General features: G+C 34.9%; 75 protein-coding genes, 1 tRNA gene and 2 pseudogenes (2 of these 78 only partly in view). 38 read left to right on the top strand and 40 right to left on the bottom strand.

Annotated elements, in window-relative coordinates; genetic code table 11:
- The 4 genes from CLU83_RS06370 to CLU83_RS22410 form a co-directional block, all read right to left on the bottom strand.
- A protein-coding gene (locus CLU83_RS06370) for a TOMM propeptide domain-containing protein (protein ID WP_100430834.1) crosses the window boundary here: on the bottom strand, positions 1–26 show its beginning. 301 nt of this gene lie to the left of the window's left edge; 26 of the gene's 327 nt are visible here — the first part of the coding sequence; it begins with the start codon at positions 24–26; its stop codon lies off the left edge, out of view.
- Positions 27–213: 187 nt separating this feature from the next.
- A complete protein-coding gene (locus tag CLU83_RS22400; RefSeq protein ID WP_232726994.1) occupies positions 214–408 on the bottom strand; it encodes a transposase in 195 nt (64 codons plus the stop codon).
- Positions 409–448: 40 nt separating this feature from the next.
- The gene (locus CLU83_RS22405) at positions 449–628 is read right to left on the bottom strand and encodes a hypothetical protein (RefSeq protein ID WP_232726995.1); all 180 of its coding nucleotides are present in this window, start codon (positions 626–628) and stop codon (positions 449–451) included.
- 93 nt (positions 629–721) lie between these two features.
- The gene (locus CLU83_RS22410; RefSeq protein ID WP_232727226.1) at positions 722–880 is read right to left on the bottom strand and encodes a transposase; all 159 of its coding nucleotides are present in this window, start codon (positions 878–880) and stop codon (positions 722–724) included.
- A 439-nt stretch (positions 881–1,319) separates the two neighbouring features.
- On the opposite strand from CLU83_RS22410, the gene CLU83_RS06380 reads away from it, so the two are divergent.
- The 3 genes from CLU83_RS06380 to CLU83_RS06395 all read left to right on the top strand — a co-directional run bounded on the left by CLU83_RS06380 (position 1,320) and on the right by CLU83_RS06395 (position 4,610).
- Positions 1,320–1,742 carry a DUF134 domain-containing protein gene (locus CLU83_RS06380; RefSeq protein ID WP_100430835.1) on the top strand — a complete coding sequence of 141 codons (423 nt, stop codon included), beginning with the start codon at positions 1,320–1,322 and terminating at the stop codon, positions 1,740–1,742.
- A 247-nt stretch (positions 1,743–1,989) separates the two neighbouring features.
- Positions 1,990–2,445, top strand: a complete 456-nt coding sequence (locus CLU83_RS06390) for a NifB/NifX family molybdenum-iron cluster-binding protein (protein WP_198512261.1) — start codon at positions 1,990–1,992, stop codon at positions 2,443–2,445.
- Between the two features lie 92 nt (positions 2,446–2,537).
- Complete coding sequence (locus CLU83_RS06395; protein WP_100430837.1) at positions 2,538–4,610, top strand: hypothetical protein; 2,073 nt, start codon at positions 2,538–2,540, stop codon at positions 4,608–4,610.
- Between the two features lie 94 nt (positions 4,611–4,704).
- On the opposite strand, the pseudogene CLU83_RS06400 reads toward CLU83_RS06395, so the two are convergent.
- The 3 genes and pseudogenes from CLU83_RS06400 to CLU83_RS06410 form a co-directional block, all read right to left on the bottom strand.
- Positions 4,705–5,028, bottom strand: a pseudogene (locus CLU83_RS06400) (OsmC family protein); the annotation flags it as partial.
- A gap of 208 nt (positions 5,029–5,236) precedes the next feature.
- On the bottom strand, positions 5,237–5,926 hold the full coding sequence (locus CLU83_RS06405) for an SIMPL domain-containing protein (protein ID WP_100430839.1): 690 nt from the start codon (positions 5,924–5,926) through the stop codon (positions 5,237–5,239).
- 23 nt (positions 5,927–5,949) lie between these two features.
- Positions 5,950–6,588: a rhomboid family intramembrane serine protease gene (locus CLU83_RS06410; RefSeq protein ID WP_100430840.1), complete on the bottom strand. Its 639-nt coding sequence runs from the start codon at positions 6,586–6,588 to the stop codon at positions 5,950–5,952.
- 194 nt (positions 6,589–6,782) lie between these two features.
- Here CLU83_RS06410 and CLU83_RS06415 point away from each other — a divergent pair, with 194 nt between their 5' ends.
- Together CLU83_RS06415 and CLU83_RS06420 are read left to right on the top strand one after the other, a co-directional pair.
- Positions 6,783–7,652, top strand: a complete 870-nt coding sequence (locus tag CLU83_RS06415; RefSeq protein ID WP_100430841.1) for a lysophospholipid acyltransferase family protein — start codon at positions 6,783–6,785, stop codon at positions 7,650–7,652.
- 96 nt (positions 7,653–7,748) lie between these two features.
- Positions 7,749–8,627 (top strand): lysophospholipid acyltransferase family protein, encoded by an 879-nt coding sequence (locus tag CLU83_RS06420; RefSeq protein WP_100430842.1) that lies wholly within the window; start codon positions 7,749–7,751, stop codon positions 8,625–8,627.
- 69 nt (positions 8,628–8,696) lie between these two features.
- Here the strand turns inward: CLU83_RS06420 and CLU83_RS06425 are convergent, their stop codons facing one another.
- Positions 8,697–10,184 (bottom strand): aminotransferase class V-fold PLP-dependent enzyme, encoded by a 1,488-nt coding sequence (locus tag CLU83_RS06425; RefSeq protein ID WP_100433639.1) that lies wholly within the window; start codon positions 10,182–10,184, stop codon positions 8,697–8,699.
- A gap of 492 nt (positions 10,185–10,676) precedes the next feature.
- Between CLU83_RS06425 and CLU83_RS06430 the strand changes: the two genes are divergently transcribed.
- From CLU83_RS06430 to CLU83_RS06450, 5 genes are all read left to right on the top strand, one after another.
- Positions 10,677–10,750: transfer RNA gene (locus tag CLU83_RS06430), tRNA-Pro, on the top strand.
- A gap of 292 nt (positions 10,751–11,042) precedes the next feature.
- Positions 11,043–11,378 carry an Arm DNA-binding domain-containing protein gene (locus CLU83_RS06435; protein ID WP_100430843.1) on the top strand — a complete coding sequence of 112 codons (336 nt, stop codon included), beginning with the start codon at positions 11,043–11,045 and terminating at the stop codon, positions 11,376–11,378.
- Positions 11,379–11,919: 541 nt separating this feature from the next.
- A complete protein-coding gene (locus CLU83_RS06440) occupies positions 11,920–14,787 on the top strand; it encodes a TIM-barrel domain-containing protein (RefSeq protein WP_100433640.1) in 2,868 nt (955 codons plus the stop codon).
- Positions 14,788–14,933: 146 nt separating this feature from the next.
- Complete coding sequence (locus CLU83_RS06445) at positions 14,934–17,027, top strand: beta-galactosidase (RefSeq protein ID WP_100430844.1); 2,094 nt, start codon at positions 14,934–14,936, stop codon at positions 17,025–17,027.
- Positions 17,028–17,152: 125 nt separating this feature from the next.
- On the top strand, positions 17,153–21,175 hold the full coding sequence (locus CLU83_RS06450; protein WP_100430845.1) for a hybrid sensor histidine kinase/response regulator transcription factor: 4,023 nt from the start codon (positions 17,153–17,155) through the stop codon (positions 21,173–21,175).
- Positions 21,176–21,311: 136 nt separating this feature from the next.
- Here the strand turns inward: CLU83_RS06450 and CLU83_RS06455 are convergent, their stop codons facing one another.
- From CLU83_RS06455 to CLU83_RS06580, 27 genes are all read right to left on the bottom strand, one after another.
- The gene (locus tag CLU83_RS06455) at positions 21,312–23,000 is read right to left on the bottom strand and encodes a sodium/solute symporter (RefSeq protein WP_100430846.1); all 1,689 of its coding nucleotides are present in this window, start codon (positions 22,998–23,000) and stop codon (positions 21,312–21,314) included.
- Positions 23,001–23,018: 18 nt separating this feature from the next.
- Complete coding sequence (locus CLU83_RS06460; RefSeq protein WP_369828796.1) at positions 23,019–23,291, bottom strand: hypothetical protein; 273 nt, start codon at positions 23,289–23,291, stop codon at positions 23,019–23,021.
- Between the two features lie 32 nt (positions 23,292–23,323).
- Complete coding sequence (locus CLU83_RS06465) at positions 23,324–24,460, bottom strand: glycoside hydrolase family 5 protein (RefSeq protein WP_100430847.1); 1,137 nt, start codon at positions 24,458–24,460, stop codon at positions 23,324–23,326.
- Between the two features lie 553 nt (positions 24,461–25,013).
- A complete protein-coding gene (locus CLU83_RS06470) occupies positions 25,014–26,168 on the bottom strand; it encodes a hypothetical protein (protein WP_232726997.1) in 1,155 nt (384 codons plus the stop codon).
- 83 nt (positions 26,169–26,251) lie between these two features.
- Positions 26,252–27,142: a helix-turn-helix transcriptional regulator gene (locus CLU83_RS06475; protein ID WP_100430848.1), complete on the bottom strand. Its 891-nt coding sequence runs from the start codon at positions 27,140–27,142 to the stop codon at positions 26,252–26,254.
- 123 nt (positions 27,143–27,265) lie between these two features.
- Positions 27,266–29,626 carry a right-handed parallel beta-helix repeat-containing protein gene (locus CLU83_RS06480; protein ID WP_232726998.1) on the bottom strand — a complete coding sequence of 787 codons (2,361 nt, stop codon included), beginning with the start codon at positions 29,624–29,626 and terminating at the stop codon, positions 27,266–27,268.
- Positions 29,627–29,757: 131 nt separating this feature from the next.
- Complete coding sequence (locus tag CLU83_RS06485; RefSeq protein WP_100430850.1) at positions 29,758–32,163, bottom strand: T9SS type A sorting domain-containing protein; 2,406 nt, start codon at positions 32,161–32,163, stop codon at positions 29,758–29,760.
- Positions 32,164–32,211: 48 nt separating this feature from the next.
- Positions 32,212–33,783, bottom strand: coding sequence for a glycoside hydrolase family 43 protein (locus CLU83_RS06490; RefSeq protein ID WP_100430851.1), 1,572 nt, complete (start codon positions 33,781–33,783; stop codon positions 32,212–32,214).
- Between the two features lie 477 nt (positions 33,784–34,260).
- Complete coding sequence (locus CLU83_RS06495; RefSeq protein WP_100430852.1) at positions 34,261–36,462, bottom strand: glycoside hydrolase family 3 C-terminal domain-containing protein; 2,202 nt, start codon at positions 36,460–36,462, stop codon at positions 34,261–34,263.
- Between the two features lie 110 nt (positions 36,463–36,572).
- Positions 36,573–38,234 carry a DUF5597 domain-containing protein gene (locus CLU83_RS06500; protein WP_100430853.1) on the bottom strand — a complete coding sequence of 554 codons (1,662 nt, stop codon included), beginning with the start codon at positions 38,232–38,234 and terminating at the stop codon, positions 36,573–36,575.
- Between the two features lie 145 nt (positions 38,235–38,379).
- A complete protein-coding gene (locus tag CLU83_RS06505; RefSeq protein WP_100430854.1) occupies positions 38,380–40,458 on the bottom strand; it encodes an alpha-L-fucosidase in 2,079 nt (692 codons plus the stop codon).
- Between the two features lie 24 nt (positions 40,459–40,482).
- The gene (locus CLU83_RS06510) at positions 40,483–42,813 is read right to left on the bottom strand and encodes a sugar-binding domain-containing protein (protein ID WP_232726999.1); all 2,331 of its coding nucleotides are present in this window, start codon (positions 42,811–42,813) and stop codon (positions 40,483–40,485) included.
- A gap of 184 nt (positions 42,814–42,997) precedes the next feature.
- A complete protein-coding gene (locus tag CLU83_RS06515) occupies positions 42,998–44,773 on the bottom strand; it encodes an alpha-L-fucosidase (RefSeq protein ID WP_100430856.1) in 1,776 nt (591 codons plus the stop codon).
- Between the two features lie 29 nt (positions 44,774–44,802).
- Positions 44,803–47,979, bottom strand: a complete 3,177-nt coding sequence (locus CLU83_RS06520; RefSeq protein ID WP_100430857.1) for a glycoside hydrolase family 2 TIM barrel-domain containing protein — start codon at positions 47,977–47,979, stop codon at positions 44,803–44,805.
- 3 nt (positions 47,980–47,982) lie between these two features.
- Positions 47,983–50,448 (bottom strand): alpha-L-rhamnosidase C-terminal domain-containing protein, encoded by a 2,466-nt coding sequence (locus CLU83_RS06525; protein WP_198512263.1) that lies wholly within the window; start codon positions 50,446–50,448, stop codon positions 47,983–47,985.
- A 16-nt stretch (positions 50,449–50,464) separates the two neighbouring features.
- On the bottom strand, positions 50,465–52,930 hold the full coding sequence (galA, locus tag CLU83_RS06530; protein WP_100430859.1) for a beta-galactosidase GalA: 2,466 nt from the start codon (positions 52,928–52,930) through the stop codon (positions 50,465–50,467).
- 17 nt (positions 52,931–52,947) lie between these two features.
- On the bottom strand, positions 52,948–53,103 hold the full coding sequence (locus tag CLU83_RS22800) for a T9SS type A sorting domain-containing protein (protein ID WP_157802016.1): 156 nt from the start codon (positions 53,101–53,103) through the stop codon (positions 52,948–52,950).
- Positions 53,104–53,403: 300 nt separating this feature from the next.
- Complete coding sequence (locus CLU83_RS06535) at positions 53,404–56,127, bottom strand: DUF5916 domain-containing protein (RefSeq protein ID WP_100430860.1); 2,724 nt, start codon at positions 56,125–56,127, stop codon at positions 53,404–53,406.
- Positions 56,128–56,361: 234 nt separating this feature from the next.
- The gene (locus CLU83_RS06540; RefSeq protein WP_198512264.1) at positions 56,362–57,570 is read right to left on the bottom strand and encodes a DUF418 domain-containing protein; all 1,209 of its coding nucleotides are present in this window, start codon (positions 57,568–57,570) and stop codon (positions 56,362–56,364) included.
- Positions 57,571–57,582: 12 nt separating this feature from the next.
- Positions 57,583–57,933 carry an L-rhamnose mutarotase gene (locus CLU83_RS06545; RefSeq protein ID WP_100430861.1) on the bottom strand — a complete coding sequence of 117 codons (351 nt, stop codon included), beginning with the start codon at positions 57,931–57,933 and terminating at the stop codon, positions 57,583–57,585.
- Between the two features lie 24 nt (positions 57,934–57,957).
- Positions 57,958–60,558 carry a xylan 1,4-beta-xylosidase gene (gene xyl3A / locus CLU83_RS06550; RefSeq protein ID WP_100430862.1) on the bottom strand — a complete coding sequence of 867 codons (2,601 nt, stop codon included), beginning with the start codon at positions 60,556–60,558 and terminating at the stop codon, positions 57,958–57,960.
- A gap of 186 nt (positions 60,559–60,744) precedes the next feature.
- Complete coding sequence (locus CLU83_RS06555) at positions 60,745–62,790, bottom strand: beta-galactosidase (protein WP_100430863.1); 2,046 nt, start codon at positions 62,788–62,790, stop codon at positions 60,745–60,747.
- A 301-nt stretch (positions 62,791–63,091) separates the two neighbouring features.
- The gene (locus tag CLU83_RS06560; protein ID WP_100430864.1) at positions 63,092–65,404 is read right to left on the bottom strand and encodes a glycoside hydrolase family 44 protein; all 2,313 of its coding nucleotides are present in this window, start codon (positions 65,402–65,404) and stop codon (positions 63,092–63,094) included.
- A gap of 276 nt (positions 65,405–65,680) precedes the next feature.
- Positions 65,681–67,183: a cellulase family glycosylhydrolase gene (locus CLU83_RS06565; protein WP_100430865.1), complete on the bottom strand. Its 1,503-nt coding sequence runs from the start codon at positions 67,181–67,183 to the stop codon at positions 65,681–65,683.
- 98 nt (positions 67,184–67,281) lie between these two features.
- Positions 67,282–68,808, bottom strand: coding sequence for a glycan-binding surface protein (locus CLU83_RS06570; RefSeq protein ID WP_100430866.1), 1,527 nt, complete (start codon positions 68,806–68,808; stop codon positions 67,282–67,284).
- A gap of 20 nt (positions 68,809–68,828) precedes the next feature.
- Positions 68,829–70,403 carry a RagB/SusD family nutrient uptake outer membrane protein gene (locus CLU83_RS06575; protein WP_100430867.1) on the bottom strand — a complete coding sequence of 525 codons (1,575 nt, stop codon included), beginning with the start codon at positions 70,401–70,403 and terminating at the stop codon, positions 68,829–68,831.
- Positions 70,404–70,416: 13 nt separating this feature from the next.
- The gene (locus tag CLU83_RS06580) at positions 70,417–73,617 is read right to left on the bottom strand and encodes a TonB-dependent receptor (RefSeq protein WP_100430868.1); all 3,201 of its coding nucleotides are present in this window, start codon (positions 73,615–73,617) and stop codon (positions 70,417–70,419) included.
- A gap of 362 nt (positions 73,618–73,979) precedes the next feature.
- Between CLU83_RS06580 and CLU83_RS06585 the strand changes: the two genes are divergently transcribed.
- From CLU83_RS06585 to CLU83_RS06610, 6 genes and pseudogenes are all read left to right on the top strand, one after another.
- Positions 73,980–74,303 (top strand): transposase, encoded by a 324-nt coding sequence (locus tag CLU83_RS06585; RefSeq protein WP_157802018.1) that lies wholly within the window; start codon positions 73,980–73,982, stop codon positions 74,301–74,303.
- A 189-nt stretch (positions 74,304–74,492) separates the two neighbouring features.
- On the top strand, positions 74,493–74,741 hold the full coding sequence (locus CLU83_RS06590) for a hypothetical protein (protein WP_100430870.1): 249 nt from the start codon (positions 74,493–74,495) through the stop codon (positions 74,739–74,741).
- A 164-nt stretch (positions 74,742–74,905) separates the two neighbouring features.
- Entirely contained in the window at positions 74,906–75,082 is a 177-nt protein-coding gene (locus tag CLU83_RS06595) for a histone H1 (RefSeq protein ID WP_100430871.1), read from the top strand.
- 350 nt (positions 75,083–75,432) lie between these two features.
- A pseudogene (locus CLU83_RS06600) lies at positions 75,433–75,856 on the top strand (helix-turn-helix domain-containing protein); the annotation flags it as partial.
- A gap of 97 nt (positions 75,857–75,953) precedes the next feature.
- A complete protein-coding gene (locus CLU83_RS06605) occupies positions 75,954–76,703 on the top strand; it encodes an SDR family oxidoreductase (RefSeq protein ID WP_100433643.1) in 750 nt (249 codons plus the stop codon).
- A gap of 37 nt (positions 76,704–76,740) precedes the next feature.
- On the top strand, positions 76,741–77,658 hold the full coding sequence (locus tag CLU83_RS06610; protein ID WP_100430872.1) for an AraC family transcriptional regulator: 918 nt from the start codon (positions 76,741–76,743) through the stop codon (positions 77,656–77,658).
- A gap of 41 nt (positions 77,659–77,699) precedes the next feature.
- Here CLU83_RS06610 and CLU83_RS06615 read toward each other — a convergent pair whose 3' ends face one another.
- Entirely contained in the window at positions 77,700–78,050 is a 351-nt protein-coding gene (locus CLU83_RS06615; protein ID WP_100430873.1) for a helix-turn-helix domain-containing protein, read from the bottom strand.
- 75 nt (positions 78,051–78,125) lie between these two features.
- On the opposite strand from CLU83_RS06615, the gene CLU83_RS06620 reads away from it, so the two are divergent.
- Positions 78,126–79,142 (top strand): zinc-binding dehydrogenase, encoded by a 1,017-nt coding sequence (locus CLU83_RS06620; RefSeq protein ID WP_100430874.1) that lies wholly within the window; start codon positions 78,126–78,128, stop codon positions 79,140–79,142.
- Positions 79,143–79,169: 27 nt separating this feature from the next.
- On the top strand, positions 79,170–79,892 hold the full coding sequence (locus CLU83_RS06625; RefSeq protein ID WP_100430875.1) for an SDR family oxidoreductase: 723 nt from the start codon (positions 79,170–79,172) through the stop codon (positions 79,890–79,892).
- A gap of 1,491 nt (positions 79,893–81,383) precedes the next feature.
- On the opposite strand, the gene glmM is transcribed toward CLU83_RS06625, so the two are convergent.
- Entirely contained in the window at positions 81,384–82,772 is a 1,389-nt protein-coding gene (glmM, locus tag CLU83_RS06630) for a phosphoglucosamine mutase (protein WP_100430876.1), read from the bottom strand.
- 268 nt (positions 82,773–83,040) lie between these two features.
- Between glmM and CLU83_RS06635 the strand changes: the two genes are divergently transcribed.
- The 18 genes from CLU83_RS06635 to CLU83_RS06720 all read left to right on the top strand — a co-directional run bounded on the left by CLU83_RS06635 (position 83,041) and on the right by CLU83_RS06720 (position 108,417).
- Positions 83,041–83,625, top strand: a complete 585-nt coding sequence (locus CLU83_RS06635; protein ID WP_100430877.1) for an ACP phosphodiesterase — start codon at positions 83,041–83,043, stop codon at positions 83,623–83,625.
- The gene (gene ggt / locus CLU83_RS06640; RefSeq protein ID WP_100430878.1) at positions 83,622–85,301 is read left to right on the top strand and encodes a gamma-glutamyltransferase; all 1,680 of its coding nucleotides are present in this window, start codon (positions 83,622–83,624) and stop codon (positions 85,299–85,301) included. Before CLU83_RS06635 ends, ggt begins: the two co-directional genes overlap by 4 nt.
- Positions 85,302–85,351: 50 nt before the next feature.
- A complete protein-coding gene (locus CLU83_RS06645; RefSeq protein WP_100430879.1) occupies positions 85,352–86,017 on the top strand; it encodes a DNA alkylation repair protein in 666 nt (221 codons plus the stop codon).
- Positions 86,018–86,131: 114 nt separating this feature from the next.
- A complete protein-coding gene (locus tag CLU83_RS06650) occupies positions 86,132–87,292 on the top strand; it encodes a serine protease (RefSeq protein WP_100433644.1) in 1,161 nt (386 codons plus the stop codon).
- Positions 87,293–87,350: 58 nt separating this feature from the next.
- On the top strand, positions 87,351–89,144 hold the full coding sequence (locus tag CLU83_RS06655; RefSeq protein WP_100430880.1) for a chloride channel protein: 1,794 nt from the start codon (positions 87,351–87,353) through the stop codon (positions 89,142–89,144).
- A 298-nt stretch (positions 89,145–89,442) separates the two neighbouring features.
- Complete coding sequence (uvrA, locus tag CLU83_RS06660; RefSeq protein WP_100430881.1) at positions 89,443–92,274, top strand: excinuclease ABC subunit UvrA; 2,832 nt, start codon at positions 89,443–89,445, stop codon at positions 92,272–92,274.
- Between the two features lie 55 nt (positions 92,275–92,329).
- Entirely contained in the window at positions 92,330–93,472 is a 1,143-nt protein-coding gene (locus CLU83_RS06665) for an AAA family ATPase (protein ID WP_100430882.1), read from the top strand.
- A gap of 1 nt (position 93,473) precedes the next feature.
- Positions 93,474–94,091 carry a hypothetical protein gene (locus CLU83_RS06670; protein WP_100430883.1) on the top strand — a complete coding sequence of 206 codons (618 nt, stop codon included), beginning with the start codon at positions 93,474–93,476 and terminating at the stop codon, positions 94,089–94,091.
- A gap of 104 nt (positions 94,092–94,195) precedes the next feature.
- On the top strand, positions 94,196–94,924 hold the full coding sequence (locus CLU83_RS06675) for a TIGR00730 family Rossman fold protein (protein WP_100430884.1): 729 nt from the start codon (positions 94,196–94,198) through the stop codon (positions 94,922–94,924).
- 153 nt (positions 94,925–95,077) lie between these two features.
- Positions 95,078–97,903, top strand: coding sequence for an aminopeptidase (locus CLU83_RS06680; protein ID WP_369828754.1), 2,826 nt, complete (start codon positions 95,078–95,080; stop codon positions 97,901–97,903).
- 186 nt (positions 97,904–98,089) lie between these two features.
- Complete coding sequence (locus CLU83_RS06685) at positions 98,090–100,498, top strand: thiamine pyrophosphate-dependent enzyme (protein ID WP_100430885.1); 2,409 nt, start codon at positions 98,090–98,092, stop codon at positions 100,496–100,498.
- Positions 100,499–100,577: 79 nt separating this feature from the next.
- Positions 100,578–101,255, top strand: coding sequence for a peptidoglycan DD-metalloendopeptidase family protein (locus CLU83_RS06690; RefSeq protein ID WP_100430886.1), 678 nt, complete (start codon positions 100,578–100,580; stop codon positions 101,253–101,255).
- A 227-nt stretch (positions 101,256–101,482) separates the two neighbouring features.
- Positions 101,483–102,514, top strand: coding sequence for an OmpA family protein (locus CLU83_RS22725; protein WP_100430887.1), 1,032 nt, complete (start codon positions 101,483–101,485; stop codon positions 102,512–102,514).
- 256 nt (positions 102,515–102,770) lie between these two features.
- Positions 102,771–103,244 (top strand): nuclear transport factor 2 family protein, encoded by a 474-nt coding sequence (locus CLU83_RS06700; RefSeq protein WP_100430888.1) that lies wholly within the window; start codon positions 102,771–102,773, stop codon positions 103,242–103,244.
- Complete coding sequence (locus CLU83_RS06705; protein WP_100430889.1) at positions 103,244–103,690, top strand: DUF1572 family protein; 447 nt, start codon at positions 103,244–103,246, stop codon at positions 103,688–103,690. The genes CLU83_RS06700 and CLU83_RS06705 overlap by 1 nt, the downstream gene beginning before the upstream one ends.
- Positions 103,691–104,084: 394 nt before the next feature.
- A complete protein-coding gene (gene pflB / locus CLU83_RS06710; RefSeq protein WP_100430890.1) occupies positions 104,085–106,319 on the top strand; it encodes a formate C-acetyltransferase in 2,235 nt (744 codons plus the stop codon).
- A 104-nt stretch (positions 106,320–106,423) separates the two neighbouring features.
- Positions 106,424–107,206: a pyruvate formate-lyase-activating protein gene (pflA, locus tag CLU83_RS06715; protein WP_100430891.1), complete on the top strand. Its 783-nt coding sequence runs from the start codon at positions 106,424–106,426 to the stop codon at positions 107,204–107,206.
- A gap of 38 nt (positions 107,207–107,244) precedes the next feature.
- Positions 107,245–108,417: an OFA family MFS transporter gene (locus CLU83_RS06720; protein WP_100430892.1), complete on the top strand. Its 1,173-nt coding sequence runs from the start codon at positions 107,245–107,247 to the stop codon at positions 108,415–108,417.
- A gap of 223 nt (positions 108,418–108,640) precedes the next feature.
- Here the strand turns inward: CLU83_RS06720 and CLU83_RS06725 are convergent, their stop codons facing one another.
- Genes CLU83_RS06725 through CLU83_RS06735 form a run of 3 tightly spaced genes read right to left on the bottom strand, consistent with a single transcriptional unit; the run spans position 108,641 to position 112,140 of the window.
- Entirely contained in the window at positions 108,641–109,531 is an 891-nt protein-coding gene (locus CLU83_RS06725) for a Ppx/GppA phosphatase family protein (protein WP_100430893.1), read from the bottom strand.
- Between the two features lie 41 nt (positions 109,532–109,572).
- Positions 109,573–111,648 (bottom strand): polyphosphate kinase 1, encoded by a 2,076-nt coding sequence (ppk1, locus tag CLU83_RS06730; RefSeq protein WP_198512265.1) that lies wholly within the window; start codon positions 111,646–111,648, stop codon positions 109,573–109,575.
- 6 nt (positions 111,649–111,654) lie between these two features.
- Positions 111,655–112,140 (bottom strand): histidine phosphatase family protein, encoded by a 486-nt coding sequence (locus tag CLU83_RS06735; protein ID WP_100430895.1) that lies wholly within the window; start codon positions 112,138–112,140, stop codon positions 111,655–111,657.
- Between the two features lie 1,213 nt (positions 112,141–113,353).
- On the opposite strand from CLU83_RS06735, the gene CLU83_RS06745 reads away from it, so the two are divergent.
- Entirely contained in the window at positions 113,354–113,617 is a 264-nt protein-coding gene (locus CLU83_RS06745; protein ID WP_100430897.1) for a hypothetical protein, read from the top strand.
- A gap of 155 nt (positions 113,618–113,772) precedes the next feature.
- Positions 113,773–115,343, top strand: partial view of a gliding motility-associated C-terminal domain-containing protein gene (locus CLU83_RS06750; RefSeq protein ID WP_100430898.1) — the start only. It continues 8,236 nt past the right edge of the window; 1,571 of the gene's 9,807 nt are visible here — the first part of the coding sequence; it begins with the start codon at positions 113,773–113,775; its stop codon lies beyond the right edge, outside the window.

Genomic DNA, 115,343 nt, shown 5'->3' on the forward strand with positions numbered 1-115,343 from the left:
ATTTTTTGGTCATTAGTTAATTCCATTTTTCGTATGTTTAGTTAATTTCATTTTACATTCGGGAAATTAGCTTCTTTTTTAGGTATAGAATTGCCAAATATGCTGACAAAAAACTTGCTTAGCTACTTTATTATTAGTGCTTATACTATAATTTAAGACTTAATTTTCAGATAGTTTTATTAATTTGTTTTTTAAATAAAACTTAGAGCATGTTTAAATTTTATTCAATAAATGTTTTATAGCAGCCAATTTGACCATGTTTTCGGAAGAATCCATTAACAACTCATAGTTCCTGCATAATCTTCTGTCGTTGTCAAACCAAGCAAATGTTCTTTCTATCACCCATCTTTTATGTGTAGGCTTAAAAGCTGATTTCCTGTCATCAGACCTCATAACTACTTGAATCATAAATTAAAATTTACTTTTAACTTGTTCTATAATTTTTCCTCTAGCCACCATCGGCAAGGATAACTTTTACAGGGCAGAGAAAATAGTTTTGGGTTCTCATCAACAGAAGCACTGCTTTATTATCATGAATATTTACCACGGTTACCATAATAGCTAATAAAAAACCATCAAAGCTTTTTAAGGAACGATTATTTATCCAGCGAACGCTTTGACTATCCATTATTCCTAGACGTGGCTCTGCATTTTGTCATATTTTGATGCAAACTCACTCACTTAACTTAGAAAGCAATAAATCAAAATCTTCTAAATCAGCTCATTTTGAATAGTAATAATAAACAAGCTGCCATTTTGGAAAATCAGAAGGCAACATTCGCCACTGGCAACCACTCTTAATCAAGTATTTGATTACTTTCCAAATCAAACGCGAGCTATGTTTACGTTTTCTATCGCCTAATTCTAATGTTTTTTTAATAAATTGCCACTGAGTTTCTGTTAAATCAGTTGGCTACATCTTCTTGTTGTTTGGTTACTACAAAAAGAACAATTCCAATCGGTTTCTTTAAAGTTAATATTAGTTACAAAAACAAAATTTATTTTGAACATTTGTTCATTATTATTTATATTTTTGTTTTATAATAAACTTTTAGGTGAGCAATTATAACGCAAAAGCAATAAAATAAAATGGAATAGTAATTCTGTTTATTTTCAGAAGCAATTGGAACAAAATAATGCAAAAATTAATGATAAAATTCTAGAAAACAGAGAAGAAACATGTACACATTTTTTTAAGAATTTCGAAAATGCAAAACAAGGATTTAAAAATATTGCTCATGAATGAAGCTTTGTAATTAAAAAAAGCAAACATACTAATTAACAGATTTTCTAATATTAATTATAACAGCAACTAAATAATGCCACGACCGAAGCTAAATAGAACTATTGTAAATCCACCGATAATGGAAGGTTTTAGGCCTTTTGGAATTGCTATGACAGATTTAGAACCTGTTATATTGTTGTACGAAGAATACGAGTCAATACGACTCTCAGATTACGAGGGATTAACACAAGAACAATCCGCCGAACAAATGAACGTTTCAAGACCAACCTTTACCCGAATATATGAAAAAGCAAGGAGAGCAATTGCTAAAGCTTTTGTTGAAGGCAAAGCAATTTTTATTGAAGGCGGGAATTACCACACAGACGATTACTGGTACAAGTGCGAAAATTGCTTAAAATTGAACATTCACAAAGAGGAAACCGATTCCTGCAATTACTGTCACTCTAATTTTTTACGAAGATTAAACAAAAAAACAGAACCTAATGGAAGCAAATGATAGTAATGGATATTGTATCTGCCTGCATTGCAATACACGGCTCCCCCACACTGAAGGACAGCCATGTCGAGATAATGATTGTCCGCAATGCAGAAAAAAATTAATTAGAGAAGGAAGTTATCATCATCAACTGTATTTATCAAAAAAAGGAGATGTTAATCAATACCCTCCCGTATTCAAATCATGTAAATAAAACAAGTATGATATGGAATGGAAGCTTTATCATACATACTAAAAATCAACCATTATGATAAAATTAGCAGTACCAACAAGCGGAAATATTGTCGATGACCATTTTGGACATTGTGATGCATACACTCTATTTACAATTAATGCAAATAAAAAAATTGAACAAACTGAAATGTTGCCCTCACCGCAGGGTTGCGGTTGTAAAAGTAATATTGGAGCTATATTAAAAGAAAAAGGTGTCAGTGTAATGCTTGCCGGAAATATGGGAACAAGAGCATTAAATGTGCTGAAAAATCATGACATTGAGGTTTATTGTGGCTGTTCAGGCGGTGTTCTCCAACTTGTCGAAAGCTTTTTGAAAGGTAAAATTGGAGAGACAGTATCTGTGCATAAGAAATCAAAAAAAATGTGCGGTCTTCAAAAAATTAAAAATGTTACTATTGCTCGTGTTTTGTTTTCGAAACAAACCGAAGAACTAAAAACAATTCATTTCCTTTACAAGGCTTTTATCTAACATTTTGACTCATAAATATCCAAATTTTTCAATAAATCCACTGTAAAAGCAGGCTGATTTAAATAAATTTTAAAGTTTTAATTATAATACAAATGACAAATAATATACTTATTGAAAATCAATATAAAAGAACCCGTTTATTTGAAAAAGAAAATATAAGTTATTTGGTTAGAGTTTTAAAGAGATTTAATACCGTGCCAAAGATCAACAACATAAACATTATTACTTCAAATAATGAACCAAACCTATTTAAAATTGTTCCCAACAAATCAATTATAATTGGCTCGTCATTTTTAGACAAACCCGTTTTGGCTTTAATTTATCTAAGATATGGTGTTGAATGGCAACTTTGGTACAAAGCTTTAGGAAAAGATAAATCAGACACCCTTTTATGCGATATAGCAGCTCTAAAAGTCACTAAAATATTTTATGAAATATTGCCAAAAGAGGATAAGGAAAAATTAAAAAACCTCAATCATTTTTTAATTGACATGATTAAAAATGAGGAGTCTTTGGATATTGAATCTTTAATAAAACACAGAGAACTAGAATCTATACATGGAATAAATGATTCCAAAAAAGTATTTGAAAAATCTTGGGAACCAATTCTTGAAAATCTAGCAAAACCAACTGAATATTTATTAATGTCAGGCGGCGATCTTAGATTGAATATTGACGAAATTGAATTGTTAAACAAATATGGCTGCCGGCCATTTCCAAGACCAGATGCATTTACTTTTGCCTCATCAACTGCAACAAGCATCTCTAATTTTGCTTTTGATAAAACTGACAAAGTTAGACGTATATTAATTCAAAATAGTTTAAAAAAAGGTTTCAAAAATACAACTATTGCATTTTCAGAATTGCTAAAAAACAACCTCAGAAAAACCCTTAAAATAAATGATGAATGCCAAATAATTTTTTCACCTTCGGGGACTGATTCTGCTCTTCAAATAGCAGCCATTACTCAAATTATTTCTGATAAGGAAATTACGCATGTTTTAGTAGCTTCTGATGAAACAGGCAGTGGCGTACCCGCAGCATTAAAGGGGTACCATTTTGAAAATACCACAGCTTTAAATCATCCTGTTACAAAAGGAAATAAAATTGAAGGATTTAGAGATATTGATTTGATTAAAATTCCATTAAGAAATGAAAACGGCGGATTAAAATCTTCATTAGAATTGGATTCAGAAGTTTTTACTGCCGTTTCAAAAACTAATGAATTAGGAAGGCATATCGTATTACATGTAATGGATCAATCAAAATTAGGATATCAATCACCAAGCGAAAAAATAATTAAAAGCTTGGATACTCTTGACAATTTATCAATGCAGATTATTGTAGACGCGTCACAGCTTAGATTAGACCCAAAAGACATACAAAATTATTTAAATAAAGGATATATTATTACAATAACCGGAAGCAAATATTTTACAGGACCTCCATATTCAGGAGCATTAATCCTGCCTAAAAGAGTTAGTAAATCCATTAATTCTGCAAAAATTACAATGCCAAAAGGGTTAAACAATTATTACAATCATTCCGATTGGCCAACATCCTGGTTTTGTTCCAAAGATTTATCAGATGGATTTAATTATGGGTCCAATATGCGCTGGAATGCTGCTATAGTTGAAATGGATAGGTATTATAAAACACCCATTTTATACAGAAATATGGGAATTGAGATGTTTTGTAACTTTGTTGAAGACTCTATTAAAGATGTCGCTTTTTTAGAACCTCTTTTTGGAGATAAAACAAAAACAAACACTTATGACAGTAACGAATTTGGATTAAGAAACATTTGCACAATTTTTCCTTTTTTTATTCTTAAAGATGAAAAAGCATTATCTATTGATCAAGTAAAAAAAATCTACATATTGCTGAATTCTGACATATCCGACAAATTTGAAGATTCACATATAGAAATCATTAGGCTTGCTTCTCAAAAATGCCATATTGGACAACCTGTTAATGTAAAATATGTCAATAATTTTCAAAGTGCAGTTTTGAGAATAAGTTTGGGGGCAAGAGTAATTTCTGAAAGCTGGGTTAATAGGGATATTAGTCTCTTTTTCAGAAACATCGAAACACAAATGAATCAGATTACTATAATTATAAAAAAGATAGAATTAATCCTAAACAATCCTGAATTGCTGGATTAAATAGGTAGGAAGAAAACCAGCATAATGCAAATCAAATAATAAAAAAAGCACCTCTAACTGAAGTGCTTTATAAACAATATTAAATTTGATTTCCTTAACGGATATTTAGTTCTTCAGTGATTATTGCATCATTTATTATAAGAATTTCCGGTTTCAATATGACTTTAGAATTAATTGAATTTGAAATGAGACAGGCTTTTTCGCTCATTTCCATCACTCGAATTCCTTTGTCTTTTAATCCTTCCTCATTGATGATCAGAATAGGGAACAATGTGATTTCGGTGATGTGGTATTTGCCTTCAATACGGTCTAAGGTTCCAATGGCATTACATTCGAATTTGCTGAAATTTAATTTGGAATTCTCGGCGACGATAAGAAATGTAGTCATAAAACAACTGTTTACTGCCCCCACAAAAAGATGTTCGGGCGACCATTATCAGCTATTAACCCTATAAAATTTTAAATTCGGAATTATTAAAGCAAATTAGTATAGTTCGAATCCTGCTCTCTCCACAAAAAACGTTTCAAGCAATTGAAGTGTTTTTTTTTGCTTTATTCACAAAAAAATCCCATCTCATTTTATAATTAATGAGACAGGATTTTGAATTTCTAAGATTATTTAAAACTTATTCTAATTTAAAACTGACACTCACATTGGCAGTAATCTCAATTTCCCCTGCAGCCATTGTTTGTCTTGGTGAGGCACTGTCAGCTTCCATTGCCATCGATTTCATTGCATACACTGGTTGAGGATAGTAGATTTGCGTATTATCAGTAATAGTTATTGCTACGCCAACTTTTTGCCCTAAAACAGACACATAATCCTCCGCCTTCATTTTGGCGTCTTTCATAGCCAGTTTGCGGGCGTCCGCTTGATGCTGCGCTAGCTTTGACGATTGAAAAGTAACATTGTCAATTCGATTAATTCCTTGATCAACCAATCCTTCCATCAATTCATCATATTTTGCTAGATCTCTCAATAAAATTTCAATAGTCTGTACCGCATTATAGGTATGCTTCTTTTTCTCATAATCATACTGCGGATTCAGAGAAACTCTTTTTGTTTTATAATCTGCTGACGGTAAATTCATATTTTTGACTAACTTCAAAACTGCCTCCATTTGCTGATCATTTTGCTTTTTTACATCTTTGGCATTTGTACCTTTTGTCTCTACTGTAGCAGAGATAGTAACTTGATCTGGCACTGCTTTTATTTTCCCTTCACCTGAAACATTTATTTGAGGAATTAGTTTTACTTCTTGGCTATAAGTCAGCACAGTAAAAAAACAGACTAAGATTGCAATTGATTTTTTCATACTTTTTATAATTAAATTAATATTTATAGTTTACCCATTTTTGCCATTCCAAATAAAATAACAATAGGAATTGCTAATAGAACGGTCATTAAGGTATGTTCTTGTATTAATTCAGGATTTCTTAAAAGTGTAATCAGATACCCTCCTATTGCCCCTCCAAAATGAGCTGTATGACCTATGTTATCATTTTTGGCTCTCATCCCATAGATTGAATACAATAAATATAAAATTCCGAATAAATAGGCTGGAATAGGAATAATAAAATAAAGCCCCAACATCATATCCGGCTGCAGTAAAATAGCTGAGTACAGTATACCTGTTACTGCACCCGAAGCGCCAACCGCTCTATAGCCATAATCATCTTTATGGAATGCCATAGTCAGTAAACTCCCAAAGATTAAGCTTCCAAAATAAACCATAAGAAATGAAAATGTTCCTAAGAAACTAAAAACCACTGGCGCGAAAAAATAAAGCGTCAGCATATTAAATAATAAATGCCCCATATCAGCATGCAGAAATCCAGATGAAACCATTCTGATTTGTTCTCCTGCGCGTATACTTCCTACATGGAATTCATATTTTCTAAAAAAAGAAAAATCATTAAATCCTTTATAACTGATTAATACATTAGCAACAATAATTGCAATCAAAATGCTATTCATAAATAAATACGTTTTTAAAAATTTGCTGTAAAGCTAACTATTATTTACTTGGCAAATGCCACTATCAGCAAGGAATTAAAGGTAATTCTTATTTTTAAAAAGGATTTAACATCAATATATAACTAAATGATTAAATAAACATTAAAGAACATCTAAACGTAAATTAATACCCTATATTTGACGAAATTAATAGAATGAAATACCTTGTTTATCTAATTGTTTACCCTTTTTTATGGTGTATTTCAATGCTCCCCTTTCCGTTATTGTATCTTTTTTCAGATTTTGTTTATATAGTTTTATACCAAATTATTGGTTACAGAAAAAAAACAGTTCGTGAAAATCTCTCTTTGGCTTTGCCACATTTATCAAATAAAGAACGATTGATTATTGAAAAGAAATTTTACCATCATTTGTGTGATATGTTTCTGGAAATGATAAAAACAATGAATATTTCCAAAGAAGAAATCTGCAAAAGATATGTTTTCAAAAATTTTGAAGTCTATGCAGATTTAGAAAAGAAACAAAAAAGCATTGCTATCATGTGCGCTCATTATGCCAGTTATGAATGGGTTATGTCGATGAATTATTTTACAACATTTAAAAGCTTTGGAATTTATAAGCAAATAAAAAATCCTTACTTTGATAAATTAATACATACTATTCGTTCAAGGTTTAATGCACACTTAATAACTACGAAAGAAACAATTCCTATCATCTCAAATAATTGCAGAAACAAAACATTATCAGTTTATGGATTTGCCAGTGATCAATCTCCAAAAGAAAACTGCGCCTACCATTGGGCGAAATTCATGGGAATTGAGGTTCCTGTTCATACCGGAGCCGAAATGCTTTCGAAAAAATATGACATGAATATTATTTTTCTTAGAACAAAAAAAGTAAAACGCGGTTATTATGAGGCTACTATGGAAGTTCTTTCTGAAAATGCAAAAAAAGTCCCAAACTACGAAATTACAGACCAGTTCTTAAAACTTGTAGAACAGCAAATTTATGAAACTCCAGAATACTATTTATGGACTCATAAAAGATGGAAACACAAAAGATAACATTTTGTAATAATTGTTGAATACTTAGCGATTCTAAATTTTGAAAGAATATAAAGAAAAATATTATTTATTTATATTTGCATAAATTCAGACTACATGCAATACTTCATATATTTATTAGCCTATCCTCTAATTTGGAGCATATCGATGCTTCCTTTTCCATTACTATATTTATTTTCTGATATTGTTTATTTCTTTGTTTACAGAATTATTGGATATCGTAAAAAAACAGTTCGTGAAAATCTAGCTTTGGCACTTCCAAAATTATCCGACAATGAGCGCTTAGTCATTGAAAAAAAATTCTATCACCATATGTGTGATATGTTTCTGGAAATGATAAAAACAATGAATATTTCTGAAGAGGAAATATGCAAGAGATTTGTTTTTAAAAACATTGACATGTATAAAGAGATAGAAAAACAAGGAAAAAGCGTTGCTATTATATGTTCTCATTATGCTAGTTATGAATGGATTATATCCATGAACTATTATTCTGACTTTACAGCCTATGGAATTTATAAACAATTAAAAAATCCATATTTTGACAAATTAGTGCATAAAATCCGTTCTAGGTTCAATGCCAAATTAATTACTACAAAACAAACCGTACCGACAATAATTAATAATAATAAGAATAATGTTTTGTCTTTGTATGGTTTTGCCAGTGACCAATCCCCTAAAGCCAAAGCAGCAGTGCATTGGTCAAAGTTTATGGGAATTGAAGTACCTGTTCATGTTGGTGCAGAAATGCTATCGAAAAGATACAATATGAATTTAATTTATCTGAATACTAAAAAAATATCGCGAGGTCATTATGAAGCAACTCTTGAACTCCTCTCGGACAATCCAAAGGAAGTTCCAAACTTTGAACTCACTGATCAATATTTAAAACTTTTAGAAAAACAAATCTATGAAGCTCCTGAATATTATTTGTGGACACACAAAAGATGGAAATACAAGAGAGAAAGTGTCTAAAATTTCAGATTTAGAAATTTGGCATAATAAAAAACTCTTAGCTTCTCAGTCTCTTAGAATCTCAATAACTTATAAAGAAAACCAATTCTGCACTAATGTATCTTCCAATGCCAGTGCATCTTTATGAACAAACTCATTAGTTTCTTTGTTATAATCGTAGTCTAATGACCAGCTTTTATGATTTTCTGCTAAGGATTTTATGCTCTTGCACACATATTCAATTTCGGCAGTGGTTGTAGTTGGATGTATTGACATTCTGATCCAGCCCGGCTTTCTGATTAAATCTCCCAAACTAATTTCATCAATTAATTTATTTGAAGCTTCTTGATCCACATGCAATAAAAAATGCCCGTAAGTTCCAGCACAACTGCATCCTCCACGGGTTTGAATACCAAATTTATCATTCAATAATTTTACACCCAAATTAAAGTGTAAATCTTCGATAAAAAATGAAATTACTCCCAAACGATTGTGATGCTGTCCAGCAAGGATCTTTATATTTGGAATACTTCCCAATGCATCAAATACATATTCAACAATTTCGTGTTCGCGATTAAGAATATTATCAATTCCCATTTGCTCCTTCAATTGAATTGCCAAAGCTGTTTTAATAACCTGCAGAAAGCCAGGAGTACCGCCGTCTTCCCTATCTTCAATATTGTCAATGTATTTATGCTCACCCCATGGATTTGTCCAAGAAACGGTTCCTCCGCCTGGACAATCCGGAATCATATTGTGGTATAATTTTTTATTAAAAACCAAAACTCCTGAAGTACCCGGGCCTCCCAAAAATTTATGCGGAGAAAAGAAAATGGCATCCAAATACGATTCTGAATCTTCGGGATGCATATCGATTTTTACGTAAGGACCTGAACAGGCAAAATCCACAAAACAAACACCATTGTATTCATGCATAAGCTTTGCTGCTTCATGGTATGGCGTTTTAATTCCTGTCACATTCGAACAGGAAGTTATCGAAGCAATTTTATAGGCTCTATCCTTATATTTTTCTAATAAAGAAACAAGATTGTCAAGACTAAAAAGTCCCTCGTCACATGATGGAATAACTTCAACATCGGCAATAGTTTCCAACCATGAAGTTTGATTAGAATGATGCTCCATGTGCGAAATAAATACAATTGGTTTTTTTTCGGCTGGAATATTGAAATATTCCGTTAGATTTTCAGGAACTTTTAATCCTAATATGCGCTGAAATTTATTTACAACGCCAGTCATTCCAGTTCCATCGGTTATTAAAACATCATTAGAATCTGCATTTACATGGTGCTTAATAATATGGCGCGCTTGATGATAAGACTTAGTCATTGCTGTTCCAGAAACTGTTGTTTCAGTATGTGTATTAGCAACAAAAGGTCCAAAATCGTTCATTAATTTTTCTTCGATGGGACGATACAAACGGCCGCTTGCTGTCCAATCTGTATAGATAATTTTTTGTTGACCATAAGGGGAATCAAACTCTTGATCAATTCCTATAATATTATTTCTAAATTGCTGAAAATACTGTTCTAATGATGCAGGGGCTTTTGTTGTGGACATTGTATTTAAATTTGGATTCAAATATATTAATTTTTGATTAAATTTAAATTTCATTGTTTACGTTTTTACAAATTTTACCACCGCAAACAATAATTATTCTCAAATTACCTTTTGTACTCTTAAATTTTTTGACAAATATTTAAAAAATCAGCCTTTAAATAAATTATCTATTTAATCTATAGATTAAAAAAAAGCTTAAAATTTTAGGTTTAAAATTCAAATAAAAATAGCAGTAAAGAAGTACAATATTTCCATTTAGCCCCGAGAGAAGTGAAAATCCTCCTGTGTTGTCTCATCCCAAAAGACGAGAGGCACGGGAGATTACTTTGTCAGTTCGTTATCGCTCGTGTGTAACGGATAGCGGGACGATGCTTGCTGAAAATACCAAATCTTTCTGCTCCAAAAAAACAATAATTCAGTTATTTTTTAGAAAAAAAGAGTTTTAGAATTTTCATTATTTTCAACAAAAAAATATATTTGCAATCGAAAAATCGGGATGTAGTGCAGTCTGGCAGCGTACTAGCATGGGGTGCTAGGGGTCGCTGGTTCGAATCCAGTCATCCCGTCAAAAGGGTAAAAAGAAGTAAAAAGGCAGCTTTTTCAATCTTTTAAAAAACCCGCAAAAAACGTGGTAAAACCTGCAAATCCGAGGATTCGCAGGTTTTTTTCATTTACAGCACTTTTCAATCTTTATAAAAACACTCAAAAGTTTTGTGACAAAATCGTGGCAAAACTAAGAGGTGAAAAAAATTGCCACAAAATAGTACTTAAACACCTATGAATACAGGGGCTAAGGAGGTTAACGACTTGTTTATTTGACGCTATAATTCTACATTTATTAATCTAAAAAGTTGAATTATGTTAGAAAGCAGCTTTGGGTTGGATTTTTTTCTAAAAAGCCCCCACAAAGGAAGTAAAATTAGATCGGTTTATCTTAGGATAACAGTAGACGGAATTCCAAAGGAAACATCCACCAAACGGAAATGGGACAGCACCCGCTGGGATCAGAAAACCGAAAGAGCAATCTGTACAAAAGAAGATGCCAGATCCCTAAACTTTTTTCTTGATTCACTGATTTTAAAAGTCAATGAATACAAAACAGAGATTATGTACAGCGGAAAACTGGTAACCTCTGAAAAGATCATTAACTATGTACTGGGAAAAATTATTCCGAGAGTAAAATTATTTTTCTAAAATCCAGAATAAAATACTAGTTCTAAAATTTAATACTGCAAATAAAATTTATCGAGTCCTGAATGAGCCATACTACTTTTGTTCAATGGCTAGATTCATAATATTTAAGCACTATTTTAGATATATATTAAAAATAACACATTCAGGTCCAATATTGAATACATTTCCAGCCACTTTAATTTTTTCTTAATTGATACTTTTACACCGCAGTATTCTGTTTCTTATTGAAAAGATTATGACAAATAGAGATAATCTGTTAATCAATAAAGAATTCAATTTTCAAACTTATAATATTTTAGTAAAAAGATGAAAGAATTTATATTTAGGAACTATGCCCTTCTTTTTACTGTTTCCATATATTCTTAAATTAAGAAAAAATTATTAATACTGTTTTTTTGACATAATCAATATTGATATAAAACAAGCTAAATGATACTCAGAGTTTCGAAATAAATTATATGAAATAATCGCAAAAGAAAATTGGTCGCAAATACCAATGAAGATATGCAAATTAGATATGACCAATAAAAAAATATCACCTATGAAAGGAAATAAAATATGTTTAAGCTTAATCACTGGATTGGTATTAGCATCTTGTGCTACTAAACATTACAAGAAGACGGATGATGGCATTATTGTAAACATAATACATGCTAAAGAGTACCAATTGAGCAAATTACGTTTACAGGTTTTAGGAAATGATTTGATTCATGTGTCTGCAACACCAGAAAATGAATTTCCAAAAGATTCCAGTTTAATTATTGTTCCTCATATTGACAATGTTTCTTTTAAAGTTTCTAATGAAAAAGATTCTATTAAATTAGCTACCGAAACTTTAAATGTAATGATTTCCCCAAAAGATGGTGGTGTTAAGTTTAAAGATAAAAACGGAAAACTTATTTTGTCAGAAAGAGCCGGTGGTGGTAAAACATTCAGTCCGGTGGAAGTTGAAGGGACTAAAGGATATACAGTTCGCCAAATTTTTGAATCACCAAAAGATGAAGCTTTTTATGGCTTAGGGCAACATCAATCAGACGACTTTAATTACAAAGATAAAAGCGAGGAATTATTTCAATACAATACTAAAGTTTCTGTACCATTTATTATTTCCAATAAAAACTATGGTCTTTTATGGGATAGTTATTCATTAAGCCGTTTTGGGGACAGCCGTCCCTATGAACAATTAAATACCGTTTTTAAATTATATGATAAAAACGGTGAAGCTAATAGTTTAACAGGGACTTATAACACGCCAGATAATGGTAAAATAAATCTGATTCGAAAAGAAGGATCTATTTTCTTTGAAGATGTCAAAAGTTTTAAAAACTTACCGGAAAATTTTCCTTTAAAAAATGCTAACGTTACTTATGAAGGTGATATTGAAGCACCACAAAATGGAGAATACAAATTTACTTTGTATTATTCAGGTTATGTTAAAGTGTATTTGAATAATCAATTAGTAGTTCCTGAACGCTGGAGAACAGCCTGGAATCCTAATAGCTACAAGTTTTCAATGAATTTAGAAGCCGGAAAACGAGTTTCTTTACGAATAGAATGGAAACCAAATGGAGGTACATCTTACTGCGGATTAAGAGTAAGAACCCCTCAACTAACTGAAGAAAAAAGTAATCAGGTTTGGTGGAGCGAAATGAATAAAAAAATAGATTATTATTTTGTTCATGGCAATTCTATGGATCAAATAGTTAAAGGATACCGTACTTTGACCGGAAAAGCTCAAATCATGCCAAAATGGGCAATGGGTTATTGGCAAAGTCGTGAACGATATAAAACTCAAGACGAAATTCTAAGCAATTTAAAAGAATTTAGAGAGCGTAAAATTCCTATTGATAATATTGTATTGGATTGGAATTACTGGGAAGAAGATTCTTGGGGAAGCCATAAATTTGATCCAAAACGTTTTCCTGATCCAAAAGGGATGGTAGATTCTATCCACGCGATGAATGGTAAAATGATGATTTCGGTATGGCCTAAATTTTATAAAACTACCGAACATTTCAAAGAATTTGACCAAAAAGGATGGATGTACCAACAAGCCATAAAAGATAATGTTCGTGACTGGGTTGGCCCTGGCTATGTAGGTTCTTTTTATGACGCTTATTCAGGTGGTGCAAGAAAACTATTTTGGAAACAAATTTATGAAAATTTATACCCGACGGGAGTTGATGCATGGTGGATGGATGCCAGTGAGCCAAATGTACTGGATTGTACAGATATGGATTACCGTAAGTCATTGCAAGGACCAACCGCTTTAGGCTCGGCGACAGAATATTTCAATACCTATGCTTTAATGAATGCTGAAGCCATTTATGATGGACAACGCAGTGTAGAACCAAATAAGCGGGTATTTTTATTAACCAGATCAGGTTTTGCAGGATTACAACGTTATTCAACAGCAACATGGAGTGGTGATATTGCAACACGCTGGGAAGATTTGAAAGCACAAATTTCGGCAGGTTTAAACTTTGCAATTAGTGGTATTCCATATTGGACTATGGATATTGGCGGATTCTGTGTCGAAGATCGTTATGTAGCTGCTCAAAATGAATATGATAAAAACGGAATAGAAAATTCAGACAACAAAGAATGGAGAGAATTGAATACACGTTGGCATCAATTTGGTGTATTTGCACCATTATACAGATCGCACGGACAATTTCCTTATCGTGAACCCTGGAATATAGCCCCGAAAGGGCATCCGGCTTATGAGTCTATTTTGTTTTATGACAATTTACGTTATAGATTAATGCCATATATCTATACCATGGCAGGGATGACTCATTTTGACGATTATACGATTATGCGTCCTTTAATTATGGATTTTTCTAATGATAAAAAAGTGGTCAATAGTAATGATCAATTTATGTTTGGTCCTAATTTTATGGTCTGCCCCGTATATAATTATGGCATCCGTAAAAGAGATGTATATTTTCCTGCCGGAACTAATTGGTATGATTTTAATACAGGGGATTATATTAAGGGAGGTCAAACTTTATCCGTAGACGCACCATACGGCCGCATTCCACTATTTATTCCTGAAGGAGCCATTATCCCTGTTGGACCTGAAATACAATATACCGATGAAAAACCAGCAGATACTATTCTTCTGTATGTATATAAAGGCAAGAACGGAAGTTTTAATTTATATGAGGACGAAGGTGTGAATTATAATTATGAAAAAGGATTCCATTCCAGCATTCCAATCAGTTATAATGAAACAAATAGTGTCTTGACTATTGGCGAGCGTAAAGGAGAATTTAAAGGAATGTTAAAAAACCGAAAATTTGTTATTATAGCTATAAGTAAAGAAAACCGTAAAGCTTTTGTATATGATGCTCAGGGGCAAGTTGTCAATTATGATGGCCACCAACAAACCGTTACATTAAAATAGACAAAAAAACATAAAGCAAAATAATTGAAATGAAAATAAAGTAAACTAATTAAGATTCTTTTTATATAAAATAAATTAGCATCCACGATTAAAAATTAATCCTTCAGGGTAATTAATTCTTAATCATAGTATCAGTAAAAAAACACATGAAAAATAAAATTTATATATCGCTTTTGTTTGTCTTATTAACTATAGTTGTTAAGGCTCAAGATTCTCATCGTTTCTTTCCGAAGGAAAATCTAATGTCCATGGGAATTTATTATTATCCAGAGCATTGGAATAAAAATGACTGGGAACGGGATATCAGTAATATTTCAAAGATTGGTTTTGAATTTATCCACATCGCTGAATTTGCATGGATAGATATGGAACCTCAAGAAGGCGTTTATAAATTCGAATGGCTGGATGAGGTTATTACCCTGGCAGCTAAATATAAATTGAAAGTTATTTTAGGTACACCCACGGCTATTTCGCCGGTTTGGTTGGGAATTAAATATCCGGAAATTTATGCAATGGGGTCTGATTATCAGCGTGCAGAACATGGAACCAGAGCACAACAATCATTAAGTAATCCGGTTTGGAGAAGTTTTTCTAAAAAAATAATTGCAAAATTAGGCGAGCGCTATGGTAAAAACCCTAACGTAATAGGCTGGCAATTAGACAATGAACCCGAAGCAAAGGAAGATTATAGCCCTTCTTCTCAAGAAGCCTTTAGAAAATGGTTAGAAAATAAATACAAAACCATAAGTGCACTTAATAATGCTTGGGGAGCCCAATTTTGGAGTCAAACTTATAGCGATTTCAGTCAAATTAAGATTCACAATGCAAATCATGTAGGATGGTGGGGAACTAATCCACACGCTTTATTGGATTTTAAACGGTATACTGCCGATACACAGGCAGAGTTTTTAGATTATCAGGCGAACATTCTTAGACCTTTAATTTCTAAAAATCAATTTATTACTACTAACTATACCGCCACAACGCCTTTTGCCGATCCCAGAAGAACGAAAGAATTAGATTTTGATTCTTTTACCAGTTATCTAAATAAAGGAAATGCAAATATAGGGGACAAAGGATTTCGACTGGGAGATCCTAAAGAACTTTCATTTGCTTTGAGCTTTTTCAAACCTGATACTAAAATTTCCGGAATTATGGAACTTCAGCCAGGATTTGTAAATTGGGGAAATGTAAATCCATTGTTGCAGCCCGGAGCAGTACGTATGTGGCTATTTCATTGTTTTGCAGAAGATATGTCATTTGCCTGCTCATATCGATACAGACAAATTAATTATGGTGCAGAACAATACCACAGCGGCATTACCAAATTAGATGGAGTTACCTTATCTCAAGGGGGAAAAGATTATAAACAAACTATTAGCGAAATGAAATTATTGCGTGATGCTTACAAACCTAATGCAAAAGTTCCAAAAGAAATCAAGGCGCGTACAACTGCTTTATTATGGAATTATGATAATTTATGGAGCATGGGGCGTCAGGGGCAAACAAGTCAGTGGAATACTTTGCAATTTTTTCAAAAATATTTAGAAATAGTAAAATCGTTTGGAGCCCCTGTAAATATAGCTTATGAGAATGATGACTTAGACCAGTATGCTGTTGTCATTGCCCCGGCTTTTGAATTGGTTGACAACAAACTTATTACGAAATGGACTAATTATGTAAAAAAAGGCGGAAATTTGGTATTAACTGTACGCACAGGGGTTAAAGATCGAAATGGCCATTTATTTGTTGGAGGCTGGGGACAATCTATTTATCCTTTAATTGATGCCAGTATTGATGACTTTGATCATTTATTGCCTTATGCTAAAGGAACTATAAAAGGTTTTAATAAAGATTATAATTGGAACAATTGGGCAGATTTGATTACTGCTAACAAGTCCGAAAATGTATTAGCAACCTATACCAATCAATTTTATGCAGGGAAAGCTGCAGTTGTTACTAATAAAATAGAAAAAGGAACCGTCACTTATATTGGTGTTGATACAGACGATTCCCAACTTGAGAAAGATGTCTTGAGAAAAGTATATGATCAGGCGAATATAACAACCGAAAATTATCCTGAAGGCGTGTATGTAAAATGGCATGATGGTTTTTGGGTAGCAGTAAACTATTCTTCTGATAATTACGAACTAAAAAACATATCTGCTAAAGCAAAGATATTAATAGGAACTAAAACAGTACAACCCGGAGGAGTAACAGTGTGGCAAGAATTGGATTAGAAATTGATAAAAAAGTTTTTTGTGGTTAAAATAAAAGTTGAATAACAAAAAATTATTTTTAATATAAATTAAGAATGTTGCGAAGCTAAAATGCTCTTTCATACATATTATAAACTTATTATAAGATGAAAAAAATACAGTTATATATTCTTGCATTTATTTGGATTACCTCATTCCAAAATACTGTTGCGCAGTCAAATTATATTTTTCATCATTTGAACACGAATGAAGGGCTCCCCAGCACCAATGTAAAAGCAATATTAAGAGACAATTACGGATTTCTTTGGATTGGAACTGAAGGAGGTTTAAACAGATACGACGGATATGGATTCAAAGTTTATACGACGAATCCAGGAAAGCCTAATACATTGGTATCAAACGATATTTATGGATTACAGGAAGATGGTCTGGGAAATATTTGGGTAGACTTCAGATATACTTATATGGTATATTGGAGAGATAAGGATTGTTTTATTTCAGACATAAAATTATTTTTAAAAAAATTACACATACAGACTGATCAAAATTATAAGATTTATGTTGACAAAAAACGAAATTTATGGGTTATAAACAATAAAAAAATATTTCTCTACAATGTTAAGAAACAACACACATCCGTTTTCAATCTAAAGGATCCCATAAAGGACCCCACTTTAATTAATATAACCGATGATGGAGAATCTTTGTATTATATTGTTCAACGGTCTGGTAAATGCTGGCAATTAAACAGTAAGTCGGGCAACTTTACCTTAATAAAATTACCCGATTCAATTAATAAAAATACAGCTAATTTTCCGGGCGAAATTTTTCTTAAAATTTTTCTTGACAGTGACAACGAATTATGGGTATATTCAAATTATTCAAATCAGATTTCGTATAAGAATAAACAAACTCAGGAATGGAAAACACTGGCGTTAAAATCTCAGGTAAACATTGAGAGTAATTCTATTACAAGTATTGTTGAAAATAGTCCTGGAGAGGTTTGGATTGGTACAGACCATAACGGACTGTTCATTTATGACAAAACCAGAAATTTAATGACAAATATCGTTCATGATTCATGGAAAGATAATTCATTAGTTTCCGATAACATAAATTGTTTATACCGTGATAACAATGAAACTATTTGGATTGGCCACAGTAAAAAAGGGCTTTCATTTTACAATGAAAGTTTTAAAAATTTCATGAATTTTAAATACCCCGAATGTTCAGATATTAGTGCAATAATGGAAGATAACAGGGAAAATCTTTGGCTTGGAACTGATGGAAAAGGATTGTTTTTGAAAGAAAAGCAATCAGAAAACATCGTAAAACTTCCAATTTCAAATACTTCAATAATGTCTATAATAGAAGACCGTAAAGGTCTTATTTGGATAGGGACGTTTAAGAAAGGGTTGTTCTGTTATCAAAAAGGTAAAATGATTCAGTATACAAAAGAAAATAGTAAATTAAGCAATAACAATATTTGGAGCTTAGTAGATGACCGGTATGGGAATATATGGATTGGAACGTTGGGGGGGAAAATTCAATTATTACCTGCTGAAGCAACAAATTTTGATTTTTTACGATCCCCTTTTAAAGAAGATGTATATGCACTGGATATGTTTTATGATGGAGGAGACGAAATCTTTGTCGGGACGAGCTATGGACTTTCTGTAATTGATATTACAAATAATAAAAATGTAATGTATTATGGAAATAAGAAGGGAAATCAAAAATTTAAGCAACTTCAAATATCAAGTGTATATAAAGATAAACGCGATATTTTATGGCTCGCTCATGGTAACGGCCTGGATATATGGGATCAAAAGAAAGATACTATTTACTCCTTTAACAAGTCAAATGGCTTATGTGATAATTCTACCAAAGGCATTCTGGAAGATGATCGGAATAATATTTGGGTGACGACAAGTAATGGACTCTCCATATTAACTGTTAAACGTGATGTGAACGACAAACTTGTCATAACAAGTAAAAATTACTCTATTAAAGATGGTTTTATGGATAATTATTTTAATAGACATTCAATAATTAAGTTAAGAAATGGAGATATTTTACTTGGAAACATAGATGGATATACAATTCTTAATCCAAATAAATTAGTTGAAAAGAATCGACCAATAGCAAAAATTGTTTTTGCCGGATTAAGCGTCGGTAATCAAAACATTGAAGTCGATTCAATTTATAATGGTCATAAATTACTTAAACATTCAACGGAATTAACTTCGGGACTAACCTTCAGACATGATGATAAACTCATCACCTTAAAATTTACAACAGCCGATTTACTTAATGCTGATAAGGTGAAATACATTTATAAAATTGAAGGATTTGATACAGAATGGATTCCAATTCAGGAAAATAAAATAATATTATCTGCTCTTCCTCCCGGCGATTACAAACTTTTAATAAAAGCATCTAATAGTGATGGTGTATGGAGAAATAATGCTACTGTACTCTCTATAAGTGTAACGCCTCCTTTTTATTTATCTGTTTGGGCATTTAGTATTTATGGAATAATAAGTATTGTGATCCTCTTATATTTTAGTCATAAATCAAAAGTTCGTAATCTGCTAAAAATAGAAGAGCATCGAATAAAAATGGATCGTGAGAAAGAATGGCAAATAAATGAGATGAAACTGAAGTTCTTTACAAATATAAGTCATGATTTGCGTACTCCATTAACACTAATTACTACACCTCTTCAGGTTTTGCTAAGTGGCACAATGGAAGAAAGCATGAGAAAAAAGCTGAGTATCATGTATAAAAATGCCAATCAACTGCTTTCATTAATAAATTCGCTGCTGGATTTTCGCAAATTGGATGTTGGGATAGATACATTAAATTTAAAATCAGGAAATTTTGTAAATTTCATCAGGGATATTCATGCGTCTTTTAGTGTTTATGCAGATGAACGCAGTATTAACTTATCTTTAAGCAGTGAATTAGAAAACTTATTAATGCAGTTTGATAAAGATAAAATACAGAAAACACTTATCAACCTGCTTTCTAATGCGTTTAAATTTACACCTGATGGCGGAAATATTAACATACATATAAGTAAACAGGAAGGTGATGTTTGTGTAAGTGTTTCAGATACAGGTTCAGGGATAAATGATGAAGATAAAACACGTGTTTTTGAACGATTTTATCAAGCTCCGCAAAGACAAGATGAAACTGGCAGCGGAATTGGCTTACATATTGCAAATGAATATGTAAATCTGCATGGCGGGACTATTACGATAAAGGATAATATACCAAATGGATGCATATTTACTTTTAAAATTCCGATTAGAGAAATAGATAAAGCAGAGAGCACTCTTACAGATATACAATCCAGTTATGATAATGTAGAAAATATTGAAAGAAAAGAAATTATTCACAGTAAGCCAATATTGCTATTTGTAGATGACAATAAAGATTTTTGTGATTTCATGGCTGATAACCTTGAGGATGAATATTCTGTAATAACAGCTAATAATGGACAAGAAGCTATAGAACAATTAAACGAATATGATGTAACAATCATCGTAAGCGATGTTATGATGCCGGTTATGGATGGAATTGAGCTTTGCAAACAAGTGAAAACAAATATTCATTGGTCTCATATCCCGGTTATTTTATTAACCGCACGTACGGCAGAAGAACATCAGATAGAAGGATTAGAATTAGGTGCAGATGATTACATTACTAAACCATTTCACTTTAATCTTCTTAGACTGCGTATTCAGAAATTTATTGAATGGACAAAAAAGAGCCATAGAGTATTTAGCCAAAAAATCGATGTTAATCCCAGTGAAATTACCATTACATCTTTAGATGAAAAGTTGATAGAAAAAGCAATAAAGATAGTAGAAAATAATATAGGCGACCTTAAATTTTCAGTTGAAATCCTGGGAGAAGATTTAGGTCTGAGCCGAGGACATTTATATAAAAAATTAATAATAATTACAGGTAAAGGGCCGGCTGAATTTATTCGTACAATCCGATTAAAGCGAGGACGCCAGCTTCTTGAAAAAAGTCAATTACAGATTTCTCAAATAGCACATGAAGTAGGTTTCAGTTCTCCGAAAAGATTTTCTAAATACTTTCGCGAAGAGTTTGGCTTATCACCATCTGAATACTCAAAAGCTTATAAAAAACTCTAACTGAATCCAAAAAATTATAGATGTTTACCATTAAAAAAGAGGGCTTTTTGTATTATTCAAAATTAATTTGGAATACAAAAGACCCTCTTTTTGGCTATTACTTTAAACGTTTAAAGCGTTATTTCTTTAATAAAATCTACCAAAATATTGAATACAAAGCAACTAACACTCCTATTATAATGAGGCTGCCTGCTAAAAAACCATTATTGACTTTAAACATTTTTGAATCGACTTCTAATCCCTTTACATTGACTTGTCTCTTGGCATCAAATAAGCTAATTGCAATCATCAACAAAACACATATTACAAATACAAATCCCATTCGGTCTAAAAAAGGAATTTCATAAGCGAATGTCATGTCTTTTTGTTCTACCAATGTGGCAAATCCTGTACTGCTCAAGAATTCTAAATTCATAAAATTTGGCAGGAATTTGAATATTACTGATAAAATAAAACCTCCAATTGTAGCAAACATGGCTGCATTAGAGCTCGTTTTTTTCCAGAAGAAACCTAAAATAAACATAGCAAAAATCCCTGGACTTACAAATCCGGTATACTCTTGAATAAATTCAAAACCTCCTTTTTTGTCAATACCTAAGAAAGGGGCTATTATCACGGCAATAAGCATAGAAACTACAACTGTCATTTTACCTACTTGCACCATTCTCTTTTCGGTGGCTTCAGGCTGAATTTTTTTCTTAAAAATATCAAGCGTAAAAATAGTAGAGATACTATTTACTTTTCCTGCCAATGATGCAACCACAGCTGCTGTTAAGGCTGCAAATGACAAACCTTTTAATCCCGTTGGCAATAAGTTCAATAATACAGGATAGGCTCTATCAGGATTTAACACTCCGTCAGTTCCAAGCATTTCGGTTTGCAAACCACCTTTCATGTGAATGACAAAAGCAGCAATTCCTGGTAATACCACAATCACAGGCATCAATAGTTTTAAGAAAGCAGCAAACAAGATTCCGCTTCGGGCTGTTTTTAAATCGGCTCCTAAAGCTCTTTGAGTAATGTATTGGTTACAACCCCAATAATTTAGGTTTACAATCCACATTCCTCCCAACAAAACCGTTAATCCCGGTAAACTGGGAAAATTGGCATTATCCTTCTTGAAAATCATATGAAAATGATCCCCGGATTGATTCATCATATAGTTGAATCCCTGAACTATCCCATGCTGTCCATTTAAGTCAGCAACCTTATCTAAAGCTAAATAAGTAGTTACTAAACCACCAAATATTAAGAAAACAACCTGAATAACATCGGTGTATCCAATAACTTTCATTCCTCCTAAGGCAATAATAATGGCAAAAATAGCTAAAGCATACATACATAAATCGATATTGATTCCTGAAATCCCATTTATGGCCAATGCCCCTAAATAAAGTATGGAAGTCAAATTAACGATTACATAAAGTAACAACCAAAATACAGCCATAATCATGGCAACATTTCCATTATAGCGCTCACTTAAAAATTGTGGCATAGTATAAATCTTGTTCTTTAAATAAACAGGAATAAAAAAGACGGCTACGATAATTAATGTCAATGCAGCCATCCATTCATATGTGGCAATTGCTAATCCCATTTTGAAACCGTTTCCGGACATAGCTATAAACTGTTCCGAAGAAATATTTGAAGCTATTAATGATGTTCCGATTGCCCACCATGTTAAAGAACCTTCAGCAAGAAAATAATCGTGAGAAGCTGAAATACTTGCTTTTTTCTTTCGATTATGGATATAAAATCCGTAACCTGCAACCAGGAAAAAATAGAATAAAAAAACCAGGTAATCATATAATTGTAATGAATTCATGTTATTTGTTTTTAGTTATTAGTTAGTTATTGGTGTGTATTTGAAATTTTTAAATTTGACAGAACCTTCTCCCATAGAACAAAGTCCGATACGAACCCCCAGAAAACCTCCAAAAGCATTGTGATGAAAGCCTGATATTTCTAATGAATTTTCAATTTTGAGCCAGTCTTTACCATTTAGGCTATAATATAGGTCAACATTATTATTTATATTTTTTATCTTCAAAAATACATGTCCTTTTAATACATTGCTTTGGGTTTGAAACTGCCATCCATTATTGCTAATTAAAATTAATACTGTTACATCTTTTGATTACCTGGATATTATTTTTTCTTTGCCTCTTTGGCTCCTTCCATCATCGCTTTTAAAACTCCTCTATCCAATACTTGTCCTGAATCACGATTAAATAAGTTATTGGGAGTATCCCAATAATAAGGTATAATTCCGTTTTCAAGTGCCGATTTTACAACATATTTACCAAAGAATTCCACAGATCTTTCGTTAAGTACCTGATCTGAAGGAGCACTAAGTTTACGTTTATAGGCCCCAAATTCACCTAGTATTACAGGGATTCCCTTGTCAACATATTTTGTTCTCAAGTCGCCAAAAAGTTTATCAACCATTGCTTCTTCTCCCCAGGCAGAATTATGTTCCACATCAGTTTTAGAATGATTGTCTTTACCCCAATAGTAAAATGGCTTGCCCCAGGATGCCTCTTTTTCCATCAGACAAAATTGAAAAGGAGTATAATAATGCACTTCAACCATCATACGCTCTTTAATTTTATCTTTAGGTAAACTGTTCATTAAATCGAGCGTTTTCTCGATATTTGTTTCCGGCCCCTGAACAATGATTGTTCTGGAAGCATTATTGCCCCCTGTTGCACGAACAGCATCTACAAAAGTCTGATAATAAGATATTAGGATATCGAGTTGTGCAGCATTAGCGGCATTAGGTTCATTTGCCCCTGCGAAAAGCAGGTGTTTGTCATAATTTTTAAAGTATTTTGCTATTTGGGTCCAATAAATATATTGTCTTTTGTTTACCTCTTTCTGATTGGCTGCATTAATTCTGTTTTCTAACCAACCTTTGTCCCAGTGCATATTAATAATTACATAGAGATCGTCTTTAATACAATAATCAACTACTTCTTTTACACGTGCTATCCACTTTTTATTTATTTTATTCGAAATTGTATCAGAATGGCAAAACCAGGATACCGGAATTCGCACTGTATTGAATCCGGCTGCCTTAACAGAATCTATTAATTTTTGTGATGTCTTTCCTGCTCCCCAGGCATTTTCATCGCACGTTGCTTCGAGTGTATTGCCTAAGTTCCACCCAACATGCATCCTTTTAGCGATTTCCTGTGCTTTTGGCAACTGAGACCACACATTTGCAGACATTAAAAGCCCGGTAACAATGATTATTGATTTGATTGATTTGATTGATTTTCTCATTTTAAAATATTTATTTGGCTAGTTTTCATAATATGATATTCCCCTTTTGCGATGATGATTATTTATCTAATTAAAACCTATTAAATTATACTGCTTCTGTCTTTAATTCAGGTCGATTTATAAACTTATTATTATCATGAAACAATCATTTTAAGGGAATGTAAAACTAACTTTTATTAAATATTTAAAAGGCTTTAAAATGTATTACATATCAGGCTTAAATGTGTTATTTGCCCCTTTTTTAGCTTTGGAATCGAAGTTTATAGTGAATTAGTTTATTTCTACTGTTTTTAAATTCGTTTCATTTACTTAAAGTGAACTAACATTATGCACAGCATAGAAAGTTAAAAAGAGTAATTATTGCTATATGCTTTTTTGTTTTTTAATCATTTTATTTGCTCTCCTAGCAAATACTTTACTTTCTTTTATAAACCATCTTAAATTCGCCAACGGTTTGCAGATGTTTTTCTTTCGTCTGTTTAGTTGTGCATCTAAATGCAAAAAGCCCTCACCGTTTTTGCAGTCAGGGCTTTTTCTATATAAAAAAGTTTGTCTAGAATTTTCCGTTGTTATTTTTCCAGTTTTCTTTTGGTGTCATTGGCTCAATTGTATCCCAATGTTCCGCAATTTTTCCGTTCTCCACCCGGAACAAGTCATAAAAAACATTATAGTCTTTTCCAAAGTGTCCTTCGCTTACCACCAATACAAAATTTCCTTCTCCAAGTACTCTATGAATTTTATCGTATTTCAAAAAGATACCTTGCTTACCCAGTGCTTCAAGAGTTGCACCAAGTCCTGAAAGTAAATCAGGAATATTTGGATTGTGTTGAATATAATTGTCTCCGTCAAAATACCCTGCAAGTTTTTCCATTTTACCGTTTACTAAAATGTCGTCAACAAAACTTCTTACAAGTATTTTGTTCGCTTCTGTTTTGTCAAGATCTTTCAGTTCTGTTGTGCCGTCAATCATTGTGTGTCCGCTTGGGTTTGGTTTTGCAGTTTCTTGCAAGTTGTCCCAATGCTCTACAATTTTACCATCTTCAAAACGGAAGATGTCAAAACCAATTTTTGGTCCAAAGAAATTATAGTCTGTATGTGTGAAAACAAAATCTCCATCTTGAAAAGCACGAACAGTATTCACTTTTGCTGAATTAGGTGGTAGAGATTGTAACAAAGCACCAAATCCTGCTAGTCCATCAGCAACACCTAAATTGTGTTGAACATATTTGTTTGCATTAATGTATCCAACGGGTTCTGTTGCACCTGTTTCAATTGATTTTAGTAGGCTTACTACTTTTTGTTTATTGTCCATTTTACTGTTTTTTATTAATGTTAATTTTCCTTTTAAGTTTAAAAATGTGTGATCCGGAGATGTGATATTGGTATAAACAATTCCTTTTTCAAAATCTTCTACATGAGTAACTGTTGTTCCTGATTTTTCTTTCCAATACACCATATATACGTTGGGACGTATCTCTGTTTTGGTAATAGTCACTGTTTCAGATGCACCAAATCCAGCATTGGTTAATGCTTTCCAAGTTAATTTTGTTTCACTTTCAAAATTTAATTCAAAGGCATAAGCTCCAAAATCAGCTTTGAATTTATTTCCAATAACCTTGATCTTGTTTTCCGTTTTACTTTTCTTTTGTGCATAAACTGTAGATAATCCAAGAATTGAAATTACCGTGGCTATAATTAGATTTTTCATTTTAATGTGTTTTTAATTTCACAGCAAAAATACAGCGAACTATAAAAACGGAAAAGGTAGAAATCTGCCTTTGAATGATACTTTTACGGCAAAGTGTTTTTTTCTCTAAATTCGACAGGTGTAGTAAAACAATGTTTTTTAAAGTACTTAATAAAGTTTGTAGGTTCTTCGAATCCTAAATTAAAAGTAATTTCTTTAACACTTTCAGTTGTGTGTGCCAATATTCTTTTGGCTTCTAGCATTATTCTGTCGTTAATTATTTCTTTAGGTGTTTTACCTAAAACTTTTGTAGTTGCAAGATTTAAACGCTTTTCAGTAATACTAATTTCTTTAGCATAATAATTTACTTTTTTTTGATTTTTGTATCCTGTTTCTAAAAGCTGTTTAAATAACATTACATAATCAAAATCAGCATCTTGTTTAATTTCAGTAAAATTTTGTTTCCGTCTTTCTCTTTCAGAATATAACAGGAAATTTTGTAGTAGATTTTGTAAAATGTCAGCTTGGAAAGTATCTTTGACATTTTGCAACTCATCTGTCATTTGCTCTAGCAAATCAGTAAATAATTTGGATTGCTTTTGTACTTGAATTTGTGAAATTGAAAAGAAATCATTGAACAAAATACTGTTCCGTAAAAATTTGATATCGTTTTCTGTCTTGCAAAAAAAACTATCTGTAAATAAAATTACCTTGCCATCATAATTATTTTTACTATCAAAGCGTTGAACTATGTCCTTGTTAAGAAATAACAATGTATTTGGTTCTATTTTTACAGGATTAAAGTCGACTAAATGTGTTGGATAGCCTTTTTGAAACCAAATAATATGATAAAAACCTGTCCTGTGTGGAGTTGTCAAAGTGTCTTCAAACTCTTTGTATAAATCAGCTATTCCAACAATTTCAAACTCTTGAGGAAGTCCTTCTTTGAATGTATATTTTTTAATATTGGACTTTATTTTGTGCTGCTTTATCATTTTAGAAAAAGATAATACTTTCTTTATTTCTTGATTATAAAAAATAAACTTATAAAACTACTTGTTACTATTGTAAAAAACTGTCCTGATGTATCCAATTTTGTGTCACAATCGTGCATTGATTCATTTTTTATTCTTCAATTCAACCCATTTCTTAACTTCTTTCTGATTTCGGAAAATAACCACTTCTGTTTTATCCCCGTTAACCGACTTCCTGGCTTCAAGCAAATCGTCAAGATTATTGGTTTTTCGTGAATTGAACGCCAGAATCACATCGTTGACTTGCAAGAACTTAGATGCGTCCGATCCGACAACTACTTCCAATACCAACACTCCCAGTATATCGTTCATTCCTGTTGCCGACTGTTCACCCAAAGTTGTCAGGTTCTTTACCTTTGCTCCCAGGAAATCTATTACCACATCATCATTACTCTTTTTAAAAACATCGATTTTAGGAATGTTAACTTTTTTAGCCAAAGCTTTTAATCCCGGCGAAACAACGCCAAAACTATTCATATCGAAATTTTTAAACCCCACTGAAAAAGCTATGGAACCTTCTTTTAGTCTAAAATCACCTTCTTCAGGATTCACAAAATCAAAACCTCCATATACAGAATGTTGATCTGTTCCTCTTGCCTTAGCTTCTTTCAGAGATGCTAAATCTGGAAAAACATTATAATCTGTTTCTTTTCCCCAAACATCAATGTGAATTGGTGCATATCCTTTGAAAACAATATTATGTTTAAACACATCATTACTATTTTTAAACCACACGTGCGGATGAAAAGTATTGTTGACCAAAATATTATTTTCAACCATTCTATTCACACCTTCCCGTAACTTAATGCCTCCATTTAAGCATAAATTATTACGAATAATGTAATTACTGGAACCATCATCCAAATCGATATCCCAGCCATGGTCGCAACGCATGCGGTTATTTTGGATAACAATTGGTTCCACCACATCGGCCAGAGCCAAATCATAATTGTTTTCAACAATCGAATCCATCACTTTTTTATCTGGATGCCAGTACCGGTCTCTCCCCCATGAATTGAACGAGCCATGATCTCCGGTTTCTTTTACAGTGTTAAAAATATCATTGTATTCTATGATATGACCGCCCCAGGTTCCTTCATTTACATTTACCCCGGCTCTTGGAATATCATAAATGGTATTGTGGCTTACTGTTATATTTTGGCACATGGACAGCTGTATTCCTGCCGACTGTTTTTCTACTGTTCCTAAATCAAACATCAAATTATCATACACCTTACATTCTGCCGGATAATTGTTTGTTTTTGGCCCTGGAGTACGATCCATTTTATCTAACGGTACATATTGATAATATTGAAAGCTTGGAGAACGTACTGCACCTGAATCACCTACAAAACAAAATGCGCTGGCACCTATTTCTGAGATCAGGCATCCTGACACCTCACAATTGCGATTATAATTATTAAAAAAAACGGCATTCCCGCCAAGATTAGTAAGTGTACTATTTTTGAGAGAACAATTTACAGTACCATCATAAAATACAGCACCTCCTCGATAAATAGTCCAGTCGCTTCGCAACAATGGTTCTTTATTATCCATAAAGGTGCGCAGGGTTTGCGTCAATGCTACTCCTTCAATACTAATGTTTTTTACTGGCTTGATTTCTGATCCCCTGAATTCAAACAGATGGGCTATTTGCGGTGTTTCAAACTTTGCCTTTTTCATATTCAGGTTTTTTGGAGGGCAGTAATATAATGTTTTGGTTTTTTTGTCAAAAAACCACTCATTGACAGTATCCAATTCTTCAAAAACATTTTCGACAAAACGATATTTGTTGTGCATTCCCATTTGCCTGTTGTTTTGCCAACCTCCTTCAAGAGTTAATTCTCCATTTTTATCTTTTCCTGTAATGAGGTAATGATAATCTCCCCACAGTGAAGAATGCAGGGCGTGTACATAGCCTCCTTCAGGCGATTTCCACAGACTGGCTCTTTCTTTTGATACTGCATCAGCTGCAAATCCTTCATAATATTGAGCCGTTGGGTCATAATTTGGATATCGGGCCATTCGTTGCAATTTCCCATTCACAAACAGTTGGTCAAAAATGAGATCCTGCGTTACTTTTGCCTGCCATATTCCATTTTTATTTGCTATCCATTTCAAATTCAAAACCTCGCTGCCGCTGATAGTTACTTTTTGATTATCAAAACTTTTAATAGTGAGTTTTTCATTTTCTTTTCGGGAATCCTCAGATGTAAATACAATAGGCTGATCTAAATAATAAGTTCCTCCTATTAGGTAAATATCAACGCTTCCTGAGATTTTACGTGCTACAGATACTGCTTTACTTATTGTAGCAAATGGTTTTGTTTTTGTTCCTTGACTAGTGTCATTTCCTTTAGGAGCAACATAAAAACTGGTCTGTGCAAACAAAGCTTTTGAATACAAAAGAATTAATGTTATAATTATTGTTTGAGTTTTATTCATCTTATTCTGTATATATTTTTAAAAACTTCCACTCACGAGTGATCAGTTCACGTCCAAATGCTGTTGAATGCATCATCCCAAATCCATACCCATGACCTCCTGATTGATAAATATGAAAATTTTATACTCTGCTACTTTTTAATTATTTTGAAAGACTTTGTAAAATTTGTCCCAAATACTTTTACTATATAGATATTTGGTGTTAATGCAGTCCCCAGTGCCATTTCACTTTTGATATCTGACTGTTCAATAGTTTCAACAGATCTTCCTAACATATCAAAAACTGAAATACGCACTATTTCATTAGGTTTTTCAACTGTAAGATTTATTGTTTTTGAAGATGGATTTGGGTACAAAACTATCTGATTATTAGACAAAACAGTATTGTTTTCTATACCCAAAGTACTTAAATCTTCGGTATATGTTATTCCCTGTACAGCTAAATAAGCCCTTCCAAATACATTATTATCTCCTACAATCATTTCTATTCCTCCATATTGATGTGCATCATCATTTATTCTAATCCAGTTTACACCTTTATCTGTTGATCTGAAAAGCCCTTTTACACCTCCAACAGTACCCCAAATAAAAAGAGTTGGGTAAGCCGCATTGGGTGCTGCCTTGCCAATACCTATTGAGCGGCAATATGTAACATTAGAAATAGTAGTATAAGTCTGTCCGTGATCGATTGAATATTTTAAACCATTGTTTGCAAGAGGTACCCATACGTGTCCTTCATATCCAAGTACCGGACGTATTAACGTTGTTGACCATGGCACAGAGGTATACCCGGGATTACCTAAAGCTGAAAAGCTGACTCCTTTATTAGAACTTACATACATTTTTCCGTCGGACGGATTATAAATGTAAAAGTAATTACTGTTCATCGGATCTGCTACGGGTATCGCTCCCCATACGGCAACACCAGTCGATTCTGTCCAGTTAGTCCCATTATCAGTACTATAATAAACTTTTTGCTGTTGAGAAAAATTAGCATCATTTGGACAGTTAATAATAGTTCCTCCGTCAGCACTTAATGCCAACCTTCCTCCCGGCCCTTTAGTGGTGGTACATCCCGTCCATGTAGCTCCCATATCGGCGGAATAATAAACCTGCTTTCCGCCATCACTAGATCTTGCCAGTTTATTGGTATTGCCGGCAGCAAAAACAACGCTGCGGTTTGTACCTACATTGGGCTGAAGAAGCTGTTGCGGAAATGTAGTGATATCATTGAGTAAAAAGCCGTCCATGTCGCCCATTGCGCATACAAACGGACCTCCCGGGATGCTTATACCGTCCAGAAAAGCAGTTTCTTCAATCCCGATAACATCTAATTTCCAGACAGGATTTGTAGCTGTAATATTGGGACAGGTAAAGATTCCCCCTCCTCCTACAACACGCACTTTATTGCTATCAAAAGGGTCAAAAACTGCACATTCGGCCCAGTTTACCTGACCCGCAGTATATCCTATACCATTATTATTAAATGTACTATTAGAACCATTCTTTATAGTCCAGGTTGAACCTCCATCGGTTGAGAAATAAATAAAATCTCCCCAGGCAGTACCGTATTGATTATTATTATAAACTCCTGTTGTTGAAATCACTACCCTATTGACATTTGCAGGATCGATATCGACACCACCATAAGAAAGAGAAGTATTGCCCCATGTTAATGGCGTAACATTCGTCCAAACACCGGTTGAAGTGTTCAGCTTAAATACCCTGCCTGCATTATTGGTCCCAGGTCCTTCAGAATCTGCATAAGTCACATACATTGTAGTCCCCTGCAAAACAGCCCTGTGTGGCATAAAATCAGTAGTAGGAGATATTGGAGTAAATGTAACTCCTCCATCTGTACTTTTATAAAAGTTGGCATTACCTGCACCTTTTCGTGAAACACCTATATACATGGTCTTTGTAGTTCCGCCTGATGCTGTTGATGGGTCAAAAAGGACAAAACAAATTCCGTTCTCATTAGGAGTTGATGTTACTCCGTTCCAAGCAAGATTCCATGTAACACCACCGTCAATACTTTTCCATAAACCATTAGCTCTTGTGCCACAAAATAAAACGCTACTGTTGTGCGGATCCACTACAAGCCTTTCACCATTTCCTCGTCCATATCCATTTCCATGAGCTTTGAACTTTGATGTAACATCGACAACTGTGAAAGAATTTCCTTTGTCGGTAGATTTCAGAATAGCAGTCGCCCCATTATTTATATAAGAAGTTCCACATAACATATAAATATTATTAGGATTTTGCTCATCAATAGCCAAAGCTTCCACACCCATATAACCTCCTTGTCCATCGGGAATCCAGTTAAGCAACTGAACCCATTTATTGCTTACCGCATCCCAACGGTAAGCACCTCCAACATCAGTACGGCAGTAAATATCTCCGGTTGTTTTATGGCTAATAACACCAGTTACAAAACCTCCTCCTCCAATTGGTATATTTTTGAATGTAAACTGAGCAAATGAAGAAACAGTACTGACCAGCAGGAATATTATAAAAATTATTTTTTTATTCATAATTGAGTCTTTTTTATGCTTTAATAGGTTAAAAAATTTAAATCATATTTAATCTGAACTGCCGGGTTTATACATAAACTTATCAAAATCAGCATAAGCTTTAGTATTTTTATTTTGAGAAGCGGCATATAATCCAATATAAACTCCGGTGAATCCCCCATTAGTTTCAGAACTCAGATACCATACGTTTATCTTGTTTAAAAAATTAAATTTCTCCCCGTCCACAGAATAATAAAACGAGTAAAAGTCCTTATCTCCTTTAACCTTCAAATAAATTTTATCACCGGGAATTTCCATCTCGTATGCGGTTTGGTTCAACACCCCCATATGATAACGTACTAACAGTTTACGCTTGCCTTTTTCCGATTTTTTTAAAAAGATGTCATAATGGGCCTGAGGCGAGTAGTAAATTGTCATTCCCGCTTCGTCATCTTGCATTGCATCATTTAAAGATAGCACAGTGGTAGCCGAAAAATCAATATGTTCCTGTCTGCGTCCCACAAAAGTAGGGGAATCAGCAGCATCCAAAGAAACCGGGCTTGCTTTCAGCCTCAATGAACCTTTCTTTTCCGTCAGAGAATAATTTTTCATGAATGGGTTTCGGAGATAGTTCCAATCAACACCCAACTTCGCTTCATCAAAATCGGTAGAGAGGGCTTGCTGCTTTACAGGTTTTAAAGGTAAAGTAGGTACATTCATATCTATGTTTACTGTACCGTTGCCATTTATCACTGGCCAGGCATTTGCATCCCATCTTACCGGAGCCAAAAATGTTTCACGTCCTATTACGTGATGCAGTAAGCTTTGTGGACGAAAGCCCAGGAATACTATCCACCAAGAGCCATCATGAGCCTGAACAAAATCGCCATGCCCGGTACCCTGAATTGGGTTGTTTTGAGAAATTTCATTTATGTGCGTAAAAATCGGATTAGAGGGGTTAGACTCATAAGTCCCATAAAGAGATTTGCTGCGTGCAATCGTCATTTTATGTCCATACTCGGTACCACCCTCAGAAATCAATAAATAATAAAATCCATCTTTTTTATAAATATGCGGTGATTCAGGATAACGTCCTCCTGTACCATTCCATACGATTCTGCTTTCAGTAAGTTTTTTTCCTGTTTTAATATCTATTTCAGAAATGGTGATGCCTTTGCCATTTGACACAAAGTAACATTTGCCGTCTTCAAAATATAACGTAGGATCAATACCTCCCTGATCTACATAAACAGGTTCAGACCATTCGCCGGCAGGATTATCTGTATACACATAAAAATTTCCACTAGATACATTTGTGGTCACCATATAAAAAAGACCTTCGTGATAACGGATTGTCGGTGCATAGATCCCGGCAGAAGGCAGGCATTTGTCTAATTTGAGTTGGGAAGGTCGGGTTAGACAGTGTCCGATTTTTGTCCAGTTAATTAAGTCTTTACTATGAAAGACCGGAACCCCCGGAAAATATTCGAAACTACTGGTTACTAAATAATAATCATCACCAACCCTGCACACACTCGGATCCGGATGAAAACCGGAAATGACAGGATTTTTATATCCCTGAGCGTTAGAATAGTGATAGAAACCAAAAATGCAAATTATAAAAACAATTATTTTTTTCATATTTAAAATTTATTTAAAATCAATTACAATGGCCTATTTTTTTGATTTCAAAAAAAATAAGATCGTAAAACTACTTATTACTATTATAAAAACATGGCCCCTAATGTATCCGATTTAGTACCGTTTTCATGTCTTTTGTTGATATTCGAGGCATATTGCAGGAGAAAAAAACCAAAACAAAACTATAGCTTCATTATGCTTGCTTTTCGTCTTACACTGTGGTCTTGAGTTTAATAAAATAACTTTGCAATAATCTCAATTTTTTTTAAAAGAGAATAAAAACATAAGTCGTTACTATTTTAGAGATTGTATTTTTTTAGTAATTTATATTGCGAAAATATTATTCATAAAAAGAAAATTAGAAAAGCTATATTTTTTTCATTTAGAAAAATCCAAACGAGCACAGGTAGAGTCAATTTGAAACGTTGATGCCAAATGACCTCAGACCGAAAAAAACATTATCCAGATTTTATGTGTCTATTTCAAAATAAAGTCTTCAGTACCTCTGATATCAGTGGCCGAAGCTCCAATCATGATTTTGAATTTACCGGGTTCTGCAATCCATGCATTTTTTTTGTCATCGTAATAAGAAAGGTCTTCTTTTGTCAAGGTGAAACTCACCGTTTTTTCCTCTCCCGGTTCTAAAGAAATTTTCTTAAACCCTTTTAGTTCTTTAATTGGACGTGGCAAACTTGATGCTTCATCATTAACATACAGTTGAACTGTTTCCTTTCCTGCAACTTTGCCTGTATTTTTTACTAGAATTGTCACCATTAATGAATCGGCTGCTGTAATTGATTTCGAAGAAACGGCAGGTTTTCCGTATTGAAATGTTGTATAACTCAATCCATATCCGAATGGAAAAAGAACAGGAATGTTTTTAGTGTCATACCAGCGGTAGCCTACTAAAATATCCTCTTTGTAATACACGTTGACACCATCACCCGGATAACAGAGTTTGTCAAAGGCATGTGCCCCGACATCTTCCAGTTTTTTAGGAAAGGAGACAGGGAGTTTCCCTGAAGGGTTTACGTCACCGGAAATAATATCCGCCAAAGCATTTCCGGCCTCAGAGCCAAGATACCATCCTTGTACAATAGCTGGTGTTTTATCCAGCCAAGGCATCAAAACCGCATTTCCGCTTAGTAAAATTACGGCAACATTTTTATTGGCTTTCTCTATCGCTTCAATCAGTTTATCTTGTCCGAATGGCAAACTAAGGGATTTACGGTCACCACTTTCACAATCCTGAAAATAATTTTTATTCAACCCGCCGACAAAAAGGACTACATCGGCATGACGGGCAACTTCAACGGCTGCGTTTTGCAATGAGTCTATATTTAATTTGGAAGGTTCTTCTGCCCCGTATAGTGACGGACCTGAAGCATATCCCATGCTGTAAACAATATGATTTTCACCGTATTTATTCTTTAATCCCTGCAATGGTGTAATTTCATAAGCAGCTTTCAGCGACGTAGAACCTCCACCAACAATCAGGCTGCGTACAGCATTTTCGCCTATCACGGCAATCTTTGTGTATTTGCCAGCAGGAATGGGTAAAAACTGTTTGTTATTTTTAAGAAGGACAATACCTTCATCTGCTATTTGTCTCGCTGCTGAGCTGTGTTCGGGTGATACAAAACGACCGAAAGGACGATTGGCGCTCATAGTGGTACGAAAAATCATTCGCAGGATTCTGCTTGCTTTATCATCAAGCTTTGACATTTCATATTCCCCAGATTTGATTCCTTTCAAAAACGGATCGGCCAAAAAATAGCTGGAAAAAGGGAAATGTCCTTGTGTTGTCAATCCATTGGTATAGGTGCCCATTTCAATATCAAGTCCGCCATTGACCGCTTCATCGGTATTGTGCACACCGCCCCAGTCACTGACCACTACGCCATCAAACTTCCAGTCATTTTTCAGGATTTTGTTCAACAAAAGGTCGTTGTGACAGCAATGCACGCCCCATATTTTGTTATAGGCGCCCATGATGGACCACACATTCCCTTGCTGAACGGCAGCTTTAAAGGCCGGAAGGTAAATCTCGTGCAACGCACGGTCACTTACATTTACATTAATTTCGCCACGGGAAATTTCCTGATTGTTCAATGCAAAGTGTTTTACGCACGCAGCAACTCCATTGGACTGTACACCCTGAATGTATGGAACCACCATGCGTGAGGCCAAAAAAGGATCTTCGCCCATATATTCAAAATTCCGGCCATTGAGCGGTGTACGATAAATATTGACTCCCGGTCCTAACAACATGGTTTTGTTTCGGTATCGGGCTTCTTCTCCAATAGATTTACCATAAAGCAGCGATATCTCGGGATTGAATGTTGCCGCAAGACATGTTAAGGCAGGAAAAGCGGTGCAGGAGTCATTCGTCCATTGCGCCCCGCTCCATTCATCCCATAATTTCTCATCGCTCACACCATGCGACCCATCGGCAGACCATACATCTGGAATGCCCAGCCGGGGAACTCCTTTTGAACTGAATTTCGACTGCGCATGACAGAGGGCTACTTTTTCTTCTAACGTCATCTTTGACAATGCGTCCTTTATACGAGCTTCTATAGGTTTGCTTTCATCTAAGTAAACAGGCTCTTGTGCCCATCCGCAAACAGACAACAGACTAAATAGTAATACTAAAACGTTAATTTTTCTTTTTTTCATAATATTGTATTCTCTTCTATTATTTATCAAACTACTGTCATATCAATTTATTTATGACGGAATTGATAACTGAGTCGGGTCTTTCAATTAATTCTAAAAACAGACTATTTTTATTTCATTTCATAAGTAGTCACTTTATATACCGCAGGAGTTTGAACTTCTGTATTCTTGGCTGATTCCAATACAGGTTGGTTTAGTCCAGGCTGGGGAGGAACTATTTGTCCTTCTAAAGTCTGGGTAATCTTTACTTCACGCCCTTTTACAAGCAGGCGGTCATGATGCCAGGTTTCGTCACCATTAAGCATACGGGAAGTTATCCACTTTTCGCCTTCAAACTTTCCTTCAAACACTTGGCCAATGCGAATTTTTTTTGATGGATTACTCGATTCAAATCTTAGTCGTGCTGTAATGCCTGCTACTATATATTCATCCGGTGCCGTTTGAATAACCAGGCCATATCCAGTAGTGTTCCAATTATCATATTCCACAATTACTTTATCATCGCCAAATGTAAGCGTGTCGGTGGTACTGTTTTTAGTGCGCATAAAACCTCGCATTTTTCCTGTACCCTGATATTTAATTATATAGGGCATTAATTCATTTATTACAGAGATTGACTGCCTGTAAGCTAAATTGCCATAAGCATCTTCAATCCCAAAAGGAGAAAAGCAAATAGCATCATGTTCTGCGTAGGCATAAAAAGCCCGGGCCTGTTCAGTTGTGCTTTCAGGAATAAAAAGCGGATTATCATATCGATGATACATCGCCACTATTTCTTTATAGTTGGGTTCATAAATATCAGGGGCGCAGAAATCGATATAAGGCGCAAAGGCTTTGTAAATATCCATTACTCTGGATACTGGTCCACCGTTTGGATATACTCCGGGTAAATCAGTAGGTTTTAGAACCAACCAGCAATTTACATACATAGGCAGGTTTAGTTCTTTTTTACCCAATCGGGCTATTTCATTTATATATTTGGCATATTGCCATGTCATGAAAAAGTTTTGTGCACTTTTCATTTCATCAGCAAATATTTCAGACCAAGTACCTTTAGTTTTGCTTCCATTTTTTTGCCAGACAGATTTCATTTCCGGGCTCAAATTATTTGTATTTTTTTGTAAATACTTAATTAAGGTTTCCGGAACCTGAGACTTAAATAAGTCAAGTGCCTGTTTATTGTAATCGATGTCCTGAAAAGCACCAACTTCGTTTTCAACTTGCATCATTACCACAGTATGATCTTTGTCTATTTCTTTGATTCGTTTCATTAATTGCACATAAGCCTTAGCATCTGCCATCTGTGCTTCCTTACAAAAAGCTGAAATTACTTCTCCAGTCTCGCCATTACTTTGTTTTAATTTAAAAAACCGTTTTGAATCTTTTTTTACCCAAAGCGGCGTATAAGTGGAAAGTCCATTTTTCCAGCTTGCAAACCATATAATACAAAGTTTTAGTTTGCTTTCGCGAGCCTGGGCTATCATCCCGTCAATAAGTGAATAATCAAACTTTCCCTCCTCAGGCTCAAATTGTTCCCATGCAATTGATGCGATAGCTGTATTAAGTCCCATTTCTTTTAATTTTGAGAAAACGGGTGCCAAATAAGTTAAATTGGAAGAGGTGGAATTATGCAGCTCTCCGGCAACCATAACAAAGGGTTTACCATCAACATACAGTCTGGTCATATTACCCTCTTTCTTTAATTGAGGTAATTCCTGAGCTTTTAAATAAGCTGAGAAAAATAAAAAAGTAAATAGAACTAATTTTTTCATGAAATAAATATTTTTGATGATTTCAACAAAATATAAATCCTTGTTGAATGTTTAATTTGTAATGTAATTTGTTTGCTGCCAACATCTCAATTCTTCTAAAAAAACAGTTATTCCCAACTCATTCGGGAATAACTGTTTTTGTTTATTATTTTGTAATCACATCCACTTCTGCATAACCAGCAACATTATCTCCAAAGGTGTTTTTCAATGCACGCAACTTAATGTAACGCCCCATTACCGGTGCAAAATTTTTGATTTGCATCAAAGGGTTATTTTTTATATTCGAAAACTCACCTTTATCAACTAATTTCCAACTCACATTGTCGTCTGATGTATAGAACTCGTATGTAGTAACAATACCAGAACTCCATTTATTTTGATCAGGCGTGTATTTAAAACCAACAATGTTTTTACTATTTCCAAGATCAATCACTAAATCTATCGGCATTTTATTGTCTTTATAATGCCATACAGTTGCTGGATTTCCGTCAAATACTGCAGTAGCATTATTATCGTTTATCCCTACTAATTTCCAGTCTTTTTTAGAAACATCAAATTTTTCTACACCAACTGGACTGCTCTTGTGTGAAGTAGGATCAAAAGAAATTGCTTTTATCTCCATTTTACCGTCAGCTATAAATGGACCTGTATATTTTTTTGAATTTGAAGTAGGTTCACTACCGTCTAATGTATAGTAAAAAATTGGTCCAATATCATTAGTCGATATCGTTACTTCGCCAGATTGATTTCGGATAATTGATGGAGCATACAAGAACACTGGAGCATCATAAATTCCGATATTAGAAATAACAGGGTTGCATTTTGAGTCATTAACATTGAAACGTACCTTAGTTGCATTTACAGCAGAAAAACGAAGGATTCGTTTGTAACCAATGGTAGTTCCGCTTGCTACTTCTTTCCAGTTTCCATCCACAAAGGCTTCTACAGTAAAGGATTTCACACGTTGACCCAAACGGATGTATTCCTGTGCCATAAAACGGTTGAAAATGGTAGGTTTACCCAAATCAATTGTTAATGATCCCGTTTTGATATTATCATCCGTAGTCCAATAGGTATTTTTCTTTCCATCTACCGCCAAATCAGCCCCAAACTTTTTTGATTTTTCACGCACATTTGAAGCTGTTGCTTTTTTGTTTTGGGCAATGTTTGTTGCAAAAGATTCTTTTACAGCTTTACCAAATTCGATGGCATTCTTTTCATCGGTTGGGTGAATCAAACCGTTTGGCATAATTGGAAAATTCAGCAACATAGTTCCGTTGCGTCCAATAGAGTTGTAATAAAGATCCATCAATTGGGGAACTGTTTTTACTTTATTGTCTTCGTCTGGATGATAAAACCACTCTGGACGAATGGAAGTATTTACTTCGGACATCACCCATTTATTCCCGTTTTCAACCCCAAAATGCAAATTGTTCCATGGAACATCACCCGTTGCGTTCAAGAGACTCCAGTTCGTTTCACCTACATTTCCATCCTCGGTTCCAACCCAACGAAGGTCTCCTCTTTCACCACCATCGTTCCAAATCACACATTTTGGTTGCAATTTATGAATCAATGCGTATGTGGTTTTCCAGTCGTAATATGTCTTAGCATCAATTTTACGAACTTCGTTAGCTCCACCATAATATCCATCTCCACCATTAGCACCGTCAAACCACACTTCGAAAATTTCACCATAATTAGTAAGAAGTTCTGTCAATTGGTTTCTGAAATAAGTAATATATTCCGGTTTTCCATAATCAGCGCTATTTCTGTCCCAAGGTGACAAGTATATTCCAAATTTCAAACCGTATTCTTTACAGGCATCAGCCATTTCGCGAACCATATCTCCTTTACCATTTTTCCATGGAGCATTTTTTACTGAATACTCCGTGTATTTAGATGGCCAAAGCGAAAATCCACAATGGTGTTTAGCAGTAAGAATAATCCCCTTCAACCCAGCTTCTTTGCAAATGCGTGCCCATTGACGACAATCTGATTTTTCTGGATTAAATAGTTTGACATCTTCATTACCAAATCCCCACGACTGATCCGTGTAGGTGTTTAACGAGAAATGCACAAAAGCATAACTTTCCATTTCCTGCACTCTCATTTGGTTCTCAGAAGGTGTCGGCCCACAGGCTGCTGGAGTTTTTATCTGAGCAACACCAACACTAGTTGATAAAAACGCAAGAATGACTGCGTATAAAAAAAATCTTTTCATTTGATATATTGTTTATTCTAATTACTATTTAAGCGTTTTTATATTTATTGAAGTTTCTTCCAATCCATTGGATGATACCGATAATTTAATTTCACCCGCCTGATGATTGCTTTTTATTACTACCAAAGCTCTACCTTTCCATGCTTTACGAGTGTTGCCTAAGTATGGTTCGAAGTCTTTCAAATCAGCATTGTCTACTCCTGCAATGACACCCGGCCCATCAATTTTAAAATGCAGACGATTGGCAGCGTTCGGTTGGAATATTCCATCCTTGTCTGTTATTTCAATAGTTATGAATGATAAATCCTGTCCGTTGGCCAGTATTTCTTTTCGGTCGGCAGTCAATTTTATTTTTGAGGCATCGCCAGCAGTCTGCAGAATGGCTGATTCCATTTCCTTATCATTTTCTACTCCAACAGCTTTAAGCAAACCTGCAGAATATGGAATCGGAAAAGTAGCCTTAAATTGCTCCTCTTTACTGTTTTTTTGTTCACCAACCAATTTGTCGTTCAGGTATAACCTTACTTTTGGATATTTTGAATATACCTCAACCTGAACAGTTTTTCCTTCAAAACCAGGCCATGTCCAGCTTTCCCATGTTGGATAAACCGACCACCATGTTTCTTTGATTTCCAAAGGTTCCAGGGCTGGTTCACGAACTGCCATGTAGAGTTTTTCGTTAGTATTATGCAACAGGCTTCTGTAATGGGAAATGGGTTTTCTCCAGCCAATCAAATCTATATCACCGCAGTAGGCACCATGATAAGGGAAGAAATCATTTTCCCAGTGCTGGCCGGGAACTTCTCCCGAATAATAATAACGACCGATACCTGATTCGCCCAAATAATCCATCGCTGTCCAAACAAAATCCCCGATTACATAATTATTTTCTTCCACCAGTTTCCAATTGTTAAAAGCATCTTTTGGATAGGATTCGGTTTGAACTATGATACGCGAAGGCACTCTTTTATGATCGTCCGGGGCAGTATGCAGGTTGTAATTATAACCTGCAACATCGTGTGCCGCCATCAGCGGATCGAACACTTCCCACTTTCCGTTAGCTACAATTGCGGATGTAACAGGACGGGTATTATCTATTTTCTTTACTGTTGCTGAAAGCATTTTAGCTGTTTCAACGGCCTCAGGATCTGCCCGTTCGGGTATTTCGTTACCTATGCTCCACATAAAAACTGAAGGATGATTGCGATCGCGCAATACCATGGCTTCCAAATCACGTTGCCACCACTGGTTGAAATATTTAGAATAATCATTACTGTTTTTCCCGACATTCCAGCAATCGAACGACTCATCCATTACCAGTAAACCTAATCTGTCGCAGGCGTCAAGAAATGCCTCAGAAGGCGGGTTGTGGGAAGTTCTCACGGCATTGAATCCACCGGCTTTGAGCAATTCAATTTTGCGTTCCTCGGCACGATCAAAGGCAGCTGTACCTAAGCAGCCATTATCGTGATGTACGCAACCGCCGTTTATTTTTACTGTTTTACCGTTAAGCTGAAATCCATTTTCGGCAGTAAATTTTATGGAACGGATACCAAAATTGTTTTTTGTATCGTCCAGCGCTTTTTTATCTTTTATTACCTGAATCCGGGCCTGATATAAATGCGGTGTTTCAGGTGTCCAGAGCATAGGGTTTGACACTTGTATGGTTTGGGTTATTTCCTTCTCGCCATTGGCAGGAAGCTCAACCTGTGTTTGACTGTTTCCAACACTTTTAGAACTCTTATCCAAAAGATGGGTTGTAACAACAATTCTCTGTAGCGATCCTGTTTCATTTTTAACCTTGGTTTTTACCAGTACTGTCGCCTTTTTTGAAGATACTTCGGGAGTTGAAATAGCAACACCCCAGTTTGCCAGATGTACCGGATTGGTAACCATCATCCAGACATGGCGATAGATTCCTGATCCACTGTACCATCGGCTGTTCATCTGTTGTGAATTATCAACACGTACCGCAATAACGTTTTCTTTTCCAAAAATCAAATATGGTGTAAGGTCATAACTGAATGAAGAGTAGCCATAAGGATAAACACCCAGCGATTTTCCGTTGATAAAAACTTCAGAGTTCATATAAATACCTTCAAAATAAATAGCTGTTTTTTTTGCTTTCCAGCTATCAGGTACCTGAAAGGTTTTGCGATACCAGCCAATTCCTGACGGAAAATATCCGCCACCTCCACCAGTAGCATTTTTAGGGTGAATTTTTCCTTCGATACTCCAATCATGAGGTAAATCCAGTTTACGCCAGCTCTGATCATTGAAATCATTTGTTTTGGCTTCAGAAGCGTCGCCTAAAAAGAATTTCCAGTCAGAATCAAATAACTGTTTTCTTTCCATCCCGTTTTGTGCATATCCTGAAAGAAAGCTTATACATAGTATAAATAAGAATACTAGTTGTTTTGTAAAATATTGTTTTTTATATGAATTTAAGCTGTACATTTTGTTACGTTTTATATTTCTAAATACCTTAGGATAGTATATAGTATTATTATTCAATTTATAATTGAGAGTTATTTAAACACTATTCGACCTTGAACACGATTGCCGTTGCAAATGGCATTTCCGCCGGACAAGTGACAACGAGACCATCAGTTTCCAGTTTCCATTGCAATTTCCCTTTGTATCCAAGCAATTTCACATCTTTAACAGGCTTGCTAAAGTATTTTGCATCGGTACCAAGAGATTTGATTTTCAACTGTGCTCCCGGAACAGGTACGTTCATACAAAATGCGTAGCATGCACCGTTCTTACCAATTGTGAAACGAATGTCCTGAGCATCGAACCTGAATTCTGCATGTTTACGATTCAACGCACCACCAGGAAGCATTTTCAACTTGCCGTTAATTTGTTCTCCTTCTCCAGGAATCGTCCATGCATGGCTTCCGTAAACAGCTTCCCCATTTCGTTTCATCCAGACACCAACTTCTTTCAACATTTTCATACTGCCTTCGTCCAATGAACCATCAGGCAAAATGGAAATACATAAAGCTGCATTACCATCGCGGGCAATGGCTTCGATAATATAGCGAATCATCATTCCCGAATCGTAGGTAAAACCCGGAGCATAGAACCAGTCACCAACCGGAGCTTCTGCGATCCATGGCTGATCGGTTTTGATCTCGACCGGAACACCAAATTCTTCAGTGTTTACTGTACCATTAGTCTTTTTTCGGAATTTCACTATGCTGAAAGTATTCACAGAGCCACGATTTTTGAGTGTGCGATTGTAGTAATCGGCTATAACGGTTTGCATAGCATCTGCTTTAAGGCCGGTTCCAGTTCCATCACCGGTAAAAGGTCCTTGTACTGTACCATCGGTATAAATAAAATCAGGGTCATAATGCTGTACTACATCCATCATCCTTAACGCCCATTTTGATGCATACCACTTTGCGTAATCAAGGTGATTCGTGAATATGCCTGCCGGTGGAGGTGACCATCCTGAATAAGCAGCCTCGGTTACACCTTTGTACTCGCGCAGATTAATGCCGTAAAGCAACCGTGGATCATATCCTTCCCACCATTTACCTTTGCCATCGGCAAGAGTCAGCCCCCCATCATAAGGCACACCTTTTTTAGCACCTTCTTTATCACTGCCAAAAGCCGTTTGCCACCACCACCAGGTATATTCGTGGTGAAATGTTACACCATAATGCATTCCATTGGCACGGCAAGCTTTCGCCCATTCGCCAATTAAATCACGCTTTGGACCGATATTTACGGAATTCCATGGTTGATATTTTGAATTCCACATATCGTAGTTATCGTGATGTACTCCTTGAATCATCAGAAAACGAGCACCTGCAGCCTTATAAATTTTGGTAAGCGTAGCCGGGTCAAGCTTTGTTGGATTCCAATCACGAAGTACTTCCTTATACCCTGATTCGGATGGGTGACCGTATTTCTTGAAGTGATTTTTATAGGCAGTCGTACCTTCCGTGTAAAGTTTTCGTGCATACCAGTCACCGCTTTCACCTGCCGCTTGTGGCCCAAAGTGAACCCAAATACCAAACTTAGCATCCCGAAGCCATGCCGGTTCACCAGGATAATTTTTCTCAATGGATTCCCAGGTTGGTTCAAACGGGCCGGATGCGATGGGAATATTCAATTTCATTTCGGGAAACGATTTTAAGTCACCAACTGTAATACTGTCTTGCGGCAAAATGGTTGATACCGAAGGAAATGCTGGTAACAAATAAGGTTCAACATTCGATTTTGGCTTCGTTTTTTTATTTTGGGCATTTAAGCCAAAAATCGTAATTGAAATAATAAAGACAATTTCTAAAATCTTTTTCATTGGTTTATAATTTATATTGTTTATCTGACTTATTTGAATGAACTTAATTTCCCAACATATTCCATAATAAATCCAAAGTGATAGGACTTATTACCGGGATTGGTATATTTTTCCATTGTTTTGGCACCCCAGGTATCATCACCACCAACCCCGTGAATATTCAAATCAATATTCAGGTTAATAAAATTACGTTTCGGAAGCTGGTAATTATGCGTTGTGTTTTCCAAATCGTATTCTGTATAAGGCCATGCTCTAAAATTTAGTGGCTGCAAACCTGTTATCTTAATGGTATTATCGTTTTGAGCACCAAAAGAAAACCAACGAACTTCGCAGCGATTTGCATTATCCTGCGGCACCGGATATGGAACCACAAAATTTTCTAATTCCGAATGATATAAACCAATCAGCGAAGCAGTTTTCCTGTCTGGATAATTTTCGTGTGGTCCCCGGCCATACCAGTCAATGGTACTATAGTTATCCGGAATACGAACCCTCATACCAAATTTGGGAATCAGGGGGATAGTATCACCCAAAGGTGTATATGTTGCCTCGACCTGTAATTTTCCTATACCGTTTAATTGGTAGTTCAGCGTATAGTTGGCACCAATAGTTGGCAGATTCATATCAAACTTAACAGTTGCTAAATTGCCTTGTTTAACTATAGCAACATTTTTAACAATCCTGTTTTCTGCTGCTTTTTTCCATTTGCCTAATTCTCCCGAATAACCGCTTTGCTTTTGATTATCATTCGGCGTTTTCCAAAAATAAGATTCAAGCCTGCCCATTAGCAACTCTTGCCCGTTAGCTTTCCAACTTACCAATGAACCATTTTTCCGGTCAATGGTGAAGGACATTTTTTCAGCTTTTAGTTCAATTTGTGAAGCTGATTCTGTCACAATTACCTGTTTTTCAACTGGTAATATATTTGTCCAGTTATAAGGTTTGATTACAAACTGCTCACGGGCAATGCAAAAACCTTCTTCTGCCCAAAGAGTTGCAGTCTTGAGTTTAGCATAAATATTCAAAACTATTTCCGAGGAAATCGTACCTGTCAACTGCGGTGAAGGAATCATTATATTTGAAGATGTCCCTGGCAAAATGGCATCGCAACTGAACTTGCCTTTTTGTAACGATTTGCCATTCGATGTATATTCGTATTCAAAATCGAAATTGCGAAGCGACAGGAAATCAAAATGATTTGTAACTTTAACCGCTATCTCCTTATCATTTAAAAGCTGAAATATTACAGGCTGATACACTTTCTGAACCTCGAAATAGTGAGGATATGGCTTTCTGTCGGATGAAACCAAACCTTTGATACTGAAATTTCCATCGTTTGGTTTATCTCCAAAATCACCGCCGCAAGCCCAAAATTCATCGTCCTTCAATTGGTAATCATCAGGATGTTCGGTAAGTTTTAGAGGGGAACCATCTTTTTTCTTTGTTAAGCCCTGGTCTACCCATTCCCAAATAGCAGCACCGGTAAGGCTTGGATCAGCATAAATTACATCCCAGTATTCCTGAAGATTTCCACCCGAATTACCCATTACATGCGCATATTCACGCATAAATACTGGCCTGTCTTTTATGTTTTCTCCTAACTTTTTCAGACCGTCGGGATGCAGGTACGCATCATCGTAAATAGCTGAGACACTTCGATCTGTATCAGAATAAATTAATCTGCTTGCATCAAGTTTCTTCACGGTATCGGCCATGGCTACTAAGTTTTGACCACTGCCGCCTTCATTTCCCATTGACCAGAAAATAACGCAGGGGTGGTTTTTATCCCGCTGTACCAACGAAACAGCTCTTTCAACATGTGACTTTTTCCACATCGGGTTATCGCCTATCTCTTTATTTCCAATACCAAAACCATGTGATTCCTGATTTGCTTCGTCCATTACATAGAAACCGTATTTATCACAAAGTTCATAAAACAAAGGTTCGTCAGGATAATGGCAGGTACGGATCATGTTGATATTGGCCTGTTTCATCAGCTCCAGATCGCGGATTATCATATTCCTGCTCACGTGCTTTCCTGTTCGGGGATGCTGTTCATGACGGTTTACACCTTTAAGTTTAACTGCTTTGCCATTGATATAAAATACATCTCCCAGAATTTCAATTTTACGAACGCCGAAATAACATTCAGCCTTGTCAACAATCTCATTCTTATTATTTTTGAGTTTTAAAATAAGATGATATAAATTCGGTGTTTCGGCAGACCATAGCTGGGGATGTTTTATCAAGGAGTTCAATTCGATTGATACCTGCTTTGATTTTTGAATCACTGCAGTTTTCTTGGAAAAAGAAAGATCAACCCATTCCCCTTGTGCAGAAAAACCTGAAACTTCAGCGTCTACGTACAGCCCTCCACTATTTTGGTTTGAGCGATTATCGATATTCAGGTCGATAGAAATATTAGCATTGTCAAACGAATTGTCCGGCACAGCTTTCACAAAAAAGTCGCTGATATAGCTTTTGGGACGGGCAATTAAGTCAACATCCCTAAAAATACCGCTCAATCGCCACATATCCTGATCTTCCAGGTAGCTGCCATCGCACCATTTGTAAACTTCAACAGCCAGTTTATTCTCTCCTTTATGGATGTATTTTGTTATATCAAATTCGGCAGGCGACATCGAGTTTTCGCTGTAGCCAACCTTTTGTCCATTTATCCAAATATAAAATGCTGATTGCACACCACCAAAATTGATGAATACCTGTTTTTGGTTCCAACTTTCAGGAATGGTAAAGGTGGTACTATAACTGCCCACCGGATTTCGCTGAAGAAAACTTGTAAAATGTTTTTCAGGTTCGTTAGTTACTTTTGGAAAATCAGGCTTGAACGGATAGACAAAGTTAGTATAGATCGGAGTTCCAAATCCCTGTAGTTCCCAGTTTCCCGGAACCAGAATATTGTCCCAATTTTTTGTTGAATAATTCTCCGTATAAAAATCAACCGGCCGCGATTGCGGATCAGGCGACCACTTAAATTTCCAGATACCGTTTAGCGACTGAACCATCGAATTATTCACTTTTTCTTCGGACAAAAAACCATACGCATGTGGTTTTTCCTTGTTTATGCCATTAATATCCGGGTTTTCCCAATCGGGAAGACTTTGAGCATACAGAAAGTTTATTGAGAAAAATATAATTCCCAAAAAGAGTTTTTTTAGCGCGTTATTTAATTCTTGTAATAACATTTTCTATTGTTTTGAATTCCCTGCAGGGAAATTGATATTATTTATACCTCCTTTTAGTTGTCTTTGAACGCCTTTCCAGATGAAAACTCCGTCCAAATGAATTGGTAAAGTAATTTCACCACTAACATTATTTTTATCTTTTTGTAATTTCACACGAATAGTACCGAGTTTATGCGGCATAGTTGCATCAATATTTTTCAAATCTCCAAAATTAGGTTCTATCCTTACGGATTTAAAGCCAGGAGCATTTGGTTTTATACCACTTACCAACGATAAGAAGTAATAAACTGGCGAGGCACTCCATGCATGACAATCAGAACGTGTAGGGTCGGGTGTCTCGGCAAAAGTAGTCAAACCGCTATCTACCATTTTTCTCCAGGGAGTTAGTACCGCTGTAAATTGGTTGGCTTGCCCGGCTTTCTCAAGCGCTTCGAACAAGTAAAATTTAAAATATAAGGTGCATTGTGCCAAATCTTTGTCGTTGAGAAGAGTACTAACTATTTTAGCTTTATCTGTTGTTTCAGAAAATGTATTGGTTAAAATGGCTAAAATATTGGCATGTTGACTAAAAGTATCCTTTTCAGGAGAATCGGCAATCAATCCTTTATTCGAATCGTAACATTTTTCAAAAACAGCAGTTTTAATTTTATCCGCCAAATCTCTATATTCAACAGCAATCTCATACATTTTGTATGTATCGAAAATAGCTGCTGCTTTTTCCAGCGTGTAAACATATTGCAAACTGAGTATGGACGAATTTCCGGTATGTGTGGCAGGCGGATTACCATTGTCCCAACCTTTTGAATATGTCCAATCTACAAAATCCCACCATTCAACAGGACCTAACATTCCATTGGAATCAATGCGGTTTCTAAACCAATTGAGTGTTTCCTGCATTCCGGGAATCATCGCCTTAACAAAATCAGAATCGTCATTCAGCATCCAATAATCATAAACCATTGTTACCCAAACCAATGAAAAAGGTGGAATAATCTGGGGTAGGTTACTACTTGGAAACCGGCTTTGCGTTATGCCTATTGGCAATTGCGATTCGTGTAAAACAGCAATTGCATTTTTAGTCAATCGGAAATCCCCTGAAACATAAGTTGAGACTAATGCCTGAATTCGGGCGTCACCAATGTATTGAAGCTGCTCGTAGTATGGGCAATCAAAAAAAGTTTCATTGGCACATAAACGCTGGGTTCGCCAGCCAACATTCCAAATATCCTTTATTTGGGAATTGTCGCAATGAAACGATGCCTTTTCTTCGAGAGGATATGCTGAAAAAATGCTATAAAAATCGTTTAAAACAAGTGGTTCCTCTTTTGTTTCAACTTCCATTTCAATATATCTGAAAGTCCGCCACCATAATGTCTGGAATATCCTATTGTTTTCCCCGTCGCAAATGATAACATCGGAGTTGCCTGTTATTTGTTTGTTTTCAATATCATTCCTGTTGCCTTTATTTCCCTTACTATCCAATAAGCTTTCAGCATAAGTCAGTTTTATTGTGCTTTTCCCTCCTTTCGAAAAATTCAGTACGGGGTATGCCGTTGTTAATACATTTTGATCAATAAGTAATTTTACTTTCGAATTTGCTGCAATAGTGATTGGTGTTTTACCATTCAGAAAACCTGCCGGAACGTTGATAATATCAGAACGACGGATCTTAAAAAACCGCTGTTCCTTTTCTTCCATAAAAGGTATTTCTCTTGGTGAAAGTAAATGGATTGAAGGCTCTCCCCATTCTCCCATACAACCAACAGGCTTCCCGGTTTCCACCACCTGGGCTTGTTTCCACTCTGTTACATCAAAATCAGTATCCATCCAGTTCCAGGGATGCTTCTCACAATCGAACTCCTCACCGTCTCCGGCAGCATAATATTGATTTATGTTTACCGAAATAGTTTTATATGCCGTATTTTTTAAAACAACCCAACTGTTATCTGAGTTAACAGCATTCTCTTCCTTCGTATTTCCCTGAATGATAAATCCTGTATGTCCCGAAATCTGGGCTAAAGGACGATGCCAACCAAAATTCCATACTATGGCAGAAATAATATTTTTCCCCGAATGAAGATATGGGGAAATATCTATGCTCTCGAAATTCCATTTAAACAAATGACTTCTGGCAGGACCATTACAAACATATACACCGTTGATATATAGCTTATAGCGATTGTCTGCCGACACATGAATAATAAATTTTTCAGGTTTTGTTTGTATTGAAATTTCTTTTCTGAATAAATAAATTCCATAATCCGTATTAGAATTATCTGGAAATGAAATCCATTTTGCTGTCCAGGGCTTGCGTAGCAATTCAGGATTGATTTCTGTTGCCTGTTGTACCGAAAACCTTGTGCTGTCAAATGATATACTCTTTTTCTGTGCACTAAGATGTAGTGACAGAAAAAAGAGTAGTATCATTTTACTCATTAAAAGAGGACGAATTAGATTTTCCTTTCTCATGGAGATTTCCATTAATTTATTTAATAGTTTTAATAACTACTTCGGTTCCTTTTAGATTTTCTGACAATGCTTTTATCTTGATTTCTCCAGCCTGTTTATCTGACTGAACAAGCACTATGCAATAGCCATTGAAAGCCATACGTTGACTAGCCTTATCCGGTTCGTGGCTGCTTGGATTTCCGTTAGCTACACCAATTATCTTTCCGGGTCCTTCAATGCTAAACTTTACCAAATTATTGGCTGTTGGTACAACGCGGCCTTTGGCATCTTTTATGCTTACCTTAATTATGGCTACATCACATCCATCCGCTTTTATCGTATTTACATCACTATTTAGAGCTACATGAGCAGGAGCTGTAGTTGTTTCAACTATATCTTTGGTAACTAATTTTCCGGCTTTATAACCGCGTGCTTCGAGTTTTCCAGGCTTATAAACCAAATCCCAAATCAATTTCTTGTAAGGAACTGCTTTTTGCCTCCCTATACTTTTGCCATTCAAAAACAATTCTACTTCGTCGCAATTAGTATAACAATGTACCGGCATTTTTTGCCCTTCTTTTCCTGCCCAATTCCAGTGTGGAAAAATATGTACTGTTGGAATATCAGTCCAAGCCGCTTTATAAGCATAGTAACCGTCTTTTGGAAAACCACAAACATCCATAAAGCCAAATTGAGAAGCTACACTAGGCCATGTAAATGGCGTTGGTTCACCGCGATAATCAAAACCAGTCCAAACAAACAGGCCTCCTAAATAAGGATACTTAACTACATCTGCCCAATCTTCTCCCGGATAAGGTCCCCAACCGGGCTGCCATAAAATTGAGTTTGAACAAGTCTGCGGCCACCAACTATTCTCATATTCGCCACGGGTCGAAACAAAACTTGTTCCTTCGGTACAAAACATAACGCGGTCTGGGTGATTCTCTTTATCTTTTACATACGCCAATTCCTTGTCTCCATAATTATAACCTACAACATCCAGCACATCACTATATCCCCCTTCGTTACGGGCATGGTTCATAGCTGCGGTAACTTTTCTTGTCGGATCGATCTGGTGACTTGTTTCAACCATAGTTTCCAGTATTCTTGCCCCCATTACCGTACCTTGCATCGCTTCTTCATTTTCCAGGCTCCACATAAATATGGAAGGATGATTCCGATCTCGGTACAACATGGTTTCCAAATCTTTAATTCCGTCTTCGCTACTCGACAACATACGGTTTTCATCCAATACAAGCAACCCCATTTGGTCACACATATCAAGCAGTTCGTGAGTGGGTGGGTGATGGGAACAACGATAGGCATTACTCCCCATATCTTTAAGCAATTTTAATTTGTACCAGTTTATTTTATCCGGAAGGGCTACACCAATACCTGCAAAATCCTGATGGTTGCAAGTACCTTTTATAGGATATAATTTTCCGTTGAGAAATACCCCATTGCGATTGATTTCAACGGTTCGTACACCAAAAGTGGTTTCATAAGTGTCTATGATGTTTCCGTTTTCAAAAACTTCGGTCAGAACTTTATAAAGATTTGGTGTTTCTGGCGACCAAAGCAATGGTTTTTGAATATCACCTGTTTGCAAAATTTCTGTTGAACTAAAGGGTTCTATTACTTGAGTCGAAGTTTTTGTATCTAATACAACTCCATTTTTATCTACAATTTTTGAAACAAGCGTACTGTTTTTGGCTTCTTTTTGCTCATTTTTGATTGTAGTTTTCATGTTTACCGATGCTTTATCAGAAGTAATAGAAGGCGTGGTAACATAAGTTCCAAAACGGCCAACATGAAGTCGGTTGGTTTTATTGAGCCAAACATGGCGGTAAATACCGCAACCTTCGTACCACCAACCTTCGTATTCTGTAGCGTCGACTTTCACAAGGATAACATTTTTGCCTTCGTTGCCGTAACGCAAAACATCAGTCAAATCATAGTTTGAAGGCGTGTAGCCACTTTGGTGGTTTCCAAAGAGCTGACCATTTACCCAAACGGTACTATTCCTGAAAATTCCGTCAAACTCAATGGATATTTTTTTTCCTTTATCGGTTTCCGGTATTTCAAATTCTTTTCGGTAAAAGCCTATCCCGCCAGGCAAATAGCCGCTAACGGCAGGTGCACTCCCGATTGATTTATCATTAACAAAAGTTCCTTCTACACACCAATCGTGTGGAAGATTTATTTCTTTCCAGTCCTCGGGTTTGTAGGTAGCCGCTTTATCAACATCGGCATAAGCAATGACAGCTTCTTTATTGGTTTCCACTTTTACATTGACATCGGTTAAGCCTCCATAACCGCCTGCTTTTACTGCACGCTTGATAGCAATGTCGCCTTTATGGAACTGCCAACTTTGGTCAAAATTTTCTTTTGCCCTTTTGGATAGCGGTGTTTGCTGAGTAATCTGTGCTTTTCCTTCCGTTTGTATGAACGATAATACAAAGGAGAAACATAGGATGGAGACAATTTTTTGTTTAAATATCATAAACGTGATTTTTAATTTTATTTATTGGTTACTATAAATTTTTTAATTTGATATTGCGTTTCATTGCTTATTTTCACGAAATACATTCCACTAAATAAATGAATGAATGGATATGCGTAAAACAGGTTCTCGAGCTGTTGTCCTGCCCAATGCATCGAAAACATCAATTTCATTATGTTGAAAATCAGCAGAATTAACAATCAACTCGTTAGAAACCGGGTTTGGATAAATACATACATCCTCATCAGTTATATTATACAGAACGGGATAATAAAAAAGCTCAACAATACAAATAGAAATTGTATACCAATAATTTTTTTAGTCATAATGGCAATTCTGGTTTTATCCTGAAATTGCCCCCCTTGTAATAATCGGTTGTTCATTGTGTTTTTCATTTTTCATTTATGGATACTCGGTTTATTATATTTCTTTGTAGTTATTAGATTCTTCAAATCTTGCTTTGATTAATAATATTAGATTGAAAACCAATAATTAAATTTAGCAAGAAAAATATTATTCGGAAATATCCCTTTAATACTGCTCATACCATCATTCAGGCTCTGGCTGCCGGGTTGGGAAAAGGCAGTCCTATCCTGCGACCAGACCAGATAAAACTGCGACCCCGGAAGGAATTCCCACCTGAAAACCAAGTTGGAACGGAACTGGGTAAAATTAAAATTGGGATTCCCGAAGTTATAATTATTGTTGTTCTCCGAAACTTCGTATGTATTACTGCTATTCAATGTTGGAGCCAATCCGGCAAAACGATCCGTGTAATTACTTGCTTTTGGATCGGTCACCCTTTTAAAGTCCGAGTATTTACCTACTGTTGCAAACGGGCTGCCATAATACTGAATCGACAATTCCGGCGTAATGTTATAATCCACCCTGAAAGTAACACCTAATGTTTGCTGGTCGATTTTTCCTAGAATATATTTTGGATCATTATCGCCATTAGCAGTTTCAATATACTGAAGATCATTCTGATTACCTGAATAATTAAAACTTGTGGAAAGTTTCAACGTATTTATGGGTGTGTACTTTAAACTTGGTTGAACTGAATAATACCGGGCGCTGCCATACCCTGAAGTAGAAAGTTCCGTGTTTAACTCAAAACAAAATTTCAATGAAGGATCTGTCCTTACATATAGGTTTTCGTACCAAGCATTAGGCAGCAACATAGCACTGCCACCACGCAAAATCCGTGTATCAAGCGATGGTGTCGTATAGCTGGCCGAAGCATTGACAGCCCATTTATTTAAAAACTCGAAGTAAGCTCCAAGATTTGTGTTTGATGATAAATAATTTAGTCCAAAATCCCAATTGTTCGTTTCCGACAATGAAACATTATAGGTACGAAATATAGAAACCTGTTTATTTACAAAGCAATAAACCGAGTTTTTTTGTTTTATCACATCAGCCATTTGCATAAATCCCATGTCATTGAGGTCGAGTCCCGGCGAACGCCATATCAGTTCGGTAGAATAACGCCAAAATCCTTTGCTGCCTTTCCCAATCCGGACATCTCCACCATAGCCGGATAACCGGTTGCCGGTAGTATCAAGCTGGACATAACTTATGTCCGGCCGTTGGTAGTAACGTGCCGAAGATTGCTGAAGGTTATCCATGGCTTCATGGCTTCCGGTAATGCTGCTTGCTACTAGTTTTGCATCTAAATAATATTCCTTATCCCGCCATTGATGCAGCAAATCAATCCCTCCTGTATAGGCATTCCTGTTCATGAATTGCAGTTGCGGAGTATTTATAAACCGGTTGGTTGAAGTAAATATTCCTCCAAGTACAGTATTTCCCTGTTTAAAATCCTGCTGAACCCTGACCAATGAATAATTTGTAAGCGGCTCCACATTCATGTTCTTTCTTTTTCCCAATGAATCAATCCGGGCATATTCAGACGCAGTTAGACATTGCAACATCCCGATTGAAAGTCCTTTGGCCGTTTTTCCACTTACTTTTGTCGCTCCAAGTATAGAAGTATTGTCGGGATATTTCATAAACTCGTCATTAGACAGAGAAGGGCGAAATGAGGGTGTATGCCCTATTCTTCGACTATAAAACAGGCTTGAATTATCAAAATCAAAACTAAAAATATTTTTCCCTTCAAGGAAAAAAGGGCGTTTCTCACCATAAAAAGTTTCGAAAGCAGTAAGGTTCATCACAGATGGGTCTGCCTCTACTTGACCGAAGTCGGGATTTACCGTCAAATCGACTGTAAAATTGCTTGCCAGACCAATTTTTGCGTCCAAACCAATATTCCCGGCTAAACTCCAGCCTTTGTCCATAAATGGATTGTTCGACTCAGGTTTAAAAGTATTGAACTTGCCTGATAGGTATGGCATAATTTCAATTCTACGGGATTTCGGCAGATCTTTAATTCCGTGAAGTTCGCCAAATAGGTACAATATCCCCGGACTAGTGCTTGATTGCAACTCCCAATCGCTTTCTTCTTGATAACGATTAATCCAACGCCAGGCATGAAGCCCCCAAACCTGCTCGGAATCATTGCTGTAACGAAGCTGGCTCAATGGAATTTCAAACTCTGCCGTCCAAGCCGAACCCTCCTGGGCAGTTTTTGCACTCCATACCGCATTCCAGTTTAAATCGGCATTCTGTGGGTTAGTCAACAACAAATCAATTTTTTGTCCTGCAGCCGAAACATCAAATTCAAACCCGGTACGGCGATCGTGATAACTATCAAAAGCAATGCCTACCATATCACCCGTAAACTCATCACGCCTTCCGGCTTTGCGGCTTATTTTTTCAGGTATGCTGTCGAAAGCCCGAATGGCAACATATATATTTTTGTCGTCGTAAAGGATTTTTATTTTCGTTGGTTGCGATGGTTTAGCACCTTCGTTCGGAATCCATTGGGTATAATCGCCGGTCCATTCACCTGTTTTCCAGCAAGTATCGTCCAATTTTCCATCTATTATCGGTTTTTCAACAGATAACCTGCTGGTATGATAAATCCGTAATAGTTTTTTTGTAGCATTTTTTAGACTATCATTCCCCACCTGAATGGGCTCTTCCTGTGCAGTCAAACAGAACGGAATCAGAAAAATACACAACAATACAAATAGAAATTGTATGCCAAAAATTTTTTTAGTTACAATGGCAATTCTTGTTTTATCCTGAAATTGACCACCTTGTAATAATCGGTTACTCATCGCGTTTTTCATCTTTGATTTATGGATACTCGGTTTATTATATTTCTTTGTAGTTATTACTCGATTTAGCCTTTAGGAAACTACCGGTTGATATCTATATTTTCTTTTACCCTTTTAAATGAGATAGCATGACGAACCGAGCTTTCACTTCAATAGAAATTGTCGATAAAAAACTGCACCCGCAACTAATAACTTTAGCTTTGAACCAGCAATTTTTGTCTATTCTCTGTATTTCAGCAATAAACTTCAACCCAATGCTTTCGTCACCCCTACTTTCTTAATATCTATCCATGTCAGGTCGTGCCATAATTTTTCGAGAGGTCCTTGCTTGTGTTTCTTTAACCACCACTTGCAAAAAGTGAATTGAACTACAAACAATACAACGCCTACCAATAGAGAAAGGCTTGCACCGGTATACTGATATAAGGCTAATCCGCATCCATTGTAAACAAAGCACCCCATCATTGATTGCATCACATAGTTGGTGAGGCTCATTTTACCAAAAACTTCGAAATGAGATAGCAGTTTATGAATCAATTTGGTTGAGTATAACAATACAAAAGCCGAAATCCAAACAAAAGTAAAAATGAAGTTATTCCATGTTTGAACAACCAAATTGGCCTGATTAAGAAGTATGTCCCCTTTAATCAAATCAGGCATTGATTTAGCTCCAAAAATGAAAACAACTCCTATAATACTTGAAATGACAAGTATTTTTAGCCAAAATTTTCCATTTGTTGTATTTATCTCAAATTTTCGTGTACGCCCCAACACCATCCCGATCATGAATAAAGCCGGAATTTGAAAAAAGCGGCCATTTTCCCAAGACCACAAAATATCGGCCCATCGCCCGTTAGTTATATTCCCCCAAGCTGTATCGAGAAAAGAGTTACTACTCAGGTAAGCGGATGCCTGTCCGAAGTATTGCCAAGATAAGGGGTTCCCTGGATTATACTGTGGATTCAATATCATGTAAATGAAGCGACCAATTTCAAGAGGCTGCAATAATAACAAGAAAGCAATAATAAGTACTGAAGTATTTTTCAAACGACTTACCAAAACCAGAGAAAACCCAAGTATCGCATAAATTGCCAAAACATCACCCGAATAGAACATGGAGTTGAATAAGCCAAAACCTAATAATAGAAGCATGCGCCACATAAATCGCCCAACAAAAGGATTACCCTGATTTTGTTGCTTACTATCCATTATAAAAAAGGTAAAACCAAACAAAACAGCAAAAATTGCGTAAGCCTTGCCCGAAAAAAGGGCAAACATTGTGTCCCAAACATGTTTATCAAGGGTTTTCATCCATGATGGCAGATTATCGGGTAAATAATAATAGTTAAAATGTTCAATATTATGCAGTAACATTATTGCCATGATGGCAAATCCCCTCAAGGCATCAACTACCGTGATTCGATAAGCACTTGAGTTCATTTTAAGCTCATTCATATCCAAATTTTATTAATTCATTTTATAAATTCGATCCATCAATTGCCATTTCTGGTCGGCGGTTGCCTCGGCAGTGCTGTCCTGAAATTGAGACATACGTGCTTCCCATTCATTTTGACGCGGCTTTAGAGCCAATTCGACCATCGCCTTATCATGATCAAAATCAGCTACAGTATCCATAATCATAAAAAGTTTTGTTCCAAGAAGATAGATTTCCATATCGATAATCCCGACCTCTTTCATACCCAGAGTTATTTCAGGCCACGCAGCTTCTTTGGTGTGCGCTTTTTTATAGGCTTCGATTAATAATGGGTCATTACGCAATTCCATGGTTTTGCAGTAACGTTTAAATGAATTTTGCATTTTTTACAATTTTTATTCTATTGATTAGCGAATAGTAATTTTTGTTGTTTTCAGATTCTTTGTATCGGAGCTATTCCCGTAATAAACCTCATATTCGCCGGGTGTCACCATCATTTTACGCTGACTCCAATCGAAAAATTCAAATGAAGAAGGATTCAGGTCAACGGAAACTTCTTGGGTTTTACCTGCCGGAATTTCCACATGTTTATATCCTCGTAAGGTTTTTAAAGGGCCTTCAATATCATTTACTTTCCGAATGTAAACCTGCACCACCTCTACACCATCGCGTTTTCCCGCATTTGTAACCGGCACGGTCAATTGGATTGTCTCATTGTCTTTAAATATAGTTTTACTTAATCTGGCATTCCCTATTTTGAAAGTAGTATAACTTAAACCATATCCAAAAGGAAACAAGGCATCGTCCATAAACCTATAGGTTCTTCCTTTCATTGAATAATCTTCAATATCGCCAAGCTTTTCTGAATTCTTATAGAAAGTAACCGGCAATTTTCCTGAAGGATTGTAATCTCCGAAAAGAACATCGGCCACAGCCTGACCTCCGGATTGTCCCCCATACCAGGCCTGAAGGATGGCATCGCAGCTTTCTGTTTCAGGAGTTAATGCCATAGCAGCTCCTGAGCAGTTTACAAACACCACCTTTTTACCTGCTTTTTTCAACGCCTGTAAACATTTGCGCTGCGATTCAGGAAGTTCAATATTGGTTCGATCGCCACCTTTGAAACCATAGAATTCTACTGGCATTTCCTCTCCTTCTAATTTTGGCGAAATTCCACCGACAAAAATCACTTCATCTATTCCTTTTAATTTATATACCAATTCATCATAATTAACCGGAATCTCCCTGCCTATATTTAATTTAAGACTTGCTTCTACTCCATCATTAACTGCTGAAAATTTAACCTCAATCTGGTAGTCTTTCCCTTTTTCAACCTTATACGGGATCCTGATTGGTGCTAATTGCCATAATTCTTTTGAAAACAAGGTCTCATTGTTTACAATCACATCGCATTTTCCACCAAATTCCAATCTTAAAACTATTTCCTCTGATTGGCTGGCATGGTAAACCGCTTCATATTTTCCGGAAAACCCTTTAAGATTTACCCCACGGCTAAATTGGTTTTGACCCGCAGTAGTCAATTGTATCGGACTTACAATCTGCTCATGTGCTACGGCATCTCCCTTAAATTCTTTGTTATTCCAATAAGTTGACTTCATTCCTGCTTTTCCATCAAAGGAGCAGTTCTCGAAAAGGCTTTGGGTAATCTTGTCTTCAATCAGGTCACAGCCTTTATCGTAAAATACTTTATCTGCAGGAAGTTTTGTTTTAACGCCCTCCAAAATAGTAGTGATACTTGATGGAAAACCATTGTAATTGCCTAACAACATAGGTTCATCGTCGGCATTAGGCCCAATTACAGCAATTTTTTTTGCTGATTTTGACAATGGAAGGGTATTATTTTTATTTTGAAGCAGTGTCATTGACTCCTGGGCTATTTTAAGGGCCAATTCCTTATGCTCTTTGGAATCAATTACCGACACAGGAATTTTTGACCACAATACCAATGAATCATCGTCCATTTCGCCTAAGTCGAAACGTCCAGCCAAAACCCTCAACAAACGTTCATCTATCTCTTTTTCATCAATCAATCCTTTATCAACGGCCTGAGGTAATTTGTTGTAGGCATAACCCCAGCCACACTCTACATCGGTACCGGACAGAACAGCTTTAGCTGCTGCATGCGCTTCATCTGACGAAACTTTATGACTGCTGTGAAAATCTGCAATGGCACCACAATCGGAAACAACAAGGTATTTGAAACCCCAGTCGTTGCGAAGGATTTTTTGCAACAGGCGTGTGCTGCCACAACAAGGTTCATCATCTAAACGCTGATAGGCGCACATCACTTCGCGCACATCAGCCTGCTGAACCAACGCTTTGAATGCCGGCAAATAGGTTTCCCACAAATCACGTGGATTGACGTTGTTCAGGTTCAACGAATGCCTGCTCCATTCAGGACCGGAATGCACCGCAAAATGTTTGGCACACGCCAATAGTTTTTTGTATTTTGAATCAGCAGGTCCCTGAAGTCCATTTACCACAGAAATCCCGATACGAGTGGTCAGGTAGGGATCCTCACCATAGGTTTCCTGTCCACGCCCCCACCGTGGATCGCGGAATATATTTATGTTTGGTGTCCAAACCGACAAACTCATAAATTTGCTGTTTTCCTTTCCAGCTCTTCGAAGCTCATGATATTTGGCACGAAATTCATCAGAAACAGCGGTGAAAACATTGTAAACCAGCTTATCGTCAAACGAAGCTGCCATCCCAATGGATTGTGGAAAAACAGATACATTATAGCCATATCTGATACCGTGCAATCCTTCGCTCCACCAGTTGAATTTTTTTATGCCTAAACGAGGAATTGCTTCTGACTCATCGAGCATCAAAGCCACCTTTTCTTTCAATGTAAGACGGGACATTAAATCCTTTGCGCGCTCCTCAGAACTTAATTTAGGATTCTGATAAGGGTATTGCTGTCCCCATAAATTTATTGTAACAAACAAACTTAAAGAAAACCAAAATTTTAATTTTAATAACATTATAAATCTTTAAATTATATATTTAGACCTCACTACTTAAGTCTTGACAAACTTCAATCGCTTTTTTAAAAACATTGCTTAGGAATAATTCTTTGAAAAACACATTCCAATTCTTCAAAAAAACAACTTATTAAACGCAAATGACAAACTAACTTACTATGATTGATATTTCATTTGAAACTATAACTATTTTAATTCTATAAATTCAGGCTCATAGGGAGCAATAGTAAAATTATCTGAATACTCTTTATCCAAAAGAATACTTCTTGATTTTCCTTTCATTTCTATCTTTTTTGGTTCGCCAGTGGTATTAAAATACAAGAAATGATTTTTATCAATTTGTCTTGCCATTACTCCCAACGGCACAACTGGTCCTTTTTTAATTCCCAGTTCATCAATTAGCTCGTCAATCAATGGGTTAAGCACGCTTCCATCAACTGGAAGTCCTACATAAATAGCCTTCCCTTTGCCATATTTATTAGAAAACAATATCGGATAATCCTTATCTAAACTGGTTATATTAGCCATAATCTTTGCTCCTTTAGACTCTATTATCTCAAAACGCTCTGACTCTGTATCTACTGCTTTACCTTTATAAGTTACTTCTAACTTTTTGCCTTTGTATGCCTTGCGGGCTATTTCATTAAATGCTTCAGTTTCTTCAAAACTCGCCACGCGAACACCAAACACGTCACTCAGCATTCCTGGACGGGTTGTTTTGAATATTTGCCCTGTTTCATCAACAAGCGCCGAATTGCTGGTCATTATTACTGTACCACCATTCTTAACAAATTCTCGTATTTTATTTGCTGTTGCTTCATCCATTACAGTAACACCCGGAATTATCAATAATTTATAATTCAAAGTACTTCTGCTAATGTCAAGAATTCGGGTATCCATATTTTTATAATAAAAAATACCAAAAGCAGCCTGTAGCTGTTCATCATGTTTTTTTGGAAAATCATTACTCGCTATCTGACTTGGAAACGAAAAAGCCAAACCTACTTCTGCCTGCAAATTATAGGGGAAATATTTTTCTATTTTTTTAAATTCAGTTGCAATTTGCTTGTATTCATCGTATTTTCTATTAGGTATCCCGTCCCAATCAAGCATGCCTTGAAGATATTGTTCTTCACCAGCCCACATGCTTTGCCATGTCCAGCCGCACACCATTTGGTTTCCATACATTAGCGTTGCATAAGCTGATTTTCTAATCGAATTAGGGACAGCGGTCATAGTTGTAAATTCACTGCACCAAAATGGATTTGTACTTTCAAATTGAATACGTGCTATTCCAAACAGCGAATTCATAACTCCCCAATTTGTAGTCAGGGAATTTCCGGGATAAAAACCAGCACCATGTCGTGTCATTTTACCCGAATAAGCCATAGGTGCATAATCAAAATATTTAAGTGCGCTATAATACCAGGCATTAGTATTGGTTAATGCATTTGGAGCATTGGTATTCACTTTATCAATGACTTTGAATAGGAACTGATTGATTTCATCTGAAATGAAGCGTCTGAAATCAAGCATTTTCTCAGGAGTATCATGGGCATAAATTTCAACTGGAAGACCAATTTCTTCAAATTCATTATGCCTTTTAGACCAACGTTGTGTAGCCCATTCCTTGTTTACTTTGTCAATAGTTGTATATTTATTTTTTAACCAAACTATAAATCTTTGTCTTACTGTTTCTGAATAAGAAATAGGACCGTCTCCTGACTCATTATCAATACCGAAGGCAGCCAATGCAGGATGATTAGCATATCTTTTGGTAATAACATCTGCGTATCTTAACGCGTATTTTTGATAATTCAAATCACCAACATCTTCCATATAACGGTGGTTTGGAAATATTGTATTACCCTTTTGATCCACAATATCAATAGATGGAAATTTTTTGTGTAACCACATAGGAGCAGGACGCACAGCAATATCCAGTATAACTTTAATTCCGGCCTGATCCATCATATCCATAACTTTATCAAACCATTCAAAATCAAAATTACCTTCAGATGGTTCGTAACTGTCCCAGGCCAAATGCCCCATACGGACTGCAGTGAATCCACCAGCTTTCATTAATTGAATATCCTTTTTTATTTTCTCCATATTCTTATCATCATGTGGATGATAATTGGCACCTACATATAATTTCTGTGCACTTAAAGTGAAATTAAAAATAACTGAGAATAGAATTAGTACAGTTAATTTGCCCTTTGTAATCTTCATTTTTTCTATTTTATATTATTATTATTCTGCTTATTATTTGTTAGTTAGACATTCATTAAACTAAAAAAACAAATAAGAAACATTAGATACTGTTTAAACATTATCACCTCCAAACATTTTACTTTTCTAACAATAAATAGTGCTTAAACTAATCTCTTTCTTTTTTAATACCAATTATAAACTGTAAATGATCCAATCTTTGTTCTCTTGTTCAAAAAAGGTTAGAGTACGGATAAATTAACATCTATCTACTATTTATAATTGGTATAAAATATTAGTATTATTCTTTAAGATAAACTTGTTATTTTTTCAAAACTTTAAAGGATTTAGACCAGTCTGTTCCATTTACTCTTACTATATATAAACCTGATTTTAGAGAAGCTCCTATAGATATTGTACCGGACTTATTATCAACTTTTATACTTTCTAACACCCTTCCTAACATATCTGTAACGTCTATTTGAAGTTCTCCTTTATAATGGGTTACCTCTAATTTTAAATCATCGGCAAATGGATTTGGATACAATAACACTTGGCTTTCTGCCTGGTCTTCAGTTACGATTTTAGTAGTTGCTGATGCTGGCTTTTGAGTTCCGCTGCCAAACGTAGTTACTGTCCATTGCTGCGGATCTCCTGTGCTTGCAGTATATTGTCCTAAATCTGAATTGGAACCTCTCCACATTCCATCAAGATACAATCCGGTATTACGATTTTTAAATTTGGTATATGCTCCGGCTGTTTCCTTTGACCACTGTAAATTCCAATCGGTACTGTTGCTGGCCTGATAAACTGCTGATCCGGGAGTGGTCTGTCCATTACCGTTAAGGTATAAACCTGAAGCCACATTCTTAAATTTGAAATAATTTCCTTCTGCTACTTGTTCCCACTGCTGTGCAGTATTCCCACTGTAAGTCCACTGTCCTGCAACAGCACCGTTATTGTACCTATACATTCCATCGATTGCCAGCCCCGTAGCCTTATTCTTTATCGTGACAACTACTGAGGCTTTCTTAAGTAGAATGGCTGTAGTAGAAAGCTTTGGCACAGATATAGTTAACGAATTTGAGTTGACTGAGACCTGACTTGTTTTGACTGCATTTTGTGTTTCCGATACAAAAGTTTCTGTAGCAGGCAAAGACGATAATTGTAAAGTCGTATAATTTCCATTAGCTATCGAAAATCCGTTAAGATTTACTGTCACATTTTGTGAAGAGTTCATGTCTTTGTTTACAATTATTACAGTCATCGCGTCTGCGGCTTCATTTATCGAGGAGTAAGCCGAAACTGTATTTTCTGCTGAAGAAACACTTGAAACACTATATTCTTTAGCATTCTTGCTAAACAAGTGCAAGGTTTCCCACATACCAATAGACCAGTTCCATGGAGTAAACAATTCAACGCCATTGTTGGCAAATGTGCCAAGATGCGAAGCATAGATAACAGATTCAAGGCTTGGGTTGCTGCTTGACATGGTACCCCATTCGCTTACACCAACTGTGATACCATTATTTGCACCAAACTCTTCGGCCACCCAGTCATTGATACGCTTGAAAATATATTGTTTTTTAAGTGAATCATCCCAGCCGCCGTTAATTGATCTAATACCGCTTGAACCCGGATAATCATAGGTTTGATCATAATAAATTCGGTGTCCCTGCAGTGCCTCAGTGTCATTATTATAAGAAGGATAGTTGTGAATATCTATTACATCTACCAGTTTGATACCAGTTGCTTTATATTCATCGCCAAGGCGTTTAATGAAATACTCAAGCCATGGATAATACTTGCCATTTAACCATATGCTTTCATTTGCCCATTTGTACCAGAACCATTCGGAAGTGTTAACAGGACCGCAAAGTTTGATACCAGGATATATAGCTTTTGCCTTCTTCGCTAATTCGATGTAACGGTCCATGAATGCAGCGGCCGATATCTGTACTGGCATAGCATAATCGTGTGTACCACTCCATATATCTACCTCGTTGTCCATACTCCAGTATACAAAACGGTTTTTATCATACCCTTTACCACCGGCTCCAAACCAATCATTAAGAATTCCTACTGAAGAGTCAGCTGGCCATGGCTTAGTAAATAAATCAATGTTTCCATCAACCAGAGCCTTTCCGCCACCAGCTGGATTTACTACTCCTCCACCCGCTAAATTTTGACTAAGACCAGACCAATACTGTGCCTGGTTGAAATCCCAGTCATTGAAATTATGCTGGTTGCTGGATGCAACTCTGCCCAATAATTGAAAAGTAAACATCCCCTGAATGTTGTTGGAGCTATTGTTCATAACTCTTTGTGCCACTACATCCCAATCAGAAGCATAAACATTATTATACCAGTCAGGATGAACATCTAGTTTTGCCTGCCAGTTATAAGTTGTCGCATTATTACCCCCAATACGCACGAAGCGTAAGCCCGCATCTTTATAAAACTGCACAGAATTTTCCAAGCCTTCATTTCGTCCATAAATGTATGGCGATATCTTTTTTTTGTTTACAGCAGCATTAACCGTAATCTGAACAGCCTGAGCAAATGTTGCAGTACTGGTAAGACAACAAAAGCTAAACAATAAAAATTTTAAAAAAAATAATTTGTTTGTTTTCATTTTTATAAAATTTGGTTAAATAGTTAAATAGCTAAATAATGTGTTTAAAAAATGATGCTGATACTTTGAAAAAACAGCAACGTAACAAACACTTCTATAAACAAAATGTGGTTTCTACATTATTACTATGATTCATTCTTTTTATACAACAGATAGTGGTTTAAAATAACCCATTGGAAGTAATCTATTTATACTTCTAATTATTCTTCCAATGGGGTTTGTTACTCTATTTTAATTAATCTGTTACTGGCATGTAGAGATTAAAAAATTTCTTATTTATTTATTTCTAATTACTTGTTTACCAGTCATTAATGACAATCCAGCTGCAACACGCAGTGAGTCTAAATCTCTTCGATTGTCTAGTGTTTCGGTTCCCCTGTTTATTACACCAGCCCACAAAAATGGAGATATTTTATTGGCACGGGCAGTTCTTACGAGATGTCCATAGAAATGTGCAGTTGACTTTAAAGACAATAATGAATCTGCTGGGGTTGGACAATGATCGGCATGGTATTGTACCCCAAATTCACCCATCAATAAAGGAATACCCTTATCTACAAATCTTTGTCTAGCCAATTGTAAGGTACTTTCCATATATCCTTCTTCCATTGATGCACTAGAACTGTGTGTTGGGTCTGTTAGTGAATGATAGTTTTTACCCCAATAACGCCACTCTTTACCCCAACTAGCATCACCACCTAATATACAAAAATTTGGCGGAGAATACCAGTGAAATTCAAGTATCAATTTATTAGGAACCGTATCGACTGGCAGACCAGGATTTGCACCAACAGAAAAGAAAGTTGCTAAATCAAGTGATGTGTTTGGAGCTTGAATAACCAAAGTACGATAAGCATTTTTTCCTCCGGTAGAACGAACAGCTTTGATAAATATTTGGTGAAAATCATATAAATTGGTAACTTCAGTTAATGTTTTAGCATCAGGTTCATTGTTACTTGCAAACATTACTTTCTCATCAAAATCACGCAATTTAGTAGCTACCTGTTCCCAAATAATCCTTTGAATCGCTTTTATGCTATCTAATTTTGAACTAGTCGCTTTAAAATCCGAAAAACCATCATGATGATCATTTACCATCACATACATACCGTCATTAACACAATATTGTACTACTTCTTTTAACCTGTTTAACCAAACAGGATCAATTATTCCAGTTTTTTTATCGGCATGCGAAACCCAATATTGACAAGGAATTCTTATGGCATTAAAACCACCACTTTTAAGAACATCAATTAGGTTTTGTGTTATCTTAGGATTCCCCCAACCTTCTTCTCCATAAGGAGTTTCCATGGTGTTCCAAATATTTATTCCCAGTTTAATACCTGCATTTATTTCTGTAGCAGTGCTTCCCATACCTGTAGGATCTGGTGGGATTGGATCTGTATTAAAAGATGGATATATATCAGGTGCTTGTGAAATTATGACACGTCTTGCTTGCCCATTATCGGCACTAATTCTAATAGTTACCGTATTAGAGGCGATACTTGTACTTCGACCTGCTGTCAAAACAACTTTAGTAACACCTGCATCACCAGCTAATATATCTGTTTTCACCCATGATGAGGCATTTTCAATTTTCCATTTTGCATTTGAGTCAACTGTAATTTCCAATGAGCCTCCAATAGGTTCGAACGCAAGTTTCTCTGTTGAAACTATTAGTTTTGGAACTTCGCCCCCATCATTATTTGAACACGAAATGGCAGCTGTTACTATAAAAAGTAACATTGCAATTTTGTAAAGATTATTAATTTTTTTCATATTGTTTATTTTTGTTATTATTTTTAAAACCTGCGGGTAAATTCTATTTATCTGATTTACCCACAGCTTTTATTTTCACTGTTTTTAATAGCGATTACTTATTTAATTTTCACGACCCTGATGTTGTCAAAAGCTCCATAAAATCCTGTTGCTGAATTTGTTGTGCCGAAATTCTTAAGGTAAAGATGTAAACCTGTTTTACCAGTACCCAATAAAGCAGATATACTCGTAACCGGAGCACCCATTCCAGCACCCAGGTCTGTATCTTTTGCACGGAATGCAGATAAAGGAATGGTTACTGTTACCCAACCTTTGGTGGAGAAAGCCACCGTACTCGAAGCAGAGATTTTCCATGGCTCAAAACGATATACATAGCTACCGTCAAAGTATGTTTCAAAACAAAGGGAAATACCATTCCAGGGTTTAGCAACACTCATTTCAAATTTAATTGCCCAATCATCAACAGAATCCGAAAGATTTGCCGTTGGTATCCATTGATTTGGTTTGAGATTAGTACCAGTTCCTCCCCAATTATTCCCTTCGCCACCAGCAAAAACACCTTTATTAAGATATGGAAACAAAGTATTGTTCGTACCATATACTCCATCAAATTCAGTTGTATGAGTAAGCCAGCCGAAAGAATCATTTGCGGCATTATTAACAGCACCACTAGCTGCCCCCCACCATCCTTCCATACCATTAAAATCCCAACCACCTTCAAAATTCATTATAACACCGTCTTGTAGATATGTGGGAGTATGAACATTATATGGAGTAGTAACCGAGCCAAACGCTGTTGTAATAGATACAGGTCCGGTTTGTGGTGATGACGGCAAAACAAAACCAACAGATCTTCCATTGCTGTTTGATTTGAAAGAAGTAATTGCTGTACCGCCGAAAGAAATGGATTCTATACTTTTAAGGTAGGTACCATAAACATAAACCGAATCATTTGCAATAGCATTCTCGTTAGAAATACCTGCAATGGTTGGTATTGCAGCAATTTTAAAAGTAGCCATACCACTCAATGTAGTTATTACCACATCACCCGAGGTAGGAGCCGGATTTGGCATTAGAAAACCGACAGAAGTTCCGTTAGTATCTGCTTTGAACGAGGTAATTGGTACTCCTCCATAAGAAAGGCTTTTAACTAAAAAGAGATCTTTTCCATAAACATACACCGAATCGTTTGGTTGTGCAAATACATCGGAAATAGCTGTAAGAGAGGGTGCTGCTGGACCAATATGAAACGAAAACGTTGCTGTACCTTGACTTGTTGTATATTCAAGAGTGTACATTTTATTCTCATCTACTTTAGAAAAAACGATAGCTGGTATCTTTACCACAGCATTATTAGGAGTTATTAAACTGGTATTGAATGAAGTGGATACCCCATCAAAAGTTATTCTAAGTGCGCTTCCTAAATTTTGTCCTTCAATAACCACCCACTGCTCATTTGCAATAGCATCAGTCATAATAGTATCCTTAGGCGAGGCAGCATAATTTCTCACATCTATAATAACAGGTGAACCTATATCCTCATTATTACAAGATACCGCTAGGATGCCAATGGCAACCGAGCAGAACAGTAATAAAAAACGAAATTTATTTAATTTTTTTTTCATAATGATTTTTTTTATATTAATTAATAATAAGGAACTGGTGGTTGACCCAATTTTGGGTTTGCTGTCAACTCCACTGCTGGAATTGGCAATGTAAATGAACTAGAGGTTGCTGGAATAACCGCTGCTATCGTTGTGGCATCTGGTGTGGCCACTTTAGTTGTAGCAGAATAAGTAAACTGATGTCTGTCTTGCGCATTTAGCATCGTCAATGCTTTATTTGGATTCCAATAGGATAGTCGTACCAAGTCCATCCAATATTGACCTTCATAAGCTAATTCAATTCTTCTTTCTTTAAGAATGACATCAATATTCAATGAAGTGACAGGATCAATACCTGCTCTTGATCGCACTTTATTAAAGTAAAGCAAAGCAGTAGCATCGGAAGTGCTTGCATCATTGCCCAAAATAGCTTCGGCATAAACTAAGTACACATCGGCTAAACGAAGAACGGCATTATGTTCAGGAGAACACATCCAAGTCATAAGAGGTGAACTATTATCTTTATCGTTACCAATGATATGTTTTTTCATACATACCCCTGTTGCCTTATAACCGCCACCAGCAGCATTCAATTCAGGGTATTTATCACCAGTAAGCATTATAGTGGCTTTACGTCTTAACGTGTCTTTAGCAGAATAGTTCAAATAAAAGTCATAGGTAATGGGGATAACAGACCATGCTCCAACTTTTTGGGGCATAAGATCTGCGGATGGCGCAAGGTTATTCAACATATTACCTACACCATAATCAGCAGGTGCTGTCCATTGAAAAGCAAATAAATCTTCGGGAACATCGTTATATTGTACTCGGAACAAATCATAATAACTTGGATATAAAACTATCCCACTGTTTTGGCATACATCGCCCGCATATTTTTTAGCTAAATCTAAGTAGGTCTGATTACGAGATCCACCATTTCCTAAACCCGCCATAGTTAAATATACTTTGGCCAACATACCTTCAGCAGACCATTTAGTTACACGCCCTTTTACATCAGTAAGAGGAAGGTTTTCTGCTGCAAAAGTAAGATCGTTCGCTGCAAATTTGTACACATCAGAAACAATTATACGATTAAGTAATGGGTTATCGATTAACTTAGTATTATCCTCGACAATAGGCACAGCTCCCCAATGCATGGCCAAATAAAAATAAGCCACACCACGTATGAACCTTGCTTCGGCAATGGCAGCATTTTTATCTTTTGTTGGAACAGTAGCTGGGGCATATTGGTTTATGCCGAGAATGGTCATGTTGCATTGACCAATAACATTGTAAAAGCTTACCCATGCACTATTCATAATACTGTTTGAAGCGGAAATATTATGTGCAAAAATGTCAGTTCCATCAGTTCCATTATATTGATTCACAGTTCCATTTCCAGACAAAACGTCGCCAAGTTTCAATAAGGGATCGTTATTATATTGCCCCCAAGAAGTGGAATAAAGACTGGCAGTAGCTAATCTCATATCGCTTGTGGTTTGATAAAAATTATTGGAACCTACTTGGGATTCAGACGGACGGTCAAGAAAATCATTACTACATCCAGCCATAGCCACTAACGACAATAGAATGATTATTTTATTTATTGATTTCATAATTTAAAATTTTTTATTTTAATTTAACATTAAACCCGAAAGTATATACCCTTGATTGTGGATAATAACCACTATCATAACCCGTCTGAAGTGGGTTCCAACCACCAACTTCAGGATCCATACCCGAATATTTTGTTATTATAAATGCATTGGAAACATTGGCATAAAATCTCGCAGAAGCCAGATGCACTTTCTGCAATACTCCTTTAGGCAAATTATATCCTAAGGTTATGTTTTTGCAACGAATAAACGAACCATCTTCCAAATCAATATTGGTAAAACGACCATTTTCATTGGTATTGTCGTTTCTCAAACTTACAACAGAAGTATTTGGGTTGGTAACATAATAATTAGCATAATCAGTAGTACTGCCATTAGGATCTATCATAGCAACCTGAGCATAATCTAACACCCCTGTAAAATAATTGGTGTTATTTAAAGGATTAGTTTGAGATTTAGCCAATTGATTATAGACTTTATTACCAACACTACCACTAAAGAAAATGTTTAAATCAAAGTTTTTATAAGAAAACGTGTTATTGAAACCAAATTGTAATTTTGGAAAAGGAGACCCCAAGAAAGTTTGATCTCTGTAATCAATGATTCCATCGCCATTTAAGTCTTTGTACATACGGTCACCATACCATATACCACCACCTGATTGTGAAATTGTACGAGGAACTAAAGTATTTGGGTCGGCTGGCAAAGCATGGGTTTCAAAATCTTTGGCAGTAGCAAATATCCCGTCATAAACATAGCCATAAAATTCGCCAATAGGTTTACCTACTACCGTTTTTGAATTACCCGATACTAGGCTAGCATCTGCTCCTCCTGCACCTAAACTCATTACCTCATTCACATTATGAGATACCGTAATATCTGTTTTCCAAGTGAAATTTTTAGTATTTATGTTGGTGGTTCCTATTCTAATATCAATTCCTTTATTACTAACGGAACCAACGTTTACATAAGGTGAAGCCATCGTACCTGGTGACCAACCTGTTGCTGTACCGGAATACTCAGGAAGTGGCACTTTTAATAAAAGACCATCTGTATAACGGTCATAAACATCAACCGAAAAATTTAGTCTCCAGTTAAACAAAGTACCATCCAATCCTGCATTACCATTTTGTGTTGCTTCCCATTGCACATTAGGATTAGCCAAATTGGATTGAACCTGTGCTATACCAGACAAGCCGTTAGCCACTGTAGTAAGCTGAGTAACATAAGTGTTTCCTGGTATCCCTTGATTATTGGTTAAACCATAGCCCAGACGCAGCTTTAAATCATTAACCACTTCTACATTTTTCAAAAACTTCTCATTCTTTATTTTCCACGCAAAGGCAACAGAAGATGTAGCTGCCCACCTTTTGCCTTTTGCAAAATTGGAAGAACCATCTCCACGCATATTAACCGTAAATAGGTATTTGTCTAAAAGGTTATAATTGATACGACCCAGATAGGATTCAGAAGCACCAGAACCAAATGAACCACCATTTGTGGCAGTGGTAGGATTACCGCTAGAAACAGATTGCACATCATTAGAAGGAAATTGGGAGCGTCCTGCAGACACACCTGCACTAGAATTTAAATTAGCCTCGTGACCAAACACAACATTAATGTTGCTTGTACCATAATCATGTCTATATGTAAAATAATTTCGTATTACAGTATTAATGTTTTGATTATAGCCATACGATGCTGAAGTTTCACCAGCGGTAGTAAATTTTCCATAAGTAACTTTAGGAGAAAACTGTCTTTCAGTGTTAAAATCATAATTTCCCGAAACCTCATTTCTCAACGATAAATTTTTAGAAAATTGTATTTCGGCATACGCATTACCAAATATCTGATATCTAGTTTTCGTATCAGTATTAATAAGAGCCGAAGCAACTGGGTTTACCACTGGAGTAACCCATCCAGAATCATTGGAAACACCTCCCCATGTTCCATCATTGTTTTTTACCGGAACGTCGGGTGTTATGCCTAAAGCACTTGAAATCACACCTGCAGTAGAGGAAGTTACATTTTCAACAACATTTGCCAACTGAATACTGGTACCTATTTTAAGCCAATTTGTTGTTTTATTATCCAAATTCAAACGTACAGAATATCTTTTAAAATCAGATCCAAGAGCAATACCTTCTTGGTCAAAATAACCAAGTGAAAACAAATATTGCGTTCTATCATCTCCACCGTTTATACTAAGCGACTGGTTACTTTGAGGCGCACTTCGGAACAATTCTTTTTGCCAATTGGTACCTTCACCTAAATATTTTGGGTTGGCAAATTCAGGTCTTTTATCAAAACCCCATACATCAGCTCTTGCGTTTAGAAATGTTGCATCCTGCTGTAAATTTACTGTTGGCATCCTACTAGGAATCTGCTGATAACCGAAATAACCCTCATAGGATATTTGAGGAGGCCCTGATTTACCTCTTTTTGTAGTAATTATAATAACCCCATTGGTTGCCTGAGCACCATAAATGGCGGTAGCAGAAGCGTCTTTTAATACATCTATTGATTCTATTTCAGAAGGATTAATAGAACTTAAGGGATTAGTACCCGTAAAGTGCGTGCCAGGACTTGGGTCGGGGTTGGTTGGATTAGGAATAATAACCCCATCTATAACGTATAATGGCGAATTGGTACCACTTATAGAAGATATACCATGTATTTGAATAGATACACCTCCACCAGGTTGACCCGATATTTGCTGTACAACAACACCTGCAACTTTACCTTGCAATGCTTGGTCAATTGTTGTAGGACTTGTTCGCACTATCTCAGCACCCGATATGGAAGATATGGAACCTGTAACATCTTTTTTCTTCACCTTACCGTAACCAATTACCACTACTTCTTCTAATGCCTTTACATCATCTTTCAAGCGAATGGTTAATTGACCGCTAGTAATCTTTACTTCCTGCTTTATAAAGCCTATATAACTTAGAACAAGTGTTTCTCCAATTTTAGCTTTAATAGAAAATGAACCGCTGGCGTCCGTAGACATAACTTGGTTAGTGCCTTTAAGAGAAACGGTAACCCCAAAAAGCGGCTGGCTATTTGAATCTTCTAATACAATTCCAGTAATTTTTTCATCAGGATTTTGAGCGGACGCCAAGCTAAACGAACAAAGCATAACCAGTAAGGCATACTTACTAAAGAGTTTTTTTGCTTTTACAAAGCGTTGAATTACATGTTTTTCATTCATAATTAATTTGGTTTTTTAGTTAGTTAAAGTGGTTAAAAGTTAAATAATTACTGCTTCATTATTTTATTTATATAATATTTTACAAATTCACATTTTTACACCTATAAAATTGCGTTATTAAAAAAATAATGAGCGTGTGTAAAAGTAATTTAAGTTTAGTTTTGTCATAGGAGACTTATGTATCGAAAACACCCCTTAAATGTTGCATTACAAGGAAATACAATTAAAATAATCCTGATTTCATTCTGGAATACCTTTTCTGCCACAAAAAGCTAAGGCGATTTTGTAAAATACTGGAGAAGATTTTGAGTTAGATAACTTATGAGGACGTCAATTATGAAATAACTCAACACTTTATAAATTTGAAGAGAAAAAAATGGCCTCTGGAATTTAAAATCTGTGCGGTCACAATCAGTAATCAGTACAAAAGCGTACTCATCGTAGCCCAGGAGCTCGGCATCAGCAAAAACTGTCTCCAACTCCAACATTGGAAAAAACTTTATAAGGACGGAAAACTTACCCTCCAGAAAAATTCAGATTCAGACACAGGCCAGAAAGAATTACTAAGCTTTAAAAAAAAAAATCAAGGAGATTCAGCTGGAACGGGATATTTTGGAAAAAGGAGGAGGGCTTCTTCTGCAGAAAAGACGGATGCGGTATCAGTTCATCAGAGAAAATACTGGTAAACTTCCCATTATCAAGATGTGCAAAATTTTCCATGTAAATACCAGCTGCTATTACAGATGGCTGAAAGGACTTCCAAACAGCAGAACTGAACGTAAAATATTTATCACATTAGATATTGTAAGAATTTATCTTCTATTTTTGGCTCCCTAATTTAAAACGTCGCCTGGAACTTTTATATCCAGGTAGTCATGGAAGATGCAAGATCACTTAACTTTTTTTTGGATTCACTGATCCTAAAAATCAATGAATATAAGACTGAGATTATGTACAGCGGGAAAACCCTAACTTCGCAAAAGGTTATGGATTGCAATAAACCCAAATATAAACATTACACTAACGAATCCTTGGCAGAGGAAGCAGGTTTTAGCAGTACACAATGCTTTGCCAATCCATTTTTAGCAAAAACGGGTATGCCTCTTTATTTATGGAAGAACTAAGAAAAAAGCAATCTTAATTGTATCAGCTCTTTACAAAAAACAGATTGACTTTTTCCACCAGATAAAATTAAATCTTCGCCCAATTACAGCAATTTTAACAACAAATCATCCCTGCCCTACCCATAAACTTCTATTTTTGCAGGCTAATTTAATACGAAAATATCATGAAAGATTTAGTAGCAAAAATCAATGCCGAATTCGAAACATTCAAAACAGAGTCTGAATCACTTATCGAGAAAGGAACTAAAGCAGCTGGACCAAGAGCGCGTAAATCAACCTTGGAACTGGAAAAACTTTTGAAAGAGTTCAGAAAAGTTTCTGTTGGAGAATCAAAAAAATAAGATTTCAATTTATAGCCCTTTCGAATCTGAAAGGGCTTTTTATTGAACTCACAATCAACTTCTAAAACACAACCCGCAAAGAAACATCCAAATCAAAAAATAGAGAATTGAATTGATCTGAGTATATTACATCTGCGGTATTTCGCAGATCATAGCCCGTAATGTTCTTTTGCGACAAGCGTTTTTTGGATCTAAATTAAGTTTTATTTTTGGATTTACTAAAACATCCCTAATACCAAAACGAACTTTTCATTAAGCCAATTGCCCAAATCCTTGTAGTAGCTGCCAGTAGTAGCTTTATAGGCTAATTCGTTATTATTCAGGTAAATATTTATTTGTCTTATCTTCTTCAACAAATCATAATTTTGCATATAGAAAGATTGCTCAACTATTCAGAACGGTATTACAATCGTCAGTTCATCACAAGAGAAAAACCCAATCATCAAATTCTGGAATGTTTAGAAAAAATAGTGAATGACTACTTTAATATTGATGATTTGATTTCAAAAGGTTTGCCTACAGTTCTAAACATTGCAGATCAATTAAACGTTTCACCAAAATATTTAAGCAGCTTACTGAAACTATTGATTGGACAAAGTACACAACAATACATACACGACAAGTTGATTGAAAAAGCCAAAGAAAAATTATCAACTACTAAATTGACCGTAAGCGAAATTGCTTATGAATTGGGATTCGAGCATCCGCAATCCTTCAGTAAATTATTTAAAAGTAGAAATGAGCCCTTTAGAATTTAGGGCGAGTTATAATTGATTTATTCTTACCAATTTAACTACGTAATTTACCAATTCGACTACATCGACCAAGAAATAACAGACGACTTTTGTATTTCATTATAAAAAAAATGAAAATGAAAACAATTGAAAAAAAACTTACAGGGAAAGTTGTGGTTATCACTGGAGCAAGTAGCGGAATTGGGGAAGCAATAGCAATAACACTTGCACGGCACGGGGCAAAAGTAGTGTTGGGTTCTCGTAGAAAAGAAAAATTGGAAATGCTTACAGATCAAATTAAAAAATCAGGCGGTGAAGCTGTATATTCTGTAACCGATGTTAAAAACAAAGAAGACTTGGCTCAATTAGTTCAAACTGCCGTTGCTACTTATGACAGACTAGATGTAATCATAAACAATGCGGGCATCGCACAACTTAACCGAATTGATGATTTGGATATTGAAGGTTGGGAAAATATGATTGATGTTAATCTGAAAGGTGTTTTGTACGGAATGGCTACTGTAATTCCTATTTTCAAACAACAAAAATCAGGACATATCATCAATATTATTTCGACATCTGGACTGAAAATTGCACCTATGCAAGGCGTATATGCAGGAACGAAGAATGCTGTAAGAACCATTACAGAAGCCTTTCGGCAGGAATCGAACGGGGATATTCGCATTACAGGTATTTCTCCTGGGTTTGTTAAAACCGAATTGGCAGACCATATTAAAAACGACCAAATGAAGTCTGCTATTCAAGAAAATATGGAGAAAATGGCAATAAGTCCAATAGCTGTTGCCAATGCCGTGGTCTATGCTATGGAACAACCTCAAGATGTAGAAATTGGAGATATAGTAATTCGCCCATCAGTACAAAATTAACGTTGCCGATAACCTATTGAAGCTATAATTATATAAAATGAAACAGAATAATTCAAGTCTATTGACTTTTAAAAGCATCTCGCAATTGATGAGATACCTCAATCAGCCTGCACCTTTGCATCCGCTTATTGCATTGGTAAATTATGATGATGTGGTATTAAACACATTTGAAAAAGGACAGAAGATTGCTATCGATTTTTATAAAATTTCATTCAAAACAAGTTTTAATGGACAAGTAAAATACGGGCAAGGATATTATGATTTTGAAGAAGGAGGTTTAGCATTTTTAAAACCAAAACAAATAGTTACTTCTCCCGAAAATGAGAGTAGTTACGAGGGCTATTCGCTTTATATTCATCCCGATTTTATACGAAATTATCCGTTAGCGCATATTATTAGTCAATACGGTTTTTTCTCGTATTCTGTTAAAGAGGCACTTTTTCTATCCAGCAAAGAAAAGCAAGTAATAAGCGACTTGTTTAAAGCCATTGCATCAGAACTTAATACCAATATTGACTCTTATAGTCAGAATGTATTGATAACTCAAATAGAATTGTTGCTCAATTACAGTAATCGCTTTTATAATCGGCAGTTTATAACCCGAAAGGCGGTAAATAAAGAAATTATTGTTCAATTAGATGAATTGTTGGACAAGTATTTTAGCAATGAAACTTCGGTAACGAAAGGTTTGCTAACGGTTCCATTTATTTCAGAACAATTAAATATTTCACAACGCTATTTAAGTGATATGCTGCGTTCCTTAATAGGGCAAAACACGCAACAATACATACACGGAAAATTAATCGAAAAAGCAAAAGAAAAACTTTCAACCACAAATTTATCCGTTAGCGAAATTGCTTATCAATTGGGCTTTGAACATTCGCAGTCATTCAGCAAGCTATTTAAAACGAAAACCAATCTTTCTCCTTTAGGATTTAGACAATCGTTTAATTGATGTACAAAAGTCTTTACTACCAACAAACACGAATAAACGAATCAAACATTATGCTTTAATGCCCATTGTTTCATTGACAATAAAACGGATCTCAATTCCTCACCACATTCCGTAAGACTGTATTCCACGTGAGGCGGAACAACGGGTTTTGCTTCGCGAATAATGAGTTCATCTGCTTCTAATTCTTTTAAATTCTGAATCAACATTTTTTCGGAAATAGCAGGAATCGCTTTTTTTATTTCTCCATAACGTTTAGTACCAGTAAGCAAAAAATTGATAATGAGTGGTTTCCAACGCCCACCAATTTTATGTAAGGTGAATGTAACAGGACATTTAGTAACAATTACTCGTTTGTTAATCTGGTTTGTAGAAGAAATTTTTATAGCAGTCATTATACCTACTTTAGGGTGTGTACTTGTATTAAAGAAAGTACAAATATACCTTTGTCTTCTAAATAAAAAAACAAAATGGAAAAATTAATGACGGCTATTTGCCTAACAAACAACAACAGTGTTAAACTGCAAGAAGTTTCAAAACCTGAAAACGCAGAAACAGGACATATAATAATAAAAATGGAGGCTTGCGGAATCAATGCAGGAGATACTGCTTTTATTAGTGGAGCTTTCCCTCCAGGATCTATACCACTAAGCCAACACAATATATGCGGTGTGTCAGGTGTGGGAACTGTTATTGCAGTTGGCGAGGGAGTTCCATCGGCATACAAAGGAAAGAAAGTTACCATTTATCGCTCCTTAAAATTTAGTGATAATAATATTGGTACTTGGTGCGAATACGCTCATTTACCCTATCAACATTGTGTTATCCTTCCAGATAATGCGGATATGGAGGACTATTCGGGTTCATTAGTAAATATAATTACACCTTATGCTTTCTTAAAACAAATTATCGAAGAAGAGCACAAAGGAATCATTTGCACAGCAGGAAATTCGGCAACTGGAATAGCAATGTTAGGCATTTGCATTGCCAATAACTTTCCGATAATTTCAATAGCAAGAACGCAAAATGCTAAAAAAGAATTGGAAGAATTGGGTGCAAAAAATATCATTATGCAAACAGATGATGATTTCAAACTACAATTAAAAGAATTGTCGCAACAATTAGCAACTACAGCAGTTTTTGATGGTGTTGGTGGTGAAATTTTAAATCAAATAATCGATGTGTTACCATTCAATTCTACGATTTATTCTTATGGTTATCTTGGTGGAAAAACACCTTTGACACTTCATACTAGCCTACTGATGAAAGGTATTACTATTAAAGGTTTTGGCAATTTCAGAACTAAAACAGTACAGAATACCGAACTTTTAGAAAAAGCATTAATTGATATTTCTGAAATTATCGGAATGCCACATTTTAAAACCAAAGTAGGGAAGAAATTTAGGTTTGAAGACATTAACGATGCGCTTGTTTATTCTTCAACAGCAGGTGGAAAAGCGGTACTATATCCATTTACAGTAGAATAATTTTTAAAACTTAAAAATCAAATAAAAATGAAATTATCAAACAATAAAATTTTAATTACAGGCGGAGCAAGTGGTATTGGCTTGGGATTAACTGAAAAATTTATTCAAGAAAATAATACGGTTATAATTTGTGGAAGACGTGAGGACATATTAAAAGATGTTGCTAACAAGTTTCCGTCTGTGATCACAAAAATATGTGATTTGTCAATTGAAACCGACAGAATCGAATTGTATAATTGGATTTCAGAAAATCATAATAACTTAAATGTACTGGTAAACAATGCAGGAATTCAAAATTGGATGAGCATTTCAGATAATGATTTTTACCAAAAGGCAAATAATGAAATCACCACTAATGTATTAGCTCCAATTCATTTGACAACACTTTTCTTAAATTTAAAATCAATGAATACTATTATTAATGTTACCTCTGGCTTGGCATTTGTTCAGTTTTCAAAAGTTCCTGTTTACTGTGCTACAAAAGCCTTTTTCCATTCCTTTACGATGTCTTTAAGATATATGTTAAAATCAAAAAATATTGAAGTAATCGAAATCATTCCGCCAGCTTTAAGTACAGATTTAGGAGGAATCGGTTTACACGATGGGCATCCATCTGTAGGCGATTTTGTGGAATCAGTATTCGAACAGTTGAAAGAAGGAAAGAGTGAACTAACCTTTGGGTTAAGCGATGTAATGGCAAATTCTAATCCACAAGAATTGAAAGAAACTTTTAATCGGATGAATCCATAAGTAAATATGTTTTGACATAGAGTTTCCAAAATCAATAAATAAAGTTTAGAATAATATGAATCTAAAAACTAGTATTATACTTTGCTTTCGAAGGATTTATGGCTTGAAATAGGTAATTATTAAGCAGACTGATTTATTTTTTCACTCCAGTAAGCCAAGAAGCTATTTAGAAGTTTGGAAAAAACGGTCAAACTGACCATCTCTTTCCTGTTTTAATTGACCAGTACAAATTAGTAATCAATATATTTTTAAATGCCCATTTATTGCATTTAAAATCAAAATATTAGAATTAAATTATCACTTATAAAATGCTTTAAAATTTAATGGTCACTACAAATTAGAATTAGATGATCAATGGCATCGGAATTTGCAGATTATGAGATTAATTGAATAAAAAAACTACAGCAAAAGTACTATATTAAGGTTTGAGTGTCTAAATATTTTTAAATAATTAAGGCTAAATTTTCGAATAAAAAACCTCCAAAATCAAATGACCTTGGAGGTTTGTAATTTTTGGCGTGCGATAAGGAGTTCGAACCACTGCTCTCATATAATTAAACAACTTAAAGAAGGTATTTAGAAATATTATAAAGTATTACAAAAATTGATACATTTGCACCAACCACTGGGTTAATGTGTTCTTAAAAAAGATATTCCCACAGATTGACAAAATGCTGTCATTCAATTGAAATAATGGATAAAGGTTTATTTGTTTTTATTTCATTTTATTTTATTTTGTTCAGATCGGTACCTTATTTGTACCTAAAGACCTGTAAACCTCAGTAAACACAGGGCTGTTAATTTCTGCATCGGAAAATCACACCAAAATTAAATGGGTTCGACTGTCGAACACCTAAAATCAATTTAAGAACAATATTTTTCACTTTAATCAGTTGAATTCCTCGAGGCTCTGCCTCGGGGTTACAGAGGAAAGTTTGAAAACCTTAGGTTTTCATAAAACTAAAAATTTACTTTCTTCCGATTGATACTTCGATGGCTCTGCCTCGGGGTAATTCATTGAGACGTATTTTGTGTAAAATCTTTCAAAAAGCAAACCGATTATTGATTTTCAAAAACAATTGAAGAAACCAAACATTAGTCACAAACAATTGAAAACAAATAGATTACATATTCTTTCCTAACCTATCTATGAACATTAATAATTAGGAATAAGCTGTTTGATAGTAATTCCCTAAAATCCAATGGGATAGAAAATCTAATATCCCATCTTAAACTACCTACCGACAACCCACTCAAGTTCTTCAAAGAAAAGTTACGAAATTTGCAAAAAAAATATCGCTTATCAGATGTTTTCTCAATGCAATAATTCCTTCTACAAGAAAAATTATTTCACAACTTTGTAAAATCTATTTAGTAAAATCATTCAACAATACTTGCCAGTCGCTTTAAATCATCCAAAAAAGAGTTCGAAAATTGTACAGGGAGGGCGACCAAGCATAAAAAAAACCGACTTTTGTCGGTTTTAAAGTTTTAAATTCCAGCAACAGCTTTTATTTCGTCAATAATCCGTAAAGCCAAATCATCTGCCAATTTCTGGCTTGATGCTTCGGTATAAATGCGGATAATAGGTTCAGTATTCGATTTTCTCAAATGTACCCAGTTATCAGCAAAGTCAATTTTAACTCCGTCTATTGTAGTGATATCTTCATTTTTATATTTTTCGGTCATAGCGACAAGAATCGCGTCAACATCAATTTGTGGCGTCAACTCTATTTTATTTTTGCTCATATAATATTCAGCATAGGAAGCACGCAAAGCCGAAACTGTCATTTTTTTGTTTGCCAAATGCGTCAGGAACAAAGCCACACCCACCATACTGTCACGCCCGTAATGCGATTCTGGATAAATGATTCCGCCATTACCTTCTCCGCCAATGATTGCATTATTTTTCTTCATCAATTCCACTACGTTCACTTCGCCTACTGCGCTGGCTTCGTAGCTTCCGTTATGTTTGTTAGTCACATCGCGCAAAGCACGGGATGATGACATATTCGAAACTGTATTTCCTGGAGTTTTACTCAAAACATAATCAGCACAAGCCACCAAAGTATATTCTTCGCCAAACATTTCGCCGTCTTCGCTAATGAATGCCAAACGATCCACATCTGGATCAACAACAACTCCCAAATCCGCTTTTTCTTTAACCACCAACTCTGAAATATCCGTTAAATGCTCTTTCAATGGCTCTGGATTGTGAGGAAAATGACCATTTGGTTCGCAGTATAATTTTACTACTTCAACGCCCATCAATTCTAATAATCTAGGGATAATAATTCCTCCAGATGAATTTACGCCATCCACAACAACTTTAAATTTAGCCGCTTTTACAGCATCAACATCAACCAATGGCAAGTTCAAGACTTCATCGATATGAATGTCCATATAAGCATCATTTATAGTGATTTCGCCCAAACTATCCACATCTGCAAAATCAAAAGCTTCGGCTTCGGCAATTTCAAGAATTTTTTCTCCGGCTGCTCCACTCAAGAACTCTCCTTTTTCATTCAACAATTTCAATGCATTCCATTGTTTTGGATTGTGAGAAGCGGTTAAAATGATTCCACCATCGGCTTTTTCCAAAGGAACAGCAACTTCAACAGTTGGTGTTGTCGATAAGCCCAAATCAATCACGTCAATTCCTAAACCGATAAGCGTATTGATAACTAAATTGTGAATCATAGGTCCCGAAATACGTGCATCACGGCCAACTACAACTGTTAATTTATCTTTTTTTGAATAGTTTTTAAGCCAAGTTCCATACGCCGAAGCAAATTTTACAGCATCGACCGGGGTTAAATTGTCGCCTACTTTTCCTCCTATTGTTCCTCGAATTCCGGATATTGATTTTATTAAAGTCATTGTGAATTATGATTTTTGATTAGCGATTTTTGATTGCAGATTTTCACTTTGCAATCTAAATTTTCGAATTATTTTATTTCTGACAAATATAAAAAAGTTTATGTCTTTATTAGGAAGTAAATTTTAAAAAGGTAATGAATTTTGAGTTGCTATTCTTTTAAAAAACGTTGATGATTTTTTTATATCTTTATCAAATGACGATCGACTACAAATATCTTCAGACTTGATTTTAAAATCAGAAATCGTTAATCTTTAATCTAAAATCCCAATGAACTTCCTTGCTCATATCTTTTTATCCGGAGACAATGATTTGATAAAAATCGGGAACTTTATGGCTGATGGCATTAGAGGAAAACAGTTTAAAACTTATCCATTGGAAATCCAAAAGGGAATTATTCTGCATCGTTTTATAGACACTTATACTGATTCTCATCCCATTTTCAGAAAGAGTACCAAACGGTTACACTACAACTACCATCATTATGCCGGTGTGATTATAGATGTGTTTTATGATCATTTTTTGGCTAAAAATTGGAATAATTATTCTAATGAAAGTCTGACAGATTTTACGAATCGTTTTTACCAATCTCTACATGATAATCATGATTTTTTATCGGAAAGAACCAAAGGAATGATGCCCTATATGATAGAGTTCAATTGGCTGGTAAGTTACCAAACTGTTGAAGGAATCAGCAGAATCCTTACCCAGATGGACAGCCGAACAAAAAATGAGTCTAAAATGCGGTTTTCATCTAATGAGCTGATTGAATACTATACCGAATTTGAACAAGAATTCACCACTTTTTTTGAAGATATTAGAATTGAATCCCGCCAGAAATTAGAGTTATTATGAAAAAAATAGCGTTGCTGTTCCTTCTTTTAAATACATATTGTTTTGCGCAAACCAAAGCGGTCACAGGGCTTATCGCAAACAAAGCCATGGTGGTTTCTGCACGTGAAGAAGCTTCTAAAATTGGTGTCGAAATTATGCAAAAAGGCGGAAATGCTTTTGATGCTATGGTTGCCACCGAATTGGCTTTGGCAGTGGCTTATCCTTATGCAGGAAACATAGGCGGTGGCGGATTTATGGTTTTTCGCAAAGCAAATGGAGAAGTTGGATGTCTTGATTACAGAGAAAAAGCACCTTTGGAAGCAACAAAAAATATGTTTCAAGACAAAGACGGAAATGTAATTAAGGGCATAAGTACCGAAACACCTTTGGCGATTGGAGTCCCAGGAACAATTGCTGGCATGTTTGCAGTTAATAAAAAATATGGCTCAATGCCCATGTCTGAAATTTTGAAACCTGTTATTGCATTAGCTGAAAAGGGAGTTATCGTTACCAAAAAACAAGAATGCACACTGGCTAATTATAAAGAAGCAATCATCAAAGCCAACGGAGAAAACACTAAATTTTCTACTGCGAGCAAAGAAAATGACACAGTCAAATATCCTGCTTTGGCCGAAACTTTCAGACGTATTGCTAAAAACGGAAGAGATGAATTTTACGAAGGACAAACAGCAAAAACATTAGTAAAATACCTTCAAGAAAAAGGCGGAATTATAACGATGAAAGATTTGGCTAAATATGAAGCCAAATGGAGAACTCCATTAACCTTTAATTACAAAGATTTAAAAGTCATTTCGATGTCACCACCAAGCAGTGGCGGTATTTGTCTGGCACAAATTTTAAAAATGATTGAGCCGTACGATCTTTCTAAAATGGGTCACAATTCTGCGGAATCCATTCAGGTTATTGTGGAAGCTGAACGTCGCGCTTATGCTGACAGAAGTTATTTTCTGGGTGATCCCGATTTTGTAAAAATACCCTTGAAAGCTTTGATGGCTGAAGATTATTTAAAACAGCGTATGTCAAGTTTTAATATAAATAAAGCTACTTTATCCTCTGAAATTAAGGAAGGAAAAGTAACTTATAATGAAAGCACTGAGACTACACATTACTCTATTGTTGACCCATTCGGGAATGCGGTCGCAGCGACTACGACCTTAAATGATGCGTATGGTTCCAAATATTATTGTGATGAATTAGGCTTTTTTTTAAACAATGAAATGGATGATTTTAGCGCCAAGCCCGGTGAACCCAATATGTTTGGTTTAGTTGGAAATGAAGCCAACAGTATTGCTCCGCAAAAAAGAATGCTGAGTTCCATGACGCCTACAATTGTTGAAAAAAACGGAAAATTATTCATGGTTGTCGGGTCACCTGGCGGTTCCACCATTATCACTTCGGTTTTGCAGACAATTCTCAATGTTTATGAATACAATTTAGGAATGCAGGAAGCGGTGAATGCCCCCAGATTTCATCATCAATGGCTACCAGACGTGATCACATTCGAACCCAATACTTTTGACACAAACACTTTTGTCAAATTAAAAACCAAAGGATATATCATCAATGAAAAAACAACTCCTGTAATTGGGAAAGTAGATGCGATTTTAATTTTGTCAGACGGAAAACTGGAAGGCGGAGCCGATTTTAGAGGTGATGACAAAGCGGTAGGATTTTAGAATTTAGATTTTTTTATTGATATTGCCATTGTTATTGATTTTTTATTACTATGAATTTTATTTCCTCTTTAGAAAAAGCATTTAAAGAAAACGGCAATGCTGAAAATGCTGTTGCCATGTCAAAATACATGAAAGATAACTTTTCTTTCTATGGAATAAAAACTGAGAAAAGAAGACGGATTTTTAAAACTGTTTGGGCTGAAAACCAAAAAGAAGTTTTTGAAAATACAAGAGAAACAGCCTCGTTATTATTTGCAAAAAAAGAAAGAGAACTGCATTATTGTGCATTAGAAATTTCAATAACAAACCTTAAAAATAATTATCATATAGACGACATTCGGTTTATAGAAATTCTAATAATCACAAACTCTTGGTGGGACAGTGTTGATGTTATTGCTAAATTTATTTTAGGACAATATTTACTGCAATTTCCTTTAGAAACCGATAATGTTATTTCTCGCTTCTCAAATTCAAATAATATGTGGCTTAATAGAAGCGCCATCCTTTTTCAGCTAAGCTATAAAGAAAGAACAAATTTTGACTTATTGAAATTGGTTTGTGATAAGCACAAAATGTCTACTGAATTTTTTATCCAAAAAGCAATTGGCTGGGCATTGCGGGAATATGCCAAAACAAATCCCGAAGCCGTAAAAGATTTTGTATCTGTTTCCAATCTAAAAAAATTAAGTAAAAAAGAAGCTTTGAAAAATTTATAGCGACATGACCTTTTTTAGGTGATTTTTTTGTTAATAATATTTTCAATTAAAATAAAATTGTTACTATTTAGTGCGTTTAGTTTTATTAAATTTGTTTCCAAAAAAAACAATAAAATGCTAAATAATCAGACTTCTGAAGGAACGAACGAAACAAGTAAATTGCAAAACAATAACAAATCCAAAAATAAAAAAATTGCATTAATCGCTGGCTTGATAATTGTACTCGGAATAATCATTATTCCCCGCGTTTGGGCTAAATTCAATAAAAAAGAAGTGGTTTGCCTCAATAATCAAACTCAAATTTATGAAAAATACAAAGATGCCGTAGTTCTTGTCAAACACACTTATGCATTACAAATTTCCATCAAGGGGTCCGAACCATTCCAGATTGAAGTTGACGACAATTCATTTGAAGAAAAAACAATTTCAGGAACAGGATTTTTCGTTTCAGAAGACGGAAAAATAGTTACCAATCATCACGTTGCCGAACCTTGGAAATATAACGAAACCAAAGATGATGATTTTAGCGAATTAAAAAATCATATAGCAACAGTTCTCCCAGATTCTATTGACAAAAAAGATTATAAAAGTTATCTTGAATCCCATTGGAATGATTATTATGGAGGTGAAGAAGAAGGAGATTATTCTGAAGAAGAAGAAATTCCTGCTAAAGAAGCTACTGTGGCAAATGTTGATTCCTCAAGCGTAAATAATGAAGTAAATGATTTGATATCAGAGAATAAATCAGAAGAAAAAGCGGTAACAAGCCAAATTGTATACACTAAATTAGAAGATATCAAAATCGTCCCTAAAACAGTTGAAGTAAGCATAGCTTTGCACGGTTCAAAAGATGATTGGCTGCAATGCAAAGTCATTAAAATAGCAGATAGTGATGAAGTTGATGTAGCCATTTTACAGCTTACAACTGAAAAATTACCTAATTCAGTAACTGATATTGTTGATTTGGATAATGCTGTGCAAGATGACTCCAGTATAAAACCAGGAACCAATGCAATTTTAATTGGCTACCCAATGGGGCTACAGCTGGCAAATACCCGCAGAGGAATAAAAGTGCAAGTTTATGAAGGCCAAATCAATAAGGAATCAGATGGTGTAAGTGTACAATATAACGTGACTTCAACCCATGGTGCCAGTGGTTCGCCAGTATTTAATGAATGCGGACAGCTTATCGCCATCAATTATGCCGGATATGATGAAGCGCAAGGGTATAATTTTGGAATAGTTGCAAAACATGCCATGTCATTAGTGGAATAATTCAGCCTTTTTAAAGCAAAAAACCTTATTTTTGTGATAAACCAACATTAAAACAGCAATGTTTAAAAAGCTTCTTTCAAAAATTGAGTTCCTGATTGTTTTAGCACAGTCGGCTTTAACACCAAAGCAATTTATTTTTTTATCAAGTGTTTTAGTTGGAATATCTTCGGCTGTTGCTGTTATTATTTTAAAAACATTTGCTCACTGGGTATTTAGGTTTGCTACTTATGTGACCATACATACGAATCTTTTTAAGATAGGTTTGCTCAAAATAATGTTGCCTGTAATTGGCATCATGCTGACTGTATTTGTCGTTAAACGATTTTTGGGAGGAACTATTGAAAAAGGCACCTCACAAATTTTATATACTGTAGCTAAAAAAGCAAGCATCATTCCAAAAAAACAAATGTATGCCCAAATCATGACAAGTTCGCTTACTGTGGGTTTGGGAGGTTCGGCGGGTCTTGAAAGCCCCATTGTGGTTACTGGTGCAGCATTTGGTTCCAACTATGCCCAAAGATACAAACTGCATTATAAAGACAGAACTTTGCTTATTGGCTGTGGAGTCGCCGCTGGAATAGCTGCAGCCTTTAATGCTCCAATTGCAGGCGTATTATTTGCCGTTGAAGTTTTACTAGTTGATGTCAGTATTTCGGCTTTTACACCAATAATGATTGCAGCCGCTACAGGAGCTTTAGTATCTGCAATAGCCTTAGATGAAACCATTTTGTTAAATTTTACGAGCAAGCAGACCTTTAATTACCACAATATTCCCTATTATATACTTCTTGGAGTAAGCACTGGATTTACAGCCATATTCTACGCTAGAAATTTTGAAAAAACAGAGCATTTCTTCAGCCATCTGAGACTTTCCCTTTATAAGAAAGCTTTTATTGGAGCATCCATCTTAGCACTTATGATATTTATTTTTCCAACACTTTTTGGCGAAGGATATGAAAGCATCAGAACATTATCTGAAAATGATCCTGGGGAATTATTAGAAAATACTCTTTTTAGAGGATTTAGAAATAATAGCTGGGCTTTATTGGCTTTTGTGGGATGTTCGTTTCTATTGAAGGCTTTTGCTACTGGAATAACTTTGGGCAGTGGCGGTAATGGCGGAAATTTTGCTCCTTCCCTGTTTTTAGGTTCTTATGTTGGTTTTTTCTTTTCAAAATTATTAAATTCAACAGGCTTAACCCATTTACCAATAGGTAATTTTACAATGGTTGGTATGGCTGGTATTTTAAGCGGATTATTTCATGCACCATTGACTGCAATTTTTTTAATCGCTGAAATCACAGGTGGTTATGGCTTAATGATTCCGCTTATGATTGTTTCTTCCATTAGTTTTGCTATTTCAAAACGATTTGAGGTGCATTCTTTGGATGTCAAGAATCTAGCCAAAAAGGGACACGCATTTACCAGTAATAAAGACACGAACGTGCTTAGTACATTAAATACTAATTCCATCATTCAAACCGATTATTTAACGATTTCACCTGATGAGACTCTTGAAAAACTGGTTGATTTGATTTCCCATTCTAATCAAGTTATTTTTGCGGTGGTTTCGTTAGATAAAAAACTGTTAGGTATTGTTCATTTTAATGATATCAGAGAAATTATTTTTAATCCTTATCGAGTAAAATATACTTTAATTAAAGATGTAATGATTCCTCCAGCTACAATTATTCATCCTTCCAATAGCATGGAAATTGTTATGAATAAATTTGAATCATCAAAAAAAGCGTTTCTTCCTGTAATAAGTGACGATAAATATTATGGTTTTATATCCAAATCTGTCGCACTTGAAGCCTATAGAACCAAGTTAAAGTCGATGACAATAGAATAATTTGGGCGTGACCCTGTTGAGTAAATGGGCTTATTTATAGTACCGCTTATAAGCCCATTTACTCAACAGCGTCGGGCTATCACGAGCGCTATGGCGCCTTGCTCTATCCCTCACGCGCTCATAAGATCTTTACAGTAAACGACTAGATTTTGTTTTTTAAAACTTAAATACTTTTCAAATCTTAAATCAAAAATCGTTAATCTTAAATCGAAAATTGCCCTCTTTTTTAACACAAACTTCCACACTGTTCTATTGAAAGAATAAATCAAAATGGTAACTTTGCTTTTTTGCAAAAATTATGCTAGATACAGACAATACGATTGAAGTTCAAGGTGCCCGCGTTCACAATCTAAAAAATATAGATGTTTCCATTCCTAGAGAAAAACTAGTAGTCATTACGGGGTTATCTGGCTCTGGAAAATCTTCATTGGCATTCGATACTATTTATGCCGAAGGTCAGCGCCGTTATGTAGAAACGTTTTCGGCTTATGCTAGGCAATTTCTTGGGGGATTGGAACGTCCAGATGTTGATAAAATTGATGGTCTATCCCCTGTTATTGCCATTGAGCAGAAAACGACCAGCAAAAGCCCGCGCTCTACCGTGGGAACTATTACCGAAATTTATGATTTCCTGCGTTTGCTTTATGCGCGTGGTGCCGATGCCTACAGTTACAATACGGGAGAAAAAATGGTTTCCTACTCAGATGATCAAATAAAGGATTTGATTATACAGGATTTTACTGGAAAGCGAATCAATATTCTCGCGCCGGTTATTCGAGCAAGAAAAGGGCATTATGCGGAGCTTTTTCAGCAAATTACCAAACAGGGATTCTTGAAAGTCCGTGTTAACGGCGATATTCAGGATTTGGTTTCGGGAATGAAATTAGACCGTTACAAAACCCACGATATCGAAATTGTTGTTGACAGAATGGTAATCGAAGATACTCCTGACAATGAAAAACGCTTATCCGAAAGCATCAACACGGCTATGCACCACGGTGAAAATGTATTGATGGTTCTGGATCAAGATACCAACGAAGTGCGCTATTTTAGTCGAAATTTGATGTGTCCGAGTACCGGAATATCTTATCAAAATCCAGAGCCGAATTTATTTTCTTTCAACTCACCAAAAGGTGCTTGCGATAGTTGTAATGGCTTAGGGACTATCAATCAAATTAATGTTCAAAAAATTATTCCAAATCCAAAATTATCAATCAAAGCAGGAGGCTTTGCGCCTTTAGGCGAATATAAGTCATCATGGATTTTCAAGCAATTGGAAATCATTGGAGAAAAATATGGTTTCAAATTGACCGATGCTGTCGAAAAAATTCCTGCTGAAGCAATGGAAATGATTTTGAATGGCGGAAAAGAAAAATTCACTATAAATTCAAAAGATTTGGGAGTTGCTCGCGACTACAAAATTGACTTTGAAGGAATCTCCCATTTCATAAAAAACCAACACGACGAAAGCGGTTCAACAACTATTAAACGTTGGGCTAAGGAATTTATGGACGAGGTGAAATGCCCCGTATGTGAAGGTTCCCGTTTGAAAAAAGAAGCCAATTATTTTAGAATAAACGAAAAAAACATATCCGAATTGTGCGATATGGATATTTCGGATTTGACGATCTGGTTTTTAGATTTAGATCGTCATTTATCTGATAAACAAAAACGAATTGCGACGGAAGTAATTAAGGAAATCAAAGACCGCTTGGCTTTCTTGATGAACGTAGGTTTGGATTATTTGGCTTTAAGCCGAAGTTCCAAATCTCTTTCTGGTGGTGAAGCGCAACGTATTCGATTAGCAACTCAAATTGGTTCGCAATTGGTGGGCGTTTTATATATTTTGGATGAACCAAGCATTGGTTTACACCAAAGAGACAATGATAAACTAATTCATTCCTTGGAACAATTACGAGATATTGGTAACTCGGTCATTGTGGTGGAACATGACAAAGACATGATTGAACGCGCCGATTATGTAATCGATATTGGTCCAAAAGCAGGGAAATATGGTGGCGAAATCATCAGTATTGGAACTCCGGCCGAGACTTTGGCATCAAACACCATTACAGCACAGTATTTAAACGGAAAAATGAAACTGGAAATTCCCAAAAAACGCCGTGAAGGAAATGGAAAATTTCTGAAACTATCTGGCGCAACAGGAAATAATCTAAAAAATGTTTCTATAGATTTGCCTTTGGGCAAAATGATTTGCGTTACAGGCGTTTCGGGAAGCGGGAAATCAACTTTGATTAATGAAACCCTCTACCCTATTTTGAATGCGTATTATTTTAATGGTGTTAAAATCCCGAAGCCTTATAAAAAAATTGAAGGTTTAGAACATATCGATAAAGTAATAGATATAGACCAAAGCCCGATTGGACGAACTCCTCGTTCGAATCCAGCTACTTATACCGAAGTTTTTAGCGAAATACGAAACTTATTTACTATGACTTCCGAAAGTATGATTCGTGGTTATAAAGCCGGACGTTTCAGTTTTAATGTCAAAGGTGGACGCTGTGAAACCTGTGAAGGTTCTGGAGTTCGTACGATAGAAATGAATTTCCTGCCCGATGTTTATGTAGAATGCGAAACTTGTCAAGGCAAACGTTTTAATAGAGAAACACTGGAAATTCGCTATAAAGGAAAATCCATTTCGGATGTACTGAATATGACGGTGGATGAAGCTGTTCCTTTCTTTGAAAACATACCAAAAATTTACCGAAAAGTAAAAACGATTCAGGATGTTGGTTTGGGTTATATTACACTTGGACAACAAAGCACAACACTTTCCGGCGGCGAAGCACAACGCATCAAACTGGCTGGAGAATTATCCAAAAAAGATACTGGAAATACGTTTTACATCCTTGACGAACCTACAACAGGTTTGCATTTTGAAGACATCCGAGTGCTAATGGATGTAATTAACAAACTGGTTGACAAAGGAAATACCATCCTGATTATCGAGCACAATATGGATGTTATTAAACTGGCCGATTACATTATTGATATTGGTCCTGAAGGAGGAAAAGGAGGCGGACAGCTCGTTGCCAAAGGAACTCCAGAAGAAATTTTAAAAAACAAAAAAAGCTACACAGCACAATTTTTGAAAAAAGAGTTAGTATAAAACATTAGTTCAAAAGCATTTAAAAAATAATTACATTTGTTTAAAACAGATAAAGATGAAAGAATCTATAATCATAAAAAATCTCGGTCCTCTAAAAGATATTCATATTGAAGAAATAAAACCTTTTACGGTTTTTATTGGAGAATCTGGTAGTGGAAAAAGTACTTTGATGAAAGTTATCTCTTTGTTTCGATGGGTATATAAAATGCAAAATATACATTCATATCACAGAGAAAGTAGAGTGGATTCTCCTTTTGAAATAGATATATATTCCTGTTTTGAAAGTAGTGGAATTAAAGAGTTCATAAAATCAAATACTCAAATTATCTACAAAACCACATTTAATAAAGTAGTAAATTATGAAATAAAATTTTATAAGAATACTTTGTATTTTTCAAATCAGACAATAAATGCATCATATTTATCCTTTAATAAAATTTCTTTCATTTCAGAAACTAGAAACATAATTCCACTTTGGGCAAATGTAGGAGCTTTACTGACTGGGGTTAATTTAGGTTACTATTTCCACGAAGTTTTTAAAGATTTTAATTTAGCTTCGGATACCATTAAAGACATTGAATTAAAACACTTGGATGTAAAATTTTCCGTAAAAAAAAGCCATTCAGGTAAGGATTATAGAATTGAATCAAAAAATAATGAAAAATTTGATATCGAATTTAAAAATAGTTCATCAGGAACACAAACTTCTGTACCAATCCTTTTAATTTCGCAGTTTTTTGCTCAGAACTTCAAATTTGAAGAATCTTTTAAACGTTCTGTATTAGAATATTTGTATTCTACTGATAGTTTAACAGAATTTAAAGCTGTTAAAAATTTGAGTGAAATAAACAAAAAAATCTACATTCATATAGAAGAACCCGAATTGAGTTTATTTCCTGATGCCCAGTGTAAACTAATGGATGATTTGATAAAAAATTGTTTTATAAACAATACAAATTCTGTTGAATTATTAGTTTCTACGCATAGTCCTTATATAGTAAACTATCTAAATCTACTTATAAAAAGATTTGATAAAAATATGGATGAACCAAAATACAATTATGATGAGTTAGCTGTCTATCAAGTTGCTGATGGTGGATTGATAAATTTAATGGCTCAAAATGAACGATTGGTAAACACAAACCCATTATCCGATACCATAAACCACATTTATAACGAATATGAAAAATTAGGATAATATGGATAGTTTGCTAAAAAATGATTTTACTTCATTCCATCAGTTGCCTATTTCTATTCTTAATATACGTCAAGATACAATTTTACCTTATTTTGAATTAGAAGACATCGATACTGTTTTAACTCTTTCTTCTATTAAAGATTCTGGAACAGCAAAATACACTAATCCTAATAATTTAGAAGTAATTATAATTGATTATGATACTTTTCTAACCAGTTTATCTCATAGATTTAGACAAGGAAAAAGTAGATGTGATGCAATAGTTTACACTCAAAATAAGTCTTATTTTCTATTGAATGAATTAAAAAACAGAAAAATAGTAAATGAAAACGCATTTGAAGAAGTACTTTCTGGAGCCATCTCTCAAATGCTTAAAACTTTGACATTGATAAAATCTGTTCCTTCGATTGATACTTTTATAAATCCTTTTACTCAAAAAAGATGTTGCTATTGCAATAAACAATCTATTAATCCTTCTCCGATCATTGATGCTCCAAATGCTTTTAATAGATTAAACAATTTAGCTCCTGATGGAATTGAAATGGAACATAGTGAAATCAATGCTTTAGGATTTCAATTATTTCAATATACAGGTGCACAAACAATAAAGTTGAATTGATTATCTAAATGATAACGATATAATATAACTAGTCTATTACATTATTGACATGGGCTATGAAGGCAGAAAAGGCGGTGTTCCTAAAAAAATAATACTAAACATATATGAAACTAGAAGATTTTGACAACGATGAAGACAAAGTAATTCAAGATAGTCTTAAACAAAAAACTTGGAACGAAATTAGAACCAATGACAGTTGGGGGATTTTTAAAATCATGTCCGAATTTGTGAATGGATATGATACCATGAGCCGTATTGGTCCTTGTGTAACTATTTTTGGTTCGGCCAGGATAAAACCGGAGGATTATTACTATCAGCTGGCTGAGAAAATTGCTTTCAAAATCAGTAAAGCTGGTTATGGCGTGATAACTGGCGGTGGCCCCGGAATTATGGAAGCGGGTAACAAAGGAGCACATTTGGGCGGCGGAACTTCGGTGGGGCTGAATATTGAATTGCCTTTTGAACAGCATTTTAACCCTTATATTGACAGAGATAAGAACTTAAATTTCGATTATTTCTTTGTTAGAAAAGTAATGTTTGTAAAATATTCCCAAGGCTTTGTGGTGATGCCTGGCGGATTTGGAACTTTAGATGAATTATTTGAAGCTATTACTTTGATTCAAACCAAGAAGATTGGCAAATTCCCAATTGTATTAGTGGGAAGTATATTTTGGTCAGGATTAATCGATTGGATAAAAGCGGTGCTGGTTGAAAAAGAACATACGATAAGCCCCGATGATTTAAACTTATTTAAAATTGTTGACACAGAAGATGAAGTTGTTGATGTCATCAATAAATTCTACAAGAAATACGATTTAAGCCCTAATTTTTAATATTGAAAGCCGTCTCGTCTTTTAGGAACGAGACGGCTTGTTTATTTTAACGCATTTTGGTGCATTTCAACCCATTTAATACTGAACTTTTCTTAAATTTTTGTAAATTGTATTAGTTTTATACCTTCGCTAAACCTAATATACAGTCCCAAATTGAAAACTTACAGTAAAATTATCCTGTTACTTATTGGTTTATTGGTTTCCCAAAAACAATATGCACAGCATCAATCAAAGATGACTGCAGTTGTGAATATGGATTATAAAACGGTAACGATAGATCAGGAAATTACTTTTCACAATCAATCTAATGACACTTTGACTTCAATAGTGCTGAATGATTGGAATAATGCTTTTTCGGACAAGGAAAGCCCATTGGGAAAGCGTTTTTCGGATGAGTTTTACAATAAATTTCATTTAGCATCAGCAAATGAGCTTGGAGGAACTATCAATTTAATAATTGAAGATACTGATCAGAAAGGTTTTGTTTGGGAAAGATCTAAAAAAAATCCAGATTACATCACAATTAAATTAAATAACACTTTACTGCCCAACCAAAAAGTAAAACTGCATCTTACTTATATAGAAAAAATCCCAAGTGACAAATTTACCAAATACGGTTATTTTGAAAAATACGGCATGCACCTCAAAAACTGGTTTCTCACGCCTGCGCGTTATGAGAATAAAGGATTTATAAAATACAGTAATGAAAACCTTGATGACATTGCCAATGCTGTTTCTGATTTTGATATTGACTTAAAAATCAATGGCAAAAATGCTGTTACTACTGATTTAACAATTGACCGATTGGCACAAACTGATCAAGAAACCAATATCAGATTGACAGGAAAAAACAGAAATGATATCGACCTTATCATAGAAAAGGAATCCAGTTATACTAGTTTTAAAATTAACAACTTAGAAGTTTTTACTAATATTAGATCTGGAAGATTTAATGACTCCTTAAAGACAAAAATTATTGAAAGAATTGTAGATTACAGCAAAAATCAAATTGGCGAATATCCATTTGATAAAATAATTATTTCTGAGGCTGACTATGAAAAAAACCCTTTTTATGGCTTGAATCAATTACCTAAATTCATGCGCCCTTTCCATACCGATTTTTTATTCGAAATAAAATTTTTAAAAACCTACTTGAATAATTATCTTAAAACCAGCATGAGATTAGATTCCAGAAAAGACAATTGGATTTATGATGGCTTTCAAATCTATACAATGATGGGTTATATTCATGAATTTCATCCTGATAGTAAAATGATGGGATCTGCCTCAAAATTCTTTTTACTCAGAAGTTTTAAGATCGCTCAAACTGATTTTAATGAGCAGTATAGCTATTTCTATATGCTGATGGCAAGAAAAAATTTAGACCAGCCTCTTAATGCTCCTAAAAACTCATTAATTAAATATAATGTCCAAATTGCAAATAAATACAAAGCCGGACTGAGTTTAGATTATCTTGATGATTATCTTGGAAATGAAATAGTTTCCTCTGGAATTAAGCAATTTTATAGCCAAAATAAACAAGGTCAAACCGATAGAAATGATTTTGAAGAGCTGTTAAAATCAAAAACTTCAAAAAACATCGATTGGTTTTTTGACTACATTATTGACAGCAGAGAAATAATTGATTATAAATTTGATGCTGTTTCCAAAACCGAAGACAGTGTAACATTTACAGTAAAAAACAAAGGGGTTCCTTTGGTTCCGATGCCTGTATTTGGAATTAGAAACAAACAGGTTATTTTTAAAAAATGGCTGGAAATTAGTGAAATTGACAAGGAGCTTACTTTTGAAAGAAAAAGTATCGACAAACTGGTTCTGAATTATAAAAATGAAGTTCCTGAGTTTAATTTGAGAAATAATTGGAAATCACTGCAGAAATTTTCTTTTAATCGTCCCTTAAAAATGACTTTTTTTCAAGATTTAGAGGATCCGCATTACTCGCAGTTGTTTTATGTTCCTACTCTATTTTATAATCTTTATGACGGTTTTTCCCCAGGGATAAGTTTATATAATTACAGCTTTTTTGATAAGCCATTTATATTTATTTTAAATCCAATGTATTCCATCAATACTAAATCCATTGTAGGCAGTTACACTTTTGCTTACAATCAATATTTAAGAGAAGGCAGTTTATACAACATTAGATATTCCTTAAATGGCTCTTATTTCCATTATACATCAGATGCAGCTTACCTCAAATTATTCCCTAGTGTATCCTTCTTTTTAAGAGAACCAAATTATCGGGATAATAGGAAACAGGTCATGACCTTAAAAGACAATATTATTTACAAAGAGCCATCAGCAACAGAGATAGACAGTACTGATAACTACTCTATCTTTAACATCAAATATTTTAATATAAAAACGGAGGTTACCAGTCATGTTAAATTTCTGACTGACATTCAATTATCTGGATATTTTGGTAAAGTATCTGCTGAGATTGAGTATCGTAAGTTATTTAATAACAAGCGTTATCTGAATGTTAGAGTCTATGCAGGAACCTTTTTATACAATAGCAGCAATACGCAAAACTACAATTTTGGGGTTTCCCGAGTAAATGATTATATGTTTGATTATGCTGTCTATGCACGGTCTGAAACAACTGGAATTTTAAGCCAGCAATATATCCATGCACAAGGAGGTTTTAAATCATTTTTGAAACCAGCCGAAGCTAATCAATGGTTAACAACTGCCAATTTGAGTCATTCTATACTATGGAATTGGGTGGATGCCTATGCTGATTTTGGTTTTATAAAAAATAGAGACGTTTCAAATACCTTTCTTTATGATAGCGGAATACGGTTAAATTTAGTACAGGATTACTTCGAATTGTACTTTCCGGTATATTCCTCAAACGGATTTGAACTGTCAGAAAAAAATTATGGAGAGAAAATACGTTTTATCTTCATTTTTAACCCAAAATCATTAATTAATCTTTTTACCCGAAAATGGTTTTAATTCAAAACAAAAACTTTAAAATATTAAGTTATTGTTGTTAAATTATAAATAAAATTATTTATTTGATAAAAATACATTCATTTTACTAAAAATTATTTGCTAAAAAATTATAAAAATACAGAATTGTATAATGCTATATAGATAGTTTTAATTAAATTTGCCGCATTAAAGTTATACTTTTAAATTATGATTCAAGAAAAAGTCAATACTAGTTTAACATTTGAAGATTTCAAAACTGAAGTATTAAATGATTATAAAATTGCCATAATAAGTCGAGAATGCAGTTTATTAGGGCGTAAAGAAGTATTAACTGGAAAAGCCAAATTTGGTATTTTTGGGGATGGTAAAGAAGTCCCACAGCTTGCCATGGCAAAATGCTTTAAAAATGGTGATTTCCGTTCTGGCTATTACCGCGATCAGACTTTTATGATGGCCATTGGAGAATTGACTATCGAGCAATTTTTTGCTGGCTTATATGGCAATACCGATATTGATTTGGAACCAATGTCAGCGGGAAGACAAATGGGCGGACATTTTGTAACCCATAGTTTGAATGAAGACGGATCTTGGAAAAATCTAACACAACAAAAAAATTCCAGCGCCGATATTTCTCCAACTGCGGGGCAAATGCCTAGATTGCTGGGACTTGCTCAAGCTTCAAAAATTTACAGAAACGTTCCTGGTATTCCAAATGCGGATCAATTTTCAATAAATGGAAATGAAATTGCTTGGGGAACTATTGGAAACGCCAGCACCTCTGAAGGGGTATTTTTTGAAACTATAAATGCCGCTGGAGTACTGCAGGTGCCAATGGTAATGAGTGTTTGGGACGATGAATACGGTATTTCGGTACATGCAAGACATCAGACTACTAAAGAAAATATTTCGGAAATATTAAAAGGATACCAAAAAGAAGAAGATACTAACGGTTTTGAAATATTCACCGTAAAGGGTTGGGATTATGTAGATTTGATTGCAACTTATGAAAAAGCTGCCGAGATAGCACGCGAAAATCATATTCCAGTTTTAATCCACGTAAATCAGTTAACGCAGCCTCAAGGACATTCAAGTTCCGGTTCACACGAAAGATATAAAAATGCAGCCCGATTAGCATGGGAAAAAGAATTTGACTGCATCCGTCAAATGAAATTATGGATGATTGCTATCAATATTGCTTCTCCGGAGGAACTTGATGCAATTGATCTGGATGCCAAAAAAGAAGTTTTTGAAGGTAAAAAAGTGGCTTGGAATGCTTTTATCAATCCTATTATTGACGAACAAAACGAGTTGATTTCCATTTTAGAAAGAGTCTCGGCTACTAGTGCTAAAAAAGATGAAATTCTAAAAAATATTTCTAGTCTAAAAAGCATTAAATCTCCTTTAAAAAAGGAAATAATGATTATTGCCAGAAAATCTCTTCGTTTAATTATAAGTGAAAGTGACAAAGCTGAGCTGTCTGATTGGATTACTAATTATATCAAAAAAACACAGCCAAAGTTTAGCAGCAATTTATTTTCAGAATCAGATAAAAATATATTTTCAGTAAAAAAAGTTTTACCGGAATACCCTAATAATGCTATTGCTGATACTGATGGGAGAATGATTTTAAGAGATAATTTTGACGCTCTTTTTTCAAAATATCCAGAAACATTAATTTTTGGCGAAGATGCCGGAAATATTGGTGACGTAAATCAAGGTCTTGAGGGAATGCAGGAAAAATATGGGGAGTTGCGCGTTGCCGATGTCGGAATTCGTGAAGCTACAATATTAGGCCAAGGAATTGGAATGGCATTAAGAGGATTGCGTCCAATTGCCGAAATACAATATTTAGATTACCTATTGTATGCAATCCAAATCATGAGTGATGATTTAGCCACATTGCAGTACAGAACCGTTGGAAAACAAAAGGCACCTCTAATTATCCGTACACGCGGTCATCGATTAGAAGGCATTTGGCATTCAGGCTCTCCAATGGGAATGATTATCAACGCTATTAGAGGAATTCATGTATTAGTTCCAAGGAACATGACACAGGCTGCCGGTTTTTATAATTCTTTGTTGGAATCAGATGAGCCTGCTTTGGTTATCGAATGTTTGAACGGTTACAGACTGAAAGAAAAAATGCCTTTGAATTATGGTGAATTCAAAACTCCTATTGGCGTTGTTGAAACACTTAGAAAAGGAACTGATATTACACTTGTTTCTTATGGCTCAACATTACGATTAGTAGAACAAGCTGCCAAAGAATTGTTTGAAGCTGGTATTGACTGCGAAATCATCGATTTACAATCACTGCTTCCATTTGATATTAATCATGATATTGTAAAAAGCATAACCAAAACCAATCGATTATTAATCATTGATGAAGATGTTCCCGGCGGAGCTGCAGCTTATATTCTGCAGCAAATAATCGAAGAGCAAAATGCCTACATCCATTTGGACAGTAAACCGCAAACTTTGACTGCCAAAGCACATAGACCAGCTTATGGAACAGATGGTGATTATTTTTCAAAACCATCAGCCGAAGACATTTATGAAAAAGTATATGAAATGATGAATGAAGTAAATCCTTCAAAATTTCCTTCTTTATATTAAGCAAAAAGACAATATTTCTAATCCCAATCTTGACGATTGGGATTTTTTTTATTTTTATTCTAATTTATTATACTTCTCCATGAAATCCTTAGAAACTTTATTTTCAGATTTAAAAGACATCAAAGTAGTTGACAGTTCCATCCCCTATTCTCAATACACTCCTTTGGATTTATCGGCTTCTAATATGGAATTAAACCAGCTAAACATTTCTGATCCAACAGAATTTGAAATCTATATTGAAAATCTTTTAACAAAAAACAAGGCTGCTGTTGCTTACGGAGGTTATAACGAAGTCCGCAGCTTATACAAAAGAAGTACCCATTTTAATGATTCGAATACTGAGGAACGTAACATTCATATAGGTCTGGATTTATGGATAAAAGCAGGAACGCCAGTATTAGCTGCATTGGATGGAAAAGTGCATAGTTTTCAAAACAATAATAATTTGGGAGATTATGGCCCGACAATTATACTGGAGCATCAGTTAGAAAACCAAATTTTTTATACTTTATACGGACATTTAGCTTTAGAAAGTATTGCATTCATTAATGTTGGCGATTTTTTTGCAAAAGGGCAGCAATTGGCTTTATTAGGAAACTCATCGGTAAATGGAGATTATGCGCCTCATTTACATTTTCAAATTATAAAAAATATTAATGCTAATTTGGGGGACTATCCAGGAGTCTGCAGTAAAAGCAAATTAGCTTATTATTTAGAAAACTGCCCTAATCCAAACTTGTTATTGAAGATTTACTAAAAATCTGATAGAATCGAAATTGTCAAAACTAAAAGCTTACTTCTATTCCATTAAGCTAGTTTCTCAAACTATTTCTATAGGCTTGATGAAACAAATCGAACTACATCATATTTTAAACAATATCTACATAAAACTATAAGTGTGAATCATGTAACTGCTGATAAAAATTATGCAGCATTGTGTGACTAATTGTTGACGAACTTTAACAATTAAAAAAAATCACAAATATGAAAAAATTATTTTTTTTGTGTACATGCTTGGCATTTACATACATAACCAGCGCAGTTAACACCTCAAGACATAATGTGGATCTTAGAAATTATCTTAATAAAACTGATATTATGTTTTATGAATCTGAAGATTTGAACGATTCTCTTTCTGAAAAAAAAGATTCAGATAATGACGGTGTTGCAGATAAAAATGATAAATGTCCAGACACACCAGCTGGAGTACAAGTTGACAAAACAGGCTGTCCGCTTGATAAAGACTTAGATGGTGTTGCCGATTATTTAGATGAATGTGCAGATACTGCCGGTTCACTAGAATTAAAAGGCTGTCCGGATATTGATAAAGATGGTGTTGCCGATGCAAAAGACCGCTGTCCTGATTTTGCCGGTTCATCTGAATTAAAGGGCTGTCCCGATGTTGATAAAGACGGTGTACCAGATGTCGATGATAAATGTGTTAATACAACTCTTGGTCTCAAAGTTAATGCATCTGGATGCCCGATGGACAATGATAATGACGGTGTGGCTAATGAAGTGGATCTTTGTCCTGATGCCACAGGCCCCTTAGCACTAAAAGGCTGCCCTGATACTGATGGTGATGGTGTTACCGATAATAATGACCGCTGTCCTACCGAAAAAGGGAATATTACTGACAAGGGCTGTCCTAAAATTGCTCCAGTAGATGTCAAAAAAATTGCTGATATCGGAGGGAAAATCTTCTTTGAAAATGCCAGTGCCGAACTAAAAACATCTTCTTTTGTTCAGCTGGATTATTTGGTCGAAATATTAAAACGTTATAATGCAACCATTCTGCAAATCGGCGGGCATACTGATAATGTAGGCGGTGATGCTTATAATATTGACTTATCTAAACAGCGTGCCGAATCTGTAAAAACTTATTTAATAAGCAAAGGAATACCTGACTCCAGACTGACAGCTTTAGGATTTGGAGATGGTAAACCAATTGCAAGTAACACAACATCTTCAGGCAGGTCCAAAAATCGAAGAGTTGAATTGATAACATCGTATTAAAAAAAGCAAAATTAGTTGACTATTAATTTTTTCTTTGAAGAAGAGGCTGTTTTCACAACAGCTTCTTTTTTTTTGCTAAAAAACTAACTCTAAACTGAAGATACTCAAAAACAGCTCAACTCTTCTTTTTACAGCTAAGGCAAGCAAATTGGTTTCTTTATGTAAAAAAGCAGTAACATATTAAATATAGATAATTAAAAAAAGCATCCTTTTTTTTGTAAAATAATTACTATTTTTACTTTCTAACATTATCAAAATGAATTCAAACGAACAATTAATTCACAAATTTTATACTGCTTTCGCAAATGCTGACGCCAACACTATGTGTGAATGCTACCACTCTAACATTCAGTTTCAAGACCCTGCCTTTGGGATATTAAAAGGCAATGAAGCTTGCCAGATGTGGAAAATGCTAATAAAAAAAAGTAAAGGAAACATTAAAATAGAATTTTCTGAGATTAAAGCCGATGAATATTCGGGTACTGCTACATGGGTTGCTACCTATAATTTCAGCAAAACAAATCGAAAAGTAGTCAATGAAATTAAGGCTCAATTTCAGTTTCGTGATGGATTAATTGTAAAGCACACTGATTATTTTGACATTTGGAAATGGTCAAAACAGGCTTTTGGATTTAAAGGATTTCTATTAGGCTGGACAGGTTTCATGCAAAAACAAATTCAGAAACAAGCCATTGCTTCATTAAAAAACTATACAAAAACTCAATCCTAATGACTATAGAAATTTTAAAAACATTATTTAATCGAGATCTCAATAAGCTAAAATCGGAAATTGATTCTTACAGCAATGAAAGTAAAATTTGGCATATTGAAAAAACAATTTCAAATTCAGGAGGCAATCTCTGCTTGCATTTAATAGGTAATCTAAACACCTATATTGGATCGCAAATTGGGAACACAAATTATATTAGGAATAGAGAGTTAGAATTTTCTGATAAATTTGTTCCAAAAAGTACACTTATTGCTCAAATCGATGCTACAATAGTAGTGATTAATAGCATATTCAATCAACTTACTGATGAAGATTTAAATCAAGAACACCCTTATTTAGTTTTTGAAAGCAAAACCTCTGTTGCTTTTTTATTATTGCATCTTACAACTCATTTGGCCTATCATTTGGGTCAGATTAATTATCATAGACGATTATTGGATAATTAGTGTTGCTAAATTGTTAATTGCAAATAATTCAAACTTTGATTTTTTATCCCTAAATTTTAGACTCTTTACTTTAACAGATAAGAAGTGCGTATAATTATAAGTGTTTTTTCATATAAACAGGAATGACATAGAAGATATTTGATCAATTCTGTTAATTTTAACACTATTAAACTGATTAAAAATATAGACTATAAATTTTCTCTATAACGTAATAGTCATAAAAAATAATCATAAAAATAAAGGAAACAATACACAAATAACTACTTACCAATAAATACCTTAATTATTATTTAAAAATGAACTGCAAGGTCAATCAAGCCTGAAAATTTCTTAAATTTACTAGTATAAAACAGTTTTTATAAAACAGCGTATTCAACTAAATAATTTCTATAAAATGAAAAGTACAACTGAAACATTATATTTTAAAACAGGAAATTGGAATAAAGCAATTGATGTTTATGATTTTGTATTGCAAAATATTACTCCTTATGAAGGTGATCAAAGTTTCTTAGTGGGACCATCAGAAAAAACAAATAAGCTATGGAATGTATGTAAAGAGAATTTACTGGAAGAAAGAAAGAAAAATGGCTGCTTAGCCATTGATACTAATATAATCTCAAATCTTACTTCATTTGGTCCAGGTTATATTGATAAGCAGAATGAAGTTATTGTAGGCTTACAAACCGACCAAGTCTTAAAAAGAGCAATGAAACCATTTGGCGGAATCAAATTAGTTGAATCTGCAGTAGCCGAAAGAGGTTTGAAAGTTTCTGATGAAGTGATTAAAATTTTCAACTATGCTAAAGATCATAATCAAGCCGTTTTTAGTGCCTACGACAGCGAAATTAGAGCCTATCGTTCTAAACACTTATTAACAGGTTTACCTGATAATTATGCCAGAGGAAGAATTATTGGTGATTTTAGAAGAGTTGCTCTTTATGGCGTAGATCGTCTAATTGAAGCCAAAAAAGAAGATTTTGCTGTTATTGGTGGCGAAATGACAGATCACAAAGTACGTCTTAGAGAAGAAATCTCGGAACAGATTAAAGCTTTACAGGATATGAAAATCATGGCCAATTCTTATGGCATTGATATTTCTGTACCAGCATCCAATGCAAAAGAAGCTGTCCAGTTCACCTATTTAGCATATTTAAGCGCAGTAAAAGAACAAGATGGAGCCGCAATGTCTCTAGGAAATGTTTCATCATTTTTGGATATTTATATTGAAAATGATTTGAAATCAGGTTTAATAAACGAAGAAGATGCGCAAGAATTTATCGATCAGTTTGTAATGAAACTTCGTTTGGTACGTCACTTGCGTCCAGGAGCTTATGATGAAATTTTTGGTGGAGATCCAACTTGGGTAACCGAAGCCATTGGCGGACAGCTTAATGACGGAAGAACAAAAGTGACAAAAACTTCATTCAGATTTCTTCAGACATTATATAATTTAGGAGCTTCTCCAGAACCGAATTTGACAATTCTTTGGTCACAAAGCCTGCCAAAAGGATTTAAAGATTTTTGTGCCGAAGTTTCTATTGACACCTCTTCTCTTCAATATGAGAATGATGATTTAATGCGTACTAACAGAGGATCTGATGATTACGGAATAGCTTGCTGCGTATCTTATCAAAAAATCGGAAAAACTATTCAGCACTTTGGAGCCCGCGCTAATTTGCCAAAAGCACTGCTTATGGCTTTAAACGGCGGACGTGAAGAAGATAAAGGATCTGTTGTCATTAGAAACATTCCTCAAATGGCTGATGGTATTCTTGAGTATGATGCTGTTCTAAATATCTTCAAAACTACTTTAGCCGAAGTAGCGAGAGTTTATGCAAAATCAATGTATATTATTCATTATATGCATGACAAATACTATTATGAAAGAGCACAAATGGCTTTGATTGACAGTGATCCAAATATTGATATTGCTTATGGCGCTGCAGGAATTTCTATTATTGCCGATTCATTATCTGCCATCAAATATGCAAAAGTTACTCCAGTTAGAAATGACATAGGATTGACTGTAGATTTCAATATTGAAGGTGATTTTCCAAAATTTGGAAATGACGATGACAGAGTTGACAGTATTGCTCAAGAAATCACTACAATATTTATTGATGAATTAAGAAAACATGTAGCTTACAAAAACGCAACTCCTACTCTATCTTTACTGACTATTACTTCAAATGTGATGTACGGTTCTAATACAGGTTCAACACCTGACGGTCGTAAAGGCGGTGAACCTTTTGCTCCAGGAGCAAACCCAATGCACGGAAGAGATACAAATGGGGCTATTGCTTCCTTAAACTCCGTGAGTAAATTGAAATATGAAGATGCTCAGGATGGTATTTCATATACGTTTACAATGGTACCAAAATCTTTAGGATCTGATAAAGAAGATCAGGTTATAAATTTAAAAACCATTCTGGACAGCTACTTTGGAAGAAATGCACATCACTTAAATGTAAATGTTTTGAATAAAGAAACATTATTAGATGCTTACAATCATCCAGAAAATTATCCTCAATTAACCATAAGAGTTTCTGGATATGCAGTTAATTTCGTTCGATTGTCTAAAGCACATCAGCTTGAGGTTATCACAAGAACTTTTCACGAAACTTTGTAAATTAACCACTAACTATAGATTTTAAATTAAACCACATTAACCTGTCTAAAAAAAAACTAATTACGTTTTTTAGTTGGACAGGTTTTTTTAAATCTTTTCATTGAATGTATTTTCCGCAGCAACAATATACCGATGATTCAATAGACGTACACAATCCAGACTTACTTCGAGTCCATTCTATTGAAACATTTGGAACTCATGATGGTCCAGGAATCAGAATGGTAATCTTTGTTCAAGGATGCCAGTTTAGATGTTTGTATTGTCAAAATCCGGATACTTTGGATATTCATGGCGGGACATTTATGCCCATTGAAGAACTGATTGAAAAAGCTTTACACCAAAAATCTTATTTTGGTAAAGATGGCGGTGTTACCGTTTCTGGAGGTGAACCTTTATTGCAAAGAGATAAATTAATTCATTTTTTTGACCGTTTACACGAAAATGGAATTCACACTTGTCTGGATTCCAATGGCAGAGTGCTGGATTCAAAAACAGAACAGCTCTTAGAAAGAACCGATTTATTGCTGCTGGATGTCAAACATATCAATAAAGAATGGCATAAAAAGCTGACTGGTGTAAAAAACAAAACAACTCTTCGATTGGCTGAATATAGAGAAAGTACTGGGAAACCAATGTGGCTGCGCTATGTATTAGTGCCTGGGTGGAGCGATCAGGAAGAATACCTTCATGAATGGGGAAAACATTTTACCTCTTACAAAACAATAGAGAAAGTTGAAATTATACCTTTCCATCAAATGGGCAAAAGCAAATGGGAATTGCTGGGCTTAGAATATCAATTAGCTGATACCATTCCGCACACAGCAGAAGAAATAAATAAAGCGGCCGAAATATTCAAGCTTTACTTCAAAAATGTAAAAATCAAATAAAAATCAAGAATATTTTTTACAATAAAAACGAAACAGTTATGTCAAAAAATAAATATTTGATAGTATTGGCAGGAATGGTCATGCAGTTGTCAATAGGATCAATTTACGCTTACAGCAAATGGATAGAACCATTATCAAAAGAATTAAACTGGGATGCCCACGATACCAAAACAGGATTTAGCTTAGCTATTTGCTTTTTAGGGCTTACGGCGGCTTTTATGGGTAAATTTGCTCAAAAAATTGGGCCAAAAAAAGCAGGATTAATCGCAGCAGCATTTTTATCAATTGGATTATTAGGCAGTGCATTGTCTGTAAAAATAGGCTCGCTTTATTTGTTTTATTTGACATTTGGCGTACTGCAGGGTATCGGTTTGGGATTTGGATATATTGTACCTGTATATACTGTTGTCAAATGGTTTCCTGATCGTCCCGGATTCGCATCTGGCATAATTATTATGTCGTTTGCATTGGGATCATTATTAACGTCTTTTTTAATTGGTCCATTATGCGCTTCAATGGGATTATCCGGAGCATTTGGAGTTTTAGGAATTGCTTACGGAATTTGTATGCTCGGAAGTGCTTTATATTTAGCAAACCCAACAAGTATAACCAATCAACATCTGCATGAAGATTTAACTGCAAAACAAATAATTACTGACAAACGTTTTATTGCGTTATGGCTATTATTATTTTTAAATGTATGCGGAGGTATTGCCATTATCTCAAAAGCGGCAATTCTTGGTGAAGAAGTTGTAGGAATGAGTACCGCTCAAGCAACTATGTTTGTTGCCATCATAGGGTTATTTAATGGTATTGGACGTTTATTTTGGTCAAGTATTTCAGATAAAATCGGCTGTTGGACAACTTTTATGATTTTTATCGGAATCAATGCGGTCTGTTTTGCTTTAATACCTACTTTTTCAACAAATCAAATCTCATTTCAAACATTAACCTTTATTATAATTGCTGGTTACGGTGCTGGATTTGCAACAATGCCGTCATTTGTAAAAGATATTTTTGGAGCGGATAAATATGGTCCAGTACTCGGTTATATCTTAACTGCATGGTCAGCAGCGGCATTTGCCGGGCCTTTGCTTTTAGGCTTAACAGCAGATATTTCAATTTTCTATTTATTTGCAGTATTACTTCTGATAGCTTTACTTGTTGGATTGTGGCTCAAAACACTATTGCTAAAGCCAGTTACATCATAAAAATAAAAAAGCTCAAACTAAGATTAAGTTTGAGCTTTTTAAATTTTAAAATATTATTTAAATTGAAAAGTTTTAACCTCCTAGATTATACCATTTAGAAATATAAAACAGTTTTTTATTTAACCTCACCTCACTCCACCACTCTCCAAAGAAGAGGAAGATAGAATTGGATTATTTTATATTTCTAAATGGTATTAGTTCTACTCAATTTTTATCTGCAAAATTAAATTTTGCCATAATACATCGCTTTTACAATACCATCTGACAGTCCAATTTTTGGAACATAAATCTGTCTGGCTCCGCTCCACTTCATTGCATTTAAATAAATCCGGGTTGCAGGTACGATAACGTCTGCCCTATCAGGATTCAGTCCTAACTGAGAGATTCTTTGCTCATAAGTCAAGGAATTCAAATAAGCATATTGAGCATTTATGTAAATGTATGACAAAGGTTTTTCCTGTAGCTTTCCAGACATTTTAAATAATTTATTGATATTCCCGCCTGAACCTATCAAAGTAACTTCTTCATAATCGGCAGTATTTTGTTTAATCCATTTTTCTATTTCTTCCCAAACAACATCACAAACCATTTCATTTAACAGCCGAACAGTTCCTGCTTTAAACGATCTTGAATTCACCATTTTTCCGTTAGAAAATAATGTAAATTCAGTGCTGCCACCACCAACATCAACAAATAAATAAGTTTCATCAGTTTTTAATAAGTGATGTAAATCAGTTGAAGCTATTATCGCGGCTTCTTTTTTACCGTCAATAATTTCTATTTTTATGTCAGCTTTCTTTTTTATCAAAGCTACAACCTCTTTGGCATTATAGGCTTCACGCATAGCCGATGTAGCAAATGCCATATAACGTTCTACTTTATGCACTTTCATTAACAAATTGAAAGCTTTCATTGCATCGACCATTCGATCTATATTCTCAGGAGAAATTTCACCAACTGTAAAAGCATCCTGTCCTAAACGAATAGGGACACGAACTAATGAACTTTTATTAAATTGTGGATCTTTATCATCTTCTTCTACAATATTGGTAATCAATAAACGCATGGCATTCGATCCAATATCGATAGCAGCATATTTTTTAATTTTAATCATATTCTTTAGGATGCGATTTAATTCGGTATGTTAGCGTTATTTTAATCTTCTTTCAATTCTTCAATCAGTTCTACTTTTCGCTGGTAATATTTATAAGTTTCCCATTGTGCCCTGAAAATTGGATTATCACCTCTGACTCTATATTTATTATCCAGTTTATATGAATGATATCTGGCTTTTACATTCCCTTTCCAGCCAATATCAAAATTATCGATCAATTCATTTTTTATTTCCTGATCATAAATTGGGCAGGTTACTTCGACTCTTGCGTCAATATTTCTAGTCATTATATCTGCAGAAGAAATATATACATCAGTAAATCCAGCATTGCCAAAAATATAAAGCCTTGAATGTTCTAAATAATTATCAACGATGCTAATAGCTTCAATATTCTCACTCAAACCTTTAACCCCTGGGATTAAAGAACAAATACCTCTCACTTCTAATTGAATTTTCACTCCGGCATTACTTGCTTCATACAATTTATCAATCATAGCTAAGTCAGACAAGCTATTCATTTTTAATTTCATGTAAGACTTTCTGCCAGCCAAAGCATGGGCAATTTCTCTGTCAATTAATTTTGTAAAGCGATTTCTGGTGTACTGTGGTGAAACAATAAGATGTTTATAACGCTGTACTTTGTAATTCGTATCAAAAAAATCAAATATTTTAGATATGTCTTTCAAAATTTGAGGATGGCATGTAAAAAGTGTCACATCTGTATAAATTTTGGCTGTAGATTCATTAAAATTTCCAGTCGAAATAAAGCCATATCTTTTAATTTTATTTTTTTCATGCCTTTCAATTACACAGACTTTACTATGAACTTTCAATCCCTTTATACCAAATATGAGTTCTATGCCTTCGGTCTGCATTTGCTCTGCATAAGAAATATTTGAAGCTTCATCAAAACGCGCCTGTAATTCAATTTGGACAATTACTTTCTTTCCGTTTTTTGCGGCATTAATTAATGAGCTTATAATTTGAGAATTTTTGGCTAATCTATATAATGTAATTTTAATGGAACTTACTTTGGGATCCAAAGCTGCTTCACGCAAAAATTTAATTAAATAAGAAAACGACTGATAAGGAGCGTTCAATAAATAATCTTTCTCAGCAATTTTACCTAGAATACTTCCTTCAAGACTTAATCCGGGTATTGGAAGCGGATCATTTTTTTGATATAACAAATCAAATCTTCCAAGATTAGGAAAATCCATGTAATCTCTCCTGTTGTGATATCTTCCTCCAGGAATAATACTGTCAGTAGAATCAATGTTCATTTTGTCAAGAAAAAATTTAAGGGTATCCTTGCTAATCTCCTGATCATAGATAAAACGCACTGGCTCCCCTATCCTTCTGTCCTTAACACTGGTAGATATTTTTTCGAGCATACTTTTACTTAAATCACTGTCAATATCTAATTGGGCATCTCTGGTGATTTTTATCATGTGAGCCGAAACGCTTTCATAATTAAAAATATTAAAAATACTGCTCAAATGCATTCGGATAACATCGTCAATCAAAATAACATATTGCTTTTCGTTACTTGAAGGCAATACGACAAAACGATTAATCATTTTAGGCATTTCAATGATAGCGTAACGCACTTCCTGATTTTTTTTCATCACAAGTTTTACGGCCAAATATCCTAATGAATCTTTTAAAATAGGGAATTCTGCTAGATCATTTAAAATGATAGTAACAAGTTCCGGACTTAACTTTTGTATAAAAAAATCTTTTAAAAAAATTTCTTGTTCTTTATTAATATCATTTTCATGAATAATAAAGATATTTTCGGTTTCTAGCTGTTCTTCGATGTTATTAAGTATTCTTAAACTTTCGGACTGCTGCTGAATAACAATTTTTGTAATATCTTTAATTAATTGTTGTGCTGTTACCCCACCAAAATATTTTTCGCCCGAAATACCACTCAAACTTAATCGTCTGATAGCAGCAAATCTGACTCTAAAAAATTCATCCAAATTATTTGAAAATATTCCTAAAAACCGTAGTCTGTCAAGTAAAGGAACTGTATCATCCGAAGCTTCCTGAAGTACTCTGGCATTAAAAGCCAGCCAGCTTTTCTCTCTATCAATATATTTTTGTTCAAACACTTTTATTTATTTTAAATCTCTGGGGAATACTGTTTTTTTTGTTTTGCCATTACTAATAATGTTCCAGTTTTCATTATCAAATTCTATATGGACAAATCCAGCTGTAGGTACATTATCAATGTAAACATCTCCAAATTTATTAACAAAATTTGTAATAGCCTCGTTATGTCCGAATATTATTATGTTATCATTACCATTACTTTCAGACTTAATGATCTTTTCTAATTTTCTTTCATCGAAAGTATATAGGTCATCTTTGTAAATAATACTTTCTAAAGGGAAATTTATATTCTGCGCAAAAATCATGGCTGTTTCTACAGCTCTTTCGGCAGTACTGCTCCATATAGTATATGTTTTTGGCAAAACTTTATTAATATGTGAAGAAACCAAATGGGCGTTTTGCATCCCTTGTGAGGTTAAAGGCCTGTCCTTATCATGTAAAGGAGCTTCCCAGCTTGACTTTGCGTGCCGAATTAAGATTAAGTTTTTCATACATTAAAATATTATTTTTTTAAATACAACAGCTGTGTTAAAAACACAGAGCCAGCTTTGCAAAATGAATTTTAGAAATCAAATTATTACAATTAAACTAAATAATTTATGATTAAAACACTTTAGCAAAATCATTAGGGAATTACAATTTACAAAAAAGTTTAGAATATTGAACTTAATTTTTATTTGAAATTAAAGTCTTTCGGTTATCGCCCAATTGATTCAATATACTAAAAATTTTACAAAGACTTATAAATAAACACACTAAGCATGGATACACTCCTCTAAAAATTAGATTTATAAAAATAAAACTGTCTCTATATAAATTAAAACTTTGGAAGTCCAAAATTTTTCATACAATCTAATCAATTAATAAATCTGATGCTTATTTAGAAATTTTTATTCTTAAGCAAAATAATGACATTATGGTATTATTTGATTATTTTGAAAAATTTACATTTAATTATTCATACAATTAGTACATATATTTTATATAAACAAAAATTAATTAACAATTTATTTATTATATTATTAAAATATTCATGCTTTTTCAAATATAAATTCTTACACACCAAACTCTTCAACGATTATTTAGGTTTTTCAAAGGGAAACATATTTTAATATAAACATTCTTTCTATATTTGACATACAAATTACCGATATGGTAATGATTATTTGAAAAAAAAAATTAATATCATAAAAAATACTTGAGCTTTACGCTCGTTGTTATTAATTAGAAAATAATACTATTTTGATTTAGTTCCCAAATATGAATCAAAAAGGAAATTAGAAAGTATATCTGTTTTTATTTATTTCATGCACCCAGAATTTTGATTCAGTACCTAAATCTGAATCAAAATAGAAATTAAAAGTATATCTGTTTTTATTTATTTCATGCACCCAGAATTTTGATTCAGTACCTAAATCTGAATCAAAATAGAAATTAAAAGTATATCTGTTTTTATTTATTTCATGCACCTATAATTTTGATTCAGTACCTAAATCTGAATCAAGATAGAGATCAAAAAGTATATCTGTTTTTATTTATTTCATGCACCTAGAATTTTGATTCAGTACCCAAATCTGAATTAAAACTTAAAAAACATTCCTACCTAACTATCTATTGATTAAGATTTGATTTTCAAATCAATGATTTAAAAATTATAAAACTCAAGTCATTCTAAATTATTTATTTACCTAAAAAATCAAGAATATGATACTCAAAACTACTTTAAACCAATTACATGATTTTTTTTCGAATAATATTCAAAAAACAATCCTATTTTCATCTTCCTTTCTTGAAAAAAAAATATGGTCGCTCCTATTTGAAATTTCAGGTATATCCGTATCGGGCATTAATTCGACAACAACTTTTATGAAATCTGCTTTTGATGTACATCAAACAGAAAAAAACGGAAAATTTAAAGGTACTCCTCCTGAAGGAATGTATTACATACTATACGTTTCAATATATTGAATTTCAGAAAACAAACTTATTCTTTTATCTCATTATCTGTAAATACTTTAAAGTAATTACTCATTTGGTATGCCTTATTATTTGGCTCCATATAGAATAATTACTTAGAATCTTTTCTCATATCATTTAGGTTATTAACCTTAAAATAATTAAAAATGAAAACAATTTTTACTCATTCTACAAAATTAGTTACACTTTTAGTCTTAAGTTTTATAAGTTTTTCTTCAGCAGTTGCCCAAACAGCACCTGTTATTTTCCCATATAATGGTTTTGATATTGACGGTAATCTTAAGGCAAACACCCCAACTGCAGATGTAGGTGACTGGATATCAGGAACTGGTGGTTCAGGTCAATTTGTATTCAATAATGATGGAAGTGCCGTAAACACGGTAACAACCTACAGATTTACGGATGCATATAATTCCACTGGCGACAATATTTTTACTGGTGGTGGAAAATTTGACGATAACCCAAATACCCTATGGAGCTGGACAAACTCAAAACCTGGAGGAAAAGGAGATATCAATAATGTTTTGATACACTTGGGAGTTGATACAAACAATAAGCAATGGTTAATTATTGCCAGTGATAGATTGGTAACAACCGGAACTAGTTATATTGATTTTGAATTTTTTAAAAACCCAATATCTGCGAATGCCGGGGGAAGCTTTACGCTAGCCGGTGGAAGAACCGTTGGAGACATTTTACTTTCGGTTGAATATTCCAACGGTGGTAGCACGGCGAATGTAAAATTTTACAGATGGAATGGATCTGGGTATTCATTGGTTACCGATTCTGCAGCTAATGCTTTTGGAAAAACAAACATAGCTACTGTGGATACAATAGCAGGAACCGCTTTTGGCACAAGTCAATATACTGCCTACCAATTTGTTGAGGCAGCAATAAACATAAGTGCTTTCTTAGAACTTAGCGATCCATGTGAAGGCGCAGAATTTGGTTCGGTTTTAATAAAAACAAAATCTTCGGATTCACCATCAGCGGCATTAGATGATTTTGCAGGTCCTTATCCAATAAAATTGGTTTTAGGAACCGCTAGCATCAGCTATGGTGACGGCAGTTTTTGTAAAAACGAGGGGCTTGTGAATGTATCCTTAAGCGGTGTTACCGGAGGAACATTTTCAGCTCCATCAGGACTAATTATTAATTCAACTACCGGACAAATTGACATTACCAATAGTACATCTGGTACATACACAGTTACTTATTCGTTCTCAACTGGTGGCTGTCCAAAAACAGTAACCACATCTGTTTCGATTAATCCTATGCCCATAGCTGCTATTGGCTCTGTTGTGAACGCAAGCTGCAATAGCGGAACTAACGGTTCAGCAACTGCTTCAGCAACCTCAGGAACTTCTCCATATTCATATAGCTGGAACACCACCCCTGTTCAAATCACCGCAACAGCAACTGGACTTGGCGCAGGAACATATACCGTAACTGTAACTGACATTAAAGGTTGTACCGATACAGAACAAGTAACCATTACCGAACCAAGTACTACTTTGGCCCTTGGGGCTTCTTCTAAAACTGACGCTTCCTGTTTTGGTGACAGCACCGGATCGGTGACAGCTGGAACAGTGACAAACGCTGTGGGAACCGCAACATATTCTTGGAGAAACTCAAGCAATATAGTTGTGGGAACCACCGCAACTGTAAGCAACCTTCCACAGGGGATTTATACCTTGACCGTAAGCGATAACTGTTT

This window comes from Flavobacterium sp. 1, assembly GCF_002797935.1.
Taxonomy (GTDB): Bacteria; Bacteroidota; Bacteroidia; order Flavobacteriales; family Flavobacteriaceae; genus Flavobacterium.

Excerpts from the sequence above, each read along its gene's own strand:
- CLU83_RS06525 (WP_198512263.1), bottom strand. The coding sequence starts at position 50,448 with ATGAGAAAGGAAAATCTAATTCGTCCTCTTTTAATGAGTAAAATGATA.
- CLU83_RS06545 (WP_100430861.1), bottom strand. The coding sequence starts at position 57,933 with ATGCAAAATTCATTTAAACGTTACTGCAAAACCATGGAATTGCGTAAT.
- CLU83_RS06480 (WP_232726998.1), bottom strand. The coding sequence starts at position 29,626 with ATGAATAAAACTCAAACAATAATTATAACATTAATTCTTTTGTATTCA.
- CLU83_RS06405 (WP_100430839.1), bottom strand. The coding sequence starts at position 5,926 with ATGAAAAAATCAATTGCAATCTTAGTCTGTTTTTTTACTGTGCTGACT.
- CLU83_RS06620 (WP_100430874.1), top strand. The coding sequence starts at position 78,126 with ATGGAAAAATTAATGACGGCTATTTGCCTAACAAACAACAACAGTGTT.
- uvrA (WP_100430881.1), top strand. The coding sequence starts at position 89,443 with ATGCTAGATACAGACAATACGATTGAAGTTCAAGGTGCCCGCGTTCAC.
- CLU83_RS22800 (WP_157802016.1), bottom strand. The coding sequence starts at position 53,103 with ATGAAATTGATGTTTTCGATGCATTGGGCAGGACAACAGCTCGAGAAC.
- CLU83_RS06690 (WP_100430886.1), top strand. The coding sequence starts at position 100,578 with ATGAAATCCTTAGAAACTTTATTTTCAGATTTAAAAGACATCAAAGTA.
- CLU83_RS06540 (WP_198512264.1), bottom strand. The coding sequence starts at position 57,570 with ATGAATGAGCTTAAAATGAACTCAAGTGCTTATCGAATCACGGTAGTT.
- CLU83_RS06475 (WP_100430848.1), bottom strand. The coding sequence starts at position 27,142 with ATGATAAAGCAGCACAAAATAAAGTCCAATATTAAAAAATATACATTC.
- CLU83_RS06560 (WP_100430864.1), bottom strand. The coding sequence starts at position 65,404 with ATGAAAACAAACAAATTATTTTTTTTAAAATTTTTATTGTTTAGCTTT.
- CLU83_RS06565 (WP_100430865.1), bottom strand. The coding sequence starts at position 67,183 with ATGAAAAAAATTAATAATCTTTACAAAATTGCAATGTTACTTTTTATA.
- pflB (WP_100430890.1), top strand. The coding sequence starts at position 104,085 with ATGAAAAGTACAACTGAAACATTATATTTTAAAACAGGAAATTGGAAT.
- CLU83_RS22400 (WP_232726994.1), bottom strand. The coding sequence starts at position 408 with ATGATTCAAGTAGTTATGAGGTCTGATGACAGGAAATCAGCTTTTAAG.
- CLU83_RS06675 (WP_100430884.1), top strand. The coding sequence starts at position 94,196 with ATGAAACTAGAAGATTTTGACAACGATGAAGACAAAGTAATTCAAGAT.
- galA (WP_100430859.1), bottom strand. The coding sequence starts at position 52,930 with ATGATATTTAAACAAAAAATTGTCTCCATCCTATGTTTCTCCTTTGTA.
- CLU83_RS06605 (WP_100433643.1), top strand. The coding sequence starts at position 75,954 with ATGAAAACAATTGAAAAAAAACTTACAGGGAAAGTTGTGGTTATCACT.
- CLU83_RS06725 (WP_100430893.1), bottom strand. The coding sequence starts at position 109,531 with ATGATTAAAATTAAAAAATATGCTGCTATCGATATTGGATCGAATGCC.
- CLU83_RS06645 (WP_100430879.1), top strand. The coding sequence starts at position 85,352 with ATGAATTTTATTTCCTCTTTAGAAAAAGCATTTAAAGAAAACGGCAAT.
- CLU83_RS06455 (WP_100430846.1), bottom strand. The coding sequence starts at position 23,000 with ATGAATTCATTACAATTATATGATTACCTGGTTTTTTTATTCTATTTT.
- CLU83_RS06395 (WP_100430837.1), top strand. The coding sequence starts at position 2,538 with ATGACAAATAATATACTTATTGAAAATCAATATAAAAGAACCCGTTTA.
- CLU83_RS06555 (WP_100430863.1), bottom strand. The coding sequence starts at position 62,790 with ATGAAGATTACAAAGGGCAAATTAACTGTACTAATTCTATTCTCAGTT.
- CLU83_RS06745 (WP_100430897.1), top strand. The coding sequence starts at position 113,354 with ATGATACTCAAAACTACTTTAAACCAATTACATGATTTTTTTTCGAAT.
- CLU83_RS06580 (WP_100430868.1), bottom strand. The coding sequence starts at position 73,617 with ATGAATGAAAAACATGTAATTCAACGCTTTGTAAAAGCAAAAAAACTC.
- xyl3A (WP_100430862.1), bottom strand. The coding sequence starts at position 60,558 with ATGTTATTAAAATTAAAATTTTGGTTTTCTTTAAGTTTGTTTGTTACA.
- CLU83_RS06495 (WP_100430852.1), bottom strand. The coding sequence starts at position 36,462 with ATGAAAAAAAGAAAAATTAACGTTTTAGTATTACTATTTAGTCTGTTG.
- CLU83_RS06445 (WP_100430844.1), top strand. The coding sequence starts at position 14,934 with ATGAAAAATAAAATTTATATATCGCTTTTGTTTGTCTTATTAACTATA.
- CLU83_RS06720 (WP_100430892.1), top strand. The coding sequence starts at position 107,245 with ATGTCAAAAAATAAATATTTGATAGTATTGGCAGGAATGGTCATGCAG.
- CLU83_RS06700 (WP_100430888.1), top strand. The coding sequence starts at position 102,771 with ATGAATTCAAACGAACAATTAATTCACAAATTTTATACTGCTTTCGCA.
- CLU83_RS06650 (WP_100433644.1), top strand. The coding sequence starts at position 86,132 with ATGCTAAATAATCAGACTTCTGAAGGAACGAACGAAACAAGTAAATTG.
- CLU83_RS06515 (WP_100430856.1), bottom strand. The coding sequence starts at position 44,773 with ATGAAAAAGATTTTAGAAATTGTCTTTATTATTTCAATTACGATTTTT.
- CLU83_RS06615 (WP_100430873.1), bottom strand. The coding sequence starts at position 78,050 with ATGACTGCTATAAAAATTTCTTCTACAAACCAGATTAACAAACGAGTA.
- CLU83_RS06440 (WP_100433640.1), top strand. The coding sequence starts at position 11,920 with ATGAAAGGAAATAAAATATGTTTAAGCTTAATCACTGGATTGGTATTA.
- CLU83_RS06500 (WP_100430853.1), bottom strand. The coding sequence starts at position 38,234 with ATGAAAAAATTAGTTCTATTTACTTTTTTATTTTTCTCAGCTTATTTA.
- CLU83_RS06635 (WP_100430877.1), top strand. The coding sequence starts at position 83,041 with ATGAACTTCCTTGCTCATATCTTTTTATCCGGAGACAATGATTTGATA.
- pflA (WP_100430891.1), top strand. The coding sequence starts at position 106,424 with ATGTATTTTCCGCAGCAACAATATACCGATGATTCAATAGACGTACAC.
- CLU83_RS06390 (WP_198512261.1), top strand. The coding sequence starts at position 1,990 with ATGATAAAATTAGCAGTACCAACAAGCGGAAATATTGTCGATGACCAT.
- CLU83_RS06485 (WP_100430850.1), bottom strand. The coding sequence starts at position 32,163 with ATGAATAAAAAAATAATTTTTATAATATTCCTGCTGGTCAGTACTGTT.
- CLU83_RS06380 (WP_100430835.1), top strand. The coding sequence starts at position 1,320 with ATGCCACGACCGAAGCTAAATAGAACTATTGTAAATCCACCGATAATG.
- CLU83_RS06490 (WP_100430851.1), bottom strand. The coding sequence starts at position 33,783 with ATGAAAAAAATAATTGTTTTTATAATTTGCATTTTTGGTTTCTATCAC.
- CLU83_RS06535 (WP_100430860.1), bottom strand. The coding sequence starts at position 56,127 with ATGAAAAACGCGATGAGTAACCGATTATTACAAGGTGGTCAATTTCAG.
- CLU83_RS06510 (WP_232726999.1), bottom strand. The coding sequence starts at position 42,813 with ATGGAAAGAAAACAGTTATTTGATTCTGACTGGAAATTCTTTTTAGGC.
- CLU83_RS06665 (WP_100430882.1), top strand. The coding sequence starts at position 92,330 with ATGAAAGAATCTATAATCATAAAAAATCTCGGTCCTCTAAAAGATATT.
- glmM (WP_100430876.1), bottom strand. The coding sequence starts at position 82,772 with ATGACTTTAATAAAATCAATATCCGGAATTCGAGGAACAATAGGAGGA.
- CLU83_RS06420 (WP_100430842.1), top strand. The coding sequence starts at position 7,749 with ATGCAATACTTCATATATTTATTAGCCTATCCTCTAATTTGGAGCATA.
- CLU83_RS06435 (WP_100430843.1), top strand. The coding sequence starts at position 11,043 with ATGTTAGAAAGCAGCTTTGGGTTGGATTTTTTTCTAAAAAGCCCCCAC.
- CLU83_RS22725 (WP_100430887.1), top strand. The coding sequence starts at position 101,483 with ATGAAAAAATTATTTTTTTTGTGTACATGCTTGGCATTTACATACATA.
- CLU83_RS06425 (WP_100433639.1), bottom strand. The coding sequence starts at position 10,184 with ATGTCCACAACAAAAGCCCCTGCATCATTAGAACAGTATTTTCAGCAA.
- CLU83_RS06625 (WP_100430875.1), top strand. The coding sequence starts at position 79,170 with ATGAAATTATCAAACAATAAAATTTTAATTACAGGCGGAGCAAGTGGT.
- CLU83_RS06670 (WP_100430883.1), top strand. The coding sequence starts at position 93,474 with ATGGATAGTTTGCTAAAAAATGATTTTACTTCATTCCATCAGTTGCCT.
- CLU83_RS06610 (WP_100430872.1), top strand. The coding sequence starts at position 76,741 with ATGAAACAGAATAATTCAAGTCTATTGACTTTTAAAAGCATCTCGCAA.
- CLU83_RS06575 (WP_100430867.1), bottom strand. The coding sequence starts at position 70,403 with ATGAAATCAATAAATAAAATAATCATTCTATTGTCGTTAGTGGCTATG.
- CLU83_RS06415 (WP_100430841.1), top strand. The coding sequence starts at position 6,783 with ATGAAATACCTTGTTTATCTAATTGTTTACCCTTTTTTATGGTGTATT.
- CLU83_RS06655 (WP_100430880.1), top strand. The coding sequence starts at position 87,351 with ATGTTTAAAAAGCTTCTTTCAAAAATTGAGTTCCTGATTGTTTTAGCA.
- CLU83_RS06410 (WP_100430840.1), bottom strand. The coding sequence starts at position 6,588 with ATGAATAGCATTTTGATTGCAATTATTGTTGCTAATGTATTAATCAGT.
- CLU83_RS06590 (WP_100430870.1), top strand. The coding sequence starts at position 74,493 with ATGGAAGATGCAAGATCACTTAACTTTTTTTTGGATTCACTGATCCTA.
- CLU83_RS06705 (WP_100430889.1), top strand. The coding sequence starts at position 103,244 with ATGACTATAGAAATTTTAAAAACATTATTTAATCGAGATCTCAATAAG.
- ggt (WP_100430878.1), top strand. The coding sequence starts at position 83,622 with ATGAAAAAAATAGCGTTGCTGTTCCTTCTTTTAAATACATATTGTTTT.
- CLU83_RS06470 (WP_232726997.1), bottom strand. The coding sequence starts at position 26,168 with ATGAAAAATCTAATTATAGCCACGGTAATTTCAATTCTTGGATTATCT.
- CLU83_RS06735 (WP_100430895.1), bottom strand. The coding sequence starts at position 112,140 with ATGAAAAACTTAATCTTAATTCGGCACGCAAAGTCAAGCTGGGAAGCT.
- CLU83_RS06505 (WP_100430854.1), bottom strand. The coding sequence starts at position 40,458 with ATGAAAAGATTTTTTTTATACGCAGTCATTCTTGCGTTTTTATCAACT.
- CLU83_RS06685 (WP_100430885.1), top strand. The coding sequence starts at position 98,090 with ATGATTCAAGAAAAAGTCAATACTAGTTTAACATTTGAAGATTTCAAA.
- CLU83_RS06450 (WP_100430845.1), top strand. The coding sequence starts at position 17,153 with ATGAAAAAAATACAGTTATATATTCTTGCATTTATTTGGATTACCTCA.
- CLU83_RS22405 (WP_232726995.1), bottom strand. The coding sequence starts at position 628 with ATGGATAGTCAAAGCGTTCGCTGGATAAATAATCGTTCCTTAAAAAGC.
- CLU83_RS06520 (WP_100430857.1), bottom strand. The coding sequence starts at position 47,979 with ATGTTATTACAAGAATTAAATAACGCGCTAAAAAAACTCTTTTTGGGA.
- CLU83_RS06595 (WP_100430871.1), top strand. The coding sequence starts at position 74,906 with ATGAAAGATTTAGTAGCAAAAATCAATGCCGAATTCGAAACATTCAAA.
- CLU83_RS06465 (WP_100430847.1), bottom strand. The coding sequence starts at position 24,460 with ATGAGAAAATCAATCAAATCAATCAAATCAATAATCATTGTTACCGGG.
- CLU83_RS06570 (WP_100430866.1), bottom strand. The coding sequence starts at position 68,808 with ATGAAAAAAAAATTAAATAAATTTCGTTTTTTATTACTGTTCTGCTCG.